The sequence below is a fragment of the Rhizobium sp. BK602 genome (assembly GCF_014195095.1).
GTDB lineage: Bacteria > Pseudomonadota > Alphaproteobacteria > Rhizobiales > Rhizobiaceae > Rhizobium.
The window spans coordinates 109,722-225,064 of the sequence record NZ_JACIBC010000006.1 but is presented as its reverse complement, the minus strand read 5'-3'; the positions used below and the strand labels follow the sequence as shown (position 1 = coordinate 225,064).

At 62.5% G+C, this 115,343-nt stretch carries 96 protein-coding genes and 1 tRNA gene (1 of these 97 only partly in view); 49 read left to right on the top strand and 48 right to left on the bottom strand.

The window, feature by feature from the left end; all coding sequences use genetic code 11:
• Nucleotides 1-78: 78 nt before the first annotated feature.
• Nucleotides 79-2,103: a 5'-nucleotidase C-terminal domain-containing protein gene (locus tag FHX11_RS20175; RefSeq protein WP_184359879.1), complete on the top strand. Its 2,025-nt coding sequence runs from the start codon at nt 79-81 to the stop codon at nt 2,101-2,103.
• Between the two features lie 97 nt (nt 2,104-2,200).
• Nucleotides 2,201-3,226 (top strand): ferrochelatase, encoded by a 1,026-nt coding sequence (hemH, locus tag FHX11_RS20170; RefSeq protein ID WP_184359877.1) that lies wholly within the window; start codon nt 2,201-2,203, stop codon nt 3,224-3,226.
• A 48-nt stretch (nt 3,227-3,274) separates the two neighbouring features.
• Here hemH and FHX11_RS20165 read toward each other — a convergent pair whose 3' ends face one another.
• Nucleotides 3,275-4,183, bottom strand: a complete 909-nt coding sequence (locus FHX11_RS20165) for a S1C family serine protease (protein WP_184359875.1) — start codon at nt 4,181-4,183, stop codon at nt 3,275-3,277.
• A 286-nt stretch (nt 4,184-4,469) separates the two neighbouring features.
• Between FHX11_RS20165 and FHX11_RS20160 the strand changes: the two genes are divergently transcribed.
• Nucleotides 4,470-5,477: an SPFH domain-containing protein gene (locus tag FHX11_RS20160; RefSeq protein WP_184360657.1), complete on the top strand. Its 1,008-nt coding sequence runs from the start codon at nt 4,470-4,472 to the stop codon at nt 5,475-5,477.
• 3 nt (nt 5,478-5,480) lie between these two features.
• The gene (locus FHX11_RS20155) at nt 5,481-5,939 is read left to right on the top strand and encodes an NfeD family protein (protein WP_184359873.1); all 459 of its coding nucleotides are present in this window, start codon (nt 5,481-5,483) and stop codon (nt 5,937-5,939) included.
• A gap of 214 nt (nt 5,940-6,153) precedes the next feature.
• Here the strand turns inward: FHX11_RS20155 and FHX11_RS20150 are convergent, their stop codons facing one another.
• Entirely contained in the window at nt 6,154-7,149 is a 996-nt protein-coding gene (locus FHX11_RS20150) for a KpsF/GutQ family sugar-phosphate isomerase (RefSeq protein ID WP_184359871.1), read from the bottom strand.
• 188 nt (nt 7,150-7,337) lie between these two features.
• On the opposite strand from FHX11_RS20150, the gene FHX11_RS20145 reads away from it, so the two are divergent.
• Entirely contained in the window at nt 7,338-8,852 is a 1,515-nt protein-coding gene (locus tag FHX11_RS20145; protein ID WP_184359869.1) for an outer membrane beta-barrel protein, read from the top strand.
• A 39-nt stretch (nt 8,853-8,891) separates the two neighbouring features.
• Here FHX11_RS20145 and galU read toward each other — a convergent pair whose 3' ends face one another.
• On the bottom strand, nt 8,892-9,779 hold the full coding sequence (gene galU, locus FHX11_RS20140) for a UTP--glucose-1-phosphate uridylyltransferase GalU (protein WP_184359867.1): 888 nt from the start codon (nt 9,777-9,779) through the stop codon (nt 8,892-8,894).
• Nucleotides 9,780-9,982: 203 nt separating this feature from the next.
• On the opposite strand from galU, the gene FHX11_RS20135 reads away from it, so the two are divergent.
• A complete protein-coding gene (locus FHX11_RS20135; protein ID WP_184359865.1) occupies nt 9,983-11,206 on the top strand; it encodes a lytic murein transglycosylase in 1,224 nt (407 codons plus the stop codon).
• 155 nt (nt 11,207-11,361) lie between these two features.
• Nucleotides 11,362-12,495 carry a DUF459 domain-containing protein gene (locus FHX11_RS20130; RefSeq protein ID WP_246781102.1) on the top strand — a complete coding sequence of 378 codons (1,134 nt, stop codon included), beginning with the start codon at nt 11,362-11,364 and terminating at the stop codon, nt 12,493-12,495.
• A gap of 166 nt (nt 12,496-12,661) precedes the next feature.
• Here the strand turns inward: FHX11_RS20130 and FHX11_RS20125 are convergent, their stop codons facing one another.
• From FHX11_RS20125 to gltB, 4 genes are read right to left on the bottom strand one after another with little or no spacing between them, the layout of a single operon-like run.
• Complete coding sequence (locus FHX11_RS20125) at nt 12,662-14,116, bottom strand: glutamate synthase subunit beta (RefSeq protein WP_184359861.1); 1,455 nt, start codon at nt 14,114-14,116, stop codon at nt 12,662-12,664.
• Nucleotides 14,117-14,143: 27 nt separating this feature from the next.
• Nucleotides 14,144-14,542, bottom strand: coding sequence for a type II toxin-antitoxin system VapC family toxin (locus tag FHX11_RS20120; RefSeq protein WP_184359859.1), 399 nt, complete (start codon nt 14,540-14,542; stop codon nt 14,144-14,146).
• Nucleotides 14,542-14,805 carry an AbrB/MazE/SpoVT family DNA-binding domain-containing protein gene (locus FHX11_RS20115; RefSeq protein WP_246781094.1) on the bottom strand — a complete coding sequence of 88 codons (264 nt, stop codon included), beginning with the start codon at nt 14,803-14,805 and terminating at the stop codon, nt 14,542-14,544. Before FHX11_RS20115 ends, FHX11_RS20120 begins: the two co-directional genes overlap by 1 nt.
• 56 nt (nt 14,806-14,861) lie before the next feature.
• Entirely contained in the window at nt 14,862-19,601 is a 4,740-nt protein-coding gene (gltB, locus tag FHX11_RS20110; RefSeq protein ID WP_184359857.1) for a glutamate synthase large subunit, read from the bottom strand.
• Nucleotides 19,602-20,164: 563 nt separating this feature from the next.
• Between gltB and FHX11_RS20105 the strand changes: the two genes are divergently transcribed.
• Nucleotides 20,165-21,211: a low specificity L-threonine aldolase gene (locus FHX11_RS20105; RefSeq protein ID WP_184359855.1), complete on the top strand. Its 1,047-nt coding sequence runs from the start codon at nt 20,165-20,167 to the stop codon at nt 21,209-21,211.
• A gap of 397 nt (nt 21,212-21,608) precedes the next feature.
• Here FHX11_RS20105 and FHX11_RS20100 read toward each other — a convergent pair whose 3' ends face one another.
• A complete protein-coding gene (locus FHX11_RS20100) occupies nt 21,609-22,466 on the bottom strand; it encodes a LysR family transcriptional regulator (RefSeq protein ID WP_184359853.1) in 858 nt (285 codons plus the stop codon).
• 107 nt (nt 22,467-22,573) lie between these two features.
• Between FHX11_RS20100 and FHX11_RS20095 the strand changes: the two genes are divergently transcribed.
• Nucleotides 22,574-23,590 (top strand): bile acid:sodium symporter family protein, encoded by a 1,017-nt coding sequence (locus FHX11_RS20095; protein WP_184359851.1) that lies wholly within the window; start codon nt 22,574-22,576, stop codon nt 23,588-23,590.
• A 194-nt stretch (nt 23,591-23,784) separates the two neighbouring features.
• Here FHX11_RS20095 and FHX11_RS20090 read toward each other — a convergent pair whose 3' ends face one another.
• Both FHX11_RS20090 and FHX11_RS20085 read right to left on the bottom strand, forming a co-directional pair.
• Nucleotides 23,785-24,249, bottom strand: coding sequence for an Hsp20 family protein (locus tag FHX11_RS20090; protein WP_184359849.1), 465 nt, complete (start codon nt 24,247-24,249; stop codon nt 23,785-23,787).
• Between the two features lie 414 nt (nt 24,250-24,663).
• The gene (locus FHX11_RS20085) at nt 24,664-25,080 is read right to left on the bottom strand and encodes a DUF2000 domain-containing protein (RefSeq protein ID WP_184359847.1); all 417 of its coding nucleotides are present in this window, start codon (nt 25,078-25,080) and stop codon (nt 24,664-24,666) included.
• Between the two features lie 132 nt (nt 25,081-25,212).
• Between FHX11_RS20085 and FHX11_RS20080 the strand changes: the two genes are divergently transcribed.
• From FHX11_RS20080 to FHX11_RS20070, 3 genes are all read left to right on the top strand, one after another.
• Nucleotides 25,213-25,692: an Lrp/AsnC family transcriptional regulator gene (locus tag FHX11_RS20080; RefSeq protein WP_184359845.1), complete on the top strand. Its 480-nt coding sequence runs from the start codon at nt 25,213-25,215 to the stop codon at nt 25,690-25,692.
• A gap of 170 nt (nt 25,693-25,862) precedes the next feature.
• On the top strand, nt 25,863-26,930 hold the full coding sequence (locus FHX11_RS20075; protein ID WP_184359843.1) for a cyclic nucleotide-gated ion channel: 1,068 nt from the start codon (nt 25,863-25,865) through the stop codon (nt 26,928-26,930).
• A 215-nt stretch (nt 26,931-27,145) separates the two neighbouring features.
• Nucleotides 27,146-28,084 (top strand): LysR family transcriptional regulator, encoded by a 939-nt coding sequence (locus FHX11_RS20070; protein ID WP_184359841.1) that lies wholly within the window; start codon nt 27,146-27,148, stop codon nt 28,082-28,084.
• Here FHX11_RS20070 and FHX11_RS20065 read toward each other — a convergent pair.
• Nucleotides 28,035-28,769 carry an SDR family oxidoreductase gene (locus FHX11_RS20065; RefSeq protein WP_184359839.1) on the bottom strand — a complete coding sequence of 245 codons (735 nt, stop codon included), beginning with the start codon at nt 28,767-28,769 and terminating at the stop codon, nt 28,035-28,037. The two genes, FHX11_RS20070 and FHX11_RS20065, sit on opposite strands and share 50 nt — an antisense overlap.
• 192 nt (nt 28,770-28,961) lie before the next feature.
• Between FHX11_RS20065 and FHX11_RS20060 the strand changes: the two genes are divergently transcribed.
• Nucleotides 28,962-29,936, top strand: coding sequence for an alpha/beta hydrolase (locus tag FHX11_RS20060; RefSeq protein WP_184359837.1), 975 nt, complete (start codon nt 28,962-28,964; stop codon nt 29,934-29,936).
• Between the two features lie 89 nt (nt 29,937-30,025).
• On the opposite strand, the gene hisN is transcribed toward FHX11_RS20060, so the two are convergent.
• The 3 genes from hisN to FHX11_RS20045 all read right to left on the bottom strand — a co-directional run bounded on the left by hisN (nt 30,026) and on the right by FHX11_RS20045 (nt 32,700).
• Nucleotides 30,026-30,799, bottom strand: a complete 774-nt coding sequence (hisN, locus tag FHX11_RS20055; protein ID WP_184359835.1) for a histidinol-phosphatase — start codon at nt 30,797-30,799, stop codon at nt 30,026-30,028.
• Between the two features lie 334 nt (nt 30,800-31,133).
• Complete coding sequence (locus FHX11_RS20050) at nt 31,134-31,637, bottom strand: YcxB family protein (RefSeq protein ID WP_184359833.1); 504 nt, start codon at nt 31,635-31,637, stop codon at nt 31,134-31,136.
• A 178-nt stretch (nt 31,638-31,815) separates the two neighbouring features.
• On the bottom strand, nt 31,816-32,700 hold the full coding sequence (locus FHX11_RS20045; protein WP_184359831.1) for an N-formylglutamate amidohydrolase: 885 nt from the start codon (nt 32,698-32,700) through the stop codon (nt 31,816-31,818).
• 270 nt (nt 32,701-32,970) lie between these two features.
• On the opposite strand from FHX11_RS20045, the gene cpdR1 reads away from it, so the two are divergent.
• Together cpdR1 and FHX11_RS20035 are read left to right on the top strand one after the other, a co-directional pair.
• Entirely contained in the window at nt 32,971-33,333 is a 363-nt protein-coding gene (cpdR1, locus tag FHX11_RS20040) for a response regulator CpdR1 (protein ID WP_004117561.1), read from the top strand.
• 84 nt (nt 33,334-33,417) lie between these two features.
• A tRNA-Val gene (locus FHX11_RS20035) sits at nt 33,418-33,492 on the top strand.
• 142 nt (nt 33,493-33,634) lie between these two features.
• Here FHX11_RS20035 and FHX11_RS20030 read toward each other — a convergent pair.
• Nucleotides 33,635-33,943, bottom strand: a complete 309-nt coding sequence (locus FHX11_RS20030; protein WP_184359828.1) for a hypothetical protein — start codon at nt 33,941-33,943, stop codon at nt 33,635-33,637.
• A 227-nt stretch (nt 33,944-34,170) separates the two neighbouring features.
• Here FHX11_RS20030 and FHX11_RS20025 point away from each other — a divergent pair, with 227 nt between their 5' ends.
• Both FHX11_RS20025 and FHX11_RS20020 read left to right on the top strand, forming a co-directional pair.
• Nucleotides 34,171-34,401: a hypothetical protein gene (locus FHX11_RS20025; protein ID WP_184359826.1), complete on the top strand. Its 231-nt coding sequence runs from the start codon at nt 34,171-34,173 to the stop codon at nt 34,399-34,401.
• Between the two features lie 116 nt (nt 34,402-34,517).
• Nucleotides 34,518-34,988, top strand: coding sequence for a hypothetical protein (locus FHX11_RS20020; protein WP_184359824.1), 471 nt, complete (start codon nt 34,518-34,520; stop codon nt 34,986-34,988).
• Between the two features lie 71 nt (nt 34,989-35,059).
• On the opposite strand, the gene FHX11_RS20015 is transcribed toward FHX11_RS20020, so the two are convergent.
• Nucleotides 35,060-35,305, bottom strand: a complete 246-nt coding sequence (locus FHX11_RS20015; RefSeq protein ID WP_184359822.1) for a hypothetical protein — start codon at nt 35,303-35,305, stop codon at nt 35,060-35,062.
• A gap of 458 nt (nt 35,306-35,763) precedes the next feature.
• Here FHX11_RS20015 and FHX11_RS20010 point away from each other — a divergent pair, with 458 nt between their 5' ends.
• The 13 genes from FHX11_RS20010 (at nt 35,764) to FHX11_RS19950 (ending at nt 58,828) form a co-directional block, all read left to right on the top strand.
• A complete protein-coding gene (locus FHX11_RS20010) occupies nt 35,764-36,864 on the top strand; it encodes a DUF475 domain-containing protein (protein ID WP_184359820.1) in 1,101 nt (366 codons plus the stop codon).
• A 297-nt stretch (nt 36,865-37,161) separates the two neighbouring features.
• On the top strand, nt 37,162-38,589 hold the full coding sequence (locus FHX11_RS20005) for a mannose-1-phosphate guanylyltransferase/mannose-6-phosphate isomerase (RefSeq protein ID WP_184359819.1): 1,428 nt from the start codon (nt 37,162-37,164) through the stop codon (nt 38,587-38,589).
• Nucleotides 38,590-38,766: 177 nt separating this feature from the next.
• The gene (locus tag FHX11_RS20000) at nt 38,767-42,087 is read left to right on the top strand and encodes a transglutaminase family protein (RefSeq protein ID WP_184359817.1); all 3,321 of its coding nucleotides are present in this window, start codon (nt 38,767-38,769) and stop codon (nt 42,085-42,087) included.
• 13 nt (nt 42,088-42,100) lie between these two features.
• On the top strand, nt 42,101-44,518 hold the full coding sequence (locus FHX11_RS19995) for a circularly permuted type 2 ATP-grasp protein (RefSeq protein ID WP_184359815.1): 2,418 nt from the start codon (nt 42,101-42,103) through the stop codon (nt 44,516-44,518).
• Nucleotides 44,519-44,522: 4 nt separating this feature from the next.
• Nucleotides 44,523-45,404 carry a transglutaminase family protein gene (locus FHX11_RS19990; RefSeq protein ID WP_184359813.1) on the top strand — a complete coding sequence of 294 codons (882 nt, stop codon included), beginning with the start codon at nt 44,523-44,525 and terminating at the stop codon, nt 45,402-45,404.
• Between the two features lie 169 nt (nt 45,405-45,573).
• Nucleotides 45,574-46,755, top strand: a complete 1,182-nt coding sequence (locus FHX11_RS19985; protein ID WP_246781093.1) for a pilus assembly protein TadG-related protein — start codon at nt 45,574-45,576, stop codon at nt 46,753-46,755.
• A 297-nt stretch (nt 46,756-47,052) separates the two neighbouring features.
• Nucleotides 47,053-49,515 (top strand): glycogen/starch/alpha-glucan phosphorylase, encoded by a 2,463-nt coding sequence (locus FHX11_RS19980; protein ID WP_184359809.1) that lies wholly within the window; start codon nt 47,053-47,055, stop codon nt 49,513-49,515.
• The gene (gene glgB, locus FHX11_RS19975) at nt 49,512-51,719 is read left to right on the top strand and encodes a 1,4-alpha-glucan branching protein GlgB (RefSeq protein WP_184359807.1); all 2,208 of its coding nucleotides are present in this window, start codon (nt 49,512-49,514) and stop codon (nt 51,717-51,719) included. Before FHX11_RS19980 ends, glgB begins: the two co-directional genes overlap by 4 nt.
• Nucleotides 51,720-51,745: 26 nt before the next feature.
• Nucleotides 51,746-53,008: a glucose-1-phosphate adenylyltransferase gene (glgC, locus tag FHX11_RS19970; RefSeq protein ID WP_184359805.1), complete on the top strand. Its 1,263-nt coding sequence runs from the start codon at nt 51,746-51,748 to the stop codon at nt 53,006-53,008.
• A 3-nt stretch (nt 53,009-53,011) separates the two neighbouring features.
• On the top strand, nt 53,012-54,454 hold the full coding sequence (glgA, locus tag FHX11_RS19965) for a glycogen synthase GlgA (RefSeq protein WP_184359803.1): 1,443 nt from the start codon (nt 53,012-53,014) through the stop codon (nt 54,452-54,454).
• 4 nt (nt 54,455-54,458) lie between these two features.
• Nucleotides 54,459-56,087, top strand: a complete 1,629-nt coding sequence (locus FHX11_RS19960) for an alpha-D-glucose phosphate-specific phosphoglucomutase (protein ID WP_184359801.1) — start codon at nt 54,459-54,461, stop codon at nt 56,085-56,087.
• Nucleotides 56,088-56,301: 214 nt separating this feature from the next.
• Entirely contained in the window at nt 56,302-58,272 is a 1,971-nt protein-coding gene (gene glgX, locus FHX11_RS19955) for a glycogen debranching protein GlgX (protein WP_184359799.1), read from the top strand.
• A gap of 67 nt (nt 58,273-58,339) precedes the next feature.
• A complete protein-coding gene (locus FHX11_RS19950; protein WP_184359797.1) occupies nt 58,340-58,828 on the top strand; it encodes a MaoC family dehydratase in 489 nt (162 codons plus the stop codon).
• Nucleotides 58,829-58,843: 15 nt separating this feature from the next.
• On the opposite strand, the gene FHX11_RS19945 is transcribed toward FHX11_RS19950, so the two are convergent.
• From FHX11_RS19945 to FHX11_RS19925, 5 genes are all read right to left on the bottom strand, one after another.
• Nucleotides 58,844-59,404: a sarcosine oxidase subunit gamma gene (locus FHX11_RS19945; protein ID WP_184359795.1), complete on the bottom strand. Its 561-nt coding sequence runs from the start codon at nt 59,402-59,404 to the stop codon at nt 58,844-58,846.
• Nucleotides 59,397-62,390, bottom strand: coding sequence for a sarcosine oxidase subunit alpha (locus FHX11_RS19940; RefSeq protein WP_184359794.1), 2,994 nt, complete (start codon nt 62,388-62,390; stop codon nt 59,397-59,399). The genes FHX11_RS19945 and FHX11_RS19940 overlap by 8 nt, the downstream gene beginning before the upstream one ends.
• Nucleotides 62,387-62,752: a sarcosine oxidase subunit delta gene (locus tag FHX11_RS19935; protein WP_184359792.1), complete on the bottom strand. Its 366-nt coding sequence runs from the start codon at nt 62,750-62,752 to the stop codon at nt 62,387-62,389. The genes FHX11_RS19940 and FHX11_RS19935 overlap by 4 nt, the downstream gene beginning before the upstream one ends.
• Before the next feature lie 75 nt (nt 62,753-62,827).
• Nucleotides 62,828-64,081 carry a sarcosine oxidase subunit beta family protein gene (locus FHX11_RS19930; RefSeq protein WP_184359790.1) on the bottom strand — a complete coding sequence of 418 codons (1,254 nt, stop codon included), beginning with the start codon at nt 64,079-64,081 and terminating at the stop codon, nt 62,828-62,830.
• A gap of 161 nt (nt 64,082-64,242) precedes the next feature.
• Entirely contained in the window at nt 64,243-64,521 is a 279-nt protein-coding gene (locus FHX11_RS19925; protein ID WP_184359788.1) for a hypothetical protein, read from the bottom strand.
• 350 nt (nt 64,522-64,871) lie between these two features.
• Here FHX11_RS19925 and rpsU point away from each other — a divergent pair, with 350 nt between their 5' ends.
• The 4 genes from rpsU (at nt 64,872) to FHX11_RS19905 (ending at nt 69,214) form a co-directional block, all read left to right on the top strand.
• On the top strand, nt 64,872-65,084 hold the full coding sequence (rpsU, locus tag FHX11_RS19920) for a 30S ribosomal protein S21 (RefSeq protein WP_003585885.1): 213 nt from the start codon (nt 64,872-64,874) through the stop codon (nt 65,082-65,084).
• 138 nt (nt 65,085-65,222) lie between these two features.
• Nucleotides 65,223-66,098 carry a tetratricopeptide repeat protein gene (locus FHX11_RS19915; RefSeq protein WP_184359786.1) on the top strand — a complete coding sequence of 292 codons (876 nt, stop codon included), beginning with the start codon at nt 65,223-65,225 and terminating at the stop codon, nt 66,096-66,098.
• A gap of 117 nt (nt 66,099-66,215) precedes the next feature.
• Nucleotides 66,216-67,310, top strand: coding sequence for an FAD-binding oxidoreductase (locus tag FHX11_RS19910; protein ID WP_184359785.1), 1,095 nt, complete (start codon nt 66,216-66,218; stop codon nt 67,308-67,310).
• A gap of 242 nt (nt 67,311-67,552) precedes the next feature.
• Nucleotides 67,553-69,214, top strand: coding sequence for a sensor histidine kinase (locus FHX11_RS19905; protein WP_184359783.1), 1,662 nt, complete (start codon nt 67,553-67,555; stop codon nt 69,212-69,214).
• A 449-nt stretch (nt 69,215-69,663) separates the two neighbouring features.
• On the opposite strand, the gene FHX11_RS19900 is transcribed toward FHX11_RS19905, so the two are convergent.
• The 7 genes from FHX11_RS19900 to FHX11_RS19870 all read right to left on the bottom strand — a co-directional run bounded on the left by FHX11_RS19900 (nt 69,664) and on the right by FHX11_RS19870 (nt 77,128).
• Nucleotides 69,664-69,918, bottom strand: a complete 255-nt coding sequence (locus FHX11_RS19900) for a hypothetical protein (protein WP_184359781.1) — start codon at nt 69,916-69,918, stop codon at nt 69,664-69,666.
• A gap of 82 nt (nt 69,919-70,000) precedes the next feature.
• The gene (locus tag FHX11_RS19895) at nt 70,001-71,395 is read right to left on the bottom strand and encodes an NAD(P)(+) transhydrogenase (Re/Si-specific) subunit beta (RefSeq protein ID WP_184360651.1); all 1,395 of its coding nucleotides are present in this window, start codon (nt 71,393-71,395) and stop codon (nt 70,001-70,003) included.
• Between the two features lie 10 nt (nt 71,396-71,405).
• Complete coding sequence (locus FHX11_RS19890) at nt 71,406-71,804, bottom strand: NAD(P) transhydrogenase subunit alpha (RefSeq protein WP_184359779.1); 399 nt, start codon at nt 71,802-71,804, stop codon at nt 71,406-71,408.
• A complete protein-coding gene (locus FHX11_RS19885) occupies nt 71,805-72,968 on the bottom strand; it encodes a Re/Si-specific NAD(P)(+) transhydrogenase subunit alpha (protein ID WP_184359777.1) in 1,164 nt (387 codons plus the stop codon).
• A 113-nt stretch (nt 72,969-73,081) separates the two neighbouring features.
• The gene (locus FHX11_RS19880; RefSeq protein WP_184359775.1) at nt 73,082-73,306 is read right to left on the bottom strand and encodes an aa3-type cytochrome c oxidase subunit IV; all 225 of its coding nucleotides are present in this window, start codon (nt 73,304-73,306) and stop codon (nt 73,082-73,084) included.
• Nucleotides 73,307-73,477: 171 nt separating this feature from the next.
• Nucleotides 73,478-75,793, bottom strand: coding sequence for an EAL domain-containing protein (locus tag FHX11_RS19875; protein WP_184359773.1), 2,316 nt, complete (start codon nt 75,791-75,793; stop codon nt 73,478-73,480).
• A gap of 228 nt (nt 75,794-76,021) precedes the next feature.
• Complete coding sequence (locus tag FHX11_RS19870; protein ID WP_184359771.1) at nt 76,022-77,128, bottom strand: TRAP transporter substrate-binding protein; 1,107 nt, start codon at nt 77,126-77,128, stop codon at nt 76,022-76,024.
• Between the two features lie 297 nt (nt 77,129-77,425).
• On the opposite strand from FHX11_RS19870, the gene FHX11_RS19865 reads away from it, so the two are divergent.
• Complete coding sequence (locus FHX11_RS19865) at nt 77,426-78,214, top strand: gamma-glutamyl-gamma-aminobutyrate hydrolase family protein (protein WP_184359769.1); 789 nt, start codon at nt 77,426-77,428, stop codon at nt 78,212-78,214.
• Here FHX11_RS19865 and FHX11_RS19860 read toward each other — a convergent pair whose 3' ends face one another.
• The 3 genes from FHX11_RS19860 to FHX11_RS19850 form a co-directional block, all read right to left on the bottom strand.
• Complete coding sequence (locus FHX11_RS19860; protein ID WP_184359767.1) at nt 78,215-79,183, bottom strand: 2-hydroxyacid dehydrogenase; 969 nt, start codon at nt 79,181-79,183, stop codon at nt 78,215-78,217. It lies immediately after the preceding gene.
• A 31-nt stretch (nt 79,184-79,214) separates the two neighbouring features.
• Nucleotides 79,215-80,237 (bottom strand): LacI family DNA-binding transcriptional regulator, encoded by a 1,023-nt coding sequence (locus FHX11_RS19855; protein WP_184359765.1) that lies wholly within the window; start codon nt 80,235-80,237, stop codon nt 79,215-79,217.
• 122 nt (nt 80,238-80,359) lie between these two features.
• The gene (locus FHX11_RS19850) at nt 80,360-80,872 is read right to left on the bottom strand and encodes a MarR family winged helix-turn-helix transcriptional regulator (protein WP_184359763.1); all 513 of its coding nucleotides are present in this window, start codon (nt 80,870-80,872) and stop codon (nt 80,360-80,362) included.
• A gap of 86 nt (nt 80,873-80,958) precedes the next feature.
• Between FHX11_RS19850 and FHX11_RS19845 the strand changes: the two genes are divergently transcribed.
• The 6 genes from FHX11_RS19845 (at nt 80,959) to FHX11_RS19820 (ending at nt 88,339) form a co-directional block, all read left to right on the top strand.
• Nucleotides 80,959-81,750 carry a creatininase family protein gene (locus FHX11_RS19845; RefSeq protein ID WP_184359761.1) on the top strand — a complete coding sequence of 264 codons (792 nt, stop codon included), beginning with the start codon at nt 80,959-80,961 and terminating at the stop codon, nt 81,748-81,750.
• Between the two features lie 153 nt (nt 81,751-81,903).
• Nucleotides 81,904-82,992: a GTP-binding protein gene (locus FHX11_RS19840; RefSeq protein WP_184359759.1), complete on the top strand. Its 1,089-nt coding sequence runs from the start codon at nt 81,904-81,906 to the stop codon at nt 82,990-82,992.
• Nucleotides 82,992-83,981 carry a WD40 repeat domain-containing protein gene (locus tag FHX11_RS19835; RefSeq protein WP_184359757.1) on the top strand — a complete coding sequence of 330 codons (990 nt, stop codon included), beginning with the start codon at nt 82,992-82,994 and terminating at the stop codon, nt 83,979-83,981. The genes FHX11_RS19840 and FHX11_RS19835 overlap by 1 nt, the downstream gene beginning before the upstream one ends.
• A 16-nt stretch (nt 83,982-83,997) precedes the next feature.
• Nucleotides 83,998-84,813, top strand: a complete 816-nt coding sequence (cysE, locus tag FHX11_RS19830) for a serine O-acetyltransferase (protein ID WP_184359755.1) — start codon at nt 83,998-84,000, stop codon at nt 84,811-84,813.
• 494 nt (nt 84,814-85,307) lie between these two features.
• Nucleotides 85,308-86,936, top strand: a complete 1,629-nt coding sequence (locus FHX11_RS19825) for an alkaline phosphatase family protein (RefSeq protein ID WP_184359753.1) — start codon at nt 85,308-85,310, stop codon at nt 86,934-86,936.
• Between the two features lie 20 nt (nt 86,937-86,956).
• Nucleotides 86,957-88,339, top strand: a complete 1,383-nt coding sequence (locus FHX11_RS19820; RefSeq protein WP_184359751.1) for a cytochrome c peroxidase — start codon at nt 86,957-86,959, stop codon at nt 88,337-88,339.
• Between the two features lie 56 nt (nt 88,340-88,395).
• Here FHX11_RS19820 and FHX11_RS19815 read toward each other — a convergent pair whose 3' ends face one another.
• Nucleotides 88,396-88,986 carry an N-acetyltransferase gene (locus tag FHX11_RS19815; protein WP_184359749.1) on the bottom strand — a complete coding sequence of 197 codons (591 nt, stop codon included), beginning with the start codon at nt 88,984-88,986 and terminating at the stop codon, nt 88,396-88,398.
• Nucleotides 88,987-89,099: 113 nt separating this feature from the next.
• Nucleotides 89,100-90,233, bottom strand: a complete 1,134-nt coding sequence (gene odc2 / locus FHX11_RS19810) for an ornithine/lysine decarboxylase (protein WP_184359747.1) — start codon at nt 90,231-90,233, stop codon at nt 89,100-89,102.
• A 526-nt stretch (nt 90,234-90,759) separates the two neighbouring features.
• Between odc2 and FHX11_RS19805 the strand changes: the two genes are divergently transcribed.
• From FHX11_RS19805 to FHX11_RS19795, 3 genes are all read left to right on the top strand, one after another.
• The gene (locus tag FHX11_RS19805; protein ID WP_184359745.1) at nt 90,760-91,653 is read left to right on the top strand and encodes a LysR family transcriptional regulator; all 894 of its coding nucleotides are present in this window, start codon (nt 90,760-90,762) and stop codon (nt 91,651-91,653) included.
• 90 nt (nt 91,654-91,743) lie between these two features.
• Complete coding sequence (locus tag FHX11_RS19800) at nt 91,744-92,400, top strand: DUF1007 family protein (RefSeq protein ID WP_184359743.1); 657 nt, start codon at nt 91,744-91,746, stop codon at nt 92,398-92,400.
• Nucleotides 92,394-93,506 (top strand): nickel/cobalt transporter, encoded by a 1,113-nt coding sequence (locus FHX11_RS19795; RefSeq protein ID WP_184359741.1) that lies wholly within the window; start codon nt 92,394-92,396, stop codon nt 93,504-93,506. The genes FHX11_RS19800 and FHX11_RS19795 overlap by 7 nt, the downstream gene beginning before the upstream one ends.
• Before the next feature lie 10 nt (nt 93,507-93,516).
• On the opposite strand, the gene FHX11_RS19790 is transcribed toward FHX11_RS19795, so the two are convergent.
• The 3 genes from FHX11_RS19790 to FHX11_RS19780 form a co-directional block, all read right to left on the bottom strand.
• Complete coding sequence (locus FHX11_RS19790; protein ID WP_184359740.1) at nt 93,517-93,732, bottom strand: hypothetical protein; 216 nt, start codon at nt 93,730-93,732, stop codon at nt 93,517-93,519.
• Nucleotides 93,733-93,828: 96 nt separating this feature from the next.
• Nucleotides 93,829-94,530, bottom strand: a complete 702-nt coding sequence (locus FHX11_RS19785; protein WP_184359738.1) for a tellurite resistance TerB family protein — start codon at nt 94,528-94,530, stop codon at nt 93,829-93,831.
• A gap of 130 nt (nt 94,531-94,660) precedes the next feature.
• Nucleotides 94,661-95,299, bottom strand: a complete 639-nt coding sequence (locus FHX11_RS19780; protein ID WP_184359736.1) for a 2-dehydro-3-deoxy-phosphogluconate aldolase — start codon at nt 95,297-95,299, stop codon at nt 94,661-94,663.
• Between the two features lie 160 nt (nt 95,300-95,459).
• On the opposite strand from FHX11_RS19780, the gene FHX11_RS19775 reads away from it, so the two are divergent.
• From FHX11_RS19775 to FHX11_RS19765, 3 genes are all read left to right on the top strand, one after another.
• Nucleotides 95,460-95,945: a CYTH domain-containing protein gene (locus FHX11_RS19775; RefSeq protein WP_184359734.1), complete on the top strand. Its 486-nt coding sequence runs from the start codon at nt 95,460-95,462 to the stop codon at nt 95,943-95,945.
• On the top strand, nt 95,923-96,831 hold the full coding sequence (locus FHX11_RS19770) for a CHAD domain-containing protein (protein ID WP_184359732.1): 909 nt from the start codon (nt 95,923-95,925) through the stop codon (nt 96,829-96,831). Before FHX11_RS19775 ends, FHX11_RS19770 begins: the two co-directional genes overlap by 23 nt.
• 98 nt (nt 96,832-96,929) lie before the next feature.
• Nucleotides 96,930-97,874 carry a rhodanese-related sulfurtransferase gene (locus tag FHX11_RS19765; RefSeq protein ID WP_184359730.1) on the top strand — a complete coding sequence of 315 codons (945 nt, stop codon included), beginning with the start codon at nt 96,930-96,932 and terminating at the stop codon, nt 97,872-97,874.
• A 33-nt stretch (nt 97,875-97,907) separates the two neighbouring features.
• Here FHX11_RS19765 and FHX11_RS19760 read toward each other — a convergent pair whose 3' ends face one another.
• The 8 genes from FHX11_RS19760 to FHX11_RS19725 all read right to left on the bottom strand — a co-directional run bounded on the left by FHX11_RS19760 (nt 97,908) and on the right by FHX11_RS19725 (nt 108,933).
• Nucleotides 97,908-100,121 (bottom strand): bifunctional diguanylate cyclase/phosphodiesterase, encoded by a 2,214-nt coding sequence (locus FHX11_RS19760; protein ID WP_184359728.1) that lies wholly within the window; start codon nt 100,119-100,121, stop codon nt 97,908-97,910.
• Between the two features lie 110 nt (nt 100,122-100,231).
• A complete protein-coding gene (locus FHX11_RS19755; RefSeq protein WP_184360648.1) occupies nt 100,232-100,777 on the bottom strand; it encodes an NADPH-dependent FMN reductase in 546 nt (181 codons plus the stop codon).
• A 169-nt stretch (nt 100,778-100,946) separates the two neighbouring features.
• Nucleotides 100,947-102,320, bottom strand: coding sequence for a GH1 family beta-glucosidase (locus FHX11_RS19750; protein WP_184359726.1), 1,374 nt, complete (start codon nt 102,318-102,320; stop codon nt 100,947-100,949).
• Nucleotides 102,321-102,627: 307 nt separating this feature from the next.
• Entirely contained in the window at nt 102,628-103,815 is a 1,188-nt protein-coding gene (locus FHX11_RS19745; protein ID WP_184359724.1) for a Gfo/Idh/MocA family oxidoreductase, read from the bottom strand.
• A 188-nt stretch (nt 103,816-104,003) separates the two neighbouring features.
• Nucleotides 104,004-105,059, bottom strand: coding sequence for a sugar phosphate isomerase/epimerase (locus tag FHX11_RS19740; protein ID WP_184359722.1), 1,056 nt, complete (start codon nt 105,057-105,059; stop codon nt 104,004-104,006).
• A 268-nt stretch (nt 105,060-105,327) separates the two neighbouring features.
• Nucleotides 105,328-106,275, bottom strand: coding sequence for a substrate-binding domain-containing protein (locus tag FHX11_RS19735; RefSeq protein WP_184359720.1), 948 nt, complete (start codon nt 106,273-106,275; stop codon nt 105,328-105,330).
• Nucleotides 106,276-106,341: 66 nt separating this feature from the next.
• Nucleotides 106,342-107,352 (bottom strand): ABC transporter permease, encoded by a 1,011-nt coding sequence (locus tag FHX11_RS19730; protein WP_184360645.1) that lies wholly within the window; start codon nt 107,350-107,352, stop codon nt 106,342-106,344.
• A gap of 57 nt (nt 107,353-107,409) precedes the next feature.
• A complete protein-coding gene (locus FHX11_RS19725; RefSeq protein ID WP_184359718.1) occupies nt 107,410-108,933 on the bottom strand; it encodes a sugar ABC transporter ATP-binding protein in 1,524 nt (507 codons plus the stop codon).
• A 165-nt stretch (nt 108,934-109,098) separates the two neighbouring features.
• Here FHX11_RS19725 and FHX11_RS19720 point away from each other — a divergent pair, with 165 nt between their 5' ends.
• On the top strand, nt 109,099-110,124 hold the full coding sequence (locus FHX11_RS19720; RefSeq protein WP_184359716.1) for a LacI family DNA-binding transcriptional regulator: 1,026 nt from the start codon (nt 109,099-109,101) through the stop codon (nt 110,122-110,124).
• Nucleotides 110,125-110,135: 11 nt separating this feature from the next.
• Entirely contained in the window at nt 110,136-110,492 is a 357-nt protein-coding gene (locus tag FHX11_RS19715; RefSeq protein ID WP_184359714.1) for a VOC family protein, read from the top strand.
• A gap of 39 nt (nt 110,493-110,531) precedes the next feature.
• Here FHX11_RS19715 and xylA read toward each other — a convergent pair whose 3' ends face one another.
• The 4 genes from xylA to FHX11_RS19695 all read right to left on the bottom strand — a co-directional run.
• The gene (gene xylA / locus FHX11_RS19710) at nt 110,532-111,842 is read right to left on the bottom strand and encodes a xylose isomerase (RefSeq protein ID WP_184359712.1); all 1,311 of its coding nucleotides are present in this window, start codon (nt 111,840-111,842) and stop codon (nt 110,532-110,534) included.
• Nucleotides 111,843-112,026: 184 nt separating this feature from the next.
• Entirely contained in the window at nt 112,027-113,484 is a 1,458-nt protein-coding gene (gene xylB / locus FHX11_RS19705; RefSeq protein ID WP_184359710.1) for a xylulokinase, read from the bottom strand.
• A gap of 39 nt (nt 113,485-113,523) precedes the next feature.
• Complete coding sequence (locus FHX11_RS19700) at nt 113,524-114,549, bottom strand: LacI family DNA-binding transcriptional regulator (RefSeq protein ID WP_184359708.1); 1,026 nt, start codon at nt 114,547-114,549, stop codon at nt 113,524-113,526.
• A gap of 249 nt (nt 114,550-114,798) precedes the next feature.
• Nucleotides 114,799-115,343, bottom strand: the 3' portion of a protein-coding gene (locus tag FHX11_RS19695; protein ID WP_184359707.1) for a DHA2 family efflux MFS transporter permease subunit. The gene runs 1,063 nt beyond the window's last position; 545 of the gene's 1,608 nt are visible here — the last part of the coding sequence; its start codon lies off the right edge, out of view; its stop codon occupies nt 114,799-114,801.

Sequence of the window (115,343 nt, the reverse complement as noted above, 5' to 3'; positions counted from 1 at the left end):
GTCGTGATGGAAACATCGTGACGGGGAACCGCCACGGGGAACGGGCGGATCGCATTTGAGAAAGCACAGGAGAGAAAAATGACGAAGCCCTTCGGAGTGGGTCTTTTGGCTGCGGCTGCCTTGGCGCTCAGCACGAGCGCCGCTTTCGCGGACTACCAGCTCAACATTCTGCACTTTAACGATTTTCATTCGCGCGACGAATCGATCAACAAATTCGACACCACCTGCTCGGCTGCGGAAGAAGCCAAGAATGAATGCTTCGGCGGCGCAGCCCGGCTGAAAACCATGATCGACCAGCGCCGCGCCGCCCTTGCCGGCCAGAATGTGCTGGTGCTCGATGCCGGCGACAATTTCCAGGGCTCGCTATTCTACACGACCTACAAGGGCGCCGCCGAGGTTGAGTTCCTCAACGACATGAAGATCGACGCCATGACCGTCGGCAACCATGAATTCGATGACGGCGAGGAGCCGCTCGCGGCCTTCCTCGACAAGGCGACATTCCCCATCGTCACCGCCAATCTCGTCACCGACGGCCAGTCGAAGCTCGGCGACCGCATCAAAAAATCGATCGTGCTCGAGGTGGGCGGCCAGAAAATCGGCATTGTCGGCGCCGTCACCACCGAGACGGCGGAGCTTTCCTCTCCAGGCCCGCATGTCAAGATCACCGACGATGCCGCCGCCATCAGCGCCGAGGTGGATGCGCTGAAGTCGCAGGGCGTCAACAAGATCATCGCGCTCACCCATGTCGGCTATCCGCGCGACATCGACAAGATCGCCAAGATCGCCGGCGTCGACGTGGTCGTCGGAGGCCATTCGCACACGCTGCTGTCGAACACCGACCCGAAGGCAGCCGGCCCCTATCCGACCATGGTCGACAATCCGGCCGGCTATAAGGTTCCGGTCGTCCAGGCCGCCTCCTACAGCAAATATCTCGGCGATGTCGTCATCACCTTCGACGACAACGGCGTCGTCAAGGACGCCAAGGGCGACCCGATCCTGCTCGACGCCTCGGTCAAGCCCGATCCGGCGATATCGGCCCGCATCCAGGAGATGGCGAAACCCATCGAGGAATTGCGCCATAAGGTCATCGGCAGCTCCGAGGGGGTGATCGAAGGCGCGCGCGAGATTTGCCGCATCCAGGAATGCTCCATGGGTAACCTCGTCGCCGACGCCATCCTCGACCGGACGAAGGGACAGGGCATCAGCATCGCCATCCAGAACGGCGGCGGGCTGCGCGCCTCGATCGGCGCCGGCGACGTCACCATGGGCGGCGTGCTGACCGTGCTGCCGTTCCAAAACACCGTCGCCACCTTCCAGCTGACGGGCGCCGAGGTAAAGGCGGCATTGGAGAACGGCCTCAGCCAGATCGACGAGGGCGCCGGCCGCTTCCCGCAGGTCGCCGGCCTGAAATACAGCTTCGATAAATCCAAGCCGCCCGGCAGCCGCCTGGTCTCCGTCGATGTGCAGGAAGGCACGGAATTCGTGCCGCTCGACCCCGAAAAGACCTACGGCGTCGTCAGCAACAACTACATGCGCGCCGGTGGCGACGGCTATTCCGTCTTCGCCCAGAACGGCAAGAACGCCTATGATTTCGGCCCCGATCTCGCCGGCGTCGTCGCCGACTATCTCGCCGCGCACAATCCCTACAAGCCCTATACGGACGGCCGCATAATCCAGGTCGGGGCGACGGCCGCGGTACAGCCCGAGCCGGCAAAGCCCGCCGAGACGAAGCCGGCAGCAGCACCGGAGCAGAAGCCCGCCGACCCCGCTGCGGCTTCCTCGACCACGGCGCCTGCGACACCGGCCGCGCCCGCCCCCGCTGCCCCTGCCTCTGCGGCCCCAACGGCAACGGCACCGGCGGCAACCGCTCCAGCCACGACGCCCGCGGCACCTGCCACCCCGGCACCCGCAGCCACAACTGCAGCCAGCGAGCCGCCGAAGACGCCGGCCACCCATGTCATCGTTGCCGGCGACACGCTCTGGGACATCGCCAAGGCCTATTATGGCAATGGCAACGAATGGCACAAATTGCTGGCCGCCAATCGCAATCTCAAGCCGCACCGGCTCCTGGTCGGTGAGGAATTGAAGATTCCGGCCAAGTAAGGACGATTTGTCTCGCAAGTCTTAGCCGGTCCGGGCTTTTCCGGGCCGGCTTTTGTTCCTATGTGAGGGACTTCGTTTCGTTGAGAGGACATCGTTGATGACAGCAGAAGCCGCGACCGGCCAACCGCAACAGAAATCCGGCAGGATCGGCGTTCTCCTCGTCAACCTCGGCACGCCTGACGGTACCGACTACACCTCGATGCGGCGCTATCTGCGCGAATTCCTGACCGACAAGCGCGTCATCGAATGGTCGCCATGGAAATGGTATCCGATCCTCTTCGGCATCGTTCTCAACACCCGCCCCCAAAAGGTCGGCAAGGCCTACGAGACGATCTGGAACAAGGAGAGGAACGAAAGCTTCCTGCGCACCTATACCCGCAACCAGTCGGAGCTGATGGCCGGACGGCTGGCGGATCTGCCTGGCGTCATCGTCGACTGGGCGATGCGCTACGGAACGCCGGCGATCGGCGACCGCATCCAGGCGCTGAAGGACCAGGGCTGCGACCGCATCCTGCTGTTCCCGCTCTATCCGCAATATGCCGCTGCGACCACCGCCACGGTCAACGACAAGGCTTTCGAAAAGCTGGTCAGGATGCGCTGGCAGCCGGCCCTGCGCACCGTGCCCGATTATCACGCCGATCCCGCCTATATCGACGCACTCGCCAGCTCCATCACCCGGCATCTGGCCACGCTCGACTGGCAGCCCGAAAAGATCCTCGCCTCCTTCCACGGCATCCCGCTCGCCTATTCGCAAAAGGGCGACCCCTATTACGGCCAATGCATCGAGACCGGTCGGCTTTTGCGCGAAAAGCTGGGGCTTACGGACGAGCAGCTTGTCGTCACGTTCCAGTCCCGCTTCGGCCCGGAGGAATGGCTGCAGCCCTATACGGACAAGACGGTGGAAAACCTTGCCCAGAATGGCACCAGGCGCATCGCGGTCCTCAATCCCGGCTTCGTCTCGGACTGCCTGGAAACCCTCGAGGAAATCGCCGAACAGGCGGCCGAATCCTTCCTGCACAATGGCGGCGAGAAATTCACGCATATCCCCTGCCTGAACGACGGCGAGGACGGCATGCGGGTGTTGGAAAAGGTGGTGCGGCGGGAGCTTCTGGGCTGGGTCTGACGATCCCGGATGCATGCCGGCGGCAAAGATCTCCCCGCCGGCACGGCATCACTGCAGATGCGGCTTCCTGAGGAAGCTGTTTCGATCCGCCGATTTGATGCGCAGCCAGGCCTCGCGACCATCGCGCAGAACCCGCATCGGGATTTCCGCACCGGCCGAGCCGCTTTCCCACACCTTGCGGTAAAAATCGGCAAGCCCCTCCACCTCGCCGTCGCGGATTTCGGAGATGACATCGCCGCGGCGCAGGCCGGCCTGGGCGGCGGGGCCGCCCTCGGCAACGCTCATGACCACGACCTCGCCGTCGCTTTCGGCCGAATAGGCGCCGAGCCATGGCCTCGGCGGCTTGTTGACCTTGCCGCGGTTCAGCAGGTCATCGAGGATCGGCAGCAGGATATCGATGGGCACGACCATGTTGATGTCGGCGGCCTCACCATTTCGGGCCGCCATCTGCAGGTGCAGCGAACCGATGCCGAGGAGCTTGCCGTCGGTATCGACGAGCGCGGCGCCACCCCACGAGGGATGGGCGGGCGCGGTGAAGATCGCTTCGTCGAGCAGATATTCCCAATAACCGGCGAATTCCTGCTTGGCGACGATGTTCGCTTCGACGAACTGACCGACGCCATCGGCCATCACCACCGGATCACCGACGCTTGCTCTGGTGGCATCGGCGAACTTCAACGCCGGCATGTCGAGCGGCCCGAGGGCCTGAACCAAGCCGAAGCCGGTCTCCTGATCGTAGGCCAGCGCATGACCGGGAACGATGCGCCCCTCATGGGTCGTCAGCCACACCTCTTCGGCTTCCGTGATCAGATAGCCGATCGTCAGCACCAGCCCGTTCTCCCGGATGACGACGCCGCTACCTTCCCGGCGCGTGCCGAGCGTAGCGGCCGTAAAGGCATCTTCCGGAATTGTGGAACGGACGGCCACGACCGACCGCAAGGTCCTATCGATATTCATGATGTCACCCTGATGATACGAGATACGTGGGCTCGAAGGCTGCCGGGCAACCGAGCGGGATAGTTTGTCTCCTACTAACCTATGAACATGGATGGCCCGAGACAAGACCCTCACAGATTGATTATCCCTGCCGGCGCGAGCCCATTCCGCCCTTGCCGAGAACATGATAACCCACCACATCTGATTGAGCTGCTGCGCGACGCACTCGACCGGGAGCGTCAGGGTCGCAACGATGTTTGGGAAGGACGCCCGCCCGCATCATGCGGCGGCGTCGATGGAGGATTTCATGGTGGTTGGTGGCTTCGGCATCGTCGTGATTGCCCTTGTTGTTTTGGTCATCCTGGTGCTGTTTGCCGGGATCAAGACGGTGCCGCAGGGATATCGCTACACCGTCCAGCGCTTCGGACGCTACATCCGCACGCTGGAGCCGGGGCTCAATCTGATCGTGCCCTTCGTCGAGACGATCGGCGCGCGCATGAACGTTATGGAACAGGTGCTGGCGGTGCCGACCCAGGAGGTCATCACCAAGGACAATGCCAGCGTCGCCGCCGATGCCGTCGCCTTCTTCCAGGTGCTGAACGCAGCCCAGGCCGCCTATCAGATCACCAATCTCGAAAGCGCGATCCTCAATCTCACCAAGACCAATATCCGCTCGGTGATGGGCTCCATGGACCTCGACGAGCTGCTCTCCAACCGCGACGCCATCAACGAACGGCTGCTGCGCGTCGTCGACGATGCCGTCGAGCCCTGGGGCATCAAGGTGACCCGCGTCGAGATCAAGGACATCCAGCCACCGAAGGACCTGGTCGATGCCATGGCGCGGCAGATGAAGGCGGAGCGAGAAAAGCGCGCCCAGGTGCTGGAAGCCGAAGGCCTGCGCAATGCGCAGATCCTGCGGGCGGAAGGTGCCAAGCAGGCCGCCGTGCTGCAGGCCGAGGGCCAGCGCGAGGCCGCCTTCCGCAACGCCGAGGCGCGCGAGCGACTGGCGGAGGCCGAAGCGAAGGCGACCCGCGTGGTCTCCGAGGCGATCGCCGAGGGCAATGTGCAGGCCATCAACTATTTCATCGCGCAGAAATACACCGAAGCGCTCACGGCGATCGGCGCCGCCGGCAATTCCAAGATCGTGCTGATGCCGATGGAGGCCAGCTCCATCCTCGGCTCGCTCGGCGGCATCGGCGCCATTGCTCGCGAGGTCTTCGGCGACAATAGCGACACGCCGCAAGCATCACGTCCACGCTCCGGCCAGACGCGCTCGACGCCAGCGGTCAATCCGCTGACGCCGCGAGAGGAGTGAGCCATGCTCGACAGCCTCATTGTTCAACTCGGGCCATGGAGCTGGTGGGTGCTGGGGCTTCTCCTGCTCGCCGCCGAACTCGTGGTGCCTGGCTTTTTCCTGATCTGGATCGGCCTTGCCGCCATCATCGTCGGCTCACTGTCGCTGCTCCTCTGGGACAGCGGCTTCTGGATCTGGCAGGTGCAATTGCTGATCTTCGCGGCCTCCGCCGTCATCGTCACCCTGCTCGGCCGCCGCTATCTCTACGGCAACGACCAGGCGACCGACGAACCGTTCCTCAACCAGCGGAGCGCAAGCCTGGTCGGCCGCACGGCAACGCTTGCCGAGCCGATCGCCGAAGGGCGCGGCCGCATTCGCCTCAACGATACCTATTGGACCGTGGTGGGACCGGATCTACCGGCCGGCACCCGCGTCAGGATCGTCGCCAGCAATGGGCGCGAGCTGACAGTGGATGCGGCCTGACAGAGTATGACGCCGAAAAGTGTGAGGGGATTTCGGGCGACGTCATGCTCTATTTATTTGATTCTGGAGCGGATTCAGATTTTAGGTCGAACAGACCCAAAACCATCCGGCTTTAGAGCATTTCCGCTTTTCTTCGAATCGCGAAAACGCTCCATCCCTTTGCTGTTACGCAATTGCGAACGGAAAACCGCTACCCACTTTTCCTGGAATTGCTCTAGGCGACGCCGATCCGCAGCAGATCGTGGAAATGCACGATGCCGACGGGCCGCTTGGTTTCGTCGACCACCATCAGTGCCGAGATATTGTAGCGGTTCAGCAAAGCCATCGCGCCGGTCGCCAGCGTCGTTTCCTTCACCGTCTTCGGGTTGCGCGTCATCACTTCGTCGACCCGCATCTCCGCAAGGCTGACGCCGAGGTTGCGGGCGATATCGCCATCGGTGATGATGCCGCAAAGGCAGCCCTCGTCATCGATCACGCCGACGCAGCCGAAACGCATTTGCGACAGGGTCATCGCCGCTTCCGGCATGCCGGTGCCGAGCTTGACCAGCGGGACACGATCGCCCTTGTGCATGATATCGACGACATGCGAAAGGCTGGCACCGAGCTTGCCGCCCGGATGGAAGGTGCGGAAATCCTCGGCGGTAAAACCCCGCCCTTCCAGCAGCGCCACCACAAGCGCATCGCCGATCGCAAGCTGCAGCAGCGTCGAGGTCGTCGGGGCCAGGCCGTGCGGGCAGGCTTCCTGTTCCTTGGGCAGCAACAGAACGACGTCGGATTCGCGCGCCAGCGTCGAGGTCTCGCCGGCGGTGATGGCGATCATCGGGATCGTGAAGCGGCGGGAATAGCTGATGATACCGCGCAGCTCGGCGCTTTCGCCGCCCCAGGAGATGGCGATGATCACGTCATCCTGCGTGATCATGCCGAGATCGCCGTGATTGGCCTCGACCGGATGCACGAAGAAGGCCGGCGTTCCCGTGGAGGCGAGCGAGGCGGCGAGCTTGTTGCCGATATGACCGCTCTTGCCGACACCGGTGATGATGACGCGGCCGGCGATGTCGCCGATGATGTCCACCGCGCGGCTGAAGGGCTCCGCCAGACCATCGCTCAGCGCCCGTTCCAGCGCCTCAAGCCCCTGTCTTTCGATCTCGATCGTCCGCATTGCGGATTCGATCGCGCCGTTCTCGATGAATTTCACTGCTCTCTTATTCATGAGGGAGGCCTAGCGCTTTTCTTTATTTCTGTCCACCGGAGATCGCTTCACGAGGCAGGACAGGAATGACCGCAAGGCGCGGATCAAGCCCTATCCGCCGATAGTCCTGGCAAGGAAACGTTAACCATGAGGTTTTACAATTGAGTAAGAATTTAAGGCATTTCCAGTAAGATCAGATATAGGCTCCAATGGACATCGGCAAAAACAAGGCGGGCGTGCGCCCCCTCCGGCTGACGGCATGCGCTGCATCCGCTCTGCTGGGCTGGGGTGCCTTCGCCATGCCTGCCAGCGTCCATGCGCAATCGCTCGAAACGAGCACAGCATCCGGTCAGACGATCTCCACCGACGCCGATACGACGGATCTTTCCGGCGCCACCGCCACGCCTTCGAAATCCAAAAAGAGCAAGGCCGCAAGCCAGAATGCGACGGATACGGACACGGCGCCAAACGCCCGGCTGCGGCTGGACGGCATCGATCCGACGACGACGGGCTCGACGCTCGACGACGACCTGCGCCGCGTCAACCTACGCGAAACCGGCGTCGACGATCTGAAAGCCCGGCAATATCCGGATCGCGGCGATGCGCAGGGCATATCTGTCGGCACGTTCACCCTGCGCCCGTCGATCAACCAGTCCGTCAATGTCGAGCGCAACCGCACCGGCTCCACCAATGACGACCGCAGCTTCCTGCAGACCGATCTGCGCAGCACGCTGACATCGGACTGGGACCGGCACGCGCTGACGGTTACCGGCGAAGGCGTCTGGCAGAAGAACCTGAGCGGCACCGGCGAGGAAAAGCCGACCGTCAATCTTAATGCCGACCTGCGCCTCGATCTGCCGGCCGACACCATCGCGCACCTGACGGCCGGCTATCAGTTCTACCGCGAGGACACCACCGACCCCAACGCCATTGCCGGTGCTTCGAAGCAATCGGCGGTCAATCAGTTCAGCACTGGTGCCTCGCTGGAGCGCGATTTCGGCCTGCTGCGCGGCACAACCGCTGTCGCCATGACCCGCTCCGTCTATTCCGATGCCGTGCTCTCCGACGGAACCAAGGTGACGCTCAGCGACCGCAACCAGACGGCCGCCACCTGGCGCGGCCGTATCGGCTACGAGCTGTCGCCGGCTCTGATCCCCTTCCTGGAGGCCGATCTCGGCCGCACCTTCTACGACGAGTCGCGCGACAGCAACGGCTATGCCCGCTCCAATCACAGCGTCGGCGGCAAGGCCGGTCTTGAAATCGATCTTGGGGAGAAAATGCGAGGCGAGCTCGGCTTCGGCTACCAGCACACGGAATTCGACGATTCCCGTCTGGCCGCCATCGATTCGCCGACCATCGACGGCAATTTCGCCTGGTCACCGCAGCGCGGCACCGATGTCAGCATCGGCCTTGCGACCACCGTCCAACCTTCGACGACGGCGGGCGAAAGCGGCTATACCGCCTACCAGCTCACCAGCACGCTGAGCCACGAGCTGCGCGACAATCTCACCGCCAAACTGACGGGTGGCACGATCTGGCGCGACTATCCCTCCAGCAGCGCATATGCCGACGAAACCGAATATGACGCCGCCCTCGGCTTCACCTGGGGCATCAACCGCTACCTCGATCTGACCAGCAATATCGGCTACCAGCTGACGTCGCGCAAAACCGGCGACGACACCCGCCAGATCCAGGCGGGCGTGGGATTGACGGCAAAGAGGTGATCCCTCACCCCGCATGAGCAGGATGAGGGAGTTTGACCGTTACTTCAGCGCCTCGACCAGCGCCTTGAATTCATTCTCGATGGTCGGGCGGATATCGGCGCGGGCAAGCGCGAAGGCGACGTTGGCGAGGATGAAACCATCCTTGGCGCCACAGTCGAACGTCTGGCCCTTGAAGTGATAACCGGCGAAATCCTGCTTCTGCGCCAGCTTCAGCATGCCGTCGGTCAACTGGATCTCATTGCCGGCGCCGCGCTCCTGGCTCTCGAGAATCTCGAAGATCTCCGGCTGCAGGATATAGCGGCCGTTGATGAAGAAGTTCGACGGCGCCGTGCCCTTGGCCGGCTTTTCCACCATCTCGGTGATGCGGAAACCGCTGCCGATCGTCTCGCCGACGCCGACAATGCCGTATTTGTGGGTCTGATCCGGAGCGCATTCCTCGACGGCAATAACGTTGCCGCCGCTGGTTTCATAGAGCTCGATCATGCCCTTCATGCAGCCCTTTTCAGCGCGCATCACCATGTCGGGCAGAAGCAGCGCGAAGGGCTCGTCGCCGACGATCTCGCGGGCGCACCAGACGGCGTGGCCGAGGCCGAGCGGCTCCTGCTGGCGCGTGAAGCTCGCCGTGCCGGCCTTCGGCAAGAGGCCGCTCAGCAGCGTCAGCTCGGCGTTCTTGTTGCGCTGGCGCAGCGTCTGCTCGAGTTCGAACTGGATGTCGAAATAGTCCTCGATGACGTGCTTGCTGCGCCCGGTCACGAAGACGAAATGCTCGATGCCCGCTTCCATCGCCTCGTCGACGACGTATTGGATCACCGGCTTGTCGACGACGGTCAGCATCTCCTTCGGCACCGCCTTGGTTGCCGGCAGGAAACGAGTCCCAAGTCCGGCGACCGGAAATACTGCCTTACGCACCTTTTTATGCTGTCCCACTCATACCTCCTGGGGAATTAAATCGCTTTGCGCCAAGCTGTTCGGAAGCTCAGTAGTATAGGTTTGCTACTGTTTTGCAAATGATGACTGACCCCGGCTTCCATGGTAAAGAATTTGTTGACTTCGTTCTTGTAGTGTCATGTTCAGGCGGATGCCGCGCGCATCGCCGCTCCGAAATCCAAGTATCTATGGACACGGCTGTAATGACCTCAAACCGCAAACTCTCCCTTCGTGGTCTCGCTCTGGCGCTTGCGCTCGGCGCCTTTGCGGGACTGGCTCCCGTTAACGCCAATGCGGACGCTGGGTTCCAAAAATGGATCGCGGGCTTCTACGCCACCGCGGCCAAGAGCGGCATTACGCAGTCGACCTATCGCAACGCATTTGCCGGCGTGACGGACCCAGACCCCACGGTCCTCGAAAAAGCGCAATATCAACCGGAGTTCAAATCCCAGATCTGGGATTACTTGGACTCCCGTGTCAATCCCTATACCGTCGATGTTGGCCGGAAGATGGCGGTCAAATACGCCTCCACATTGCGCTCGCTCGAGCAGCATTTCGGCGTGGACCGCAATATCATGCTGGCCATCTGGTCGATGGAATCGAATTACGGCGCGGTTCTCGCCAAGGATGAGAAGCTGCATTATGTTCCCCGCGCATTGGCGACGCTTGCCTATGCCGATCCCCGGCGCGCCGGCTACGCCAAGAAGCAGCTGATCGCCGCGCTGAAGATCCTGCAGAACGGCGACATATCGCGCAAGGAACTGACCGGTTCGTGGGCCGGCGCCATGGGCCACACACAGTTCATCCCGACCAGCTATCTTCTCTACGCCGTCGACGCCGACGGCAGCGGCCATGCCGATATCTGGAATTCCGTTCCCGATGCGCTGGCCACGACCGCCAATCTGCTGGCCAAGAACGGCTGGAACACCGGCCAGACCTGGGGCTACGAGGTCACCGTGCCGCCGGGCGGCGGCGCGCAGGCAGGCAAGACCCACACGCTCGCCCAATGGGCCGCCCTCGGCTTTGCCCGCCCGAACGGCAAGGGCTTCCGCACCGGCGCCGAGCGCGCGCAGCTGAAGATGCCGGGCGGACCGAACGGACCGGGCTTCCTGATGACCGGCAATTTCTTCACCATCAAGCGCTACAACGCCTCCGACAGCTACGCGATCGCCGTCGGCCTGCTCGCCGACCAGCTCGCCGGTTATGGCGGCATGCAGCAATCCTGGCCACGCCCGAGCGGCACGCTGGATGTCAAGCAGAAGTTCGAGCTGCAAACCCGCCTGAAGGAGCTCGGCTATTACGACGGCGTCGTCGATGGCAATTTCGGCTCCGGCTCCAAGGCCGCCATCGCCGCCGTTCAGCAGCGCATGGGCATGGATGCCGATGGCGAACCCTCGATGAGCCTGTTGAAGGCGCTGCGCAAATAAGCAGCCGCTTCGGCCATGAACCCCGGATGTGCTGGACGCGGACGCCGTCATCATGCGACCATAGGGCAGTGCGCGGAAAGAGCCCGATGAAAAACCGACCGACCGCCCTGATCATGGCCGCCCCGATCACGGCCGCTGCGAGAGCCGTTCTTGCGATGCTTCTCGCCGGTTGCCTGGTCGTTGCCGCCTTGTCGACCACGGCGGAGGCGCAGCAGCGGCCGCGCAAGACGCTGCTCGACATGCTGTTCGGCAATTCCGAACCGGATGTTTACGACGAACCCGCCGGACAGCCGGCGCCGCGTCGCGCGACGCCACCGCGCAAACGTCCCCCTCCGCCACCGCGCCAGGTGGAGGTACAGCCCGAAACACCACCGCCGGCGGAAAAAATGCCCGACGCCAAGACGATCCTCGTCGTCGGGGATTTCCTGGCAAGCGGCCTAGGCGACGGGCTGGAAAATGCCTTCTCCACGTCTCCGGGCGTCGTCGTTCAGACCCGCGGCACCGTCGCCTCCGGCCTCGTGCGCCAGGACTATTACAACTGGCCGCAGCAGCTGCCGACCATGCTGGATCAGATGAAGCCGGCCATGGTGGTCGTCATGATCGGCGCCAACGACCGCCAGCAGATCATTGGCGACGGCCTCAATGAAAAATACGGCACCGATCCCTGGTTCCTCGCCTATGAGGAGCGCGTGCAGCAATTCGTCAAGCTGGTGACGAGCCGCCATATCCCCCTGCTCTGGGTCGGCCTGCCATCCTTCGGCTCGGACCAGTTGACGGCAAGCGCGCTGAAGCTCAATCAGCTCTATCAGAGCCAGGTTACCAGCGTCGGCGGCGAGTTCATCGACATCTGGGACGGCTTCACCGATCAGAACGGCGAGTTCATCGTCACCGGCTCCGACATCAACGGCCAGCAGGTGCGGCTACGCACCGCCGACGGCGTTAACCTGACGGCCGCGGGCAAGCGCAAGGTGGCCTTCTATGTCGAAAAGCCGGCGCGCCGCCTGCTTGGCGACCAGGCAAGCCCCGATATCACCCGCCTGGACGGCGCCAATGCCCTGCCGGCCGAACAGGCCAACCTGCCGGCAACGGAGATGGAAAAGATCACTCGGACGCTGCCGATGAGCCTCTCCGATCCCAATCTCGACGGCGGCGCCCAGCTCCTCGGCGGCGCTCCCGCCCCGACACCCTCCACGCCCTCGCCGCGCGATCTCCTGGTCGAAAAGGGCCAGATGGCCCCGGCACCGACGGGACGCGTGGATGATTATCGGCTGCCGGGGACGGCGCGCTGAAGCTCACCCGTGAGAAACTCCGGATCGAGAGCACGACAACCGAGCGCTGCGTGCGTTTGGCGAATGCTGTTTGACAACTCGGAACATTGCCGCGAACCGATAAAAGCGAAAGCCGGGTTCGTTCGAACCCGGCCTTCAGATCATTGCCTGAAGATGCCAGACGGTCTTACCGCGGCAACACCGTCGAACCCATCAGGGCTTCGTCAATGGCGCGCGCGGCCTGACGGCCCTCGCGGATCGCCCAAACCACCAGCGACTGGCCACGGCGGACGTCGCCGGCGGTCCAGAACTTGTCGACCGAGCTCTTGTAGTCCTTGTCGTTGGCGACGACGTTGGTCGAGCCGCGCTTGTCGGTGTTGAGCGTCAGCTTGCCGTCCAGCTCCTTGAGAACACTGTCGGTGAAGGGGCCGCGGAAACCGATGGCGATGAAGGCGAGATCGGCGCGGATGATGAATTCCGTCCCGGCGATCGGCTTGCGGCGATCGTCGACTTCGCAGCACTTCACGCCGGTCAGCACGCCGTCTTCGCCAATGAATTCCAGCGTCGCGACCTGGAATTCGCGCACGGCACCCTCGGCCTGCGAGGAGGAGGTGCGCATCTTCGTCGCCCAGAACGGCCAGACGGCGAGCTTGTCTTCCTTCTCCGGCGGTTGCGGGCGGATGTCGAGCTGGGTCACCTTGACGGCGCCCTGGCGGAACGCCGTGCCGACGCAGTCGGACGCGGTATCGCCGCCACCGACGACGACGATATGCTTGCCGCCGGCCAGAATCGGATCGGACGGCCAGCCGACGCTGTCGATGTTTTCGCGGCCGACGCGGCGGTTCTGCTGCACCAGATAGGGCATGGCGTCGTGGACGCCCGCCAGTCCGGTGCCGGGAATGCCGGCCTCGCGCGGAGTTTCCGAGCCGCCGCAATAGAGAACGGCGTCATAATCGGCCAGAAGCTGCTCGACCTTGACGTCGACGCCGACATTGACGCCGCAATGGAAGGTCACGCCCTCGCCCTTCATCTGCTCGACGCGGCGGTCGATGAAGTTCTTCTCCATCTTGAAGTCCGGGATGCCATAGCGCAGCAGGCCGCCGGCCTTCGTCTCGCGCTCATAGACATGGACGTCATGTCCGGCGCGGCCGAGCTGCTGGGCCGCTGCCATGCCGGCCGGGCCGGAGCCGATGACGGCGACCTTCTTGCCGGTGTGGACGGTTGCCGGCTGCGGGCGGATGAAGCCGAGTTCATAGGCCTTGTCGGCGATCGCCTGCTCCACGGTCTTGATCGCGACCGGCGCATCCTCGAGGTTCAGCGTGCAGGCTTCCTCGCAGGGCGCGGGGCAGACGCGGCCGGTAAATTCCGGGAAGTTGTTGGTCGAATGCAGGTTGCGGATCGCCTCTTCCCAATTGTTGTTGTAGACGAGGTCGTTCCAGTCTGGGATCTGGTTGTGCACCGGGCAGCCGGTCGGGCCATGGCAATAGGGAATGCCACAGTCCATGCAGCGCGCGGCCTGTTTCTGCACTTCCGGGTCCGACATGGGTATCGTGAATTCGCGGAAATGCCGGATACGATCCGACGCCGGCTGATACTTCGCCACCTGCCGGTCGATTTCCAAGAAGCCTGTTACCTTGCCCATGCTTTCGTCCCTATTCATCAAATGCTGCTAACGCAGCCAGTTTTCTATCTTCAATCCCGGCACGCGGGAGAATTCACCTTCATTGTCCGTCACCAGCACCGCATCCAGCGCCAAAGCATGGGCAGCGATCCAAAGATCATTCGGACCAATTGGAGTACCTTTCCTTCTCAAATCCGCCCGCAGCCACCCGTAGTGGCGATAGGCTGAATTCTCCAAAGGCATCACCCTGATAGCCCGCAAGATCGCCTCCATATTCAGGCGTAGCCTTTCAGACCCTCTCGACTCCAAACCAAACTCGACTTCACCGGCAACAATGACACTCGTCACCACATCATCAACGCCGAGTTCAGCAATCTTTCGGCTAACGTCACCATGCGGATCACTAGAAAGACGCGAGAGCGTATTTGTGTCGAGCAGGTAAAACATTAGAAATTCACATCTCTCAACGGCGGCAGATCGTCGTCGTTGAGCTCTGGCATGCGATCTTCTGGCGGCAGCGGTTCCAACCCTGCCAAAACTTCCAGCAAAGTTCTGCGCTTCACCGGATGAACAATCAGATCGCCGTCTTCATCCATACGAATCTCAACTTGATCCGCATCGAATTCGAATTCCTTCGGAATCCTGATCGCTCGGCTCCGGCCATTGTTGAAAACTTGAGCAATCTTGGTGACCTGTGAGTGTTCGTTCATAGGCGCCTCCATTCTGTGATATGACACGTCATATCACAGAATTGCTCATATCCCAACTATTCCGCCGCCACGCTCATCCGGCTACGCTCCATCTCTTCCAGCGCACGACGGTACTCGACCGGCATGATCTTGCGGAATTTCGGGCGGTAGTCGGCCCAATGATCGAGGATTTCCTTGGCCCGCGTCGAACCGGTGTAGTGGAAATGGTTCGAAATGAGCTGATAGAGGCGTTCCTCATCATGGCGTGTCATGTCGTCGGAAACGTCGACGCGTCCCTTGTGCATGAGATCACCGCCATGGTGATGCAGCTTCTCCAGCAATTCGTCCTCTTCCGGAACCGGCTCCAGCTCGACCATCGCCATGTTGCAGCGGCGGGCGAAATCGCCCTTCTCGTCCAGCACGTAGGCGACGCCGCCCGACATGCCAGCCGCGAAGTTGCGGCCGGTTTCGCCGAGCACGACGACCACACCGCCGGTCATGTATTCGCAGCCATGGTCGCCCACGCCCTCGACGACCGCGACGGCGCCAGAGTTGCGCACGGCGAAGCGCTCGCCGGCGACACCACGGAAGTAGCATTCGCCTTCGGTCGCGCCATAGAGCACGGTGTTGCCGACGATGATCGAGTTTTCAGCCACGATCTTCGAATTCTCCGGCGGACGGACGATGATACGGCCGCCCGAAAGCCCCTTGCCGACATAGTCGTTGCCGTCACCGATCAGGTTGAAGGTGATGCCGCGCGCCAGGAAGGCGCCGAAGGACTGACCGGCGGTGCCCTTCAGGGTCACGCTGATCGTATCGTCCTTCAAGCCGCGATGACCGTAGCGCTTGGCAACCGCGCCCGACAGCATGGCGCCGGCGGAGCGGTCGACGTTCTTGATATCGACCTCGAAGGCGACCGGCGTCTTGCTGGCAAGCGCCGGCTCCGCCTTCTCGATCATCTTACGGTCGAGAATGTCGTCGATCGGATGCTTCTGCACAGTCGTCCAGTAGGTCTCTTCCTTCGGCGCATCGACCTTGTGGAAGATACGGCTGAAGTCGAGCCCCTTGGCCTTCCAGTGGGCGAGCATCTCATCCGCTTCCAGAAGCTCGGAAGCGCCGATGATGTCATCCAGCTTCGAGACGCCGAGCGAGGCGAGGATTTCGCGCACTTCCTGGGCCACGAAGAAGAAGTAGTTGATGACATGCTCCGGCGTGCCCTTGAAGCGCTTGCGCAGGACCGGATCCTGGGTGGCGACGCCAACCGGACAGGTGTTGAGATGGCACTTGCGCATCATGATGCAGCCGGCCGCGATCAGCGGCGCGGTGGCGAAGCCGAACTCGTCGGCGCCGAGCAGCGCGCCGATGATGACGTCACGCCCGGTCTTCAGACCGCCATCCACCTGCAGGGCGACGCGCGAGCGCAGTCCGTTCAGCACCAGCGTCTGCTGGGTCTCGGCCAGGCCGATTTCCCAAGGGCTGCCGGCATGCTTCAGCGAGGTGAGCGGCGAAGCGCCGGTGCCGCCATCGTAGCCGGCAACGGTGATATGGTCGGCGCGCGCCTTGGCGACGCCGGCGGCGACCGTGCCGACACCGACTTCCGAGACGAGCTTGACCGAGACATCCGAGGTCGGATTGACGTTCTTCAGGTCGAAGATGAGCTGCGCCAGATCTTCGATCGAGTAGATGTCATGGTGCGGCGGCGGCGAGATCAGCCCGACGCCCGGCGTCGAATGCCGGGTCTTGGCGACGGTTGCATCGACCTTGTGGCCGGGCAGCTGGCCGCCTTCGCCGGGCTTGGCACCCTGCGCAACCTTGATCTGCAGCACGTCGGCATTGACGAGATACTCGGTGGTCACGCCGAAGCGGCCGGAGGCGATCTGCTTGATGGCGGAGCGTTCCGGGTTCGGCGAACCGTCGAAGAGCGGCAGATAACGATCCGATTCCTCGCCGCCTTCGCCGGTGTTGGACTTGCCGCCCATCCGGTTCATGGCGATGGCGAGCGTCGTATGCGCCTCGCGGCTGATCGAGCCGAAGGACATGGCGCCCGTCGAGAAACGCTTGACGATATCGACGGCGGGCTCGACCTCGTCGACCGAGATCGGCTTGCGGCCCAGTGCTTCGGCACCCTTGATCTTGAACAGGCCACGGATGGTGTTCATCCGGAGCGCCGAATCGTTGACCATGTCCGCGAACTCGCGATAGCGGTCTTCGGCATTGCCGCGCACGGCATGCTGAAGCGCGGCCACGGCATCCGGCGTCCACGCATGGCTCTCGCCGCGCATGCGGTAGGCATATTCGCCACCGATGTCGAGCGTGCTTGCCAACAGCGGGTCACGGCCGAAGGCGGACTTGTGACGGGCGACGGTTTCTTCCGCGATGGTCTCGAGGCCGATGCCTTCGATCATCGTCGCCGTGCCGAAGAAATACTTGTCGACCAAGCCCTGCTGCAGGCCGACGGCATCGAAGATCTGCGCGCCGCAATAGGACTGGTAGGTCGAGATACCCATCTTCGACATGACCTTGAGGATGCCTTTGCCGACCGCCTTGATGTAGCGGTAGACGACTTCGCTGGCATCCACTTCCTTCGGGAATTCGCCGCGCTGATGCATGTCGAGCAGCGTGTCGAAGGCGAGGTAGGGGTTGATCGCCTCGGCGCCATAGCCGGCGAGCAGGCAGAAATGATGCACTTCCCGCGGCTCGCCGGTTTCGACGACGATACCGACCGAGGTGCGCAGCCCCTTGCGGATCAGATGATGGTGCACGGCCGCGGTCGCCAGCAGCGCCGGGATTGCAATGCGATCCGGCCCGATCTGGCGATCGGAAAGCACGATGATGTTGTAGCCGCCGCGAACGGCCGCTTCGGCCCGCTCGCAGAGACGGTCGAGCATCTCGGGCATGCCTTCGGCGCCACGCTCGACATCATAGGTGAAGTCGAGCGTCTTGGTGTCGAAGCGGTCCTCCGTATGACCAATCGAGCGGATCTTTTCCAGATCGCCGTTGGTCAGGATCGGCTGGCGCACTTCCAGACGCTTGGCATTGGCCATGCCGGTATGGTCGAGCAGGTTCGGGCGCGGGCCGATGAAGGAGACGAGGCTCATCACCAGCTCCTCGCGGATCGGATCGATCGGCGGGTTGGTCACCTGCGCGAAGTTCTGCTTGAAGTAGGTGTAGAGCAGCTTCGGCTTGTCGGACATGGCCGAGATCGGCGTATCCGTGCCCATGGAACCGATGGCTTCCTGCCCCGTCGTCGCCATCGGCGACATCAGGAGCTTGGTGTCTTCGAGCGTATAGCCGAAGGCCTGCTGGCGATCGAGCAGCGACACGTCGCGGCGCAGCGCGCGCGGCTCCACCGGCTTCAGGTCTTCCAGGATCAGCTGCGTGCGCTTCAGCCAGCTCTGATAGGGATGCTTGGTGGCAAGCTCGGACTTCACCTCGTCGTCGGAGATGATGCGGCCCTTTTCCATGTCGATCAGCAGCATCTTGCCCGGCTGCAGGCGCCACTTCTGGATGATCTTCTCTTCGTCGACCGGCAGAACGCCGGCTTCGGAAGCCATGATGATGCGATCGTCATTGGTGACGAGATAGCGGGCCGGACGCAGGCCGTTGCGGTCGAGCGTCGCGCCGATCTGCTTGCCATCGGTGAAGGCGACCGCGGCCGGGCCGTCCCACGGCTCCATCAGGGCGGCATGATACTCGTAAAATGCCTTGCGCTCGGCAGCCATCAGCTGGTTGCCGGCCCATGCCTCGGGAATGAGCATCATCATGGCATGCGCCATGGAATATCCACCGCGCACGAGGAATTCGAGCGCGTTGTCGAAACAGGCGGTATCCGACTGTCCCTCGTAGGAGATCGGCCAGAGCTTGGAGATGTCGTCGCCGAACAGCGGCGAGGACACCGAAGCCTGACGCGCCGCCATCCAGTTGACGTTGCCGCGCAGCGTGTTGATTTCACCGTTATGGGCGACCATGCGGTAGGGATGTGCCAGCTTCCAGGACGGGAAGGTGTTGGTCGAGAACCGCTGGTGCACGAGGGCGACCGCGGATTCGAAGCGCGGATCGGCCAGGTCCTTGTAATAGGCACCCACCTGATAGGCGAGGAACATGCCCTTATAGACGATGGTCGAGCTCGACAGCGACACAGGATAGAAGCTGCTTTCCTCGCCCTCATATTCCGCATAGATGCGGTTGGAGATCACCTTGCGCAGGGTGAACAGACGACGCTCGAACTCCTCGTTGGTTCCGGCATCCCGGCCGGCACCGATGAAGACCTGCACATGATGCGGCTCGGTGGCGGCGATATCCGGCGCCTTGGAGAGCGAGGAATTGTCGACCGGCACGTCGCGGAAGCCCAGCAGAACCTGGCCTTCCTCGGCAACGACCTGCGTGATGGCGGTCTTGAAATGCTCGATCAGCGCCTCGTCGCGCGGCAGGAAGAAATGGCCGACGCCGTATTCGCCTGCCTTCGGCAGGATAACGCCCTGCAGCGCCATTTCCTCACGGAAGAAGCGGTCCGGAATCTGCACGAGAATGCCGGCGCCATCGCCCATCAGCGGATCGGCACCGACGGCGCCGCGATGGGTCAGGTTCTCGAGAATGAACAGGCCATCGCGCACGATCTGGTGCGACTTCTGACCCTTCATATGCGCGACGAAGCCGACGCCGCAGGCGTCATGTTCGTTGCGCGGATCGTAGAGACCCTGCTTCGGCGGGATGCCGATCGATGTCAAACGATCGGCGCGTTTCGACGTTTTGGCCGCAGCGGCAGCATTGGCTGCAGCAGTCTGGTCAAAAGTCATGGACGTCGTCCTGTTCGTCATCGTCTTCCCTCCGGTAAGGCCCGCGGCGCGGGCGATCCTTTATCCCGCGCCGCTCCGTTACCCGGTCCGACGCGCGACAGCGCTGTTGCATTGTGAAGATCCGGTCGCAGACCTGGCCCTCGGTGGAGCCCGTCGTCAGCGTTCCGCGCCTTGCTATTCCACCGCCGCGGCACCCTGCCGCCTCGACGGCGTCGATTGGGTGCGCTCCCGGTGACTATAGCTCGAAATCCCGACATCGTCAGGACCCCAAGCGCATCTTCGGCCTCGGCGGCCAAAATAGGACAGCAACCCTGTCCTAATTCACCAGCTCTATGACAGAAAGCGCCCGGCTCCGCAAGAGCAAAACGGCAAAATTTCGTCAGTGCACGAAGCAAGATTGCCTATGTTGCATAATTGAAGCAAGAAAATTTCGCGGTGGCGCATTATTTTAATTGTTGATTGCGTCCATCAATTTCAGTGATGAATCCTTCGAGATAGCGCACTTGATAGGCGGCCATATTGGACTAATGTCCAGCGAACTTTGCCGATCCTCCCCATCCCGCAACTTCAATTGGTGCCTTTTCATGTTCTTTGCTTCCGACAACTGGGCCGGCGCCCATTCCAAGATCGCCGAACGCCTCCTCGCCGAATCCGGCGGTTTCGCTTCAGCCTATGGCACCAGCGATCTCGACAAACGCGTCGAAGCCAAATTCGCCGAGCTGTTTGAGCGCGAGGTCTCCGTCTTCTTCGTCGCGACCGGCACGGCCGCCAATTCGCTGTCGCTCGCCAGCGTCCAGAAACCGGGCGGCATCAGTTTCTGCCATGCCGAGGCGCATGTCGCCGAAGACGAATGCGGCGCACCGGATTTCTTCGGCGGCGCAAGGCTCGCGACCGTTGAGGGCGCGCTCGGCAAGATCGATCCGAAGGCGCTTGCCACCAAGGTCGCCCGCTTCCCGCAGGACGCCATCCATCATGGCCGTGCCGCCGCCGTGACCATTACCCAGGCGACCGAAGTCGGCACCGTCTATTCCCTGGCCGAGATCGACGCCATCGCCGCCATCAGCAAGGCGAACGGCCTGCCACTGCACATGGATGGCGCCCGTTTTGCCAATGCGCTGGTCGCGCTCGACGCCAGCCCGGCGGAGATGACCTGGAAGCGCGGCGTCGACATCCTCTCCTTCGGCGGCACGAAGAACGGCTGCTGGTGCGCCGAGGCGATCGTCTTCTTCAATCCCGAGCAGGCGAAGGAAATGCATTTCATCCGCAAGCGCGCCGCCCAGCTCTTCTCCAAGTCGCGCTTCATCGCCGCCCAGTTCGACGGCTATTTCGAAGACGGCCTCTGGCTCGATCTCGCCCGCCATTCCAACCGCATGGCCGACCGGCTGCGCGCCGGCATCGAACGGACGCCGGACGCACGCCTGGCTTGGCCGACCGCCTCGAACGAAGTCTTCGCCGTCATCTCCAAATCGGCGGCCAAAAGCGCCGAGGACAAGGGCGCGAAATTCTATGAATGGCCGATCCCGGAAGCGCGGCCGGACCTGGTCGGCGAGAACGAGGCGCTCATCCGCCTCGTCACCAGTTTCGCCACGACCGAGGAGGATGTCGCCGGCTTCCTGGCCTGCCTCGCTTGACGACAAAAAAAAGCGCCGGACTGGTTGCGGCCAGCCGGCGCTCAGTCAGGCGGACAAAAGTCTATTCTTGATTCCGATGCGCGAACATTGCGGAATTCGAGAGGTCGCGATCATCGGAGGCCGGAGCATGATGAACGATCACCGTCATTGCCATTACGCAGGCTACAAGTCCGGAAATGAAGATGGCACCATAGGTCATGGGGGCTGATATCCTCGTGCAGCTCGTCCAATGCCACTCACGATAGCAGCCAAAGCTGACTTCGACCTGAATCCGGCTCGGCAAACACGGAGATGCATAAGGCAAGAACGGAAGCCGGCGAAGAAATCCTAACGGTTTCCCAATCTTATCCTCCTGATCCAGCATGGCTTTCCGCATCGGTCCTGGCGCTGGCCTTCATCAGGCCGACCGCAGACCCCTAACCTTTGCAAGAATGTCCTCGGACAAGGCGCTAACCAGAAGTTGGTCCGCCCCCTTGCGCGGCACCAGCACGAATTCCACATCCTCCAGCGCCGGCAGCCAGCCCGGCCCGATTTCCGTGAGTCCCGCCGGCGCCATGCTGCGCGGCTGGACGAGAACGCCCATGCCGGCGCGGGCCGCCGCCGTCAGGCCGCTCAGGCTGCCGCAGGTGCAGACGATGCGCCACGGCACCTGCTGCCTCCGAAGCGCCTCCAGCGCCACGGCCCTCGTGACGCTCGGCGCGGGAAAGGCGATCAGCGGCAGAGGGCCGGCCATCGCCCGGATGCGCTCCGGGTCGCGCGCCAGCCAGACCAGCGGTTCGCGATAGACCAGCCTTCCCCTGATGTCGCCGAGACGACGCTTGGCGAGCACGAGGTCGAGATCGCCATTGTCCTGCATCTCGTAGAGCGTGCCGCTGAGGGCGACCGTCAGCTCGAGATCGACGGAAGGATGCGAGCGGACGAACTCCTCCAGCACATCCGGCAGCTGGCTGGTGACGAAATCCTCGGAGACGCCGAGCCGCAGATTGCCGCGCAGGCTGTTGCCGGCGAAAAGCTGCTGCACCTCGCCCTCGATGGACAGCATCTGCCGGGCATGGCCGAGCAGCGCCTCTCCATCGCCGGTCAGGACCACCCGATGCGTATCGCGCGCCAGCAGCTTGCGGCCAAGTGTGGTCTCCAGCCGCTGGATATGCTGGCTGACCGTGGATTGACCAAGCCCGAGGCGCTCGGCCGCCAGCGTGAAACTTCCCATCTGCGCCACGCCGACGAAGCTGCGCAATTGCGTAAGGTCGAGCATCCGGGTCATCCCATATCATGATAACTGTTATTCCTTGCATCGTGGATCGCGATAGGTCTATGTGCAAGGGAAAAGATGTAGCCCGAAATTGCGATTGGATTTGCGCGATGCGCCGCTTTCTCCCCGATACCTTCACCATGCTGCTCGTGCTCACGGTCCTGACGGCATCCTTCTTTCCCGTCCAGGGGGCGAGCGCCCACTATTTCAGTATCGCCACCAATTTCGCCATCGGCCTGCTGTTCTTCCTGCATGGCGCCCGCCTGTCGCGCGATGTCGTCATCGCCGGCCTGCTGCACTGGCGCCTGCATCTGGTCATTCTGCTGACAACCTTCGGCATCTTCCCGCTGCTGGCGCTCGGCATGGGGCAGATCGTGCCGACCAGCATTCTGCCGACGGCGCTCTATACCGGCATTCTCTTCCTCAGCGTCCTGCCCTCGACGGTGCAGTCGTCGATCGCCTTCACCTCGATTGCCGGCGGCAACGTGCCGGCGGCGATCTGCGCCGCTTCGGCCTCCAACATCTTCGGCATGTTCCTGACGCCGCTGCTCGTCGGCGTGCTCTTTTCGGTCGGCGGCCAGGGTGGTTTTTCCTGGGACGTGCTGGAACAGATCATGCTGCAGCTGCTGGCACCCTTCATCGCCGGTCAGTTGCTGCAGCCCTGGATCGGCAGCTGGATACGCTCGAAGAAGCAGATCCTCATGCCGGTCGATCGCGGCTCGATCCTGATGGTGGTCTATTCGGCCTTCAGCGAAGCCGTCGTCGAGGGACTGTGGCACACTTTCTCGGTCGCCGACATCGCCACCGTCATCGTCGCCAATATCGTGCTTCTGGCGCTGGTGCTCTCCATCACCATGTTCGGCAGCCGCGCGCTCGGTTTCTCCAAGGCCGACGAGATCACCATCACCTTCTGCGGCTCGAAGAAGTCGCTGGCAAGCGGCGTGCCGATGGCCAACGTCATCTTCGCCGGCCAGGGGATCGGTGCCATCGTCCTGCCGCTGATGCTGTTCCATCAGGTCCAGCTGATGACCTGCGCCTTCCTCGCCCAGAAATATGCGGATGCTGCCAAGAAGCGCGAGGCCGCCAAGGCCGAAACCGAGGCAAGAGAGGCGACGAACGCCGCCTGATCGTCGGCGTGCCGGATCGCGACATAAAAAAGCGGCGCCCGATGGGACGCCGCTTCTTTTTTGATCTTGGGAGGATCATGGCATGCCGGACTTGAGCCCGTCAGCCTGGGCATGACGGCTTCAATCCGTCAGCCTGGGCATGAGGACTTTCGTCCATCCGCCTGGGCATGGCGGTCGGAGACCGCCCGCCATTCTTAGTTGACGTGAGCCTCGATGGACTTCGGCGTATCGACCGGCTCGGCCGCGATGGAGATGCGGCGGGGCTTCATGGCTTCCGGAATGCTGCGCAGCAGGTCGATGTGCAGCAGACCATTCTTCAGCGAAGCAGCCTGGACCTCGACATGGTCGGCGAGCTGGAAGCGGCGCTCGAAAGCGCGCTTGGCGATGCCGCGATAGAGATATTCGCTGGCTTCAGCCGGCTCTTCGCTCTTTTCACCCTTGACCTGGAGAACATGGGCATGAGCCTCGATGCTCAGTTCCTTTTCGTCGAAACCGGCAACGGCCATGGTGATGCGATAGGTGTTCTCACCGGTGCGCTCGATATTGTAGGGCGGATAGGTCTGGCCCTGATCCGGCTGCGCAAGGCTGTCGAGCATGGTGAAGAGACGGTCGTAACCGACGGTGGAGCGATAAAGGGGAGAGAAGTCTACGTGACGCATGGTGTCCTCCTGTGAGCGACGATTGCGATTTGGTTTGCCCCACGGCCCCGCTCTGGGCGGCCTCGGGACGGTTTGACGGGCCCGTTTGGCACCCGCGGAAAAGAGATGGGGATCGATTTTCCGGAGTTCAAGACCCCGGTCGCATCTGCCGGAACCGACGGAAAAAACCGGCTGAACCCCAGATGAACACCCGGTTCGGCACCCGTTCAGGCTGGCCGGACTATCAATGGAACCGTCGGATGCATCCATTGTCCGATGACTGAAGTATATCGTCCCTTCTTCTTCAGTCCCTGCTCGGCCGGCTCCGCGGATCTCTCTATCTCCGCAAGCCGGCCTTTTTTTCGCGTCGGCGGTCGTGCTGGCCTGCAGCGCGTCGCACTCGCAAAACCGCTGCACAGTTTTGCGCAACGTGCTTTAGCGCAGGAGCTTCAGCGAACCGGTCAGCGACCGCACCCATTTCGACGGACCGGCAAAACCCAGCCCATCGATCGCTTCCGACGACAGATCCCGGCTCGGAAAGGTCGCCTCGTAATCGGCATAGTCGTGCAGCGCGCGCGCAAAGGCCGGAAACGGCACCACCACCCGCTCGCCGTCCTGCGGCAGGGCCTTGAGCATGAGCGAGCGGATCGTGTCGGCATCGGCCTGAAGGATCGGAACCGGAAGGTTCGAGCTGATATCGATGGCGCGGCTGTCGCGGTCGGCAAGCTGCCGGGCACCCAAACCGGGAAAACGCGCTCCGAGGCCGATCGCAATGGCGCCGGCCGTGTTGGCGATCAGGCCGAGCGGCAGATCGGGATTGACGACGATGGCGAGACGGATATCCGGGAGCATATGACGACCTGCGGCGTTGATGACATTTTCCCGGAAAATATATCGACCCGGATGGATTATCTTGCCTTTCATTGCCTGATATTTTTCAATTATGGTAGAGTCTACCCAATAGTATCCATAGATAGGTAAATCATGCCTCTTCAGCTCGAGCCGACCGACATCCGTATCCTGACGGCGCTGCAGAAGGATGGCAGGCTGACGAATCAGGCGCTCGCATCCGAGGTCGGCCTTTCGACATCGCCATGCTGGCGGCGAGTGCGGCAACTGGAGGATACAGGCGTCATCCAAAGCTATACGGCGGTCCTCGACCGGCGGGAAATCGGCCTCGGCGTCCTCGCCTTCATCCGGGTCAAGATCGACAGCCACAGCGAGGCGGAAGCGGAGGAATTTTCCCGCGACGTCCTGAAGCTGAGCGAGGTCGTCGCCTGCTACAGCATCGCGGGAGACGCGGATTTCCTGCTGCAGGTCGTCGCCGCCGATCTCGACAGCTACGCCGATTTCGCCATGGCGGTGGTGCGCCGCCTGCCGCGCATCAAGGAGATGCAGACGACATTCGTGCTGAAGGAAATCAAGCCTTTCAAGGGGTTTCCGCTTGGTGTCGGGCAGCGATAGCAGCCGAAGACATGGAATGCCGAGTGCAGCAGGACAGCCATCGATCACGCCTTCCACCGGTCAAGACCCGGCTGCGGTGTCTGTCCGGCGAGCCCTTTACGTTTGGTTCGAGACCATCCTATTCTAGGCCATCCTATTCTAGGTAAGTGGCGGCCCACCCGGGGTATTGAATGTCGGCGCTCTCTTTCTCGAAGATTTCCGCATCGCTGAATGCGGTGCTCGCTGCAATCGGCCTCGTGACGGTCGCTGCGCTGACGACGCCCGATATGACCGGACAGACCAGGCTCGTCCTGGAGGCTCTGCTTGCCGGCATCTGGACTGCCTATAGTCTGCAGTTGATCGAAACGCTGACCATGCAGCGAACGAGAGACGTCCAAGGCAGGACATTGGAAATCGCAGTCGACGTGCTTGCCGTCTTGGTCCCCCTGGCCGCATTCTTTTTCGCGCGCGGGCGCGACCAAAGCCTCTATTGCGCCATCTGGCTGCTGAAGCCGCTGCGCGGCTCGACCTTCTTCCGGCTGCTCGGCAGGGTTCTGACCAAGGAAGCGCGGAACCTGATCGGCGTCACCTCGATCTTCGGCATCGTTCTCTTCGGCGCAGCGCTCGCAGCCTATATCATCGAGCGCGACGTCCAGCCTGACAAGTTCGGCAGCATCCCGCTCGCAATGTGGTGGGCGGTGGTCACGCTGTCGACGACAGGCTATGGCGACGAGATCCCGCAAAGTTTCGCCGGCCGCATTCTTGCCGGGCTGGTCATGATGAGCGGAATCGGCATTTTTGCGCTGTGGGCAGGCATCCTCGCTACCGGCTTCTACGAAGAGGTTCGCCGCCAGGACTTCGTGCGCAATTGGCAGCTGGTTGCAGCGGTGCCGCTGTTCCAGAAACTCGGTTCGGGCGCACTCATCGAGATCGTCAGAGCGCTGCGACCGCGCATCGTACCGGCCGGCGGCATAATCTGCCGCAAGGGCGAGACCGGCGACCAGATGTACTTCATCGTCGAGGGCCGCGTCAGCGTCGCCACGCCAAACCCCGTGGAGCTCGGCTCCGGCAGCTTCTTCGGCGAGATGGCGCTGATCAGCGGCGAACCCCGCTCGGCAACCGTCAGCGCCGCGACCGAGGTCTCGCTACTGTCGCTCTATTCCTCGGATTTCCAGATGCTGTCGAGCAGCAGCCCGGAGATCGCCGACATCATCCGCAAAACCGCGCTTGAACGACGCGGCACGACACCGAAGGGCTGACGGAGGCAACGGTCCAATCAGCGCCGTAATGGGAATATCTTCGATGCTGGCGGCCGAAGAATTGCCACGACCGATGGCCCAGCCCCTCCATTGATCCTTTCCGACCCTTCCATGGCGTGTTGACGGTGACATAAGCGATATGGCAGCGTCGCCTGTATTGGGCGTCGTCTCATCATTTGATAGCGTTTGTTCTAACCTTAGCTTGGCACGGCTCGATGCATCCCAGACTGCTCAAGACATTCCTCGCGGTCGCCCGGAACCGGAATTTCACCCGCGCAGCCGAAGCGGTCCATCTCGCGCAATCGAGCGTCAGCGATCAGATCCAGTCGCTCGAAACCGAGCTAGGCACCGAGCTCTTTATCCGGTCGAGATCGGGCCTGGAGCTGACCGCGGCCGGCGAAGCATTGAGACCCTATGCCGAAGAAATCCTGACGATGGCGGATGAGGCGCGCGCTGCCGTCGAAGCGGTCTCGGGGATCACGGCCGGGACAGTGACGATCGGCGCGCTGGAGACCGTTGCCTCCATGAGGCTTCCGCAATGGCTGTCGGCGTTTCGCAGCGATCATCCCGACATCGATCTACGACTTAAAGTCGCCGGCAGCGGCAATCTGCTGCGGAAGCTCGAAGACGGCGAAATCGATGTCGCCTTCTGCTTCGACAAGGACGGTCTCGACAAGCGCCTGGCAAAGCGGACAATATCGGCGGAGCCGTTGATTGTCATTACGCCTCCCGAGACGGAATCCACGTCGAAAAGCGGCGATTTAGCGAGCCTTGCCTCCATGAGCTTCGTGACGACGGAAGTCGGCTGCGTCTATCGACACCTGTTCGACAAGGCATTCGAGGACGCAGGCATAGCGGCACCGAAGCTCGCTGCGGAAGTCGGCAGCATCGGCACGATTGCGCGTCTCGTGGCAGTCGGTGCGGGCGCGAGCCTGGTTCCGCGCCTTGCCGTGGTCGATGCGCTCGATCATGGCGAAATCAGCGAGATGCCCTGGCCAGGCCCGACGCAGACAGCATCGCTTGTGATGATTTGGCGGCGCAGGCGCATTCAGCCGCCAGCCCTGAAACTGTTGCTGGCGGCCGCGCGCGACAGTTTCGTGCCGGCTAAATCAGCCGATGCCCACCCTCGACATGCAGTATCGTCCCCGTTGTGAAGCCATTGCCCATCAGAAAGCCGATAGCGTCGGCGATGTCTTCCGGTTGCCCCACTCGCCCGACCGGCAGTCGTTTTGCCATGGCGCTCAATGTCTCGTCCTTCTTGTCGCCGGCAACGAAGGTCCAGATGGGCGTATCGACCCAGCCTGGCGAAACCGCATTCACACGGATTGGCGCCAGCTCGACGGCGAGCGCGCGGACCAATCCCTCCAGTCCTGCATTGACCGCGGCAACGACCGATCCCCGCGCCGATGGACGATAGGCTGCGATCCCGGACGTGAAGGTGATGGAACCGGAAGGGGAGAGTGCGGGTGCGCCATATTTGGCGAGCAATAGCGGTCCGTAGAATTTGCTTTCCACGACCTTTTGCGCTGCCCTGAGATCCAGCGCAGGCAGCAGCTCGTAGGCACCTTCGATATCGGCGGCCGTGCTCACGATATGATCGAGCCGACCGACCTGCCCAAAGAGATCGGCGACCTGGCTCTCTTGCGTGATATCGACCGCGACCGCGGAAAGCGCCGGACTTTGGAGTTCCGTACCGATGCGCTGGAGTTTGTCCTCGTTCCGTCCGACGATGATGACCTCGGCGCCAACGGCGAGCGAGCGCTTCGCCAGCGCCAGACCCATTCCTGAGCTGCCGCCGACAATAAGAATTCTTGAATTCGTAATTTCAGCAATTGCCATGTCTTTCATTCCCACAGGTGTGACGTCGGCTGAGAATTCGCAGAGAGCGGCAAAGAGGGGAAACGGAGAAAAACGATAGTGTCATCGGAAACGCCGATGGACGGATATCGCGGCCAACAAACCAGTTGCAATTCCCCCCGCCTGCGCTATCCCCTTCAGAAGACCCACCCGTCCGCGAGGCGCGACATCGTCATGGATTCGATCCTCTATTCCACGCCCGACAATCCGGTGCCGGAAAACCGCATCGAAGGGTTCTTCGAGAGCTTCGACGGGCGCCGGCTGCGCTATGCCGTCTTCCGCAGCGAACAGACCGTGGCAAAGGGAACCGTGGTGCTGCTGCACGGCCGCAACGAGTTCATCGAGAAATATTTCGAGACGATCCGCGATCTCACCGCCAAGGGCCTTTGGGTCGCGACCTTCGACCTGCGCGGCCAGGGAGAATCGGAACGACTGCTGAAAGACCGGCGGCGTGGGCATATCAGGCATTTTTCCGATTACGAGCGCGACCTCACCGCCTTCCTCGACAAGATCGTGCTGCCGGATACGCGCCTGCCCTTCTTCCTGCTGGCGCATTCGACCGGTGCGCTGATCGCGCTCTCGGCGGCGCCGCGGCTTGCGAGCCGCATCGAGCGCATGGTGCTGCTTGCGCCCTTCGTCGGCCTCACCGGCCAGAGCGCGTCCGCCAGTATGGTCCGCACCCTATCGAGTGTGGTGAGCGCCATCGGCCTCGGCGGCATGCAGTTCAGCAAGAAGAACAGGGAGTGGGCCTTCGCCGACAATCCCCTGACCGGCGACGAGCCGCGCTATCGCCGCAATGTCGCCCTCGCGACGGCCTATCCGCAGCTCGTGCTCGGGCCGCCGACGGCGCGCTGGCTGAGGGAAGCCTTCGGGGCCATCGGTCGTGTCATCACACCCGAGCACCTGTTTTCGATCACCATCCCGACCATCCTGATCGCGCCGACCCGCGACGGCATCGTGCCCTATGCCGATCAGGAGCGGCTGGCACGCTATTTCCGCGCCGCGCAGCTCATCCCGATTCACGGCTCCAAGCACGAAATTCTTCAGGAGCGCGACATCTATCGCAACGCCGCGCTTGCCGCCATCAACGCCTTCATTCCCGGCAGCGATGCCGAGGCAAATGCGCAGGCGCTGGAAGTCGAAAGCTGAGGCTTCGCGGCTTTCCTGGAATTGCCAAGCCTATTGTTTTGACGCAATTCCGGACGGAAAGCGGCTCACGCACTTTTCCTGGAATTGCTCTAACGCGACAGGATCGCCCGCGCCTGATCATAGACCGCGCGGCTGCCGGCGGCGATGATCGAGCCGCCCATTTCCGGCCGGCCGCCGTCCCATGTGGTGATGATGCCGCCCGCCTGCTCGATGACCGGAATGATGCCGCCGACATCATAGGGCTTCAGCGAATTCTCGATGACGAGATCGACGTGACCGGCGGCCAGCAGCGCATAGGCATAGCAATCCGTGCCATAGCGGAAGAGCCGCACCTGGCTCTCGATCTCGCGATACTTCGTCAGTTCCTCGCCGACGAAGAGATGCGGCGAGGTGGTGAAGAGAATGGCATTCGACAGGCTGCCGCAATCGCGAACCTGCAGCCGCCTTTCGCCATCGGGGCCGGAATAGGTCGAGCCGTTGCCGTCGGCGAAATAGCGTTCGCCGGTAAAAGGCTGGTCGATCATGCCCATAATGGCGCGGCCATTCTTCTGCAGGCCGATCAGCGTCCCCCAGACCGGCACGCCGGAGATGAAGGCACGGGTGCCGTCGATCGGATCGATGACCCAGACATGCTCGCGGTCGAGCCCGACATTGCCATGCTCCTCGCCGAGGATGCCGTGATCGGGAAATTCCGCCTCGATCAGCGAACGAATCGCCACTTCGGCCGCCCGGTCCCCTTCGGTCACCGGATCGAACCCTTGAGCCTCCTTGTTGACGACATCGACGCCGGCACGGAAACGCGGCAGGGTCTCGGCCTTGGCCGCTTCGGCCAGACGGTGGAAGAACGCACGGTCAGGAAGCATGATCAATCCCATTGAATGACAGGCGGGCGAAGTCATAGCGCATAAACAGGACGAAGCAAACCGGATGCCGTCGAAGCAGGCGCATTGCCTGGCGATCAGGCAATGACCGCGAAATTGCCTAAATATCTTGCAGCGCAATAAACTGCTTGACAATTGTGCAACGCAATAGCATCATCTTCCTACAGTCTTCTGACTGTAAATACCCTCCTTGGGTGTTTCCTCCCTAGACTTAGCCGCGCCACGAGCGCGGTTCTTTTTTTGTCGGGGAAATGGCGCGGCGGGCACAAAGCCGATGTTGGCATCGGCGCGCAAAGCCGATCACCTCCCGCACGATCTAGATTTTTTGCGCCGCCACAACCGGCACTTTAGATCTCAGAAAGTCACGGTCATCGGCCGATACCGTTTCGACGGGCAGCGTCATGAACTGGTTTGGAGCTGTGAATATCATCCAGTAGGCCGGCCGCTCCCAAATCTCGGTGACGCCGGCCCAGGGGATTTTCGTCGATCCCAATTCGGATGCCACCACAAGTCCGTCGTCAAGAAACGTGAAGTCCGCGCGACGGCTCGGCATCCTGCGGAATTTTCCCACTGTGTTGCGATGATGCGCAACCCACATCGCGATGATCAGGCAAGGAGGAAGAAGGGCGATAACGCTGACGACCCCAAGCAGCCAACCTTGCTCCCCCCTCAACGGCAGCCAAATGAGGAGAGCAATCAACACGGCCTCCGCCGCCCACAATCCTTTCTGCCCAGCCACTCCCCGCCGCCAAACAAACGTCCTGACAGCGTCACGCACAATTGCGTCGGTATAGGTGACTTCAACGGCGCTTCTGCGCATCAACCCTCGCTGCATTTCACTTCGCCGCAAATGCTGAGCCTTCTGCGGCGACCCTAACATCCCATGCCCACGTCAGCGCATAGGCTGATTTGCGCAGCTTATAAGATGGATGACGAAGACCAAGATTGATTTTCTTTGCCAACCGCCACGTCCGGCAAACCCGGAGTGCGAAATATCCCTACTCCGCCGCCAGCGCCGGATCGCCCGCGTAGGATTCCACATGCTCGGCCATGCGTCGCATGAACAGGGTGATGGCTGCGGCGACCCGGTCGAAATCCGGCCGCTTCTCCAGCGTCGTTTCATCGACATAGAGCGAACGGTTGACCTCGATCTGCAGGGCGTGCAGCCCCCGCGAGGGCCGACCGTAGTGCTCGGTGATGAAACCGCCCGCATAGGGCTTGTTGCGCACGGCGTTGAAACCGAGCTCCTCGAGGATCTGCATGGCGGCGCGCGACAATTCCGCCGAAGCGCTGGTGCCGTAGCGGTCACCGAGGATGAAATCGGGCCGCGCATTGCTGCCGGCGATGCGGATATTGCCGGGCATGGAATGGCAATCGACCAGGATGCCGAAACCGAATTTGACGTGGGTACGGGCAATCAGCCGCCGCAAGGTCGCGTGATAGGGCTTGTAGATCGTATCGATGCGCTTCAGCGCATCCTCGACCGGCACGCGCCGCGCATAGATCTCCATGTTTTCCGCGACGATTCGCGGGATCGTGCCGAGGCCGCCGGCGACCCTCAGCGAATTGATGTTGGCATAGGGCGGCAGCGCGCCGTCGAACATGCGCGGGTCGAGCTCGTAGGGCTCGCGGTTGACGTCGATATAGGCGCGGGGGAAATTGGCGAGCAGCAGGGGAGCGCCGAGAGAACTTGCCGCCGAAAAAAGCTCGTCGACATAATGATCTTCCGAGCGGCGGATGGCGATGCCCTGCAGGCGGGACTGTGCGATGAAATCGGGCGGATAGATGCGACCGCTGTGGGGAGAACTGTAGACAAAGGGAATTGTCTGGGAGACGGGCTCCAATACCTCGAAAATCTCGAAATTACGCATTTCTGCGGACATCTAACGTCTTACCGTTTCAACAACTTGTCGCAGTATCCATGTTGCCAGTTGCACGCCCGCAAGTCCATACTAACTTAATGAAAACGGTCTTAATCCAAAGCGGCGTGACAGGTATTTTTCCAAGCCCGCCGCCCGGGAGAGAAGAACCATCCGGAAACCACAAAACCAGGCGCCTGGCCACAAGGACCCATTCACGGCTTGTTTACGGCCAAGGGCTACCCTAGAGGTTGGACACGTCCAACAAGACAAAAGTTGATTAGCGAACAGATGATGACCCAGAAGATACTTCTTGCCGAAGATGACAACGACATGCGTCGCTTCCTTGTGAAGGCACTGGAAAAGGCCGGCTACAAGGTCTTGTCCTTTGACAATGGAGCAAGCGCCTACGACCGGCTGCGCGAAGAGCCCTTTTCGCTGCTCCTCACCGATATCGTCATGCCGGAGATGGACGGCATCGAGCTGGCGCGCCGCGCCACCGAACTCGATCCGGACCTCAAGGTGATGTTCATCACCGGATTCGCCGCCGTGGCATTGAACCCCGATTCGAAGGCGCCGAAGGATGCGAAGGTCCTTTCCAAGCCTTTCCACCTCCGCGAGCTGGTCGACGAAGTCAACAAACTCCTTGCGGCATAGGGCTTCTGGCGCGGCGCGTCATAAAACTGAAAAAAGCCTATTGACGGCTCCCAAGGTTTTATGATCTATGCGCCGCCATCGGATGGGCGTGTAGCTCAGCGGGAGAGCACTACGTTGACATCGTAGGGGTCACAGGTTCAATCCCTGTCACGCCCACCATCCTAATTCGCTGAAAAGCAAGGCCTTTCGAGAAATCGAAAGGCCTTTTTCATTTCACACGGATACCCCACGCCCTGCGCAAGGAGCACCCTTTCCCGCCTGTGGAAAAGATGCTGCCGCATCGCAGATATCCGACGGACCGTCAGCGGTCGAGGAAATGCTCGAACAGCGCCGTCGCCGGATAGGCGTAAGAACCGCGGTCGACGAAACTGTGCCGGTACAGGCAATTCCGCAAGGCCAGTATGTAGGCGGTGCTGTTGGGATCGGGAGAGCCCCGATTCCAGGAAAAGGCCTCCGGCTCGCAGCGGTTCAGCGCCCGGTCATATTTTGCCAGAAGCACCGGATCGCTATCGACGCGGACGCCGTGATAGGACTGATAATTGGAGGGCGCCTCGCCTGCGGAGACGCAAGCGAAACTCAGGACCACTCCCAACGCTAACATCATTCTCATCTGATTCGACCTCTCGTTCGACCTCTTGGCTATGCGCCCCAACAAGCGTGGTGCACGTCCCGAGAATAATCGTCTTCCCGCCGATATCCAATCACATGCTGATGTAAGCCGCCGCCGGGACCCCGATCGATATGTTTTCCGGCGGCCCGGTTCTCCAAGCCGCTTGACTTCCGCCCCGCCAGTCACACTACTGTCATGTTAAGGCATTGATCGTACGGGAGGACGAGATGGCAATCGTGAAGCGTCAATTCTACAAGAACCACAAGCCCAATGGCGACGAATACCTGTTCCATCTTGCCCGCGACACCGAGAGCGGCGAGGTTTTCGTCATCCGCCAGTCCGATTATCTCGTCGACGGCGGCACCGAAAAGAAGATGACGCTCTATGAATTCCTGGCCGGTGGCGGCAACCGGCAGAATGCCCTTCTGGGACTGATCGGCACGCTCGTCCAGAGCTGACCGGCGCCCTGCTCCAGGGCCGTGCAATCGGTACTCCGGGCCACCGAACCGGCGGCCCGGGTTGACTGCCACATTTCGATCGGCAAACCTGTATGGGCTTTGAAGGAGCTCATGACATGCGATTCGCAGGCCTTGCCATTGGACTGACAGCCCTCACCGTCGCGACGGGCGCAGCCGCGCAGAATTTCCCCGGACCCGGCGTTGCCGTCGTCGCGGGCAAATGCTCGAAACTGGTGGTCGGCAAGCTCGATGCATCGAAAGGCTGCAAGGCGGAGATCGCCAGCGTGACCGGTCCGGACGGCTCCGTGACGTTCATTTTTTCGGCCGGCGGCAAGATGCTCGGCTTCCGCGGCGACGGACGCGGCATCAAGGCGGGAGAGAAGAAGGGGACGGCGCAATTGCCGATCGAGGCCATCTCCACCGGCGCCGGCAACAAGATCACCGGCCAGGTCGATGCCAAGGGAACATGCACCTTCGCCGATCCCTATGCCGGCAAGCCGGTCGCCATCGAATGCTCGGCCAAATCGACCGAACTGAGCTTCACCGGCAGCTTCCTGTCGAACGGCAAGCCGCCGCGCGCCAAATAACGGCGGCTCCGAACACCAGCCGCCGTCCGCGGATCACCGGATAGCCCCGCGATCGTGCCGTTTGAGAGCAGTCAGTGCGCCCGGTCTTTTTTCGTCTGGCCATGATTGGCGTCGCCCGGCGCTTCCCGCGACAGGTCCGCACCGCTGACATGGGCAGGAACATGAACCTGCTCGTGCGTTGCCGGCTGCAGCGTCAGATCGACATTGTGCGGCGGCAGCACCTGTGCCTGGCGCAGGGCATTCGGCCTCGCACGCTTCTGCCGCGCCGTCAGCTCTGGCCTCTGTTCCTGTGGCTTTGGATGGATGGGATGGCTCATGGGAAGGTCTCCTTGTCCGCCGGTCTCTATCCGACAATGGAATCCGTTTGAGGGGGAATCCGCTTGGGGGCCTGCCCCGCAACGGACATTCTCACGACGGACATCGTCCATGCCCGCTTTGGGCAAACGCTGCCCTCTCCCTATGGTTCCGGAAAAATCTCGAAACAGCGCCGGCACAGCTGCCGAGGTCGATTTGGGCTCTTGACGTAGATCGCAACTTCACTAACTAATGGTGGTATCTCCACGCCTCCTGACATCGGCTGCGGAGTGAACTTTGGTGCCGGGCCCCTCTGGCGAGAGTTTTTACGGCGCTCTCGCGATGTCGGTACCGCCTGCAGATGAGCCGGCGGATTTCTTTCCATGAACAGTTTGACCATGCCTCGCCCGCATGCCGTCTTCGGCATGCGGCTGCGCGCTCGAATCGCACGCGAATGCCTCTTGTCCCGCGAGGTGCGTCCGTGATGCAGCCCGCTTCCTCCAAATCCACGCTCAGCTACTTCACCTGGGCCTTCATCGTCACCGCCATCGGTCTCCTGCTTGGCGGCGTCCTCGGCTGGAACATGACCGGCACGCTCGGCGGCATGGCGACGATCTTCTTCATCTGCGCGGTGCTGGCCGTGCTGGAGATCTCGCTCTCCTTCGACAATGCCATCGTCAATGCCAACAAGCTGAAGGAGATGACGCCGCTCTGGCAGCATCGCTTCCTGACCTGGGGCATTGTCATCGCCGTCTTCGGCATGCGCATCGTCTTCCCGCTGGCGATCGTCGCCATCGCGGCCTGGATCAATCCCTGGGAAGCGCTAAAGCTCGCGGCCGCCGAGCCGGAGCAATATGCGCGCATCATGCAGGACGCGCATCTGCCCATCGCCGCCTTCGGCGGCACCTTCCTGATGATGGTCGGCCTCACCTACTTCTTCAATCACGAGAAGGACGTGCACTGGATCGGCTTCCTGGAAAAGCGGATGGCGAATTTCGCCACCATCAAGGGCGTCGAGATCGCCTTCGTGCTCATCCTCATCCTGATCTTCCACACCCTGCTCGACGGAGCGGATGCCTCGACCTTCCTTCACGCCGCAGTCTACGGTCTTCTGACCTTCCTGCTGGTGGAGGTCCTGGCCGGAATGCTGGATGCCTCGCAGCAGACCATGAACGCGGCCGCCCAGGGTGGCTTCGGCGCCTTCCTCTATCTCGAGGTTCTCGACGCCAGCTTCTCCTTCGATGGCGTCATCGGCGCCTTCGCGCTGACCCAGAACCTCTTCGTCATCGCCATCGGTCTCGGCATCGGCGCCATGTATGTGCGCTCCATGACGATCATGCTGGTGGAAAAGGGCACCCTCGCCCATTACCGCTACCTGGAGCATGGCGCCTTCTACGCCATCCTGATCCTCTCGGTGATCATGTACGTCCAGACGCTCATGCATATTCCCGAGGTCATCACCGGCCTGGGTGGCGCGGCCCTGATCGGCGTATCCTTGTGGTCGTCGATCCGCTACAATAGGCGCAATGCCGATACGCATGAGCCTGCTCACGAAGAGCCCGGCGACAGGGTCAAAGCCTAGGGCTACGGCCTTTGATCGTTGCCGCGGCCGATCGCGGCAACGATCATGTGTCTTGGCAAGGGTTTCGCCGCACGGATGCCACCTTTTCCGCCGAGACAGAGCCTCTTCGATCAGAGTCCATTGGAATTTTCATACTAAGATCGATTATGTTCGCAGCCGATGGCAGATTTGCGCTGGAGTTCTCTTGAGAAATATCGCAACGGCGATAGAAGTTGTCCAAGAAACGATAGCCACAATCGCATACGTTGCATATCTTCGCGCAATGCACTTGTACGCGGTATCTAGGAGAAGGGAAGCATGGCAGCCAAAATCGTTCCGGTGATCATGGCCGGGGGCAAGGGAACACGGTTGTGGCCGCTCTCGCGGGCCTCCGCGCCGAAGCAATTCATTCAGTTCATCGGCGACAGGACGCTCTTCCAGAACACGCTGGAGCGCGTTTCCGATGCCGAGCTCTACGAAGCCCCGATCGTGCTGACCAACGAGGAGTTCCGTTTCCTCGTTGCCGAACAGGCGCGTGAACTCGGGCTGAAACTGGCCGCGGTCCTGCTGGAGCCGGTCGCCCGCAACACCGCCGCCGCCGTTGCCGCCGCCGCCGCGCTCGTCACCGAGCTGTTCGGCAAGGACGCGACCATGCATGTGCTTGGCTCGGATTACGAAATCGACGCCAACAAGACCTATTACGACTGCGTGCGCATCGCCCGCGACACCGCGCTGGAAGGCAAGCTGGTGACCTTCGGCATCGCGCCGACCGAGCCCGCCACCGGTTATGGCTACATCGAAAGCGGCAAGGCGCTGCCGACCGGCGCGCATGTGGTCAAGCGCTTCGTCGAGAAGCCGGCCCTGGAAAAGGCCGAGCAGATGCTGGCCAGCGGCGGCTTCTACTGGAACTCCGGCATGTTCATGTTCTCCGCCGCGCAGCTTCTGGCGGAGATGAAGGAATATGCTCCGGAAGTCGAGAAGGCCGCCAGCAAGGCCGTTTCCAAGTCGGCGCGCGACCTGGACTTCACCCGTCTCGACGCCGACACCTTCTCGAAGAGCCCGGATATCTCCATCGACTACGCCCTGATGGAAAAGACCGCCAACGCCGCCGTCGTCCCCTCGCCCTTCACCTGGTCCGATCTCGGAAGCTGGGATTCGGTCTGGAAGGTCGGCAAGCGCGACGAGAACGGCAATGTCGCCGCCGGCGACACGACCCTGGTCAACACGAAGAACTCGCTTGTCATGACGCATGGCATCCATCTCGCCGTGCAGGGGCTCGAGGACGTCGCGGTCATCGCCAGCGAGGATGCCGTCTATGTCGGCCACCTCAAGGACAGCCAGGAAGTCGGCAAGCTGGTCAAGCTGCTCGCCGGCCAGAAGACCACGGCCAAGCTCACCGAAACGCACCCGACCTCCTACCGTCCGTGGGGCGGCTATACCTCGGTGCTGAACGGCGAACGCTTCCAGGTGAAGCGCATCTTCGTGCTGCCCGGCAAGAAGCTGTCGCTGCAGAAGCATCATCATCGCTCCGAGCACTGGATCGTCGTCAAGGGCACGGCGGAAGTGACGGTCGGCGAGAACGTGCAGATGCTGCGCGAAAACGAATCGGTCTATATCCCGCTCGGCGAGGTGCACCGTCTTTCGAACCCCGGCAAGATCCTGCTGGAGCTGATCGAGGTGCAGACGGGCTCCTATCTCGGCGAAGACGACATCATTCGTCTCGTCGATGAATTCGGCCGCAGCTAACCTCTTCTTTGGCAATCATTTCCAGGCGGCGGGCGCAAGTCCGCCGCTTTTGCTTTGCCATCGTGCAGAACCGCCCAATTGTCTCATGGAGACGCCTTGCATTCTTTCGCTGCATTGCACACACTGCTGACGGGAACAGCAATGCCGCACAACGATGCGGGCTAGGCAACGAGACATATGGCGATCACGGCAAGTATCTATCATCTCACCCATTATAAATACGACAATCCGGTCCGCCTCGGCCCACAGATCATTCGCCTGAAACCCGCCTCGCATTCGAAGACACGCGTTCTCAGCCACTCGCTGAAGGTGACGCCCTCCAATCACTTCGTGAATTTGCAGCAGGACCCCTACGGCAACTACCTCGCCCGCTTCGTCTTTCCCGATCCGGTGACCGAGCTGAAGATCGAGGTCGATCTCGTTGCCGACATGACGGTCTACAATCCCTTCGACTTCTTCGTCGAGGAGGAAGCCACCAAGTGGCCCTTCGCCTATCCCGAGACCATCCGCGAGGATCTGTCGATCTACATGACGCCGGAGAAACCCGGCCCTCGCCTGCAGGCCTTCCTCGACACGCTCGATCGTTCCGAACAGCCGACCGTCGACATGATCGTCGGCCTCAATGCCCGCCTCCAGAGCGAAATCGGCTATGTCATCCGCATGGAAGCCGGCGTGCAGACGCCGGAAGAGACGCTGGAAAGGGCGAAAGGCTCCTGTCGCGACACGAGCTGGCTGCTGGTGCAAATTCTTCGCCATCTCGGCCTCGCCGCCCGTTTCGTCTCGGGCTATCTCATCCAGCTCACTCCGGATTTGAAGGCACTCGACGGCCCCTCCGGCACCGAAGTTGATTTCACCGACCTGCACGCCTGGGCGGAGGTCTATCTTCCCGGCGCAGGCTGGGTCGGCCTGGACCCGACCTCGGGCCTATTGACCGGCGAAAGCCATATTCCGCTTGCCGCCACGCCGCATTACCGCAACGCCGCCCCGATCTCCGGCGGCTATTTCGGCGAGGCCAACACCGAATTCGAATTCGATATGACGGTGACACGCGTCGCCGAGCATCCGCGCATCACCAAGCCTTTCTCCGACGAAAGCTGGGAGGCGCTGAATGCACTCGGCGAGGAAGTCGACCGCATCCTGAAAAGCGAAGACGTGCGCCTGACCATGGGCGGCGAGCCGACCTTCGTGTCGATCGACGATTTCCAGTCCGACGAATGGAACACCGCCGCCGTCGGCCCCACCAAACGCGACAGGGCCGACCAGCTCATCCGCCGCCTGCGCGAGCGCTTCGCCCCCGGCGGTTTCCTGCATTATGGCCAGGGCAAATGGTATCCGGGCGAAAGCCTGCCGCGCTGGACCTTCTCGCTCTACTGGCGCAAGGACGGAAAGCCGATCTGGCAGAACCCGGCCTTGATCGCCGAGGAGACGGCCCGCACCGGCGCAAGCGCCGGGGACGCCGGCAAGCTCCTGGGCGCGATCGCCCGGGAACTGGCGATCGACCCCGCGATGGTACAGCCGGCCTATGAGGACCCGGCCGAATGGATCGTCAAGGAAGGCAGCCTTCCGGAAAACGTCGACCCCTCCAATTCGAAGCTGAAAGACCCCGAGGAGCGCAGCCGCATCGCGCGCGTTTTTGAACGCGGCCTGACGACGCCGACCGGCTATATCCTGCCGGTGCAGGCCTGGAACGCGCGCGCGAGCGGCCGGCGCTGGATCAGCGAAAAATGGCGGACCCGGCGCGGCAGGATCTTCCTCGTGCCGGGCGATTCTCCGGTCGGCTATCGCCTGCCGCTCGGCACCCTGCCTTACGTGCCGCCGTCGCACTACCCCTATATTCACACCGCCGACCCGACAATTCCGCGCACGCCGCTGCCCGACGTCATCGTGCCGGCCGGCCGCGCCATGCCGGAAGCCTCTTTCCAGGTCGACGACAGCGGGCAGGTCCGTATCGAGCAGACGCTCGGCGAAATCGGCGGTGCCGTGCGCACGGCGATCTCGGTCGAGCCGCGTGACGGCCGGCTTTGCGTCTTCATGCCGCCGGTCGAACGGATCGAGGACTATCTCGAATTGCTGGCCGCCGCCGAGAACGCAGCGGCCGCGCTCGGTCTTCCCGTGCATATCGAAGGCTATTCGCCGCCCCAGGACGAGCGCATCAACGTCATCCGCGTCGCGCCCGATCCCGGCGTGATCGAGGTCAACATCCATCCGGCCTCGAACTGGCAGGACTGCGTCGACATCACGACGGCGGTCTATGAGGAGGCGCGGCAGACACGCCTCGGCACCGACAAGTTCATGATCGACGGCCGCCATGCCGGCACGGGCGGCGGCAACCATGTCGTCGTCGGCGGCGCCAATCCGAACGACAGCCCCTTTCTGCGCCGTCCCGATCTGCTGAAGAGCCTGGTGCTGCACTGGCAGCGCCACCCCTCGCTCTCCTATCTCTTCTCCGGCCTGTTCATCGGGCCGACCAGCCAGGCCCCCCGCATCGACGAAGCCCGCCACGACGGCCTCTACGAGCTGGAAATCGCCCTTGCCCAGGTGCCGGCGCCCGGACGCGGCATCCAGCCCCTGCCATGGCTTGTCGACCGCCTGTTCCGCAATCTGCTGACCGATGTCACCGGCAACACCCACCGTTCGGAAATCTGCATCGACAAGCTGTTCTCGCCGGATGGGCCGACCGGTCGCCTCGGCCTCGTCGAATTCCGCGGCTTCGAAATGCCGCCCAATGCCCGCATGAGCCTTGCCCAGCAACTGCTGGTGCGCGCCCTCATCGCCCGTTTCTGGCGCAATCCGCTCGAAGGCAAGTTCGTGCGCTGGGGCACGACCCTGCACGACCGCTTCATGCTGCCGCATTATATCTGGCAGGATTTTCTCGACGTGCTTGCCGATCTGCGGGAAAACGGCTTCGACCTTCGTCCCGAATGGTTCCAGGCGCAGCTCGAATTCCGCTTCCCCTTCTGCGGCGAAGTGGAATACCAGGGCAGCAAGCTGGAACTGCGCCAGGCGCTCGAGCCTTGGCACGTCATGGGCGAGGAAGGCGCGATCGGCGGCACCGTGCGCTACGTCGATTCCTCGGTGGAGCGACTGCAGGTGCGGTTCGAGACCAGCAATCCCGCGCGTTACACCGTCGCCTGCAACGGCCGCGCGCTTCCCCTGACGTCGACCGGCATGTCGGGCGTTTCCGTGGCCGGCGTCCGCTACAAGGCCTGGCATCCGGCCTCGGGCCTGCATCCGGTCCTGCCCGTCAACACGCCGTTGACCTTCGACATATATGATACATGGTCGCAACGTTCGATCGGCGGCTGCATCTACCATGTTGCCCATCCGGGCGGCCGGAATTATGACACCTTCCCGGTCAACGGCAACGAGGCGGAAGCGCGGCGCTTGGCGCGATTCGAGCCCTGGGGCCATACGGCCGGCGGCTATGGCCTGCGCGCGGAGACGATATCGGCGGAATTCCCGCTGACGCTCGACCTCAGGCGGCCGATAGGAGTTTGAAACGGAACTGCGCATGGGTAAGAAACCAGCGACGAAACGGCGGGAACAGGTAAGGGCTGGCATCGGCAACGATCCGGCCTTCGCCTATTCCGCGCTGCCCGGCGTCGCCGACGAGATGGTCGACAATACCGGCGCGGTGCGGCCGGTCTGGCAGAACCTGCTGTCCGCCTTGAGCCGCATGCCGGAACAGGAGCTTCTCGAACGCTTCGCCCGCGCCGATCGTTACCTGCGCGACGCCGGCGTCTTCTACCGCGCCTATGGCACCGCTGGCCTCAGCGAGCGCAACTGGCCGATCTCGCATATTCCCGTGCTGATCGACGAACGCGAATGGCAGGCCCTGTCGGAAGGCCTGCGCCAGCGCGCCGATCTGCTCGAAGAGATCATGGCCGACATCTACGGCGAGAACCGGCTGATCAACGAAGGACTGCTGCCGCCGGCGCTGGTCGCGGCCAATCTGGAATTCCTGCGGCCGCTCGTCGGCGTTAAGCCCGCGGGCGGACACTATCTGCACTTCCTCGCCTTCGAGATCGGCCGCGGTCCGGACGGTAATTGGTGGGTTCTGGCCGATCGCGCCCAGGCGCCCTCGGGCGCCGGCTTCGCGCTCGAGACCCGCGTCGCCACCACGCGCGCCTTTTCCGACATCTATGCCGAAACCAGGGTGCACCGCCTCGCCTCCTTCTTCGGCGCCTTCCGCGATGCGCTGCTGGGCGGCAAGCGCAGCGCCGAGGGCCGCGTCGCCGTCCTGACCCCCGGCCCTGCCAACGAAACCTATTACGAACACGCCTATATCGCCCGCTATCTCGGCTTCATGCTGCTCGAGGGCGAGGATATCACCGTCGTCAACGACCAGCTGATGGTGCGCACGGTCGCCGGCCTCAGGCCGATCAGCGTGCTCTGGCGCCGCCTCGATGCGTCCTATGCCGATCCGCTGGAGCTCAACCAGCAATCCCATATCGGCACGCCCGGCATGGTGGAGGCGCTGAGAGCCCAGACGGTGACCATCGTCAACGCGCTCGGCTCCGGCGTCCTCGAAACCCGCGCGCTGCTCGCCTTCATGCCCACCATCTGTCGGCATCTGCGCGGCGAAGAGCTGAAGCTGCCCTCGATCGCCACCTGGTGGTGCGGACAGAAGGCCGAGCGCGAGCATGTCGCCGCCCATATCGAGAAGATGGTGATCGGGCCTGCCTATTCCTGCATGCCCTTCTTCGACGACAACGGCCAATCCGTGCTCGGTTCGACGCTGCGCACCACCGCCAGGGATTCGATCGCCGACTGGCTGGCGACCGACGGCCAGAAGCTGGTCGGTCAGGAAGTCGTCACGCTCTCGACCACGCCGGCCTGGGTGAACGGCAAGCTGCTGCCGCGGCCGATGAGCCTGCGCGTCTTCGCAGCCCGCACGGAAAACGGCTGGCAGATCATGCCGGGCGGCTTTGCCCGCATCGGCAGCGGCGACGATGTCGCCGCCATCGCCATGCAATCCGGCGGCTCGGCCGCCGATGTCTGGATCGTCTCCGACAAGCCGGTGGAGCGCCACACCCTGTTGCCGGCCGAAGGGACTTTCACCCGCAACATGCCCGGCAGCCTGCCGAGCCGGGCCGCCGACAATCTCTTCTGGCTCGGCCGCTATATCGAGCGGGCGGAAGGGGCGCTGCGCATCCTGCGCGCCTGGCATGGGCGTTATGCCGAGGCGGCCGACCCGAGCCAGCCGCTGTTGGCCGACGTCAGTGCCTATCTCGCCGCCATCGACATCGACACCACCGAAGCCGTGCCCGAAAGCCTGCTGCGCAACATCGACAGCGCCGTCTATTCGGCCAGCAACATCCGTGACCGCTTCTCGCCGGACGGCTGGCTGGCGCTGAACGACCTGGCCAAGACCGCACGCCGTTTCAAGGAAAAGGTCAAGCCCGGCGACGATGCCAGCCACGCGATGACGATCCTCTTGCGCAAGCTCGCGGGCTTTGCCGGCCTCGTGCATGAGAACATGTACCGCTTCACCGGCTGGCGCTTCCTGTCGCTCGGCCGCTATATCGAACGCGGCCTGCATATGACGCGCCTGCTCGGCCATATGTCGGGTCCGGAAGCACCCGACGGCGCCCTCGACATGCTGCTGGAAATCGGCGACAGCGTCATGACCCATCGCCGGCGCTACAACGTCAATACGGCCCGCCTGACGGTCACCGACCTTCTGGCGCTCGATCCGCTCAACCCGCGCTCGATCCTCTTCCAGATGAACGAGATCCACCGCGAGGTGGAGCAATTGCCGAATGCCTTCGTCAATGGCCAGATGTCACCCTTCTACCGCGAGGCCATGCGGCTGCATTCGGGCCTTGCCGTCATGACGCCGGAGACGATGAACGGCGAGGTCTACCAGCGGCTGGAACGGGAGCTGGAACAGCTTTCCGATCTTCTGGCCCAGACCTATCTCGGATGATGCGATGCTCTACGATCTCTCCCTGCACATGGGCTATATCTACGACGTGCCGGCCAGCGGCGCGCGCCATATCGTGCGCGTGCTGCCGCTGTCGCTCGCCAACCGGCAGCGCCTGATCGCCGGCTCCCTGAAGGTTTCGCCGCATCCGGACGAACAATCGAACTTCACCGATTTCTTCCAGCATCCGGCAACCTCGATCCTGCTGCGCAATCCGCATGAAAAGCTGGATATCCGCATGCAGGCGCGCGTACAGGTCGAAAGCCAGCCGGTCGGGGCCGACTTTTCCCCCGTCCTCGCCAAACTGCCGGATGAGATCAACGATTGCTGGTCGATCGACCCCTCCTCGCCGCATCATTTCGTCGGCGCGAGCCCGCGGCTGCCGGAAACGACCACCATCGCCGACTACGCCCGGCAATGGGCACGCACCAACCTGACGGTGATGCAGATCGCCCATGCCGTCTGCGCCCAGATCCACAAGGATTTCGTCTACGATCCCAAGGCAACGACGGTCGACACGACGCCGAAGGAGGCGTTCCGCCTGAAGCGCGGCGTCTGCCAGGATTTTTCGCATGTGATGATCATCGCGCTGCGCAGCCTCGGCATTCCCGCCGGCTATGTCAGCGGCTTCCTGCGCACCATTCCACCGCCCGGCAAGGAGCGGCTGGAAGGGGCCGACGCCATGCACGCCTGGGTACGCGTCTGGTGCGGGGAGACGGCCGGCTGGATCGAGCTTGATCCGACCAACAACATCCCCGCCGGCACCGACCACATCGTCGTCGCCTATGGCCGCGACTATTCCGACGTCGCCCCGGTCATCGGCATGTTGAAGAGCTACGGCGGCCAAAAGACCGTGCAAGCCGTGGATGTCGTCCCGCTAAAACAGTAAAACAAGCCCAAAACGGGAATTATTACGTCAATCGCTAAAATTCGAATGATCTTCTAAAGGACGAACTTACAGTTTTCGTCGACAGTTGCTGCCATTCCGAGGCTATTACTTCGTTGGGGCGAACGTGATGATCACGAGTTTGAGTAAATTTCGCAGTCTTTCACAACTTATGCGCGATCGCGCCGGCAATTTCGGCATCATGACGGCACTGGCCGTACCGGTCGTGGCGGCAACCGCCGGTGTCGCGGTCGACGTCACCAACATGTCGCTTTCCAACAGCCAGTTACAGCAGGCAACCGACGCGGCGGCCCTTGCCACGGCGACGGCGCTCGCCAATGGCAGCGCCACGACATCCAACGCCCAGCAACTGGCCAGCGAATTCGTGACCGGGCAGATGTCGAACTATCTTGCGGGGGATGCAACCGCGCTCGCTTCACTGAAGGCGAGCACCAGTGCACAAGTCACCGCGACCACCGATTCCTCCGGCAATAGCGGCTATTCGGTTGTCGTCGATGCATCCTATTCGATGCAGGTGAACGGCATGACACGCATGCTCGGTCTGACCTCGATGAATGTCGGTTCGTCGAGCACATCGACAAGCGGCATCAGCACCTCGACCGAAACACAGAAGAATCCTCTGTCGATGTACTTCGTGCTCGACCGCTCCGGTTCGATGGACGAGTACACGGATACGGTCAACACCGATCAGCCGACGAAGACCTATACCTATTCCTGCGGGCGAAAGACCTGCACGGGCACGCAAACCAACTACTACACAAAAATGCAAGCGCTGAAGATCGCTACCGCGAATCTGGCGACGCAATTGAACAAGGCCGATCCGAACAGCATGTATGTCCGAACCGGCGCCGACTCCTATAATTCCAACGCCCAAACGCCGACAGCCATGGCTTGGGGCACGAGCGGCGTCACCAAATACGTCAACAATCTCACGGCGAGCGGAACGACGAATTCGGCACCCGCTTTCACCGCCGCGGTAACCGCGCTGACAGCGCCATCCACGACATCGGGCCTCACCAATGAGCAGTTGCAGCACAAGGACAAGAACGGCGTGACCGACCCGTCGATCTATATCGTCTTCATGACGGATGGCGATAACAACGTCGACAGCGCCGATAGCAATACCAAGATCCAATGCGACAAGGCACGCGCCGCCAACATCCACGTCTATACGATCGCCTTCATGGCGCCAGCCAATGGCCAGGCATTGCTGAAGTACTGCGCGACGACATCCTCCGACTATTTCACGCCGCAAAATGCCACGGATCTTTTCAACGCCTTCTCATCCATCGCGAAACAGACGTCGAAGCAGATTACCCTTCTGACCAAATAACGGCCCCGTTGCGCATGGACCGCCAATAACAGCCGTCAGAAACCGAAAGCCGCCCGGGATCTCATCCCGGGCGGCTTTCGTTTATCAATCAATCCGGTGATAAGAGCCGGAAAAACAATCGGAATCAAGCATTTTCGACGCTTCCGAGCCATGGACGCGCTATTTTTGCTTCCATCCAACTCGCCTGTTGCAACAACTTTACATCGGTGCATAAACTGCTAGTTAGACGAGATGGCAATTTGGTTTTTTCAGGCATAACATCCTGAATATAAACCACAAATGGCGAGAGTTGATAGTATGAATAACTTGACGAATGCCGATCTCCCCGTTCCTGCCCCGCGCAGTTCTCGCCCCGAAATCCTCGCCGAGGAAATCATCGAACGCCTGACCTATCGCATCGGCAAGGACGCGAAAGTCGCCAAGCCGCATGATTGGCTGACCGCAACCATCCTCGTCATTCGCGACCGCGTCATCGACAAGTGGATGGAATCGACCCGCAAGGCCTATGAGACCAACGCCAAGCGCGTCTATTATCTATCCCTCGAATTCCTCATCGGCCGCCTGATGCGCGACGCCGTCTCCAATCTCGGCCTGATGGAAGAAATCACCAACGCGCTTTCCTCGCTCGGCGTCGATATCCGCATCATCGCCGGGCTGGAGCCCGACGCGGCGCTCGGAAATGGCGGTCTCGGCCGCCTTGCCGCCTGTTTCATGGAATCGATGGCGACCGTAGACGTCCCGGCCTATGGCTATGGCATCCGCTATGTCCACGGCCTGTTCCGCCAGCAGATGGCCGACGGCTGGCAGGTGGAGCTGCCGGAAACCTGGCTTGCCCACGGCAATCCCTGGGAGTTCGAACGTCAGGAAAGCTCCTATGAGATCGGCTTCGGCGGCGCCGTCGAAACCGTCAGCGGCCATGACGATCAGCCCCGCTATGTCTGGAAGCCGGCCGAGCGCGTCATCGCCGCCGCCTTCGACACGCCGGTCGTCGGCTGGCGGGCGAAGCGCGTCAATACGCTACGCCTCTGGTCGGCCCAGCCGATCGACCCGATCCTGCTCGACGCGTTCAACGCCGGCGACCATATCGGCGCGCTGCGCGAGAGCAACAAGGCCGAAAGCCTGACCCGGGTTCTCTATCCGGCCGATGCGACGCCGGCCGGCCAGGAGCTGCGTCTGCGCCAGGAATTCTTCTTCTCCTCCGCATCCCTGCAGGACATCCTGCGCCGCCACCTGCAGCAGTATGACGACCTGAACAACCTGGCCGACAAGGTCGCGATCCAGCTCAACGATACCCATCCCGCCGTCTCGGTCGCCGAAATGATCCGCCTGCTGGTGGATGTCCACGGCCTCGAATTCGACCATGCCTGGGATATCACCCGCAACACCTTCGGCTACACCAATCACACGCTGCTGCCCGAGGCGCTGGAAAGCTGGCCCGTGCCGCTGTTCGAGCGGCTGCTGCCGCGCCACATGCAGATCGTCTATGCGATCAATGCCAAGATCCTGCTCGAGGCCCGCAAGAGCCGTAATTTCAGCGACGGCGAAATCCGCTCGATCTCGCTGATCGACGAGAATGGCGACCGCCGCGTGCGCATGGGCAACCTCGCCTTCGTCGGTTCGCATTCGATCAACGGCGTCTCGGCGCTGCATACCGACCTGATGAAGGTCACGGTCTTTGCCGACCTGCACAAGCTCTATCCGGACCGCATCAACAACAAGACCAACGGCATCACGCCGCGCCGCTGGCTGATGCAATGCAATCCCGGCCTCACCAGCCTCATCCGCGAGACCATCGGCGACGACTTCCTCGACGATGCCGAGAAGCTGAAGCCGCTCGACAAATTCGCCCATGACAGCGCCTTCCAGGAGAAGTTCGCCGCCGTCAAGCGCGCCAACAAGGTGCAGCTTTCCAATCTCGTCGCCAGCCGCATGGGCATCAAGCTCGATCCCAACGCGATGTTCGACATCCAGATCAAGCGCATCCATGAATACAAGCGCCAGCTTCTCAACATCATCGAGGCGGTCGCGCTCTACGACCAGATCCGTTCGCATCCGGAACTGGACTGGCAGCCGCGCGTAAAGCTCTTCGCCGGCAAGGCGGCGCCGAGCTATCACAATGCCAAGCTGATCATCAAACTGATCAACGACGTCGCCCGCGTCATCAACAACGACCCGTCGGTGCGCGGCCTGCTGAAGATCGTCTTCGTGCCGAACTACAATGTCTCGCTCGCCGAAGTCATGGTGCCCGCCGCCGATCTTTCCGAGCAGATCTCGACCGCCGGCATGGAAGCCTCCGGCACCGGCAACATGAAATTCGGCCTCAACGGCGCGCTGACCATCGGCACGCTCGATGGCGCCAATGTCGAGATGCGCGACAATGTCGGCGAGGACAATATCATCATCTTCGGTCTGACGGCCGACGAAGTCGCCAACCTGCGCAGCGACGGGCATGATCCCCGCGCCGTCATCGAGCGCTCGCGCGAGCTGTCGCAGGCGCTGGCCGCCATCGCCTCGGGCGTCTTCTCTCCCGACGACCGCAACCGCTATGCCGGGCTGATCGACGGCATCTACACCCATGACTGGTTCATGGTCGCCGCCGATTTCGATGCCTATGCCGCCGCCCAGCGCGAGGTCGACACGCTTTGGGCCAACCCGGCGGAATGGTATGCCAAGACCATCAACAACACCGCCCGCATGGGCTGGTTCTCCTCCGACCGGACCATCCGTCAATATGCCAAGGAAATCTGGAGAGCCGGATGAAAAAGCCGAAGAAACCCGCTGACGGCACCGCCTTGAGGGATATTTCGGCAGACGATATCGCTGCAATTCTCGCAGGCACTCATTCCGATCCTTTCGCCGTCCTCGGCGTGCACAAGGCGGAGGACGGCTTCGTCACCCGCTGTTTCATTCTCGGCGCCGAGGCCGTCACCGCGCTGGCGCTGGACGGCTCGGTCATCGGCGAGCTGGCCTGCCTCGATCCGGCCGGCTTCTTTGCCGGCAGCGTCAAGATCGCCAAGCAACAGCCGGTGCGCTATCGCGCCCGGCGCGGCGACGCCGAATGGGCGATCACCGATCCCTATAGTTTCGGCCCCGTCCTCGGTCCCATGGACGATTATTTCGTCCGCGAGGGCACGCATCTGCGCCTGTTCGACAAGATGGGTGCGCATCCGCTGAAGCATGAAGGCGTCCAGGGCTTTCACTTCGCCGTCTGGGCACCGAACGCGCAGCGCGTCTCGGTGGTCGGCGATTTCAACGGCTGGGACGGGAGGCGGCATGTCATGCGCTTTCGCGCCGATTCCGGCATCTGGGAGATCTTTGCTCCGGATGTGCCCGCCGGCGTCGCCTACAAGTTCGAGATCCGCGGCCATGACGGCGTGTTGCTGCCGCTGAAGGCGGACCCCTTCGCCCGCCGCAGCGAGCTGCGGCCGAAGACCGCTTCGATGACCACTCCCGAACTCAACCAGGTCTGGGAGGATGCCGCCCACCGCGAGCATTGGGCAAGCGTCGACCAGCGTCGCCAGCCGATCAGCATCTACGAGGTGCATGCCGGCTCCTGGCAGCGCCGCGACGACGGCTCGATGCTGTCCTGGGACGAGCTGGCCTCGCGCCTCATCCCCTATTGCGTCGACATGGGCTTCACCCATATCGAATTCCTGCCGATCACCGAACATCCCTACGACCCGTCCTGGGGCTACCAGACCACCGGCCTCTATGCGCCGACGGCCCGCTTCGGCGAGCCGGAAGGCTTCGCGCGCTTCGTCAACGGCTGTCACAAGGTCGGCATCGGCGTCATCCTCGATTGGGTGCCGGCGCATTTCCCAACCGACGAGCATGGCCTGCGCTGGTTCGACGGCACCGCGCTCTACGAGCATGAAGACCCGCGCAAGGGGTTCCATCCCGACTGGAACACGGCGATCTACAATTTCGGCCGCACCGAAGTGCTCGCCTATCTGCAGAACAACGCGCTCTACTGGGCCGAGAAATTCCATCTCGACGGCGTACGCGTCGATGCCGTCGCCTCGATGCTCTACCTCGACTATTCGCGCAAGCACGGCGAATGGATCCCGAACGAATATGGCGGCAACGAGAACCTGGAGGCCGTCCGCTTCCTGCAATCGATGAACACCAGGCTCTACGGCGCCCATCCCGGCGTCATGACCATCGCCGAGGAATCGACCTCCTGGCCGAAAGTGTCGCAACCGGTCCACGAGGGCGGCCTCGGCTTCGGCTTCAAGTGGAACATGGGCTTCATGCACGACACGCTGAGCTATCTCGCCCGCGAGGCCGTGCACCGCAAATATCACCACAACGAGCTGACCTTTGGCCTGATCTACGCCTTTTCGGAAAACTTCGTCCTGCCGCTCTCCCACGATGAAGTGGTGCACGGCAAGGGATCCCTGATCGCCAAGATGTCCGGCGACGACTGGCAGAAATTCGCCAATCTGCGCGCCTATTATGCCTTCATGTGGGGCTATCCCGGCAAGAAGCTGCTGTTCATGGGCCAGGAGTTCGCGCAGTGGAGCGAGTGGAGCGAAGAGCGCGCGCTGGACTGGAATCTCCTGCAATACCGCATGCATGAGGGCATGCGGCGCCTCGTGCGCGATCTCAACTTCACCTATCGCAGCAAGCCGGCGCTGCACGCCCGCGACTGCGAGGGCGACGGCTTCGAATGGCTTGTTGTCGACGATTTCGAGAATTCGGTCTTCGCCTGGCTGCGCAAGGCGCCCGGCGAAAAGCCGATCGCGGTCATTACCAATTTCACACCGGTCTACCGTGAGAACTACACATTGCGCCTTCCGGCTGAGGGACGGTGGCGCGAGATACTGAATACCGATGCCGACATCTATGGCGGCAGCGGCAAGGGGAATGGCGGGCGGGTCCAGGCCGTCAGCGCCGGCGGCAGCATACATGCAACGATAACGCTGCCGCCGCTGGCGACCATCATGCTCGAACCGGAATTTTGAGACCATTACGGACAGGGAGGAATGAAATGGTAGAAAAACGCTTCCAGCCGCTGGCACGCGATGCCATGGCCTATGTTCTCGCCGGAGGCCGTGGCAGCCGCCTGAAGGAACTGACGGACCGCCGCGCCAAACCGGCCGTCTATTTCGGCGGCAAGACCCGCATCATCGACTTTGCTCTCTCGAACGCGCTCAATTCCGGTATCCGCCGCATCGGCGTGGCGACCCAGTACAAGGCACACTCCTTGATCCGCCACATGCAGCGCGGCTGGAACTTCTTCCGACCCGAACGAAACGAGAGCTTCGATATTCTGCCGGCTTCCCAGCGCGTGTCGGAAACGCAATGGTATGAAGGCACGGCCGACGCCGTCTATCAGAACATCGACATCATCGAACCCTACGGTCCGGAATACATGGTCATCCTCGCCGGCGACCATATCTACAAGATGGACTATGAGTGGATGCTGCAGCAGCATGTCGATTCCGGCGCCGACGTCACCATCGGCTGCCTGGAGGTGCCGCGCATGGAAGCCGTCGGCTTCGGCGTCATGCATGTCGACGACAAGGACCAGATCATCGATTTCGTCGAGAAACCCGCCGATCCGCCGGGCATTCCCGGCAATCCGGATTTCGCGCTGGCCTCGATGGGCATCTACGTCTTCCACACGAAATTCCTGATCGAATGCCTGAAGCGCGACGCCGCCGATCCGAATTCCAGCCGCGATTTCGGCAAGGACATCATCCCCTATATCGTCAAGAACGGCAAAGCCGTCGCCCACCGCTTCACCCAGTCCTGCGTGCGCTCCGATTTCGAGCGCGAGGCCTATTGGCGCGACGTGGGCACGGTCGATGCCTATTGGCAGGCCAATATCGACCTGACCGCCGTGGTGCCGGAGCTCGACATCTACGACAAGTCCTGGCCGATCTGGACCTATGCCGAAATCAGCCCGCCGGCCAAGTTCGTGCATGACGACGAGGACCGCCGCGGCTCGGCCGTCTCCTCGGTGGTCGCGGGCGACTGCATCATTTCCGGTGCCAGCCTCTATAACAGCCTGCTGTTTACCGGCGTGCGCGCCAATTCCTACTCCAAGCTGGAGGGAGCGGTGGTGCTGCCGAGCGTCAAGGTCGGCCGCCGGGCGCAATTGAAGAATGTCGTCATCGATCACGGCGTCACCATCCCCGAAGGCCTGGTGGTCGGCGAGGACCCGGAACTAGACGCCAAGCGCTTCCGCCGCACGGAAAACGGCATCTGCCTGATCACCCAGTCGATGATCGACAAGCTGGATTTGTGACGAATGAAAGTTCTTTCGGTTGCATCCGAAGTCTTCCCTTTGATCAAGACAGGGGGCCTGGCCGATGTGGCCGGCGCCCTGCCTATCGCGCTGAAGCCGTATGGCGTCGAGACGAAGACGCTGATCCCCGGTTACCCCGCGGTGATGAAGGCCATCCGCGACCCAGTGGCCCGGCTCGAATTCGCCGACCTGCTGGGCGAAAAAGCCACCGTGCTCGAGGTCGAGCATAGTGGTATTTCCTTCCTCGTGCTCGACGCGCCGGCCTATTACAACCGCACCGGCGGCCCTTACGTGGATGCCACCGGCAAGGATTACCCCGACAATTGGCGCCGCTTTGCCGCCCTGTCGCTCGCCGGCGCGCAGATCGCGAGCGGCCTGCTGCCCGGCTGGCAGCCGGACCTGGTGCATGTGCACGACTGGCAATCGGCCCTGGTGCCGGTCTACATGCGCTATTATCCCTCGCCCGAGCGGCCGAGCGTGCTCACCATCCACAACATCGCCTTCCAGGGCCAGTTCGGCCCGGACGTCTTCCCTGGCCTGCAGCTTCCCCCGCACGCCTTCTCGGTGGAGGGCATCGAGTATTACGGCGATGTCGGCTTCTTGAAGGGCGGCCTGCAGACGGCGCATGCCATCACTACGGTCAGCCCTTCCTATGCCGAAGAGATCCTGACCCCGGAATTCGGCATGGGTCTCGAAGGCGTCATCGCCAGCCGCGCCGGCAGCCTGCACGGCATCGTCAACGGCATCGATGACGGCATCTGGAATCCGGAAGCCGATCCGATGATCGCCAAGACCTATGGCGCCTCGACGCTGAAGGACCGAGCCGCCAACCGCAAGCGCGTGGTCGAGCATTTCGGCCTGGACGAGGATGACGGGCCGATCTTCTGTGTCGTCAGCCGCCTGACCTGGCAGAAGGGAATGGACCTGCTGGCCGCCATTTCCGGCGATATCGTCGCCATGGGCGGCAAGCTTGCCATCCTCGGCGCCGGCGATGCCGCTCTCGAAGGCGCGCTCTTTGCGGCCGCCGGCCGTCATCGCGGCCGTGTCGGTGTTTCCGCCGGCTATGATGAGCCGATGTCGCATCTGATGCAGGCCGGCTGCGACGCCATCATCATCCCCTCCCGCTTCGAACCCTGTGGCCTCACGCAGCTTTATGGCTTACGCTATGGCTGCCTGCCGATCGTTGCGCGCACGGGTGGTCTCAACGACACGATTATCGACGCCAACCACGCCGCATTGCAGGCGAAAGTCGCCACCGGCATTCAGTTTGCGCCCATCACCGCCGAAGGGCTGCTGCAAGCCATCCGCCGCGCCATGCACCTTTTCCAGGATCGAAAGGTCTGGACGCAGCTGCAAAAGCAGGGCATGAAATCCGACGTATCCTGGGGCAGGAGCGCAGAACGCTACGCCGCTCTCTACTCCAGCCTTGTCTCGAGAGGCGCTTAACCCGATGATTAAAACTGTTCCCACCACCCCCTACGCGGATCAGAAGCCTGGTACGTCAGGCCTGCGAAAGAAGGTTCCCGTATTCCAGCAGCCGAACTATGCGGAAAACTTCATCCAGTCGATTTTCGATTCGCTCGAGGGCTACCAGGGCAAGACCCTGGTCATCGGCGGCGACGGCCGTTACTACAATCGTGAAGTCATTCAAAAGGCCATCAAGATGGCCGCGGCCAATGGCTTCGGCAAGGTGATGGTCGGCAAGGGCGGCATCCTCTCGACACCCGCAGCCTCGCACATCATCCGCAAATACAAGGCATTCGGCGGCATCATATTGTCGGCCAGCCACAATCCGGGCGGACCGACCGAAGACTTCGGCATCAAGTACAATATCGGCAATGGCGGCCCGGCGCCGGAAAAGATCACCGATGCGATCTACGAGCGCTCCAAGGTGATCGACAGTTACAAGATCGCCGACTTCCCCGATATCAATCTCGACCGCATCGCCCGCGAAGACGTCGGCGGCATGATCGTCTCGGTCATCGACCCGGTCGAGGACTATGCGGCGCTGATGGAAGAGCTGTTCGATTTCGGCGCCATCCGCAACCTCATCAGTCTCGGCTTCCGCCTCAATTTCGATGCGATGAGCGCGGTCACCGGTCCCTATGCCAAGGAAATCTTCGAAATCCGCCTCGGCGCGCCCGACGGCTCGGTGCGCAATTTCCTGCCGCTGCCGGATTTCGGCGGCCATCACCCCGATCCGAACCTCGTCCATTGCAAAGAACTTTACGATGAGATGATGGGCGAGGACGCTCCCGATTTCGGCGCGGCATCCGACGGCGACGGCGACCGCAACCTGATCATCGGCAAGGGTATCTACGTCACGCCGTCGGACAGCTTGGCCATCCTCGCCGCCAACGCCAATCTCGCCCCCGGCTATTCCAGCGGCATCGCCGGCATCGCCCGCTCCATGCCGACCAGCGGCGCCGCCGACCGTGTCGCCGAAAAGCGTGGCGTCGGCATCTACGAGACGCCGACCGGCTGGAAATTCTTCGGCAACCTGCTCGACGCCGGCATGGCAACGATCTGCGGCGAGGAAAGCTCCGGCACCGGCTCCAACCACGTCCGTGAAAAGGACGGTCTCTGGGCCGTGCTGCTTTGGCTCAACATTCTGGCCGTACGCGGCGAAAGCGTCGTCGACATTGTCACCCAGCATTGGGCGACCTACGGCCGCAACTATTATTCACGCCACGACTATGAAGGCGTCGACACCGACGCCGCCAACGGCCTGATCGACGCGCTGCGCGAAAAGCTGCCGACCCTGCCGGGCACGAAATATGGCAACCTCACCGTTTCGGCGGCCGACGACTTCGCCTATCACGATCCGGTCGACAAGTCCGTCAGCCAGCACCAGGGCATCCGCATCCTCTTCGAGGGCGGCTCCCGCGTGGTCTTCCGTCTTTCCGGCACCGGCACGACGGGCGCAACGCTGCGTGTCTATATCGAGCGCTACGAGCCCGATCCGACCCGCCACAACATCGAGACCCAGGAAGCCCTGGCCGACCTCATCGCCGCCGCCGAAGCGATCGCCGACATCAAGGCTCGCACCGGCCGCGACGCGCCGACGGTCATTACCTGAACCCAATCCCTTCTCCCCGCAAATGCGGGGAGAAGGTGGCCAGACGCTGCCGAACGAAGTGAGGCGGCGACTGGTCGGATCAGGGGCTTCTCAAAATTCGCCACGGCGGCACCGTTTGCCGAAGACTCCGCCCCTCACCCTCTCTCCCGCCCTTCGATGAACTCAGGAACGGGGAGAGGGAACCATCTCAAGCCATCCGGAGAGCCCGCGAGACATGTCAGAGCCCGCCACCCGCTCCCTTGGCGCTACCCTCACCGACGACGGCGCGGAGTTTGCGGTCTGGTCCAGACATGCCGATAGGATCGAGCTCTGCCTGTTCGATGCCGAAGGCAAAAAAGAGATCGCGCGCCTGCCGCTGACGGAGGACGGTGAGGAACATCGCCTCTTCGTGAAAGACGTCAAGCATGGCGCACGCTATGGCTTCCGCGCCCATGGCACCTATGATCCCGATCGGGGCCTGTGGTTCGATCCCTCGAAGCTGCTCGCCGACCCCTATGCCAGGGAATTCGACCGGCCATTCCGATACGATCCGCGCCTGGGCATCTTCGGCGAGGACACGCAGGACCTGATGCCGAAGGCGATCGTGGCGCGCGACATTCCGGTCAAGCCGGCCAAACCGCTGTTCCAGCCGGGCGGCCTGATCTACGAAATCGCCGTCAAGCCCTTCACCATGCTGCATCCGGATGTGCCGGAAGAGAAGCGCGGCAGGCTGGCCGCCCTCGCCCACCCCGCCGTCATCGCCCATCTCAAACGCCTGCGCGTCGATGCCGTCGAGCTGATGCCGATCACCGCCTGGATCGATGAACGACATCTGCCGCCGCTCGGCCTCACCAACGGCTGGGGCTACAATCCCGTCGCCTTCATGGCGCTCGATCCGCGCCTGGTGCCGGGCGGCGTTACGGAATTGCGCGAAACGGTCGCCGCCCTTCACGCGGAGGGCATCGGCGTCATCCTCGACCTCGTCTTCAACCATACCGGCGAGAGCGACCGCTTCGGACCGACGCTCTCCCTGCGTGGCCTCGACAACCCCACCTATTTCCGCCACCAGCCGGCTGAACCCGGCATGCTGGTCAACGATACCGGCACAGGCAACACCGTCGCCTGCGATCAGCCAGCCGTGCGCCGGCTCATCATCGACAGCCTCCGGCATTTCGTTCTCCATGCCGGCATCGACGGCTTCCGTTTCGACCTCGCCACCGTCATCGGCCGCACCGCGAGGGGTTTCGACCCCGAGGGGCTGACCTTGCGCTCCCTCTTCGCCGACGAGGTGCTTCAGGACCGCATCATGATCGCCGAACCCTGGGATATCGGCCCCGGCGGCTATCAGCTCGGCAATTTCCCGGCCCCCTTCCTCGAATGGAACGATCGCGCCCGCGACGACCTGCGTTGCTTCTGGCGCGGCGACGGCGGCAAGATCGGCGATCTCGCCACCATTCTTGCCGGTTCGTCCTCCATCTTCGGCCGCGATGGCCGCATGCAGACCCGTAGCGTCAACTTCCTCGCCGCCCATGACGGCTTCACGCTGATGGATCTCGTCTCCCATGAGCACAAGCACAACGAGGCGAATGGCGAGGACAATCGCGACGGCCACAACGAGAATTATTCCTGGAACAACGGCGTCGAAGGCAAGACCGACGATCCGGCCGTTCTCGCCAAACGCCGCGCCGATATCGAGGCGCTGCTGTCGACGCTCTTTGCCACGCGCGGCACCCTCATGCTGACGGCCGGCGACGAGGGCGGCCGCAGCCAGCGCGGCAACAACAATGCCTATTGCCAGGACAATGACATCACCTGGGTGGACTGGGCGGCGCTGGACGAAGAGCTGATCGGCCATACCGCCTGGCTGGCCGGCCTCCGCCGCCGCTTCCCCGCCCTTCGCGATCTCCAATTCTTCCATGGCGATGGCGACATCCTCTGGTTCTCCGCCACCGGTCTGCCGATGACGGTGCCCGACTGGGAAGCGCCGGATGCACGCTTCCTCGGCATGGCGATCGAGACCACGGATAATGACACCGGCGGAAAGACGCGCCTCGCCGTGCTGATCAACCGGGGGCGTGAGCAACTGCAGGCCGCCCTTCCCGCCGCACCGGCGGGCTGGTCGCTGCTCGACGCGAAGGGGCAGATGCATATTCAGAGCGACCTCACGCTTGCGGCGCGCTCCGTCAGTTTCCTCGTCGAAAACTGACCGCCTTGCACTTTGCGGCCTTCTTCGCCAGAAAGGGCAAAGATGCTGTAGAGATCACGAGGACAGAATGCCCGGCGATATTTCGCTTGTTGAGATCATGAAACTGGCCGGAACCGAGATCGGCATCTCGGACTGGATCACCGTCGACCAGACGATGATCGACACCTTCGCCGACGCCACACACGACCATCAGTTCATCCATGTCGATCCCGAACGCGCCAAGGCGGAGACACCCTATGGCGGCACCATCGCCCACGGCTTCCTGACGCTATCGCTGCTCTCCGCCATGAACTACAGCGCGCTCCCCAAGATCCGGGAGCAGACCATGGGCATCAATTACGGCTTCGAAAAAATCCGCTTCATGTCGCCGGTCAAATGCGGCGCCCGCGTGCGCGGCCGCTTCACGCTCGCCGGAACGCGGCTGCGCGGTGCAAGCATGCTGATGCTGACCTATGACGTGACCGTTGAAATCGAAAACGAGCGCAAGCCGGCGCTCACCGCGACATGGACGACCATATCGCAGTTCGATCCGAAGGATCGGCCGGAAGAGACTTGACGATCTCCCCTCCCCTCAAGCGGAGAAGGTATTGTCCGCATCCTCCGCCGCTTCGGCAAGCAGACCGAAAGCATAGCTGGAGAAGGAGCGCCAGACTTCCACACGGAAGGTCTCGGCATCCAGGCGCAGCAGCACCACTTCCGCCTTGCCGAACAGCGTGCGCGAGCAGGCGCCGACGGGGAAAGCCGCGATCGACAGATCCTGCGGGCAGCCGCCGGAGAGCGTCGCTTCCGCGCCGGGGCCAGAGACGATGATCGCCGTGTTGCGGTGCGAGACATCCGTCGCCGAATGCAGCACGCCCGAGGAGGCGGCAAGGCCGACCAGCTCGGCGCCGCTCTCATCGATGACGAGCCATTCGTCCGGGCCGAGCCAGAGGGCGTGACGGCCGTTGGCGCTCGCCGAAGTCTTCGGCCGCGTCGGCAGCGTCAGGCCGAGCGCCTTGGAGAGACCGGCGACCGAATCGGCCGGAGCGCGCAGCGAAATGCGGCTTGCCGGCGCGGCAGGCGTCAGGCGGACGACCGCGGAGCCGCCATGGCGGCCGGCAAGCGGCGATTTGCGGGTTGCGATATCAGCCATTGATCCGGCCTCCTTCCTTGTCAAAGAACACCAGATCCGTCACCTCGACAGCAATCGTCTTGTCGGGCATCGGCACGTAGAGCGTCTTGCCCATACGCTCGCGCCCACCGGCAACCAGCGCGAAGGCGATCGAGCGGCCGAGATTTTCCGACCAATAAGACGAAGTGACATGGCCGAGCATGGTCATCGGCTTCGGCTCGTTCGGATCGGCGACGATCTGCGCGCCTTCCTCCAGCACCACCTTCGGATCGCGGGTGACGAGGCCGACCAGCTGCTTGCGGCCTTCCTTCACCAGATCGGGGCGCTGCAGGCCGCGAATGCCGACGAAATCCGGCTTCTTCTTGGAAACAGCCCAGGAAAGCCCGGCATCATCGGGCGTCACCGTGCCGTCCGTATCCTGGCCGACGATGATATAGCCCTTCTCGGCGCGCAGAACGTGCATGGTCTCGGTGCCGTAGGCGCAGGCGCCGAGCGGTTCGGCGCGAGCCCAGACTGCTTCCCAGACGGCCTGGCCGTAATCGGCCGGTACGTTGATTTCGTAGCCGACTTCACCGGTAAAGGAGACGCGGAACAGCCGCGCCGGCACGCCACAGACCTTGCACTCGGCCACGCTCATATGCGGGAAGGCCTCGTTGGAGAGATCCTGGCCCTCGACGAGCGGCTCGATGATCTCGCGCGCCTTCGGACCCTGCACGGCGATGACGGCCCATTGCTCCGTGGTCGACGTCAGCCAAACCTTCAGATGCGGGAATTCGGTCTGGAGATAGTCCTCCATATGATGCAGCACGCGCGGCGCGCCGCCGGTCGTGGTCGTCACATGGAAGCGGTCCTCGGCCAGACGCCCGACGACGCCGTCGTCATAGACGAAGCCGTCCTCGCGGGTCATGATGCCGTAGCGGCAGCGGCCGGGCTTCAGCGTATCCCAGGCATTGGTATAGAGCAGGTTCAGGAACTTGGCGGCGTCCGGACCGACCACCTCGATTTTGCCGAGCGTCGATGCGTCGAACACGCCGGCCACCTCGCGCGCCGTGCGGCACTCGCGGTTGACCGCCTCGTGCATGGTCTCGCCGGCGCGCGGATAGAACCAGGCGCGCTTCCAGTTGCCGACATCCTCGAAGATGGCGCCATGTGCCTCTTCCCAGCCATGCATCGGCGTCTTGCGCGCAGGGTCGAAGAGGGCGCCACGCGAATGGCTGATCAGCGTACCGTAGGTCACCGGCGTATAGGGCGCGCGGAAGGTGGTGAGGCCGACCTTCGGAATGTCCCTGCCGAGCATCTCCGCGGCAATCGCCAGACCGTGCATGTTGGAAAGCTTGCCCTGATCGGAGGCCATGCCGTTGGTGGTGAAGCGCTTGATATGCTCGATCGAATGCATGCCCTCGCGCACGGCAAGACGGATATCCTTGGCGCAGACGTCATGCTGGAAATCGACGAAGGCCTTGGCGCTGGTCTCCGGTCCGGCCCCTTCGGCCGCGCCGATCATGCCGCCGGTCCATTCGAAGGCCTGTTCGGCCTGAAGCGAGATCTTGCCCTCGCCATCGGCGCCGGCGGCCTTCGCCATCAGCTCGCCGGCGGCAAGCGATTCCTCGATCGCCGCCTGCAGGCCGTCCGTGCCGTTGCAGGCACCGACCGAGAGACAATCCTGCACATAGGTACCGGGCAGGAAGCGCTGCTTCTCGGTCTCGAACTTCAGCTTGCCGCGCGACTGCGAGAACAGATGCACGGAAGGCGTCCAGCCGGCCGATACCAGCAGCGCGTCGACCGCGATCTTGCGCGAAGCGCGGCTGCCGTTGCGCGCCACCGTGATCGAGGAAATCCTGAGTTTGCCGGCGGTGTCGACCACGGCATAGTCGCTCAGTACCTCGATCCCAAGCCGCTTGGCCTCGGCGGCAACTGCCTCGCCGGGGCGAACGCGGCTATCGACGATAACGGCGATGGAAACGCCGGCACGCTTGAGGTCGAAGGCTGCTTCGTAAGCCGAATCATGCGCCGTATAGACGCCGATCTTGGCCCCGACGGCGACGCCGTAGTGATTGAGATAGGTGCGGGCGGCGGACGCCAGCATGATGCCCGGCCGGTCGTTGTTCGGGAACACCATATGGCGCTCGATCGCACCCGTCGCCAGGATGACGCGCTTGGCGCGCACCTGCCACAGCCGCTCGCGCGGCAAATCGTGGTCCGGCTTGGCCAGATGATCGGTCACGCGCTCGGCCAGACCGACGAAATTGTGGTTGTAATAACCGAAGGCGGTCGTGCGGGTCAGCACCTGCACATTGTCCATCGCGCTCAGCTTGGCGATGACGCCCTGCGCCCAGGCATAGCCTTCGGCGCCGTCGATCTTCACGCCCGTATCAAAGCGCAGCGCGCCGCCGGCTTCCGCCTGCTCGTCGCAAAGAATGACCTTGGCGCCGGCTTCCGCCGCGGCCAGCGCCGCCGCAAGACCGGCAACGCCCGCACCGACCACCAGCACGTCGCAATGAGCGTAACGGCTGGCATAATGATCCGGGTCCCCTTCCGTCGGCGCGACGCCGAGACCGGCGGCACGGCGGATGAAGGGCTCGTAAACGTGCTTCCAGGCCGCCTTCGGCCACATGAAGGTCTTGTAGTAGAAGCCGGCGGCGAAGAAGGGCGACAGCGCATTGTTGATGCCGCCGATATCGAAGGCAAGCGACGGCCAGCGGTTCTGCGACTGCGCCTTCATGCCGTCGAACACCTCCTGCACGCTGGCGCGCACGTTCGGCTGGCGGCGGGCCGCGTCGCGGGAAATGTCGAGCAGCGCGTTCGGCTCCTCGGCGCCGGCCGACAGGATGCCGCGCGGACGGTGATATTTGAACGAACGGCCGAGGAGGTGAACACCGTTGGCCAGCAGCGCCGAGGCGACGGTGTCGCCCTCCAGCGCCGTGTAGCTCTTGCCGTCAAAGGTGAAGCGGGCGGTTCTCGCCGGCGTCAGACGGCCCTTGCCCGCGATACGATTGGCGCCGCTCATTCTGCAGTTCCCTTTTCTTGTGCCGCCAGTTCCGGCGCATTGTGTTCCTGCGCCACCGGTTCATGAGCCGCCGGCAGCAGCGTCGAAAGTTCCGGCTTCGGCTCGCCGGCCTTGTAGGTGCGATAGAAACGGTCGCTGACCGTGTCGCGCGCCGCGTTGAAGAAGCGGCCGCAGCCATGGATATGCCGCCAGCGCTCGAAGATCAGTCCCTTCGGATTGTCGCGCAGGAAGAAATATTCCTCGAACTCCTCGTCGGAGATCGCGGCAATGTTTTCCGGCCGCACGATATGCGCATCGCCGGCGTTGCGGAATTCCAGTTCCGAACGCTCTTCCTCGCAATAGGGGCAATAAATCAGCAGCATCGTTTTCTACCTAAATGTTGAAGCTCGGCACCGGAGACCGGTGCCTGGAGGCCGGGTGCAACGCCAGAGCCGGCATCAATGCGCCACGGCGGCAGCCGCCGCCTCGTCGATCAGACGGCCGGTGCGGAAGCGATCCAGCGTCAGCCCGGCATTGAACTTGTGCGGCTCGTCGCGGGCGATCAGATGTGCGAACAGGTTGGCCGAACCCGGCGTCGCCTTGAAACCGCCCGTGCCCCAGCCGCAGTTCACATAGAGCCCCGGCACCGGCGTCTTCGACTGGATCGCCGAACGGTCCGGCGTATTGTCGACGATGCCGCCCCAGGAGCGCATCATCTTGACGCGCCGGAACATCGGGAAGAGCTCGCAGATCGCATCCAGCGTATGGGTGATGATCTGCAGGCCGCCGGTCTGGCTGTAGGAATTATACTGGTCCGTGCCGGCGCCGATGACGAGCTCGCCCTTGTCGGACTGCGAGATATAGGCATGCACCGTGTTCGACATGACGACGCAGGGGAAGATCGGCTTCAGCGGTTCGGACACCAGCGCCTGCAGCGGGCTCGATTGCAGCGGCACGCGCACGCCGGCCATCTGCATGACGACGGTGGTGTGGCCGGCGGCGGAAACGGCGATCTTCTTGGCGCCGATGAAACCGCGATTCGTCTCGACACCGGTGACGCGGCCGTCCGGCCCGCGCTGGATGCCGGTCACTTCGCAATTCTGGATGATATGCACGCCGCGATCGGACGCCGCGCGGGCAAAGCCCCAGGCGACCGCGTCGTGACGCGCCGTACCGCCGCGACGCTGCAGGGCGGCGCCATTGATCGGATAACGCGCCGTGCTCGAAATATCGAGCGGCGGACAATAAGCCTTTGCCTGCTCCGGCGTCAGCCATTCATTGTCGATGCCGTAGAGACGGTTGGCGTGGATATGCCGCTTGAAGGACTGCTGGTCATGCACATTATGCGACAGCATCATCACGCCGCGCGGCGAATACATGACGTTGTAGTTGAGATCCTGAGACAGCCCTTCCCAGAGCTTCATCGAATGCTCGTAGATGTGCATGCTCTCTTCATAGAGATAGTTCGAGCGGATGATGGTGGTGTTGCGGCCGGTATTGCCGCCGCCCAGCCATCCCTTTTCCAGCACGGCGACATTGGTGATGCCATGCTCCTTGGCCAGATAATAGGCCGCACCCAGACCATGGCCGCCACCGCCGATGATGATGACGTCATACTCCTTGCGCGGCTCCGGCGAGGTCCATTGGGCTTCCCAGCCCTTGTGAGCCCGCATCGCTTCCCGTGCCACGGCAAAAACCGAGTATTTACGCATTCGCCCTCAACTCCTTCAGGCCAGAGCCCTTCTTGTGGGTCATACAAATCGCAGATCAAAAACCGACACAACGGCTCTTTTGCGACGCATTCACGACCGTCTTTCGACACGGTTGAGAATCGCGCTTGGCCGGACGGCCCGCATCTCGCTTTTTCACGGCCCTATTTACGCTGCAAGTGGCAAATCTTCACCCGGCCACCACGACCGTCCTTGCGCCACATGCAGCCTTCTTTCCGCGGCTTGCGGTCGTAAATATAGATTCTTGCCCGACGCTTGCTGTTAAAGGTCTGGTTGGAGAAGTCGTGACCGCCGATATGGACATTCTTGCCGAGGCGGACTTCGCCGGCGGCGACGGGTGCGAATGTCGTGGCGAGCAAGCCAAGAGCGAGCAATACCGCCGCAAGCGACCTTCCGGCGGCGGCAAGACCAATGAATTTCATGAAGCGTTCCCCCTCTTCTATCCCAGCCGATTGCCGGAATGGCACAACTCGCCATGGGCATGAACAACCGTGATCCGGAATCTTTGCACAAGCATGTCAATGTCGCAAAATATGCGGAGTCAACGCCGCCTCCGGCCGCCACGCCGCGGCACAAAGGGCATTGCGGCTCATTTCCACGCTCGACAAACCGGTTTTTCCTCTGCAAACTCACGATCTGGCTAGACTTTGACAAACCGATCTGATATCTCGCCTAACCAATCGCAAGGCTGCGGCCGCGCGAACGTTATATTTTTGCCTCCTGGCGCTGCAGTTGCCGCTGGCATCAACCAAACCAAAGGAACGTGATTCTCGTGCAGGTACTTGTCCGCGATAACAATGTCGACCAGGCTCTCCGCGCTCTCAAGAAGAAGATGCAGCGCGAAGGTATTTTCCGCGAAATGAAGATGCGCGACTACTATGAAAAGCCGTCGCAGAAGCGTGCGCGCGAAAAGGCTGAAGCCGTTCGCCGTGTTCGCAAGCTGGCACGCAAGCGTGCACAGCGTGAAGGCCTGGTTGCACGCTAATCGTCGTTTTTTCGACGTTTTCAGATGCATGTGTGGCGGGGGCGAGTCGTTCGCCGCCGCCTTTTTGATTTATTCTCCCTGCAAATGAGATTAAATCAGAACAGCCTGATATGACGCATGGGGAAAGCGAACCCGATAATGGCAATCACGACGTCCGAACAGTTCCGCACTTCGAACCTCACCTCCTTTGTTTCGAAGCGCGCTGCTGCCCTGCCAGCTCTGGCGCTTCTCGCTGCGATCGGCCTTTCCGGCTGCCAGACCGCCTCCACCGATACGGTCATCCGCATCGACAAGGCGCAAGGCTCCTCGGAAAACATCGCCTCGCTGACATCGGTCATCAACGCCAATCCGCAAGATCCGGAAGGCTATAACGTCCGCGGCACCGCCTATGGCCGCGGCGGCGAATTCAGCCGCGCGCTTGCCGACTTCAACCAGGCGCTCCAGCTCAATCCGAAGTTCTACCAGGCCTATGCCAACCGCGCGCTGGTCTACCGTAACATGGGCAAGCTGCCGGAAGCGGTCGCGGACTACAATGCCGCGCTGCAGATCAACCCGAATTACGATGTCGCCTATATCGGCCGCGGCAATCTCTATCGCCAGTCCGGCCGCGACAACGACGCCTTCAACGACTATTCGAAGGCGATCAGCCTCGGAACGACGGACGGACGCGCCTATAACGGCCGCGGCGTGATCTATCAGAAGCGCAATCAGCAGGACAAGGCGATCGACGACTTCTCGAAGGCGATCTCGCTTTCGCCGAATTCGCCCGAGCCCTACAACAGCCGCGGCATCTCCTATCTCGCGCAGAACGACGACGACAACGCCTTTGCCGATTTCAACCACGCCATCGATCTCGACAACAAGGTTGCCGAATCCTGGGCGAACCAGGCGTTCGTGTATGAGCGCCGCGGCGACAAGGCCAAGGCGCGCCGCTCCTATCAGCACGCCGTCAATCTCGACCCGAACTATCAGCCGGCCCGCGATGGCCTGGCGCGCGTCAGCACCGGCGCCTGATATTTCGACATAGTATCAAAGTGGTGGGCCGCCCGGCGATCATTCGCCCGGCGGCTTTTCTTTGCGCCTTGCAGCGCATAGTCTCGGCCCGCCCCACCTTCGAACGAGACAAGCGACATGCCCTCCTCCCAGAAAATCCCCAGGAAAATCATTGTCGTCGGCGCCGGCATCATCGGCGCCTCCATCGCCTGGCATCTGGCCCGCAAAGGCGCATCCGTCACCGTGATCGCCGAGAAGGCCGGAGGCGAGGCCACGCCGAACTCCTTCTCCTGGATCAATGCGAGCTGGGGCAATCCCGAATTCTATTTCCGCCTCCGCCATCGCTCGATGGCCGAATGGTCGCGATTGGCAAGGGAGGTTCCGGGCCTGCCGCTATCCTGGTGCGGCAGCCTCTGCTGGGATATGCCGGAGGCCGAGCTGGACGCCTATCTCGCGCAGCATCACGGCTGGGGTTATGACATACAGCCGGTCAACCACGCCGCGATTGCCGCCATCGAACCCAATCTCGCCGATCCGCCCGCTTTCGCCGTGCATGTCGCCGAAGAAGGCGCCGTCGAACCCGTTGCCGCCGCCAACCTGCTGCTGGAAGACGCCGTCCGCCACGGCGCGACGCTATCCTACGGCACCAGGGTGACGCGGCTTCTGCAGACCAATGACAGGGTCGTCGGCGTCGAAACGGCGGATGGCCCGCTGCTCGCCGATCACGTCGTCCTCTCTGCCGGTGCCGGCATCGTGCCGCTCGCCGCGTCCGCCGGCGTCGACGTGCCGCTGGACACACCGCCGGGCCTCATCGCTCATTCCCGCCCCGCACCCCGGCTGCTGAACGGCCTGGTGATGGCGCCGGGGCTGCATATGCGCCAGACATTGGAAGGCCGCATCATCGCCGGCAGCGATTTCGGCGGCACCGATCCCGGCATCAACCCGCAACGGGCCGCCGAAGATCTCCTCGCCAAGGTCGGATCCATGCTGCACGGCAGTGACGGGCTCGAACTGGATTTTCACACGATCGGCTACCGTCCGACCCCGAAGGACGGCTTTCCGATCATCGGCGGCGTGGATGGCGTGCCCGGCCTCTACCTTGCCGTCCTGCATTCTGGCGTTACGCTGGCGCCGATCGTCGGGCTGCTGGCGTCGGAAGAAATCATCGGCGCCCAGTCCCGTGCAGAGCTTGCGCCATTCCGCCTGTCGCGCTTCGCAAAGACAGGCGAATGATATCAACCGAAACAACCTCAAGTCGACCGCACATGCATCCGGAGCGTCCGGCGTCACTTACGATTTCGCGGCGATGACTTTTCGTATGTTGCAACAGGATTCACCCAGCCCTACGATGACGCTTTCGAGAACATGCCGGTTGGGCAAAGGCATGGGGGCGCTGGGCTTGATGACGAGAACCATGATTGCTGCTTTCGCTGACGTGTTCGAACCGTATGGTGGTCCGATCGGTTGATCGCGTTATGAAAAAGCTGCGCTTCCCGAGGGCTTCGATTGGGGCTTATTTGATCGCCATCGCATTGGCGATCGCTTTGCCGATCCTGGCCTTTGTGGCGCTGCTGCTGGTTCAGCTCGAAAATAACGAGCGCGACGTGCTGAAACGCGACACGGTGCAGGATGCACAGGCGCTGGCCCGCACCATCGACCGGCAATTGCAGGACATGGCGACGACGCTGCGGCTGCTGTCCTCCTCGCCGGAGCTGGAACACAACGATATCGCCACCTTCTTCTACCGCACGGAGACGGTGCTGCGCACCGATTCGCTGTTCGTCCTGCTCATGGATAGGGACGGCCAGATGCGGCTGAATACGCGCTGGCCGCTCAGCAAGCCGCTCGGCAAGACCGGCAATATGCCGGCCCTGCAATCGGCGCTCGATTCGGGCCGCATCGAAGCCTCCGACGTCTTCGTCGGCTCGAACATCCACCGATGGGTCTATAACGTCACCCTGCCGCTCGATCATTCGCCCGCCGGCGCGGCGCTGGCCATGACGCAGGATGCCGACGAACTCGCCAAGCTCGTGACGACCGATGCCCTCGCCCCCGGCTGGTCGGCCGCCGTCATCGACAGTTCCGGCCATATCGTCGCCGCCAGCGGCCCGGCCAACCATTCTCCCGGCGATCCGTTCAACAAGGATATCCTGCCAAAACTGATCGCTTCCAGCGGCGTCTACCAGGATGAAAAAGTCCTGCCGCATTCGCTGCTCGGCTATGCGCAGATTCCCGGCTGGTCCTGGAAGGCCGTGGTCTGGGGACCTGTCGCCTCGGCGCAGGAATCGCTGATGAGCACATGGCGCTTCCTGATCTATGGCGGCGTCACCCTGCTCCTGGTGGCGCTGATCGCCGTCTATGCGCTCGCCCGGCAGGTGCGCACCACCATACAGAGCATCGCCGACATGGCGAACCGGATGGGCCGCGGCGAGATCGTCCCGCCGGTCGAAACCAGCGTCATCGAGGCCAATCAAGTCTCCGTCGCCCTGTCCAACGCGTCCTTCGACCGCAGCGAGACGGAAGACCGGCTGCATTTCGTCATGCACGAGCTTGTCCACCGCACGAAGAACCTGCTCGCGCTGGCCCAGGCCATGACCCGTCAGCTCGCCCGGCAGACCGACAGCGTCGATACCTTCCAGCGCGCCGTCGCGGATCGGCTGGAAGGATTGGCACGCTCGATCGAGGTGCTGACCAGCGAACAATGGACCGGCGTGTCCCTGAAGCGGGTGATCGATATCCATCTCGCCACCTTCCTGCAGGGGCCACAGCAGCTCGACGTCAACGGCCAGGATTTCCTGCTGAAGCCGGAGGCCGTGCAGAATCTCGGCCTGGTCCTGCACGAATTGGCGACGAATTCCGTAAAATATGGCGCGCTTTCCGCCCCCGAGGGGAAGATCGCCATCGCATGGACAAGCGAAATCGGAGAGATCGGGCCGACGATCCGGCTCACCTGGACGGAAAGCGGCGGCCCGACCGTCAAGCCGCCAACGCTCACCGGCTTCGGCACCACCGTCACCAAGGCCCACGCCGCCTCCGCCTTTGGCGGCAACGTCGAGATCGACTTCAGGTCTACGGGCCTCGTCTGGGAACTGACGGCGCTGCGCAGCACCATGGAGCGCGAACGCGAGCGGGCGTGAGGTCCGTGACTACTCGTCCCGCGGTGTGAACCGGAGTTTCAGTACCCTGTTTCGCTCGACAATCGCCGTCCTTATCTTTTCAAAGAAAGGCTCCGGCAGAAAGCCGTAGTCGATGACGCCGGGCCTATCCGGCCGCTCCCGGAGATCATAGCCAGGCCATATGAAACGGTTGAGTTCAGTGATGCGAACCCAATGCCTCTCACCATCGAGACCAAGCCGCCTACAAATTTCACGGGGTATCTCTATCGATGCGCTCGGATCGGAAGGCTCAGGTTCACTATGCGTTATCGGCACCACGACCGTTTGAAAATGGCCGGCATCGCCAAGCTTCGTCGCCAGGACGATTGCGCAGGGACGATTCTTGGCCGCTTCATAGATACCGCGCTCGTGCTCACTGCTCCAAAGAAATGCATAGCGAATGACAAGACCAGGCGCCGGCTGAGGATATCTCACCTGGGCACGACACCGTATTGAGCGTTCTCGATATCGGTGATCGTTTCGTCGTCAAGCTCGCCGACGACAAGAACTTCGCGTTCCCTGCGCTTCAACATTTCATAATGCGCCAGTTCACTGGCGGAGAGATAACCGCCGACAACGCGGCCGTGACTGGTGATCTCGATGACCTTACCGGCGATCGCCTCATCCTGATATTTTGCGAAGCTGCGTGAAAATTCGGTTGCGGAAACCTTCAATGCGCCAGCCATGTCAGCACTCTCTAGAAATACACACTTTACGTATTTTACGTGTTTTACGTATTTCGTCAAATAGGCCCGAATTTAAATCGTCCTACTCGTTCATCGCCTTGACGATATCCTCCGTCACCTTCTTGGCGTCGCCGAGCAGCATCATGGTACCGTCCTTGTAGAACAGCGTATTGTCGATACCGGCATAGCCGGAGCCGAGGGAACGCTTGACGAAGAGGCAGGTCTTGGCCTTGTCGACATCGAGGATCGGCATGCCGTAGATCGGCGAGGTCTTGTCGTCGCGCGCCGCCGGATTGGTGACGTCGTTGGCGCCGATGACATAGGCGACGTCGGCCTGGGCGAATTCCGAATTGATGTCCTCGAGCTCGAAGACCTCGTCATAGGGAACGCTGGCCTCGGCGAGCAGCACGTTCATATGGCCGGGCATGCGGCCGGCGACGGGATGAATGGCATATTTCACCTCGACGCCGTTCGCCTTCAGCCGGTCGGCCATCTCACGCAGCGCGTGCTGGGCCTGCGCCACCGCCATGCCGTAGCCCGGCACGATGATGACCTTGGAAGCATTCGCCATCAGATAGGCGGCATCCTCCGCCGAACCGAGCTTCACGGTCTTGTCGCTGTTGTCGGTGCCGCCGGCAGCCGCCTCGCCGCCGAAGCCGCCGAGGATGACGGAGATGAAGGAGCGGTTCATGCCCTTGCACATGATGTAGGACAGGATCGCGCCCGAAGATCCCACAAGCGCGCCGGTGATGATCAGGGCCAGATTGCCGAGCGTGAAGCCGATGCCGGCCGCCGCCCAGCCGGAATAGGAATTCAGCATCGACACGACGACCGGCATGTCGGCGCCGCCGATCGGCACGATCAGCAGCACACCGAGCGCCAGCGCCAGCACGACGATCGCCCAGAAATCGAAATGGCTCTCGCTGATCGCCAGGCCGACGATGAAGAACAGGATCAGCGCCAGCAGGCCGGCATTGATGAAATGACGATAGGGCAGCAGGATCGGCTTGCCGGACATGCGCCCGTCGAGCTTCAGGAAAGCGATGATCGAGCCGGTGAAGGTCAGGGCGCCAATGGCGACGCCGATCGCCATTTCGACGCGGGCCTCGGTATGGATCGAGCCGATATTGCCGATGCCGAAGGAAGACGGCGTATAGAGCGCCGCAGCGGCGACCAGCACGGCCGCAAGACCGACGAGCGAATGAAAGCCGGCGACAAGCTGCGGCATCGAGGTCATCGGGATGACGCGAGCGATGTAGGCTCCCGCCCCGCCGCCGATGGCAAGGCCGAGAACGATGAGCACGAAACCGCCGAAGGACGGCGTCGCCAGCACAAGCGTCGTGGCGATGGCAATCCCCATGCCGACCATGCCGTAGAGATTGCCGCGCCGGCTTGTGGCCGGATGCGACAGGCCGCGCAGCGCCAGGATGAACAGCACGCCGGAGACGAGATAGAGAAAGGCCGCGATATTGCTCAGCATGCCGCCCTCACTTGTCTTTCTTCTTGTACATCGCCAGCATGCGCTGGGTGACAAGGAAGCCGCCGACGATATTGACCGAAACCAGCACCAGCGCCACGAAGCCGAAGCCGGTCGCAAGCCCGCTCGCGGAAATGCCGACCGCCAGCAAGGCGCCGACGACGATGACCGAGGAGATGGCGTTGGTCACCGCCATCAGCGGCGTATGCAGCGCCGGCGTCACCGACCAGACCACATAGTAACCGACGAAGATCGCCAGAACGAAGATCGCAAGCTGGAAAACGAAAGGGTCGATCACGCCGCCGGATGCGGCGCTGACGGCCTCCGGCGCCTGCGCGGCGGCGGTGGTGACGGCGGCAACCGCGTCGTTCAATTGCTGGAGCGCCTGATCCATTGCTTGGCTGGCCATTTAGACATCTCCCTTGTTGACCGTCGCCTGATCGGGATCGACGAAATTCGGATGCACAACCTCGCCGCCGTCGGTCAGCATCGTTGCCTTGATCAGTTCGTCGGCGCGGTTGAGCCCGAGGCTCTTGCTATCCTTGTCCACCATCGTTTCGAGAAAGGTGACGAGGTTTTTGGCGTAGAGAGCAGACGCGCTCGCCGCGACGCGGCCGGCCATGTTGGGATAGCCAACCACCTTGACGCCTTCGACATCGGCGACGATCCCAAGCTCGGCGCCCTCGATATTGCCACCGCGCTCGACGGCGAGATCGACCGCGACGGCGCCGGGCCGCATCGCCCTCAGCATCTCGCGGCTGACGAGCCGCGGCGCCGGGCGGCCGGGGATCAGGGCCGTGGTGATGACGATATCCTGCTTGGAAATATGCTCGGCGACGAGGGCCGCCTGCTTGGCCTGATAGGCGGCCGACATTTCCTTGGCATAACCGCCAGCCGTTTCCGCCGCCTTGAACTCCTCATCCTCGACGGCGATGAATTTCGCGCCGAGCGAGGCAACCTGCTCCTTGGCGGCCGGCCGCACATCGGTGGCCGACACCTGTGCGCCGAGGCGCCGTGCCGTCGCGATCGCCTGCAGGCCGGCAACACCCGCGCCCATGACGAAAACCCTTGCCGCCGGCACCGTTCCCGCCGCCGTCATCATCATCGGCAGCGCCCTGTCATAGACGGCAGCGGCCTCGATGACGGCCTGGTAGCCGGCGAGATTTGCCTGCGACGACAGCACATCCATCGACTGGGCGCGCGTGATGCGCGGCATCAGCTCCATGGCAAAGCTCGTCAGCCCAGCCTTCGCCATCTCGACCAGCGCGGCCTCGTTGCCATAGGGATCCATGATGGCGATAACGATCGCACCGCTCTTGTAGCCGCCAATCTCCTTGCGTGTCGGTCGCCGCACCTTGAGGACGACGTCGGCACGCTTGGCATCCTTGGCGGCGCCGATACGCGCGCCGATGGCCTCATATTCACTGTCCGGAATGCGCGACGAGGCACCGGCGCCCGCTTCCACGACGACGTCGAAGCCGAGGCCTTTCATCTTCTTCACCGTTTCCGCGGACGCAGCCACCCGCGTCTCGTCCGCCACGGTTTCCTTGGCGACAAAAACCAGATTGCCCAACGACATCCCCTCGCATCAAACGACAGCGCTACCGGAAACGGCGGCGCAACAGCCTGCAGAATCCCAGAAAAGGCGCGGGCCGAAGGCCCGGCGTCGATCAGCGCGACGAAATGTCAGCGCCCGAATAGGATGCTGGCGATGGAGAGAACGACGAAGATGAGGAGACCGCCGAGGAAACCGGCATGGCCGAAGAAGCCGGCCGTCATCGCGATCAGGAGCGCGACGATGATGCCCGTTCCGACCTTCGCACCCACGATGAACCGGTCATAGGTTTTCTCATGCTCCTTGTAATCCATAGGAGCACCGGTTTCGATCGGTCCGGTATGATGTTCGGCCATGCAAAAGATCTCCCCTCAATCCGCTCGCGGCAAGCCTGGCAATCGTCTGCCGACCGAGCTTCAGCCTCAAAAGCCGCGACACCCCCGAAGATGGCGCCACAGCCAGATTTCCTCTACCGAGGCGTTACACAAAGCGCGAAAAAATGCAATGCACGAGAACGTCGCAGAGCTTCAATAGGCCTCGACCGAGCTGCCCTGGGCAATATCCGGCGCCGGATGGCGGACGAGACTTGCCGCCATCTCGCTGATCCTCTGCGGCGGCAGCGGCAGCGAGAACACGTAGCCTTGGACAATATCGGCCAGGCCACGCTCGTTGATGACAATCAATTGCTCCGGCGTTTCCACGCCCTCGATGACGACTTCCAACCCGAGGCTGCGCGAGAGATCGGCGATGCCGCACAGAAGCTTGAAACGGCGGTCGTCGCCGGTAATGTCGCGCACGAAGGAACGGTCGATCTTGACGATATCCACCGGCAGCGAATCGAGATAGCTGAGGCTGGAAAAGCCGGTTCCGAAATCGTCGATGGCGATGGTGATGCCCTTGGCGCGCAAATCGGCGAGAATCGCCCGCACGGTGACGATCTCATCCATCAGGCAGCTTTCGGTCACCTCGAGATGCAGTCGCGACGGCTCCAGTCCCGACGCCTCCAGCGCTTCCGTAACGATGGCGACGATATCGTCGCCGCGCAGATCCTGCGCCGAGAGATTGACCGAGACCGAAAGCGGCCTTGGCCAGGCGGCGCAATCCCGGCAGGCACGGTTGAGCATGAAGCGCGTGATGTCGGTGATGATGCCCATCTCCTCGGCGACCTGTACGAAAACATTCGGCGGAACCGAGCCTCGTTCCGGATGCACCCACCGCGCCAGCGCCTCGCAGCAATCGATATGGCGGCCATCCGGTGTGAACATCGGCTGATAGACGGCATGCAGCTTGCCGGTCTCGATCGCCTCGCGCAGATCGTCCTTCAGCCTTTGCCGGTCGATATAGCGGGCGTCCATCTCCGGTTCGAAGGCGGAGCAGCCGCCCTTCATGCGCGACTTGGTATCGAACAGCGCCAGGTCGGCCTTGATCTGCCATTCCTCCGGGCGGAATTCGCCGCGCCTCATGGTCACGTAACCGCCGCTGAAGGAGATACGCAAACTGTGGCCGTCCACCTCATAGATGCCCGACATCGCCGCATGCAGGGCGGATATCCGGGCATCCAGGTCCCGACCGCCGTCCTCATTCGAAAACAACAGCACGAACTGGTCCGCGACCAGGCGCGCGCAAAGTACGGTGTCGCCAGCCGCCTCCCGCAGCCGCGCGGCGATGGTGACCAGCAGCCGGTCGCCGGTCACATGTCCCTTGGCATCATTGACATGCTTGAAATCGTCGACGTCGAGAACCAGGATGCCGACCGGGCGGTCGCCGGTGCCTGCGGCCAGCTTGTCCTGCGTCAGTTCGACGAAATATTCGCGGTTCGGCAATCCCGTCAGCGGATCGAAGCGCACCATGTGCAGGACCCGGCGTTCGGCCAGGACACGCGCCGTCACATCCTCGAAGATCAGGATGACGATGCCATCGGCGCGGCGGCTTGCCGAGAATTCCAGAAACAGGTCCTCGCCGAACTCGATCAGCGCCCGCGACAGCGTGCCGTCGATGAGCCGCGCGATCTGTTGCTGGATCAGACCGGGCAGCGATCCGTCGATGACGGCATGGCGCGCGCTGTAACGCAGCACGACATCGAGTTCGCAGTCCCTGAGCTGCTCGGGATGCGCCAGGTTCAGGAGTTCGCAGGCCTTGCGATTGGCGACGAGGATACGATTGTCGGCGTCGAGCATGAAGAGGCCATGCGTCATGTTGTTCAGCGCCGTGTCGAACCGGTCGGCGATCAGCGATATCTCGCGGGAGGCTATGACGTTCTTGTAGAGAAACTCGCGCAGGCCATTGGCCATGGAGCGCGTCGTCAGACCGAACGGCACGAGCATGATGGAAACGATGGCCTTGTAGGGCTGTCCAGACATCAGGCAGGCAACGATGATCGGCAGGCAGCATGCCAGGGTCTGCAGGTCGATCGCCTTGCGCGAACCATAGTTGCGACCGAGGATCGATACCATCGACCCCATGGTCACGGCGATGCAGATGAATTCCGCCAGCGGATTCTGGACCACCAGAATGGCATAGCCGCTGGCGACGCCCAGGATCGCGGCCACCGCCGTCGCGCCGAGCACATAACGCATTTCCCAATGCGCGATATCGGCGCGCGAAAACGTGCTCTTGTCGGCCGCGTCGAACTGGCGGAAGGAATGGATGCGGAACGCGAAGACCGCAGCCAGCGCGACGCAGAAACCCAGATAGACGCCGGCGCCGGTACTGAGCACGATGACGACATAGCTCAGGATATGAACGAACAGGCCCGTAAGCAGCGTGCTACGGTTTGCGAAAAGCGAACTGACGAACGACAGATACACATCCGTCGGTACGGTGTCCGGGCTTTGAGGCTTCATTCAGAGTTCCCCTGATGCGGCGCGAACCCTAGGCGAAACACTTTAAAATTTGCTTGCCCAAATAGAATGCATCCGGGCGAATTTTCCAATTATGTCGGTAACTTACGTGGAATCCAGTGCGATACCGCACCGTATTCGTGCGCCCGCTCGAAACAAATTCTACTTGGGCTATAATTCACGAATCTCTAAATGCTAAACTAGAATATGATCATCCATCGGCCTTACCGGTCAAAGCTTGCCGGCCCGCTGCTGAATCATCATGAACGTGTCGAAAGTGTACTCGGAAAGCTGCATCCAGAGATAGGCATCCTTCTTGTAGGCAACCTGATCCTCATAGATACGCTTGAAGTACTCGTTCGATTTCGAGAGATCGGCATAAATCCCGGTCGCCGCCTGGAAACAGGCTTCGAGAATTTCCTGGCTGAAGGGCCGCAGGGTCACGCCCTGCCCGACGATATCCTTCAGGGCCTGCGGATTTTTCACATCGTATTTCGCCAGCATGTTGGTGTTGGCGAAGGCGCAGGCATCCGCGAGGATGGCCTGATAGGTCTTCGGCAGGCCGTTCCATTTTTCCAGGTTGAAGAAGGCATGCACGACGGCGCCGCCCTCCCACCAGCCGGGATAATAATAATATTTGGCGATCTTCTGGAAACCGAGCTTCAGGTCGTCATAGGGACCGACCCATTCGACCGCGTCGAGCGTGTTCTTTTCGAGCGCATCGTAAATCCCGCTGATCGGCAGATCCTGCTGCGGCACGACGCCGACCTTCTCGATCACCTTGCCGGCAAGACCGGCAATGCGCATCTTCAAGCCCTTGAGATCGTCCAGCGTGTTGATTTCCTTGCGGAACCAGCCGCCCATCTGCACGCCCGTATTGCCGGCCGGCAGACCGAGAATCCCCTGCGTGGCATAGAACTCGTTCATCAGCTTGTTGCCGTCGCCCTGGTAGAACCAGGCATTGGTCAGCCGGGCGTTCAAGCCGAACGGCAGCGCCGTGCCGATGGCATAGGTCGGGTCCTTGTTCCAGAAATAGTAGGAACAGGTATGCGCCGCCTCGACGGTGCCGCCGCTGACGGCATCGGCCGCCTGCCCGCCGGGCACGATCTCGCCGGCCTCATGCACCTGGATGACGAAATTGCCGTTGGTCGCATCCGCGACATGCGCCGCGATATCCTCGGCGCCGCCGTAGATCGTATCCAGGCTTTTCGGGAAAGAGGACGTCATGCGCCAGGTGACCTTGGGAAACTCCTGCGCCAGGGCGGGGCTTGCCAGCGCGGAGGCGGCTGCGCCCGCGCCGACTGCTCCGGCTCGTCTGATGAACGAACGGCGATCCATTACATAACCTCCCACACGGATGGCGTTGCGGGAAATATGTTCTCCCGATCATGGCGCGAACGATGGAGCTAACCACGCCGCGCCGCGTCTTTCAAGTTTGCTTTTGCACTGCATTATGGCGATTCCTGTACATCATCATGACGAATGGAAACAAAGCCTTGCCGTAACCGTCGCGCGTTGCCGAACGGAGGATCTTGGCGTAGTTTCATGCCCTATACGATCCGTTGCGCCGTTGGCATCGATGTCATTGCGAAGTCTCGGCCAGCAACGGAAATTCGCACCTTTCCGGAGCCTTGCATGTCCAGACCGATCATTGCCATTCCCGCCGATATCCGCGAACTCGACGGCGCGAGCTGGCATGCGGTGCAGCAGCAATATGTCCGCGCCGCCGTCAAGGCCGCCGGGCTCATGGCGCTGATCGTGCCGGCCCTGGAGGACGGCAATGACGCTGACGCCATTCTCGACCGCGTCGACGGGCTGCTGGTGTCCGGCTCCGCTACCAATGTGCATCCCTCGCTCTACGGCCGGCCGGCGCGCGACAGCGACGGTCCCTTCGATCCGGCCCGCGATGCCACCTCGCTACCGCTCATCCGCCGCGCCATCGAGCGTGCCATTCCCATGCTCGCCATCTGCCGTGGCATCCAGGAGCTGAACGTCGCGCTCGGCGGCACGCTCGCCAGCGAGATCCAGGAGCAGCCGGGCATATGGGATCATCGCAAGCCGCAGAATGTCGACCGCGATACGATGTATTCGATCCGCCAGAGCGTTTTCGTCAAGGAAGGCTCGTGCATCGCCGGCGTCGTCGGCCCCGGCGAAGTGCGCGTCAACTCGCTGCATCGCCAGGCGATCGCCGACACGGCGCCGCGGCTGCAGGTGGAGGCTGTCGCCGAGGACGGCACGATCGAAGCCGTTTCCGTCATCGACGCCAAGGCTTTTGCCGTCGGCGTGCAATGGCACCCGGAATATTGGGCCGAGACGGATTCGCCCTCCCGCAAGCTGTTCGTGGCCTTCGGCGATGCCGTGCGCGACTATGCGGCGTCCAAGGAGCAGCCGATGGCGGCTCCTTGGCTCCAATCGGCCGTCTGATCAGCCCTTCGGCTTGACCGGGGTTTCCGGCACAGGCGTCAGCGCCGCTCCCCTGGAAAACCACTCGATGAGATTGTCCGCCACCAGATCGGCCATGGCGTTGCGCGTCGGCACCGAGGCGGATGCCACATGCGGCAGCAAGACGGCGTTCGGCAAGGAGAGATAGCCAGCCGGAACGTTCGGCTCGTCATAGAAGACGTCGAGGCCGGCCGCGCCGAGCGTGCCGTTTGCGAGGGCCGCGATCAAGGCGTCGTCATCCACCGACCAGCCGCGCCCGACATTGATGAACACGCCCTGCGGTCCGAGCGCCGACAGAATCTCGGCATTGATTACCCTATGGGTCTCCGGGGTCTTCGGCACGATGGAGATCAGCGTGTCCACCGATTCCGCCATCGCCTTCAGCGACGGGTAATAATCGTAGGACAGTTCCTTGCGGGGCGAACGGGTATGATAGCCGATCTTCACCTTGAACGGTTCCAGCCGCTTGGCGATTTCCTGACCGATGCGGCCGAGGCCGTAAATGCCGACACTGCGTCCCTTCATCGAGAAGGGCGACAGCGGAAACGGCCCCTCCTTCACCCAGTGCCCCTGGCGCAGCCAGCTTTCCGCCAGCGGAAACTGCCGCAACGTGTTGAGCAGCAGCGCGATTGCGGTATCCGCCACCTCGTCATTCAGGACATCCGGCGTATTGGTGACGACGACGCCCTTCGAGGCGGCGTGGTTGACGTCGATACCGTCATAGCCGACGCCGAAATTGGCGATGACCTCGACATTCGGGAAAGCATCGATCCAGGCAGCATTGAAGCCTCCCGCCACGGCAACGCCACGCACGCGCGCCGCCGTCCCGGCATCGATCTGGGGACTGTCGCTGCGGTCGGTGGCGATGACATCGAAATGGCCGCCCAATCTTTCCAGTACACGCGGATGTATCTTCCCCGGGACGAGGACGGCAATGCGGTTATCGGACATGAATCTTTCCTCTTGAAGATGCGGTTCGGCGCTACTGGCGGGCCAGATAAGGAGCCGTCGACTGACGGATGCGCATTTCCGGCTTGATAAGATGGATACCATCCGGCTCATGGCTGCCTGCCAGCCTATCCAAAAGTGCGCGCGCCGCAAGTCTTCCGACCTCGGCCTGACCGTTCCACACCGTCGTCAGCGCCGGCGTGGCGATCGCCGCCTCCTCCAGATCGTCGTAGCCGGTGACCGAAATATCCCTGCCCGGCACCAAGCCGGCGCGGGAAATGCCGTTCATCAGGCCGATGGCGACGAGATCGTTCCAGCAGACGGCCGCCGTCGGCTTCTGCGGCAGCGACAGAAAATGCACCGCCGCCTCGAAACCGCCCTGCTTGGAGCGAGCGCCGGGAATACGCAGATCCGGATCGACCTCGATGCCCGCCTTGCGCAGGGCGTTGACATAACCCTGGTAGCGATCGCGGCCGGTCGAGGTCTGGTCGGTGCCGCCGATCATCGCGATGGTGCGGTGGCCGAGGCTGATCAGATGGTTGGTGGCGAGCGAAATGCCATAGCTGTCGTCGCCGCGATAGGTCGGCAGGTCCAACCCCTCCATCGAGCGGGCGACGAGGATGGCCGGCATGCCGTTTTCCTCCGCCAGATCGAAATCCTCCGGCGGCGTGCCGATCGCCGGCGACATGATGACGCCGTCGCCGCCGAGCTGCAGCAGGGTTTCGATGAAGGTCCGCTGCTTCTCGACCGAATCGTAATGGTTGGACAGAATGAAGGTGTGGCGGCTGCGGTCGAGTTCGCTTTCGATCGACTTGAGGATTTCGCCATAGAATGGGTTCATGATGTCGTGGACGACGACGCCGATGATGCCGGATCGCGACGTTCTGAGACTTGCCGCGCGGCGATTATAGATATAACCGAGCGCCCGCGCCTGATCCTTGATCTTTTCGCGCGTATTGACCGCCACCAGCGGGCTGTCGCGTAAGGCAAGGGATACGGTTGCCGTTGAAATGCCCAGCGTTTCCGCGATGGTAGACAGTTTTATCTTTTGCGCCATGCGCTCCCCTCCCCCGTGAAACGCAGCCGAATATACTCTTCCGTCCGTTGTGGGATTCCGGAATTTAAAAACTTTAATTAAAAGCTTTAATCACGCCGCGCAACTCGAATCCTCTGGGATTCTTAAAATTCCTCGTCCTCGTCGTCGGGTTCGCCGGCCTGCAGGTTGCCCTCGATCGCTTTCAGCAACCGCACCAGCGAGCGAACGTCCTTTTCCGAGAAGCCGCGGGTGGCGAGCTCGTCGCAGGCGGCGGCCGAGCTTTCGATCTCGCCGACGCTGTTGCGGCCGGTCTCGGTGAGGTAGACCTTCGTCAGCCGCGCATCCTCGGCATCCGGCCGGCGCTCGACGAAGCCCTGCGCCTCCATGCGTCCGATCGTGCGGGTCATGGTGGGCGCCTTGACGCCGAGCTTCTGCGCCAGCGTACCCGCCGGCAGGCCGTCGCTCGCCGCAAGCGCCAGAATGACGCCATCCTGGCCGGCATAGAGGCCGCTTGCCGTCAGATTGCGGGTCAGAACCGTACGCATGGATCGCGCGGCCTGCGTCAATGCCGGAGACAGATCGGCAAGCGTATAGTCGCTGTGGTCCTTCTTTTTACCCGACTTACTTTTCTTTCCGTCCTTGTTCTTCTTACCCATCGTGATTCCGTTGCTCTTTCCGCCGCTGCATCATCACGTTATGACATTGCGCAGCTTAATGACATAAACAAGAGGCACACCCTTAGATGGCACAGCCTTTGCCGCATTTCGATGACAATGATAAAACGCTGACATCGGCCGATCGGGAAAACTGGATTGCCGTGCTGCCGCTTGGCGCCCATGAGCAACATGGGCCGCATCTGCCCTTCGAGACCGACACACTGATCGCCGAGGGCATCGTCGAACGCCTGATAGCCGCCCTCCCCGATGATCTGCCGGTGACCTTCCTGCCGGTCGAGCCGGTCGGCTACTCCATCGAGCATCTGGATGTCGCCGGCACGAAGACGTTCGGCTTCGATGAGGCTGTCAACCGCTGGCTGGGGATTGCCAGGGACATGCACCGCCTCGGCATCCGCAAATTCGTGATGCTGAATGCCCATGGCGGCAACTCGCCCCTGATGACCATCGTGACGACCGAGACGCGCATCCGCCTCGACATGCTGGCGGTGGCGACCAGCTGGACACGATTCGGCGTGCCGGACGGCCTGATCTCACCGGAGGACAAGGCCATCGACATCCACGGCGGCGACATAGAGACCTCGGTGATGCTGGCGCTGCGTCCGGACATGGTCGACATGAAGAAGGCCGCGGACTTTCCCTCCCGGCAGTCCGATTTCATCCAGCGCTTCAAGCATCTCAGGGCCTACGGGCCGCATGCCTTCGGATGGAAGATGTCGGATCTGAGCGCCGAAGGCGTGGCGGGCAATGCGCGCGCCGCGACGGCAGAGAAAGGCGAGCGGCTGATCGCGCATGCGGTAAACGGGCTAGTGGAGCTTTTGCGGGATGTCGATGCGTTTGATGTGGAGACGCTGGGGTAAAGCCCAATCGACTGCCAGTCCCAAACCTAATGTGATCTTATAACATACAAAAGCCTTTGAACTGGCGCCGCCAACTCCTTATATGGAACCCGATCATTTTCCGCCCCCGGGGAAAATCCCATATTTCGAGGCTCCCCATACTTCGAGGCTCCCATGACCGAAACAGCCACGCAAAAGCCCATTCCCGTCACCGTTCTCACCGGCTATCTCGGCGCCGGCAAGACGACGCTGCTGAACCGCATTCTCTCCGAAAACCACGGCAAGAAATATGCCGTCATCGTCAATGAATTCGGCGAGATCGGCATCGACAACGATCTAATCGTCGAGTCGGACGAAGAAATCTACGAGATGAACAATGGCTGCGTCTGCTGCACCGTGCGCGGCGATCTCATCCGCGTCGTCGAGGGCCTGATGCGCCGTCCCGGCCGTTTCGACGGCATCATCGTCGAGACGACAGGCCTTGCCGATCCGGTTCCGGTCGCCCAGACCTTCTTCATGGACGACGATGTCCGCGCCAAGACGGAGCTCGATGCCGTCGTCGCCCTCGTCGATGCCAAGCATCTGCCACTGCGCCTGAAGGACAGCCGCGAGGCCGAAGACCAAATCGCTTTTGCCGATGTCGTCGTCATCAACAAGTCCGATCTCGTCTCCGCGGACGAACTGGCCCAGATCGAGGATATCGTCCGCGCCATCAACCCGGCTGCCCGCGTCTACAAGACCACCCGCTCCGGCGTTGATCTCGCCCGCGTCCTGAACCAGGGCGCCTTCAACCTCGAGCGCGCGCTGGAAAACGATCCGCATTTCCTCGAGCACGGCCATGAGGACCATGTCTGCGGCCCGGATTGCGATCACCATCATCACGACCATGATCACCACCATCATGATCATGACCACCACGATCACGATCATGGCCATCATCATGCCCCCTCGCCCATCCATGATGTGACCGTACAGTCGGTGTCGCTGCGCGGCGGCGAGATGAACCCCGACCGCTTCTTCCCCTGGATACAGAAGGTGACGCAGACCGACGGCCCGAACATCCTGCGGCTGAAGGGTATCATCGCCTTCAAGGGCGACGCCGAGCGTTACGTCGTCCAGGGCGTGCACATGATCATCGAGGGCGACCATCAGCGTCCCTGGAAGGACGGCGAAAAGCATGAGAGCCGCCTGGTCTTCATCGGCCGCGAACTCGACCGCGAAAAGCTGGAAAAGAGCTTCAAGGCCTGCGAGGCGGCTGCCTGATGCCGACTGTCGCGCCGCTTGATATCGACGGCCACGTTCTGGCCGTCGAGTTTTTGAAGGATACCCCCTTCTTTGCCAGCGCCGCCGGCGTGATCCATCGGCTCGAAGGTGGGGAAAAGGTGACGGAAGCCCATCAGGGCATGCTCACCTGCATTCGCGACCCCCATAGCGACAGCCTGATTTCCGGCGGCGAGGACGGCAAGGTCCTGCGCATCTCAGCCGAAGGTGAGGTGACCGTGCTTGCCGAAGCGCCGCGCAAATGGATCACCCAGCTTGCCGCCGGCCCGCAGGGCGCGGTCGCCTATGCTTACGGAAAAAGCAGCTTCGTGCGGCTCGCCGACGGCACCACCAAGGAATTTCCGGAGGAGCGCACCGTCGAGGGGCTCGCCTTCGCGCCCAAGGGCCTGCGCATCGCCGTTGCCCGCTACAATGGCGTGTCGCTGCATTGGGTCGGCATGAGCGCGCCGCCGGTCAATCTGGAATGGAAGGGCGCCCATACCGGCGTCACCTTCTCGCCGGACGGCCAGTTCATCGTCACCACCATGCAGGAAAACGCCCTGCACGGCTGGAAGCTCGACACCAAGCCCGGCGCCGAAGCCCGACACATGCGCATGACCGGCTATCCCGCCAAGGTGAAGTCGCTGTCCTGGTCGAACAAGGGCAAATGGCTAGCCTCCTCCGGCGCGCCGGCCGCGATCGTCTGGCCCTTCCAGGGCAAGGACGGCCCGATGGGCAAGTCGCCGCTGGAGCTTGGCACCCGCGCCAATATCATGGCGACGTCGGTCCAGTTCCATCCGGTGGAGGATATCCTGGCGATCGGCTTCGTCGACGGCATGATTCTGGCCGTGCGCATCGGCGACGCCAAGGAGGCGCTCTTGCGCCGGCCGGGCAAAGGTGCGATCACCTCGATGAGCTGGAGCAAATCCGGCAAGCTGCTCGCCTTTGCCTCCGAGGCCGGCGACTGCGGTGTCGTTGATATTTCCGCCTGACAAGGAAGACGAGACCATGGCCCAGACAGGATCGGCGGCTGCCGGACACTCCCCTGCCGCATCCGGCAGCGTCTGGGACGTGATCCGTCATGAAGCCGGCGAACTTGCCGGCCGCGAGACGACGCTGCGACCGCTTCTGACGGCGCAGATCATCGAAGCGCGTTCGGATGCCGAAAGCCTCGCCAACGTGCTGGCCGCACGGCTAGCGGTGGCCGGTGTCGCATCGGACAGCTTGCTTGCCCTGTTCCAGGATGTGCTGGCGCGGCATGCCGAAATCCTGCCGTCGACCGAGGCGGATCTCGTTGCCGTGCGGACCCGCGACCCCGCCTGCACGACCTATCTGCATGCGCTCCTGAACCTCAAGGGCTTCCACGCCCTGCAGACCCACCGGATCGCCCACGCGCTGTGGAGCGAAGGGCGGACGGAAATCGCCATGTGGCTCTCCAATCTTGCCTCGCTGGTCTTCGGGCCGGATATCCATCCGGCGGCGCGGATCGGTTCCTCCATCATGTTCGACCACGGCTCCGGCATCGTCATCGGCGAGACCGCCGTCATCGAGGATGAGGTTTCCATCCTGCAGAACGTCACCCTCGGCGGCACCGGCAAGGAAACCGGCGACCGCCATCCGAAGATCCGCCATGGCGTCATGATCGGTGCGGGCGCGAAGATCCTCGGCAATATCGAAGTCGGCGCCTTCAGCAAGGTGGCGGCCGGCAGCGTCGTCGTGAAGCCCGTTCCTCCCCACTGCACCGTCGCCGGCGTCCCCGCCACCGTCGTCCGCATCCACCGCGCCGACGAAATTCCGGCTGAGACGATGGATCAGAATATTTAGTTTCCCCCTGTGAGAAACTGTGGCCGCCTCGTCCTTCGAGGCACCGCCGCCTTCGACAAGCTCAGGGGCTTCGCACCTCACCCCATGAGGGCGGAAGGAGTACGGCTCCATCTCGCCCCCTAACAGCTCGGCAAGCTCATCCTTCGGCGAGCTCAGGATTGAGGACGGAATGAGCTATGCAGGACGAGAGGGTGAGCCGTCATGGTGAGGAGGCCCGAAGGGCCGTCTCGAACCACGAGGGCGGATGGAAGGCATGGCCACCACCCGTGACATAAGGTAGCATCCTCACACCCGCTTGCCGCAACGGTGCCGAATCTCTCTTCTCATCTCAGCAAAATCAATCGCTTGACCATGCCTGTCCTCCTCGTCGCTGGCCCATGCACGACCTGCCTTCATGGAACTGTCACGGACGCTTGATAGCCCGGCATGGTTCCCTCTGTTCCGGCGCGGCGCAAAAGCGCCGGGACAATGCCCCCACTCGAGAGGATATCACCATGACCCGTCTTTTGCGCCGCGCCGCCCTTTCCGCCGGCAGCGCGCTTGCCCTGATTTCGCTCTGTTCCGCCGCCAGCGCCGCCGATATGGCGCCGGCAGGCAATACCGCCACGCCGATCAAGCACCTGGTGGTCGTCTTTCAGGAAAACGTCTCCTTCGACCATTATTTCGCGACCTATCCCAAGGCCGCGAATGTGGCCGGCGAGCCGGAATTCAAGGCCGCCGACAATACGCCTGCCGATATCAACACCCTCGCCAATGCCGGCCTTGTCGACAGCAATCCGAACAAGACCAATGCGGCGAACGGCGCCGATGCCGCCGCCCCCTTCCGCCTCGACCGCACCCAGGCGGCGACCCAGTCGCAGAACCACGGCTACACCGCCGAGCAGGCGGCTTACGACAATTTCGCCATGGACCTCTTCCCGGCCAATACCGGCAAGGGCACCAAGGGTGCCGCCGGCGCCTTCGGCACCAAGGGCCAGGTCATGGGCTATTACGACGGCAATACCGTCACCGCCATGTGGAACTATGCTCAGCACTACGCGCTGAACGACAATTCTTTCTCCACCAACTTCGGCCCCTCCACTCCCGGCGCACTGAACCTGATCTCCGGCCAGACCAACGGCGTCATCCTGCCGCCCGGCTACACGCTGGAGAAAGACGGCACCTATTCCAAGGGCCGCATCGTGCCCGACGGCAATGGCGGCTGGACGGCCATCAGCGACTTCGACCCAACCGGCGACGTCTGCTCCGTCGGCCAGACGGCCCTGATGTACGGCAAGAACATCGGCGACATGCTGAACGAGCACGGGATCACCTGGGGCTTCTTCGAAGGCGGCTTCGATCTGACCCAGACCAACGCCGACGGCACGACGGGCTGCAAGCGCGCCACGACCTCGGCCGTCACCCAGGTCAACAGCGCCGACTACATCCCGCACCACCAGCCGTTCCAGTACTATGCCTCGACGGCCAACCCGACGCATGCACGCCCCTCCTCCGTCGCCGCCATCGGCACGACGGACGCCGCCAATCACCAGTACGACATGACCGATTTCTTCGCCGCGCTGAAGAACGGTACCATGCCCACGATCAGCTTCCTGAAGGCACCCGCCTATCAGGATGGCCATGCCGGCTATTCCGACCCTCTCGACGAGCAGGAGTTCGTCACCCAAGTGGTCAACACCGTGCAGGATTCGCCGGACTGGAAGGATACCGCGATCATCGTCCTCTACGACGATTCCGACGGCTGGTATGACCACGCCCACGCCGTCGTCAATCCGTCGAAGATCCCGATCAAGGGCTATGACGTGCTCTCCGGCGACGGCTGTTCCACTGGCACGCCGCTGCCAGGCCTCAACGGCCAGCCGGCGCAGGGACGCTGCGGTTACGGCACCCGCCAGCCGCTGCTGGTCATCTCGCCCTACGCCAAGACCAACTTCGTCGACCATACGCTCACCGACCAGACCTCGGTCATGCGCTTCATCGAGGATAACTGGATGGGCGGCGCGCGCCTCGGCGGCGGCTCCTTCGATGCCATTTCCGGCTCGCTGAACGCCATGTTCGACTGGTCGAAGGGTGACGCGCCGAAGCTGATCCTCGACCCGAAGACCGGCAACAGCGCATCCTGACCGGAACGAGGAGACGGAGAATGTCTCTGAAAATCAACCGCCGTCTCCTGCCGCTTCTCGCACTCGCGGGCGTTTCGCTCGCGGGCGCGGCCATCGGCGCGGCAAGCGAATCTTCCACCGGCAGTCCGGCAACAGGCGGCTACAGCGAGACCGTATCGCTGAGCGCCGTTGCCGAGCTCGGCAGGAAGCTGTTCTTCGACCCGTCGCTGTCAGGCAGCGGCCAGATGTCCTGCGCCACCTGCCATGATCCCGGCAATCACTATGCCCCCGCCAGCGACCGCGCCGTCCAGCTCGGCGGCCCGCATCTGGATCGGCCGGGTATCCGCACCGTGCCGAGCCTCGCCTATAAGATGGCGACGCCTTCCTTCTCCGTCGGGGCGGAGAGCGCCGCCGACGAAGCGGCGGAAGCGGCACCGATGACGGAGGCTTCCGGCGTGGCGCTCGCCAATGCGCCCGCGACCGTCGCCGGCCCGCTGACCGCCCAGGCCGTCGTCAAGGCCGATTCGGCCGCGCCGGACCTCGTGCCGCAGGGCGGCATGTTCTGGGACGGACGCGTCGATTCGCTGGAGGAGCAGGCCCTGCAGCCGATGATTTCACCCTTCGAAATGGCCAATGCCGATGCGGCAACCGTCTATGCCAAGCTGAGGAAGGGTTATGGCAAGGACATTGCCGCGCTCTTCGGCGACAATGTCCTCAACGACCAGGACATGACCATCGCCGAGATCGGCTTCGCGCTCGCCCGCTATCAGATCGAGGAATCGACCTTCCATCCCTATACGAGCAAGTATGACTATTATCTGCGCGGCAAGGCGGTGCTCACCGATGCGGAAGCGCGCGGCTTGAAGCTGTTCGACGATCCCGGCAAGGGCAATTGCGCCTCCTGCCATCTCGACAAGATGACTGGCGACGGGCAGATGCCGAATTTCACCGATTTCGAATTCGAGGCATTGGGCGCGCCGCGCAACCCCACCATTCCGGCCAATGCCGATCCCCGCTACTACGACACCGGCATTTGCGGACCGCTGCGCAGCGACACCTACTCGGCCCAGCCGCAGAATTGCGGGCTGTTCAAGACGCCGACTTTGCGCAACGTCGCGACGCGTCATGTCTTCTTCCACAACGGCGTCTATCGCACGCTGGAGGACGTCACCCGCTTCTACGTCAAGCGCGATACCAATCCGGACGAGATCTATCCGAAGGATGCCGGCGGCAAGGTGCAGAAATTCGATGACCTGCCGGCGCAATATCAGGCGAATGTCGACGTCATCGACGCGCCGATGAATCGCAAGCTCGGCGATGCCCCTGCCCTGAACGAAGCCGAAATCGGCGACGTCGTCGCCTTTCTGAAGACGCTGACGGATGGCTATGATCCGGCGAAGGACAGCGTGAAGGCCGCCAAATAGAAACGCCTCCGCCCGAATGGGCGAAGGCGTAATAAATTTCAGAGCTGTTTTTCGTTTTAAGCAGCCTTGGCAACCGGCGGCCGGGTCAGCTTGCGGCCGCTGGCGACGATCATGCCGGCAGCACCGGCGAGCCAGCCATCCTTCAGCTCGAGCGCCAGGAAGCGCTCGCGCTGGAACGGGCCGGGCATCACCAGATGGCGGGTCTTGTCGGCAAAGAAGCCGAAGCGCTCGTAATAGGGCGCGTCGCCGACCAGCAGGATGGCGCCATGGCCGCGCTTCTTGGCTTCCAGAATGGCGGCGCGCATCAGCGCCGAGCCGATGCCCTTGCCCTCATGGGCAGCATCGACGGCCAGCGGGCCGAGCAGCAGCGCGTCGACCGGACGGGTCTCGCGATCGACGCCGGCTTCGACGTTCCAAAGGCGAACCGTGCCGATGACATGGCCGGCGCGATCGCGGGCGACCAGCGCCAGGCCCTCGGCCGGCAGGCGACCCTGGCGCAGCTTTTCGGACGACTTCTTGCGGCGCTCGGCGCCCATGGCGCGATCCAGCAGATTTTCGCGCGCGACGACATCGCCTGCATTTTCCAGGTCGAGGGTGAAGGTGGACGGCGCAAAGAATGCGCGGACAGAATCAAGAACAGCGGCCATGTCGGCCTCCCGTGCCCAATACCGTTATCAGCGGCGGTGACAGATGATTGTGAGGGTGCCGCCCCGGCTGGCTACGGGGGCGGCTTTGTCGGACTTTGGATCCTTACCGGACCTTAGATGATGTAGGCCTTCAGCGGGTCGAAGCCGTTGAAAGCGACAGCCGAGTAGGTCGTCGTATAGGCGCCGGTGCCTTCGATCAGGACCTCGTCGCCGATGGTGAGCGTCACCGGCAGCGGATAGAGGTTCTTCTCATAGAGCACGTCGGCCGAATCGCAGGTCGGGCCGGCGATGACGCAGGGTTCCATCTCGTCGCCGTCGCGCTCCGTGCGGATCGGATAGCGGATCGCCTCGTCCATGGTTTCGGCGAGACCGCCGAACTTGCCGATGTCGAGGAAGACCCAGCGGGCGGCGTCATTGTCCGACTTCTTGGAAATCAGGACGACTTCAGCCTTGATCACGCCGGCATTGCCGACCATGCCGCGGCCCGGCTCGATGATCGTGTGCGGGATCTGGTTGCCGAAATGGGCACGCAGAGACGCGAAGATCGCCTTGCCATAGGCTTCGGCCGTCGGGACGTCGCGCAGGTACTTGGTCGGAAAACCGCCGCCCATGTTGACCATCTGCAGGTGGATGCCCTGCTTGGCGAGCGAGACGAAGACGCGCTTGGCATCGGCAAGGGCCGCATCCCAGGCATCGACCTTGGTCATCTGCGAGCCGACGTGGAACGACACGCCGTAGGATTGCAGGCCGAGCTGGTGCGCGTAGACGAGAACGTCGACGGCCATCTGCGGAACGCAGCCGAACTTGCGCGACAGCGGCCATTCGGCGCCTTCGCCATCCGTCAGCACGCGGCAGAACACGCGAGCGCCGGGAGCCGCACGGGAAATCTTCTCGACTTCTTCATGGCTGTCGACGGCGAAGAGGTTAATGCCGAGCGCATGCGCGCGGGCGACATCGCGCTCCTTCTTGATCGTGTTGCCATAGGAGATGCGGTCGGGCGTCGCGCCGGCATCGAGCGCCATTTCGATTTCGGCGACGGACGCGCAATCGAAGTTGGAGCCGAGGCTTGCGAGCAGGCGCAGCACTTCCGGAGCCGGATTGGCCTTGACGGCATAGTAGATGGCGCTGTCCGGCATGGCATGACGGAAGGCACGGAAATTGTCGCGCACGACATCGAGATCGACCACCAGGCAGGGACCGTCGGGACGTCGGGTAGCGAGAAAATCGCGAATACGTTGCGTGGTCATGTCAATTCCCTTTTCAATTCCAAAAGCTCCGGGAAAGACCCAGAGGACAAAGGGCAACGCTCATTCGCTCAGTACCAGCCGGTGGAGACCCCGGAACCGTGCAAACGCGCGAAGCGCAGATGATGAACCAGTGCCGCAAGCGGCGCTAATTCGCTTTGTCTGCCATGGATTGGAGGGAATATCCCAACCGCACTTCCGGCAATGAAGGTGTGCCTCTTCAGTAACCCCGGCTGATGGAAAGCCGGGAGAGAACAAAAAGGCCCGCACCGTCGTTGCTTCAGATGTCCTCGCATTTTCCGGTTGGCCGGAATAGCGACTGGAGGGGTTAATTCCAGGTACCTTACCGATGACCTCACCTAATCGAGGGTCGGCGGACACCCACGGGCACGTGCGACTTTGGGCTGATCGGGAAATAAGAATATTCGCGGTCATAATCAAGAATTTTTTTCGCCGGCGCCCAAAAAAATAATTGAACAAATCAGCCGGTTTTGTTCAACATCCTGCAACAGTTAGCGAGGGCTTTACCATGGACACTTTGACGCGGATTCGCGCCTTTATCGACGTGGTCGAAGCGGAGGGATTTTCGGCCGCCGCCCGCAGGACCGGCCGTTCCAAGGCGCTGCTCTCCAAATACGTCCGGGAACTGGAGGACGAGCTCGGCGCGTTGCTGCTCAACCGCACGACGCGGCAATTCTCGATGACCGAAGCCGGACACACCTATTACCGCACAGCCTCCGACATATTGAAGGAGATCGACAATCTTGCGGACCTCGTGCGCGAGAACAACCAGCAGCTTAAAGGTCGGCTTCGCGTCTCCGTGCCGCGCACCTTCGTCGATGCCGATGTCGGGCAGTCGCTGATCGACTTCGCCAAGGAGAACCCGGATCTCGCACTGGAAATCGCCGCCGACGACCGCTTCGTCGATCTGATCGAGGAGGGCTTCGATGTCGCGGTGCGGGTCACCAGGCTCGAGGATTCCGGCATGATCGCCCGCAAGCTCTCGGATTTCCGCATTCATCTCTGCGCGACCCAAGACTTCCTTGACCGCTATCCGGCGCTCGAGCATCCGAGCGATCTCGTGCATGTGCCCTTCATCATCGACACCAATACCCGCTCGCAGGGCAATATTCGCTTTGTCGGTGCCGACAGCACCGCCTTCAATGTCGCGATCAGCGGCATGCTCGAGGTCAACAGTCCGCATGCGACGCTGCGCGCGGCGCTTGCCGGCCTCGGCATCGCCATCGTCCCGGATTTCATCGGCCGCAAGGCGATCGAAAGCGGACAATTGCTGACGCTGTTCAACGATTATCTTCCGACCGATCGCGGCATCTATGCCGTCTATCCGCACCGCCGCTATCTCCCGGCCAAGGTGCGCATCTTTGTGGACTACCTGCATAACTGGTTCCGCAAGCACGGCTGACCGCTCCGGTTCCGCCGGCCGGTCCCAATTCCGTCTCATTTCCTGACCAGACATCGAAGTGAATCAATGCTCGCGAAGCACATCGGACGCATGAGAAAACCCACCCTCGCCCACGCCGCCATCCTGACCGGAGGCCTCTTGCTCGCGCCCATCGCAGCATCCGCGCATCCGCACATTTTCGTGGAGGCGCGCCTGGAAGTGCTGGCGGGGCCGGACGGCAATGTGCAGGAGCTGCGCAATGTCTGGCGCTTCGACGAGGTTTTCTCGTCCTCGGTGCTGATGGATTTCGACAAGAACACCAATCTGAAGCTCGATCCGGACGAGCTGAAGGAGGTCGGTAAGACGGTGCGCGATTCACTGGCCGACTATGATTACTATACGAATCTGAGCCTCAACGGCAAAGCCATCAAGGTCGACAAGCCCGACGTCATCAATGTCGATTATCAGGACGGGCAGCTCCTGATGTTCTTCGCCGTCAAGCCATCCGAGCCAATGCCGCTGAAGGGCAACAAGCTAAGTTTCGGCATCTACGACCCGACACTCTACACCTCGATCGATTTCCCGAGCGACAACGAGCTGACGGTCGAGGGCGAAGCCTTCAAGAGCTGCAAGCATCAGGTCGTGCGTCCCAATCCGGACGAAGTGATCGCCGAGAACAAGGCGACATTGACGGATGCCTTCTACAACGATCCGACGGGAACGACCATGTCGAAGCTCTTCGCAACGCGGATAGACGTGCAATGCTGATATCGCGGATATGGAGGCTGGTTCCGGCCGCAGCGCTCGCCCTTCTAGCGGCGGCGGGCCTGGCCCATGCCACCGGCTCGCCGCTCGGCATCGGCACCGCCGAACCCAGCTTCCAGCCGATGGGCGGGCCGTTGGCGCCGATCTTCCTCTACATCAACTACGAGCAGCAGGCCTTCTATCGGGCACTCACCAAGTCCATCACGGCCATGCGCGAGGACCCTTGGCAGCTCTGGACGCTGATCGGCCTCTCCTTCGCCTACGGCATCTTCCACGCCGCCGGTCCCGGCCACGGCAAGGCGGTCATCTCCTCCTACATGGTTGCCAACGAGATCGAGCTGAAGCGCGGTATCGCCATCTCCTTCGTCTCCGCCTTCATCCAGGGCCTCGTCGCCGTCCTCGTCGTGGGTGCGGCCTATTTCATCCTGCGCGGCTCGGGCATCACCATGACCATGGCGACCAACGCCATGGAAATCACCAGCTTCGTCATGGTGATCCTGTTCGGCTGCTGGCTGCTGTTTCGCAAGCTCCGCTCGATGCTGCAGAGCCAGCCGCGGCGCCAGGAGATACAGCTCGCCACGGCGGCCGGCCCGATCGGCATGTCGCTTTTCGCCGACGACGGAAACGGCGCGGGAGCAGCAGGCAAGCCATCCCTCTTCCGCGCCACGCCAGCAACCGCCAGCCAGTATCAATGCGACGATCCGGCCCATGATCTTGCCGACGGCAAGGTGTGCGAGACCTGCGGTCACGCCCATCTGCCCGATCCGAAAATGCTGTCCAACGAGAATTTCAGCCTGCGCGAGGCCTGGTCGGCCATCATCACCGTCGGCCTGCGCCCCTGCTCCGGCGCGCTGCTGGTCATGACCTTTTCGATGCTGAACGGCCTTTATCTCGGCGGCTTGCTGTCGGTTCTCGCCATGTCCATCGGCACGGCCCTCACCGTCTCGCTGCTTGCGATCATCGCCGTCTTCGCCAAGGGCACCGCCGTCCGCTTCGCCGGCCGGGGCTCGAAACTCTCGGCATGGGTGGGCAATGGCATCGAGATTTGCGGTGCGCTGCTGGTCATCAGCACCGGCGTGCTCCTGCTCGGCGCATCGCTGCAGGGCTGATCGGGCTCGGCTACAGACCCTTGCGCCTCTGGTGGCGCGCCCGCAGCCAGAAGACCAGGAAGAAGGCCAGGATGATCAGCACGCCGAAGCCGGTGCCGAGCCAGGGCGAGATATCGCCGAGCCGGACGATGACATCGGGCATGAGATAAAGGAGCGCTGTTGCGCCCACCAGGATGATGGCGGCTGCGATGGCCGTCGAGCGGGTTTCGCTGTTCTTATCGGTCACGATGACTTCCCCCCGCGCATGCCGCTTCGTTTTGCGCCAAGGCTTAGGCCAGCCACCCGCGAAAGGCAACCGGCCTTCCTTCCTCGTCGAGGCGGATCAGACCTTGGCGCCGGAAACCGTGGCCTCGATATGATCGACCAGCGCGTCGGGCAGACCGAGCCGGCCGGCCAGGAGATCGAGATAGCCGCGCTCGGCCCGCGAATCCGGCTCGATGGCGAGACGCGACGCGGCATAGACCTGCACGCACTGCTCCTCCGTCATCGCCGAAGCGACGATCGCATCGAGATCGACCGGATTGGCAAGCTCGCGCTCGAAAAAGGCCTGCGCCTCCGACCCCACGCCCGCTTCCTGCACCTTGCCGAGAATATGCTGCCGCTCGGCATCGTCGATATGCCCGTCGGCGCGGGCAGCAGCAATCATGGCGCGGACGAGGGACAGCGCAAAATCGTTGCTGGCGACGGCCGGTGCCGTACTGAAGCCGGAATTGGAGGGCGGCGGCAGGAATTGCGGTTCCGCCTGCTGCGCCGGCTGCGGCTCAGGCGCATTGCCGGCCTGATAATTCTTGTAGGCCTGGTAGCCCAGCCCAGCAATGGCGGCGAGCCCACCGAGCACCAGCGTATTGCCGGCAATCTGGCGTCCGGTCTTCGTGCCGAGCAGCACGCCGGCGATGGCGCTGGTCGCCATCGGATTGTCCCTGGCGAGATTGATGGCCTGTGTCGCCTTGTCTTTCACGCTTCCCTGCATTCCCGGAACCTGCGATCCGAGAAATTGGTCCAGAAGCTTGCGGGCGTCGATCATATGGATGGTCCTCCGTCCTTGTAATGGCCAGAGTGAGATAGGAACGACGGCGGCAAATACCAATCCGCGGGCACGAAAAAGGGCGCGCATGCGATCCATACGCGCCCTTCCGACGGGTATATCGGGGCACTTAGCCCTTCAGCACGAACGCCTCGGCGGCGAGCTTGGTGATCCCGGCCCAGTCGCCGGCCGCAACCAGCTCCTTCGGCGCGACCCACGAGCCGCCGACGCAGACGACGTTCGGCAGCGACAGGTAATCCCGCGCGTTCTTCAGCGAAATGCTGCCGGTCGGGCAGAACAGCGTGCCGGCGAGCGGCGAGGCCAGCGCCTTCAGATAGGCGGCGCCGCCGGCCTGTTCGGCCGGGAAGAACTTCAGCACCTTGTAGCCCTCTTCGCGCAGCGCCATGACTTCGCTCGCGGTCGCGGCACCCGGCAGCAGCGGCACGTCGGACGTGCGGGCGGCATCCAGCAGCTCCTGCGTCGTGCCGGGGCTGACGATGAACTTGGAACCGGCGGCCACGGCGGCGTCCCACTGCGCGCCGTTCAGGATCGTGCCGGCGCCGACCTCGGCACCTTCGACCTCCTCGGCAACCGCGCGGATGGCATCGAGCGCGCCGGCGGTGCGCAGCGTGATCTCGATGGCCTTCAGGCCGCCGGCGACCAGCGCGCGGGCAAGCGGCACGGCCGATGCCGCGTCTTCGACGACGAGGACGGGAACGACGGGCTGCAGTTTCAGGATGGAAAGAAGCTTTTCGGTTTTCTCGCCCATGATCGGCGCGCTCCCTTAAAACGATTGAAATCCGGTGTTCGAATAGCCTTCCCGAGGGGTCTTGTCGAGACAAAAGCTAAGTTTGGATGCAACGGGTAGGAAATCCCGAAAACTTCCGTTAGTCTATCTAGATATGATGCTGACGGAGCATGTCGAGCGCATGGCAAAAGAGATCGAGCGAAAGTTTCTGGTGCGCGGCGATCATTGGCGCGACCTCGCGTCCGAGAAGCTCATCCTGCGGCAAGCCTATATTGCCGCGATGGATGATCGCTCGGTGCGCGTTCGGCTGACGAACCATTCCGCCGCGACCCTGACGATGAAAATCGGCAAGGCTCTGATCCGCGACGAGTTCGAATATGAGATCCCCATCACCGACGCCGAGGAACTGCTCGGCAACGCGATCGGCCTCGTCATCGAGAAAATCCGCTACAAGGTGCCCTACAAGGGCTTCGTCTGGGAAGTCGACGTCTTCCGTGGCGCTCATCGCGGCCTGGTGGTCGCGGAAGTCGAGCTGGAAAACGAGAGCGACCGCCCTGAACTGCCGGACTGGGTCGGCCGAGAGGTGACCGGCGAATACCGCTATTCCAACCAGGCGCTCGCGACCCAGTTCGAACAGGAATACGATGAGTTATCGCATTCGGCCTGACAAGGCCCTCGATGACGAAGTCCACGCCGCCGCCGCACAACAACTCGGCAGGGCGATCGCGGCATTGACCGACCGGCCGGAAGGATTGCACGAGGCAGTGCACACGACGCGCAAACACATCAAGCGCGTGCGGGCGCTCTACCGGCTCGTCGCGCCGCGGGCGCGGGAATTCCAGCAACGGGAAAATGACAGGCTGCGCGAGATGGCAAGGTCGCTCTCCAGCGTTCGCGACGCCACCGCCCTGATCGAGGCCGGCAGCTATCTGCACGATACCGCAACATCGAAGGATGAAGCCAAGGCGCTTGCCCGCATCGTCAAGATGCTGACAGCCCGGCGCGACCGTCTGTCGGAGGCCGAAACCGATCTCGAGGACAAGGCAAGAGCGGCGATTGCCACCTGTCACGATGCGCTGGAAGCGCTCGAAGCCGCCTCCTTCGACAGCAGCCGGCGCGAAACCGCCCGCCTCTTCCAAAAGAGCTGGCACAGGACCGGCAGCAAGGCAAAGGAGGCGCTGTCCGAATGCCAGGCGGATGGCCATGCCGACCGGTTCCATGACCTGCGCAAGCGCAGCCAGGATTGCTGGATGCACCACGCGCTGCTGCGCGACATCTGGCCGGCGGCGATGCATGCCAAGCAGATCGAGGCCAAGGTGCTCGTCGATACGCTCGGCCGCTATCTCGATCTGTCGATGCTGTCGGATATCGCCGATCGCGAACCCGACCTCTTCAACGGCAGCGACGATCGCGCTCGCCTGCTGGAGGCCATCATCTCCCGTCAGCAGATGGCCCGCGAGGACGCGCTGGCCAAGGCCCGCTGGGTCTTTGCCGACGATCCGGAACGCGAGGCGCGAACGATCAAGCGGCTCTGGCTGGAAGCGGGGGATTGAGGCGGGCGAACGTTGGGGCGCCTCACCCGCCCACGTGCTGCGGCGCCAAAATACGAATCCCGATTGCCTGACGCCGCGCAAAATTGTATTTCCGCCGCATGACGGACATTCTTTCGACCTCGCGACACGAGGCAGGCGGCGCATTCCTCGTTGCGGCCCTTTATCATTTCGTTTCCTTCCCGCGCTTCGAAAGCCTGCGGGAGCCCTTGCTTGCGCTCTGCGAGGCAAACGGCGTCAAGGGCACGTTGCTGCTCGCCCATGAGGGCATCAACGGCACCATCGCCGGCACGGATGCCGGCATCGGCGCCGTCCTCTCCCTCCTGCGCGCCCAGCCGGAATTTTCAGGCCTGGAGCACAAGGAAAGCCGGGCATCGAAGATGCCCTTCGTACGCATGAAGGTGAAGCTGAAGAAGGAAATCGTCACCATGGGCGTCGAGAATATCGACCCCACCAGGGTCGTCGGCACCTATGTGGCGCCGAAGGACTGGAATGCCCTGATCTCCGACCCCGATACGATCGTCATCGACACGCGCAACGACTACGAGACCGCGATCGGCGTCTTCAAGGGCGCGGTCGACCCCAAGACCAAGACCTTCCGCGAGTTTCCGGAATGGGTGCGCCAGAACGAGGGCCTGCACAACAAGCCGAAGATCGCCATGTACTGCACCGGCGGCATCCGTTGCGAAAAGGCGACGGCCTTCATGAAGGAACAGGGCTTCGACGAGGTCTATCACCTGAAGGGCGGCATCCTGAAATATCTCGAGGACGTGCCTGCCGAGGAAAGCCTGTGGGAGGGCGCCTGCTTCGTCTTCGACGAGCGCGTCTCCGTCGAGCATGGCCTGAAGGAAGGCAATCACAAGCTCTGCCACGCCTGCCGCAACCCGATCACCGCGGAAGAGATCACCTCGCCCTTCTACGAAGCCGGCGTTTCCTGCAGCCATTGCTATCATGAGCGCAGCGAAGCCGACCGCGAGCGTTACCGTGAACGGCAGCGCCAGATCGCCCTTGCCCGCAAGCAGGGCCGCGAACATATCGGCGGCTGATTTTCGAACCCTTACGGAGAGTGCTGGACCGTTTCAGGCGGCGGTATCGCGTTCCCTGTCTGAAACGCGGTGCCTCTGCGCCGCCAGCCGCGCGCTGATCTCCGCATCCGGCATCGGCTTTCCATAGAAATAACCCTGCAGCACGTCGCAGCCGAAGAGCTGCAGCGCCTGCCCCTGCTCCTGCGTTTCGATGCCTTCCGCCGTCACCGGAATATCGAGCGAGCGAGCCAGCGCCACCGTCGCCTGCAGCATGTCGCGGGCGCGCGCATCCGTCAGCACGTCCATGGTCAGCGAGCGGTCGATCTTGATGCGGTCGAAGCCGAATTGGCGCAGATAGCCGATCGAGGAGAAGCCGGAACCGAAATCATCCAGCGCCACCTTGACGCCGAGCGCCTTCAGCCGCTCGATCGACTGGCGGGTGCGCTCCGGATTCTGGATGATGTAGCCCTCGGTGATTTCCAGGGTCACACGTTCGGCCTCGATGCCGGCATTCTTCAGGACATGCCGGACATAGTCGGCAAAGGCGGGATTGCGGAATTGCCCGGGCGAGACATTGACCGAGATCCTGAGATCCGGCCATTGCCGCGCCGCTTCGCAGGCCTTGCGCAGGACGAGCAGCCCCAGCGCCTCGATCAGCCCGCTGGTTTCGGCGACGGGGATGAAGGCATCCGGCGAAACCGGACCGTGGCCGGGTCTGTTCCAGCGCACCAGCGCCTCGACGCCGGTCATCTCGTGGCTTACGGCATCGACCAGCGGCTGGTAGGCGAGCGTCAGTTCTTCCCGGTCGATGGCATTGCGCAGGTCGAGTTCCAGCGCGTTGCGCTCCTCGCGATCGGCATCCATCGCCGTCTCGTAGCAGGTCATGCGGGCGCGGCCCGCCTCCTTGGCCTTGTACATGGCGAGATCGGCGCGGCGCACCAGCTCCTCGCGGTCGATGCGGCCCTCCGGAGAGCTGGCAATGCCGATGCTGGCGCCGACGACGACCACGCGGCGGCCGATCTCCAGTGGCTCCGCCAGGAAATCCAGTATGTGCTCGGCGAGCCTCAAAGCCGGCGCATGGTTCAATTCGCGGCTCGGAAAGGCGATGGCGAACTCGTCGCCGCCCAACCGGGCAAGTGCCGCATCCGGCGGAATGAGCACATTCAGGCCGGCGGCGACGGAACGGATCAGCTGATCGCCGGTGCCATGACCATAGGAATCGTTGATTTCCTTGAAGCCATCGAGATCGAGATAAAGCAGCAGCACGTTGCTGCCATCGGCACGCGCATTGTCGACCAGCCGGTCGACATCGAGGCCCAGTCCTTCGCGATTGAGGAGGCCGCTCAGCCGGTCGCGCAGCGAGCCTTGACGCGCCAGCGCTTCCTCCGCCCGCAACCGGCGCCCCGCCAGCGATCCGAGGATCAGCAACACGACGAAGAACAGGCCGACCAGCCCAAGAGCGCCGAGCACCAGCGGCCGCGCCTGCTGATAGCTCACGTCGCCGGGTCCGCGCGAATTCCACACCAGCCGCCCGAGCGACTTGCCGAGCGGATCGACGATCGAGACGGCATAATTCGCCTTCGTGTCGGGCGGCATCAGCCGCAGCCCGCTGATGATATAGACGTTGGACAGCATCTTGAGCTTGGCGGCATCGAGGTGCCGGACGAGGATCAGGTAACGGCGCTTGCCGTCCGGCACGGGGATGCGGCCGGATTTTTCACGGATCGTCGCCACGCCGACGGCGGCGATGCCCTTCGCGCTCATGACGAAGCCGCTCGCCTCCGGCACGCCGGTCACCCGCGTCTTGCGCACCTCGTCGACCAGCGCCCAGATCGAGGCATCGAAAAAATCCTCGAGCCGGCCAGCCATCGGCTTGCCGTCCTGATAGGCAACGATCGGCCTGTTGCTGTCATCGATCACCAGCGCCATGTCAAGCAGAGCGCCGCCCGACGATATCTCGGCATAGTTGCCGACGATCCATTCCCGGTCGTTGTCGCCGTAGACATTCCTGGCGGCGGCGTCCCGCGTGGCATAGTCATGCAGCGTCGCATCGAGCTGGCTTTCGAAGGTTTTCAGCGCGCCGACCGTGGTCTCCCACAGGCGTTCGTCGTCCAGCTTGTTGGAATAATCGGCAACGCGGCCAATCGCCGTTAGCACCATCAGGGTGACGACGACGACGATCAGGGCGAACGAAAGCAAAACGGCCGTCACGATGGAATGACGACCGAGCTGCGCATTTCGCCGAAATGACCTGAGAGCTACTCCCAACACGCTTCTCCTTGAGTGGCGAAGTCTGCCGTCAGGTCTTCAAGAAACGGTTAAAGCGAACCGATAATTCATGCGATAAATAGTTGTATTTTTATCGCAATGGTGGCCAATCATCGGTCGGCTGCAATCGCCTGGACAAAACGGGAGAGAGAGGCCCTGAGCGCGCCGTTTTCCCGCGCCTCCATCAGGATCGCCGCCTGCGTCTCCTCGCTCTTGCCGGCAATCGGAACACGCAGGAATGCCTCCTGGACGATGCGAAGCGACATGGTCCTTAGCACCTCGTCAAGCTGTTCCAATACGAGGTCGCCGCGATGCGAGGCATGCGCGACCATCAGCGGCTTGAACGGCACCTCGTCACGCGACACCAGCCAGTCAAGCGCGTTCTTGAAGCCGCCGGGAATGCCATGGGCATATTCCGGGCAGGACACGATCAGCCCGTCGGCATCGCGGATCTTTGCCGCGAAAGCCGTCACAATGGCAGGCGTTTTCTCGCCTTCACTATCAGGATTGAAGATCGGCAGATCGCCGATCAGATCGCAGATCTCTATCGAAACACCGTCCGGCGATGCGGCGCGCAGAGCTTCCAGCAGCCTGCGGCTGGTCGAAGCCTGCCGCAAACTGCCGCAGAGCGCGTAGAGGGAGAGCGGACGCTGGATCATGTGCAAGACCTATCAGGCATCATCGATTCGGACGATAGCCACCCTCCCCTTGAGGGGGACGGTCGGACCGAAGGTCCGGGGTGGGGTGATCATTGCGGACACTGGAGGTCACCCCCACCCGCCGCTTTGCAGCGACCTCCCCCCTCAAGGGGGAGGTAGAATTACATCAAGCCGCCTTGTGGTTCCCCTTCGGGAACTGCGCGGCGAGATCCCGATACCACTTGCCGCTCTTCTTCACCGTGCGCACCTGCGTCTCGTAATCGACATGCACGAGGCCGAAGCGCATGCGATAGCCTTCCGCCCATTCGAAATTGTCCATCAGGCTCCAGGCGAAATAACCGCGCATCGGATAACCGGCCTTGATCAGATCGGCGACGATGCCGAGATGCTCGATATAGTAATCGAGGCGCGGCTGGTCATCGACCGCGCCGTTGACCACCTCCATATTGTAGCAGGCACCATTCTCGGTGATATAGCATTCCGGCAGTTCATAGCGCCTGTAGAGGTCTTCCACGACATGCTTCAGGCCGGGCGCGTAGATCTCCCAGCCGATATCGGTCTTGACGTCGCTGACCGGCGGCGCCTCCTTCGTCCAGGGGAAATCGCCGCTCCTGCCGGCGTCGTCGGAAACACGGGTCGGCGTGTAGTAGTTCAGGCCCCACCAATCGAGTTTCTGGTTGGTGATCTTCAGATCACCCTCTTCGACCGGCGGCATGCGGTCGCCGAGCGCCTCGACGAATTCCTTCGGATACTCTCCCTTGAAGATCGGGTCGAAGAAAGCGCCATTGTGGAACTGATGGGCGCGCTCGACGGCGGCCTTGTCCTCGGCGCTATCGGAGCCGGGCAGGATCGAGGCGGCATTCAGCACGATACCAACCGGCACCTTCGGCGCTTCGGCACGGATCGCCTCGACGGCAAGCCCGTGCGCCAGGTTCATAGTGTGCATGGCATAAAGTGCCGCCTGCATGTTGCGCTCGCCCGGCGCGTGGATACCGTAGAGGTGGCTCAGCCAGACGATGCACCAGGGCTCGTTGAAGGTAGCGACCGAATCCAGGCGGTCGCCGAGGCGGGACATGACGGTCTTGGCGTAGCGCTGGAAGGCATGGGCGGTCGAGCGCGCCGTCCAACCGCCGTCGCCGGCAAGCGTCAGCGGCAGGTCCCAGTGGTAGAGCGTCGCGAAGGTCTTGATCCCCCGCGCCTTGCAGCCGTCGACGAGACGATCGTAGAAATCGAGGCCGGCTTCGTTCACCGGGCCGGTGCCGTCCGGAATGATGCGTGGCCAGGCGATCGAGAAACGATAGGCTTCGACACCCATTTCCTTGATCAGATCGAGATCTTGCTCCAGCCGATTGTAGTGATCGCAAGCGACGTCGCCGTTGTGACGCTGATAGACGCGGCCGGGCATATTGGCAAAGGCGTCCCAGATCGACGGCTTGCGGCCATCCGCCTTGGTGGCGCCCTCTATCTGGAAGGCGGCGGTGGCAACGCCAAAGGTGAAATCGCCGGGGAATCGGGCTGCGAGAAGCTTCGGATCGACCATGATGAAAATCCCGTCTGTTGTGGCTTCGCTAGCGCAATTCCAGGAAAAGCGCGAAGCGGTTTTCCGTCCGGAATTGCGTGGAAACAAAGATAGAGCGGTTCAGGGATTCCGTAAGAAACTGAACCGTTCTAGCGGCGGTTTAGCCAAGCCGAATGGCAAAGTACAGCGTCGGTTAGAGAAAAACTGCAACGTTGCAGACGTCGAAAATGAGCCGGCTACAAGCTTTCCGCAACCGCAGCAAGCGATGGCAGCCCGAGCAAAACCGGCGACAGGGCGGCGACCCGCGCCGCCCTGGACATCTCTCGGTCTAGACTTTGACCCAGGCGCCGTTGCGCTTCGAAGACGCCACGCAGGCCTCGACGAAAGCCACGCCCTTCACGCCGTCATCGACGGTCGGATAGACCACGGCCGGATCGACCGCCACGCCCTTTTTGCGGGCGTTGATGGCACGCGCGGCCTCGGTATAGATCGTGGCGAAGGCTTCCAGATAGCCTTCCGGATGACCGGACGGGATGCGCGAGACGCGGGCCGCAGCGGCACCGGAGCCGGCGCCGTTGCGGGTGATCAGCCGCTTCTGCTCACCGAATGGCGTGTACCAGAGATAGTTCGGATCGGCCTGCGTCCATTCGATGCCGCCCTTGGTGCCATAAACCCGGAGCTTCAGACCATTCTCATGGCCGGGTGCTACCTGGCTGCACCAGAGCATGCCCTTGGCCGGCTTTTCCGAACCCTTCGCCTTGAAGCGCAGCAGCACATGGGCGTTATCATCGAGACGGCGGCCTTCGACGAAGCTGTCGAGATCGGCGGCAAGGCTGTCGAGTTCGAGGCCTGTGACGAAAGAGGCGAGATTATAGGCATGCGTGCCGATATCGCCGGTGGAACCGCCGGCACCGGACTGCGAGGGATCGGTGCGCCAGGCGGCCTGCTTCTGGCCGGATTGTTCGATATTCTCCGTCAGCCAGTCTTGCGGATATTCCGCCTGCACGATGCGGATATCGCCGAGTTCGCCATTGGCGATCATCTCACGCGCCTGGCGGATCATCGGATAGCCGGTGTAATTGTGGGTGAGGATGAACAGCGCGCCGCTCTCGTCCGCCACCTTCTTCAGCTTCTTCGCATCGGCGAGATTGGAGGTCAGGGGCTTGTCGCAGATGACATGGATGCCGCGCTTCAGGAACTCCTTGGCGGCGTCGTAATGCACATGGTTCGGCGTGACGATCGAAACCGCCTCGATACCGTTCTTCAGCTTGGCTTCGCGGATCGCCATATCGCGATAGCTGGAATAGGTGCGCGACGGATCGAGGCCGAGATCGCGCCCGGAAGCCTGGGCTTTTTCCGGCGAAGACGAGAGCGCGCCGGCGACGAGATCGAACTGGTCGTCAATGCGCGCGGCGATGCGATGCACCGCGCCGATAAAAGCGCCCGCGCCTCCGCCCACCATGCCAAGCCGAATACGCGGCTCGCGCGTCTGTTCCGATGATCCTTCGATTGCCATTTTGTCCTCCTGGGAAACTAATTTGAACTCTCCTTCTCCCCAGCGGGGAGAAGGTGGCCCGAAGGGTCGGATGAGGGGGATTTCAGCGGACACAGCCTTTCGCTTGTCGCTCAAGGCACTCGTCGCGACGCTCCTCGTCCCCCTCATCTGTCCTTCGGACATCTTCTCCCCGCTGGGGAGAAGAGAAATTACGACAGCCCCAGCATCCTTCTGTTCGCCGCCTGATCCGTGCCGCTGCCGGCGAAGTCGTCGAAGGCCTTCTCGGTCACGCGGATGATATGCGCCTTGACGAACTCGGCACCTTCGCGTGCGCCATCTTCGGGATGCTTCAGTGCACATTCCCATTCGACCACGGCCCAGCCGTCGAAATTATTGGCCGTCATCTTCGAGAAGACGGCACCGAAGTCGACCTGTCCGTCGCCGAGCGAGCGGAAGCGGCCGGCACGCTCGACCCAGCCCTGATAACCGCCATAGACGCCCTGGCGACCGGTTGGATTGAACTCCGCATCCTTGACGTGGAACATCTTGATGCGGTCCTTGTAGATGTCGATATTCTCGAGATAGTCGAGGCACTGCAGGACATAGTGCGAGGGATCGTAGAGCATGTTGGCGCGCGGATGGTTTTTCACGCGCTCCAGGAACATCTCGAAGGTGATGCCGTCATGCAGGTCTTCGCCCGGATGGATTTCATAGCAGACGTCGACGCCGTTTTCGTCGGCATGGTTGAGGATCGGCGTCCAGCGGCGGGCAAGCTCCTCGAAGGCGGTCTCGACGAGACCGGCCGGGCGCTGCGGCCAGGGATAGACGAAGGGCCAGGCGAGCGCGCCGGAGAAGGTCGCATGCGCCTTGATGCCAAGATGCTTCGATGCCGTCAGCGCCATCTTCACCTGCTCGACGGCCCATTCCTGGCGCGCCTTCGGATTCCCTCGCACTTCCGGCGCCGCGAACCCGTCGAAGGCTTCGTCATAGGCCGGATGCACAGCAACGAGCTGGCCCTGGAGGTGAGTGGAAAGCTCGGTGACTTCGACGCCGTTGGCGCGGGCGACACCGGCGAATTCGTCGCAATAATCCTTCGAGGAGGCCGCCTTCTTCAGGTCGATGAGCTGGCCTGCCCAGGTCGGCACCTGCACGCCGACATAGCCGGCATCGGCAGCCCATTTCGTGATCGAATCCCACGAGTTGAACGGCGCGGCATCGCCTGCGAATTGTCCGAGAAACAGGCCGGGGCCTTTGATCGTCTTCATCTGTAATTCCTCCCTGATCGCGTTCTGTAAACGTTTCCGATCCATCTCAACACCCAGTTCCGGAGGAACAAGGCGCAATTTTCACGAAAAACAATAGGGCCGTCCGGCCGAAAGTCGAATGCATCGAGACCTAATCATGGCCCGTCGCGGACGGCAAGAGGTACGTGCCGCAAAAATCGCCGTGCCTCATGAAACTTTGTAACGGCACACATCGAAATGCCCGCCGGAACCGGCGGGCATAGCTGTTCAGATCCCTCGGATCGGCCGATCAGAACGGCGAATCGGGGAAGTAGAAATCCTTGGCATTGTCCTTGGTGACGAGCGTCGCATCGAGGATGTAATTGCCGCGAACCGGAACCTGGTCGTAGAAGTTGGCGGCGGTCAATTCCATCGCCGTGCCGACCATCGCCGGCGGATAGAGAACGTCGACCGGGATCAGCTTGTCGCCGTCCATGACCTTCTTGACCATGTCCTTCGAACCGGCGCCGGCAATGACATACTGAATGTCGGTGCGCTTGGCCTGCTCGATCGCCTGCAGCACGCCGACGGCCATATCGTCGTCCTGGCACCAGACGACATCGATCTTCGGGAACTTGGTCAGGTAATCCTGCATGACCTTGAAGGCGTCGTCACGGTTCCAGTTGCCGTACTGGCGGTCGAGAACCTTGACGTTCGAGCCGGCGATGCCCTTGTCGAAGCCGTCCTGGCGCTGCTGGTCGATCGGGATCGGCAGGCCGCGAATGACGACGACCTGCGCGTCCGGCGTATTCTTCTTGATATATTCGCCCGCCGTCTGGCCGAGCGCCGGATTGTTGCCGGCGACATAGAGATCGCGGACGGAATTGTCGTTGTTGCTCGGTGCACGGTCGACCAGAGCGACGAACTTGCCCTTGTCCTTGACCTCCTTGATGGCGTTGACGAGCGGATCGGGGTCGGACGGCAGGATCACGAGGGCGTCGATGCCCTGGGTCTCCAAGTCCTGTACGGCGTTGGCCTGGCTTGCCGCATCCGGCGACGTCTTGACGATGACGGTGAGCCCCGGATGTTCCGCCATCAACAGCTTGGCGACGCGCTCGGCATGGAAGACCACGCCCGAGGTCCAGCCATGATCCGCCGCCGGAATGGACACGCCGATGGTCACTTTCTTGTCTTCGGCATGCACCGTGCCGGCCAGAGCCACCATGGCAACCGCCAGTCCCAATAGTCTTTTACGCATCTTATCCTCCCAGATAGAGACAGGGCCTTGTCACAAGAACCGGGCGCCCCCTAACCCGGCTATTCGTTATTTGCGCGCAAGCGAGCGCTGAACCAGCATGGCGATGATGATGATCGCGCCCTGGATGGCACTCAGCAGATACTCGCTGATGAAATTGGAAAGCAGCATGATGTTGCCGACCAGTTCGAGAATAAAGGCGCCGCAGATCGTGCCCCATACCCTGCCCGCGCCACCCTTCAGCGCCGTGCCGCCGACGACGACGGCGGTAATCGCCTGAAGCTCCCAGAGAATACCCGTCGTTGCCGACGTGGAGCCGAGCCGCGGCACATAGAGAAGCACCGCGATGGCGACGCAAAGCCCCTGGATGATGAAGGCGACGGTGCGCACGCGATTGACCGCCACGCCGGAATAGCGCGCGACGTCGCGGCTGGAGCCGACGGCGATGACATGCCGCCCGTAGCGGGTGCGGTAAAGGATGAAAGCAGCGACACAGGTGACGGCAAGGATGACCACGATCGGAACCGGCACGCCGAACAGGGAACCATAATAGGCAGGCTTATAAAGCGCCTGCACCTCCGCCGGGCGCAGGGTGATCGCGCCGCCCTGCGACAGCCAGGTCGTCAAGCCACGGTAGACGCCCATGGTGCCCAAGGTCGCGATGAACGGCTCGATCTTGCCCATGGTCGTGATCAGACCGTTGGCAAGGCCGCACAGGAGACCGGCGACAATCGCAAACAACACCGCCGCCGCCAGCATCAGGCTCGGATCTGCGATGACGCCCGAGTTCATGAAAAGGATCATCAGGCTGGCGACGAAGGCGACCATCGCGCCGACCGACAGATCGAGATCGCCCGCCGAGATGACGAAGGTCGCTCCGACCGCGATGATCGCGATAAAGGCGCATCTCGTCGCGACGTTGGTGAGATTGGTCATGCCGATGAAATTCGGGTTGACCAATGCACCGACGATCAGAAGCAGCAACAACGCCGCAAACGGTGCCACGGCCCGCAGATCGATATCCTGCCAGAAGCGGCCTCGACGGCCGGTCTTCCCGCCGCTGTCCTCGCCCACACTCATATCCAAAACCAACCTCCCCCCATTATTGCCTGGGAATTCGTCCTTGACTTCGCCCGCTCAGGCAGCCGTCTTTTTCTTCAGGCCCGCCGCATAACGCATGATTTCCTGCTCGGAGATCTCCTCGCCCTCGAGCATGCCGACGATCCGTCCCTCGCGCATTACGGCAACCCGCGTGCACAAGCCGATGACCTCGGGCATCTCCGACGAGATCACGATGATCGAATGCCCGTCGCGCGCCAGCGCCGAAATGAAATGATAGATCTGCTGCTTCGTGCCGACGTCGATGCCGCGGGTCGGCTCGTCGATGATGATGATCTGCGGCTCGGTCTCCATGACCTTGGCCAGAAGCAATTTCTGCTGGTTGCCGCCGGACATGCGGCCGGCGACGATATTGCCGTCACGGACCCGGATATCGAAACGGCGGCGTGCCCGCGCCAGCGCGCTGGCCTCGCGCGCCGCGCTGAGATAACCGAACTTGCCATGTCGATCGAGGGATTGCAGCGTCAGGTTCGCCGTCATACCCGAATTCAGAAGCAGGCCCTTGGACTTGCGGTCCTTGGTCATATAGGCGAGCCCGGCGCCGATCGCCGCATGCACATCATGCGCCGGCACGGATTGCCCGTTGACCACAACCTCGCCGGCAGCCCGCGACCGCAGCCCGACCACTGCCTCCATCAATTCGGTGCGCCCGGAGCCGATCATGCCGGAAAAGCCGAGGATTTCGCCCTTGCGCACCTCGAAGCTGGCATCGCGGACATAGCCGGTCGAAACGGCGTTGACGCTGAGCACGATCTCTTCATCGACATCAGGCTCGTTCTTGGCGGGATAAAGGCTGGAGAGTTCGCGCCCGACCATCAGCTGGGCGATCGATTCACCATCGAGCAATGAGGTCGGCGACGTCTTCACCCATTGGCCGTCGCGCAGGACCGTAACTCGGTCCGTCAGTTCCATGACCTCGTCGAGCTTGTGGGACACGAAGACGAAGCTGGTGCCCTGGTCGCGCAGCTTGCGCACCTGCTTGAACAGGAAATTGGTTTCCTCCCGCGACAGCACGGCGGTCGGCTCATCCATGAAGACGATGCGGGCATCGCGGCTGATCGCCTTGGCGATCTCGACCATCTGCTTGTCGGCGATGGAAAGCGTACCAATCAATGCATTCTCATCGACATGCGAACCGAGGAGATCGAGCACGCGCCGCGTTTCCGCCCGCATATGCTTGCGGTCGAGCACGCCGAAACGCGTGACCTCGCGGCCGAGAAACAGGCTCTCGGTGACGGTCAGATGGTCTGCGAGATTGAATTCCTGGTGGATGATGACGATGCCGAGCGCTTCGGCCGCGCCGTTCGGCGGCAGCTTTACCGGCTTGCCGTCGAGCAGGATTTCGCCCGAGCTCGGCTGCTCGAAACCGGAGAGAACCTTGACGAGGGTCGATTTGCCGGCGCCATTCTCGCCCATGAGCGCATGGATCTCGCCGGCGCGAAGATCGAAGTTGACGCTGAACAGCACCTGCACGCCGCTGAACGACTTGCAAATTCGTCTCGCGGACAGCACCACCGCGCTGTCGACGGCCTCCGGACCCATCGTTTCCTCCCTGTGGCTCCACCCGTTCCCACGCTATGTAAACCTTTACATATGGAGTGTAAAGGTTTACATCATTGTGTATTGCACAAAATTTCGGGGTCGCCTTTGACCTCAACCGAAGTCTGTGTAGTGTCCGGTGCGAGACGAGACCCAAGGCAGAACGCAGTGTCGAATTCCACGCCCGCAACCATCGAAGACGTCGCCCGGATTGCCAATGTTTCGATCGCCACGGTCTCCCGGGCCATCCATATGCCGGAGAAGGTCGCCAATTCGACGCGGCTGAAGGTCAATCAGGCGATTGCGATCACCGGTTACACGACCAACGCCATGGCCCGCAGCCTGCGGCTCGGCCGGTCGAACATGATCCTCGTCGTAGCCCCCGATATTGGCGACCCGAATTTCTCCAGCATTCTCATTGGACTGGAAAACGAAGCGCGGTCACACGGCTACGGCATTCTGATCGGCCATACGCAGAACGATGCCCAGCGCGGGCTGGAATATCTGAAATTCCTGAATTCGAACCAGGCGGCGGGGCTTATCCTGTTCACCGGCATCCTGCCCTTCGGGCACCAGACGATGACGGCGCGCCTGCCGCCGAGCGTCGGCGTCTTCGAGCCGGTCTTCAACGGCGGCATTCCCTATGTCGGCGTCGACGATATCGCCGGAGCCCGCAAGGCCGTCGATCTGCTGATTGCGGAAGGCCACCGCAAGATCGCCTTCATCGGCGATTCGCGCACCCGCCTCGCCTATAGCCGGCGGCGGATGGGCTACGAGGCCGGGCTGGATGCCGCCGGCGTCAATGCCGATCTCCGGATCATCGTCGAAGGCGACGGCACCATTGAAAGCGGGCGGCTGGCTGTCGAGCAGCTGTTCATGCGCGACACGCTGCCCACCGCCTTCATGTGCGTCAACGACCAGACCGCCATCGGCGTCATGATCGGGCTCAGGGCGCGCGGCTACGATATCCCTGGGGATTTTTCGGTGACCGGTTTCGACGATGTGCCCCAGGCCGTGTTCATGTCACCCTCGCTGACAACAATCCGGCAGCCACGCACCGCCATCGGCAAGCATGCGATGGCGCTCCTGCTCGAACTCCTGTCGAATGGGCAGCCAGCCGAAACGGAAATCCTGCTGCGGCCGGATCTGGTAGTCCGCAACTCGGTATCGGCGCCATCGCGCATGCGGCGATAGGCGGGTCAACGATGCGGCTCGGTAGAATCACCCTCTACGTCCGCGATGTCGAAGCGACGATCAGCTTTTACGAGAAGCATTTTGGCTTCAAGCCACTCAGGCTCGAAGGCGACCGGATTGTCGAACTAGTGGCGCAGGATGGCGGCGCCAATCTGATGATCCATCAGGCAGGAAAGGCCCAAAAGATGGGCCAGGTGCTCGTGAAACTGGTCTTCGACGTGGAAGATGTCGAAGCTTTCCGCGCCAAATGCGCTGCCGAGGGACTTGAATTCGGACCTTTGCATCAGGCAGACGGTTATGTCTTCGCCAATGCCAGGGACCCTTCAGGAAATTCCATAGCCATTTCGAGCCGTGCCTTCCGGCGGTAGCTCGGGAGGCGATGAGCACCGCCTCCCGGATCTTGTCGATCAAACGTAACGATTGACGATGTTTTCCAGCAGTTCCTGCTTGCCGGACTTCGGCTGCGGGTTGATATCCTTACTCTCGACCCACTGGGCGATCTGGTCGAGCGAATATTCGCCGCGCAGCAGCTTCTGTCCCTCGGCCGAATCCCAGCCGGCATAACGGTCGGCGAGCGGCTGGGAGAGCGCCTTCTCCTCGATCATCTTCGCGGCAGCCTTCAGGCCGCGGGCGCAGCAATCCATGCCGCCGATATGGCCAATGAGCAGATCTTCCGGATCGAGCGACTGACGGCGCAGCTTGGCGTCGAAGTTGGTGCCGCCGCTCTGGAAGCCGCCGCCGGCCAGAACCTGATAGTAGGCCAAGGTCATTTCCGGAACATTGTTCGGGAACTGGTCGGTATCCCAGCCGGACTGGTAGTCGTTGCGGTTCATGTCGATCGAGCCGAAGATGCCGAGCGCGTTGGCGAGCGCCAGCTCATGCTCGAAGGAATGACCGGCGAGGATGGCGTGACCCTGCTCGATATTGAGCTTCACCTCGTTTTCGAGGCCGTTCTTCTTCAGGAAGCCATAAACGGTCGCGACATCGTAGTCGTACTGGTGCTTGGTCGGCTCCTGCGGCTTCGGCTCGATCAGGATCGCGCCCTTGAAGCCGATCTTGTGCTTGTATTCGACCACGAGGTTGAGGAAGCGACCCATCTGATCCAGCTCGCGCTTCAGGTCGGTGTTGAGCAGGGTCTCATAACCCTCGCGGCCGCCCCAGAGCACGTAGTTCTCGCCGCCGAGCTTGTGGGTGGCGTCCATGCAGGTCTTCACGGTCGCGGCCGAGAAGGCGAAGACGTCCGGGTCCGGATTGGTGGCGGCACCCGACATGAAGCGGCGGTTCGAGAAGAGGTTCGCCGTGCCCCACAGTAGCTTGACGCCGGTATCGGCCTGCTTCTGGGCGAAGTAGTCGACGATCTCGTTGAGGTTCTTGGTGTTCTCGGCGAAATTCTTGCCTTCCGGGCGCACGTCGGCGTCATGGAAGCAATAATAGGGCGCGTCCAGCAGGGAGAAGAATTCGAAGGCGACATCGGCCTTCAGCTTGGCGGCTTCCATCGTGTCCTGGAACCACGGACGCAGGAAGGTCTGGCCGCCAAAGGGATCGCCGCCCGGCCAGGTGAAGGTGTGCCAATAGGCAACGGCGAAGCGCAGATGGTCTTCCATGCGCTTGCCGAGCACCACTTCATCCTTGTTGTAGTAGCGGAAGGCCAGCGGATTGGCGCTGTCCGGCCCCTCATACTTGATCTTGGCGATATCGCCGAAAAATCCGGTGTTCATGTCCTGTCTCCTCAGGGTTTTGGGTATTCGAGTGTTCTTCATTTTGCCGGTAACGCCCCCTCATCCGACCTCCTGAGCTTGTCGAAGGGCGGGCCACCTTCTCCCCGAGGGGAGAGGTATGGGCGGCTGCCACAAGCTCGGTATCCCTCTCCCCTCGGGGAGAGGGCACGGTGAGGGGGGCCCCTTAGACCGCGCTCAGCGGCTTGATGGCCGGATAGAGCGCGCGGTAGCGTTTGTAGGCATCCTCATAGGCGCCGGTGAGTGCGGTGACCGGCTCGATCGTGCCTGCCGTCCGTGGCGGCGTGCAGACCGCGATCGGATCGGCTCCGGTCGCCGCGATCAGGCCAAGACGGGCAGCACCGAAGGCCGCGCCGAAATCGCCGTCGGCCGGCAAGTCCACCGGAATGCCGAGCGCGGTGGCGATCGAGGCCAGCCAGTAGCGCGAGCGCGACCCGCCGCCGATCGCCGTGACGCGGGCGATATCGGTGCCGGCCGAGCGCAGCGCCTCGAGATTGTCACGGATGGCGAAACTGACGCCTTCGAGCACCGCCTGGGTGAGGACGGCGCGGCCGCTCTCGTGGCCGAGGCCGATGAAAGCGCCGCGGATCGTCGCGTCATTGTGCGGTGTGCGCTCGCCGGAGAGATAGGGAAGGAAGGTGACGCTCGACGGCGCCTTCAGCGTCTCCCCGAGTTCGCCCGTCAATTCGGCGGCCGATTTGCCGGTGACGGTCGAATGCCAGTTCAGCGCATCGGTCGCCGACAGGATGACGCCCATCTGGTGCCAAGTATTGGGCAGCGCGTGGCAGAAGGCATGCACGGCGCTTTCCGGCTTCGGCAGATAGGCGCCGTTGGCGGCAAACAGCACGCCGGACGTGCCGAGCGAGACGAAGGCGGCGCCATGGCTGACCGTGCCCATACCGCAGGCGGAAGCGGCATTGTCCCCTGCCCCGCCGGCAACGACGACATCGCCGGCGATACCCCATTTCGACGCCAGTTCGCCACGCAGCTTGCCGGCGGCATCCGTGCCTTCCACCAGGCTTGGCATCTGCTTCTCATCGAGGCCGGTGGCGGCCAACAGCTCGGACGACCATTTGCGCTTGCCGGTGTCGAGCCAGGAGGTGCCGGCCGAATCCGACATTTCCGAGATATGTTCGCCGGTCAGCCACAGGCGCAGATAGTCCTTCGGCAGCAGCACCCAACGCACTTTGGCAAAGATATCGGGTTCATACTTGGCGACCCAGGCAAGCTTCGGCGCGGTGAAACCGGGAAAGACGATGTTGCCGGTCAGCGCCCGGAAACGCGGATCGGCATCGAGGGCTGCCGCCTCATGATAGCTGCGCGTGTCGTTCCAGAGAATGCAGGGGCGCAGCACCTTGTCGTCGGCATCGAGCAGCGTCGCGCCATGCATCTGTCCGGAAAGCCCGATGCCGCGCACGGCGGCCAGCTCCTTCGGATGCGTCGCCTTGAGGCCGGCGATCGCCTCCTCGGTGGCGCTGATCCAATGCGCCGGCTCCTGTTCCGACCAGCCGGGATGCGGACGCGACACGTCGAGCCCGCCATTGGCCGAGCCGATGATCTTCTGGTCGCCGTCGATCAGCATCGCTTTGACGCCGGAGGTTCCGAGGTCGAGACCCAAATACATCAGATGTAACTCCCTATGATCTGCCACCTGTTTCGATGGTCAGGGCAGATTGTCCTGCAAGAAAATATCGAGACGGATGCGCTCCTGGGCGGCAATGACCCCCTGGCCGTCGGCCGTCGCCTTCAGCACGCGGATGGCGCTGCGCACTTCATGGCCGGCATCCTGATTGAGAACGGCATCGATGGTGCCGTCCAGCAGCGCCGCGCGGGTATGCTCGGTGAGCTCGTGGACGACCACCGTCAGGTCATGCCCCTGCCCCGCCGCCTTGAGCGCCCGGATCAGGCCGCGATTGCCGGCGCCGAGGCTGTAGACGCCGATAATGTCCTTGTCCCTCGACAGCGCATCGGAAACGAGCCCGTTGGCGATGTCCGGATCGTCGCGGCCTTCGAGCACCGGCAGCAGCCGCAATTGCGGAAATTCCGACGCCATGAGGGCGGCAAAACCCTGCAGGCGCTCGCGATGGTCACGCACCAGCATGGAGCCGGCAAGCACGGTGATGTCGCCCTTGCGTCCGCCGAGAAAACGGCCGAGCAGCCGCGCCGCCGTCCGGCCCGCGGCGATATTGTCGACGCCGGCATAATGATGCCGCGCCGAGCCGGTGAGGTCCGAAACGAGGGTGACGACGGGAATGCGGGCATCCACCAGCCGGTCGACGGCGGCACGCACCTCCGGCGCATCGGTCGCCACCAGCGCAACGCCGGCAATATCCTCGTCCCGCAGCGCGTCGAGCGCCGCCACCAGCGCCGGCGGATCGAAGGCCGGCACCTCGACGATGCGGATCTCGGTGCGCTCGAGAGCCGAGCGCGTCATCGCCTGGCGCACCTCGGCATGGAGCCCGTGCATGAAGGAATTGTCGCCGGCCGGCAGGACGAAGACGAGCGGGTAGACGCGGCCCTTGGCGAGGTTGGCGGCCGCCACGTCACGAATGTAGCCGATATCGCGGATGGCCGCTTCCACCTTCTCGCGCGTCACCAGACGCACGCCCGGGCGCTGGTTCAGCACCCGGTCCACGGTCGCGAGGCTGACGCCCGCTGCGGCGGCGATATCGAATACGGTGGGTCTCATCCGCTCCTCCTGACCCAACCCTTACTGCGATTTCTGATGTACGTAAATCAGAAATTTTTTTGCCCGGAGCAATTCCAGGAAAAGTGCGCGGCAGTTTTCCGTCCGGAATGCGAAAAAACAAGAAGATGGAGCGTTTTCGCGATTCGAAGAAAAGCGGAAAGGCTCTAAGAATTTTCCTGTCCACCGCCATAACGAAAAAGGGCTTCCCGTCGTGGGAAGCCCTTTTGTCGCAAGAGGATAGGTCAATGTTCAGTGGCCGCCGCCACCGCCGCCGCCCGTGGCATTCGGCTTGCTCAGCATCAGCACGCCAAGGATCATCGCCAGGAACAGGATGGTCAGCATCAGGAAGATATCGCTGAAGGACAGGATCACCGCCTGCTGCGTCGTCATGTTGACCATCTGTTTCAACGCGGCCTGCGTGCCGTCCAGCCCCGAGGCGCTGAAGCTGGTCGCCATGTTGTTCAGCTGGCTGACGGCCGCCTGGTTGCCCCATTGGATATTGTCGCGCAGGTGGAAATAGTGGTGGTCCTGCCGGTTCGTCAGCAGCGTGTTGATGATGGCAAGGCCAACCGCGCCGCCGAGGTTGCGCGTCAGGTTGAACAGGCCGGAGGCGCCGCGCATGCGGGCGGGCGGCATGGTTCCGAGCGCGATATTGTTGATCGGCACCATGCACAGCATCAGCCCGAAACCGCGCAGGATCTGCGGGATCATCAGCTCGTAGAAATCCCAGTCCGCCGTCAGGTGCATCATGATATAGGTGCCGGCCGAAAAGCTGGTGAAACCGATGATCATCA

What these genes read in the sequence shown, in the direction of transcription:
- FHX11_RS20175 (WP_184359879.1), top strand. Translation starts at nt 79, where the DNA reads ATGACGAAGCCCTTCGGAGTGGGTCTTTTGGCTGCGGCTGCCTTGGCG.
- hemH (WP_184359877.1), top strand. Translation starts at nt 2,201, where the DNA reads ATGACAGCAGAAGCCGCGACCGGCCAACCGCAACAGAAATCCGGCAGG.
- FHX11_RS20165 (WP_184359875.1), bottom strand. Translation starts at nt 4,183, where the DNA reads ATGAATATCGATAGGACCTTGCGGTCGGTCGTGGCCGTCCGTTCCACA.
- FHX11_RS20160 (WP_184360657.1), top strand. Translation starts at nt 4,470, where the DNA reads ATGGTGGTTGGTGGCTTCGGCATCGTCGTGATTGCCCTTGTTGTTTTG.
- FHX11_RS20155 (WP_184359873.1), top strand. Translation starts at nt 5,481, where the DNA reads ATGCTCGACAGCCTCATTGTTCAACTCGGGCCATGGAGCTGGTGGGTG.
- FHX11_RS20150 (WP_184359871.1), bottom strand. Translation starts at nt 7,149, where the DNA reads ATGAATAAGAGAGCAGTGAAATTCATCGAGAACGGCGCGATCGAATCC.
- FHX11_RS20145 (WP_184359869.1), top strand. Translation starts at nt 7,338, where the DNA reads ATGGACATCGGCAAAAACAAGGCGGGCGTGCGCCCCCTCCGGCTGACG.
- FHX11_RS20135 (WP_184359865.1), top strand. Translation starts at nt 9,983, where the DNA reads ATGACCTCAAACCGCAAACTCTCCCTTCGTGGTCTCGCTCTGGCGCTT.
- FHX11_RS20130 (WP_246781102.1), top strand. Translation starts at nt 11,362, where the DNA reads ATGCTTCTCGCCGGTTGCCTGGTCGTTGCCGCCTTGTCGACCACGGCG.
- FHX11_RS20125 (WP_184359861.1), bottom strand. Translation starts at nt 14,116, where the DNA reads ATGGGCAAGGTAACAGGCTTCTTGGAAATCGACCGGCAGGTGGCGAAG.
- FHX11_RS20120 (WP_184359859.1), bottom strand. Translation starts at nt 14,542, where the DNA reads ATGTTTTACCTGCTCGACACAAATACGCTCTCGCGTCTTTCTAGTGAT.
- FHX11_RS20115 (WP_246781094.1), bottom strand. Translation starts at nt 14,805, where the DNA reads ATGAACGAACACTCACAGGTCACCAAGATTGCTCAAGTTTTCAACAAT.
- gltB (WP_184359857.1), bottom strand. Translation starts at nt 19,601, where the DNA reads ATGACGAACAGGACGACGTCCATGACTTTTGACCAGACTGCTGCAGCC.
- FHX11_RS20105 (WP_184359855.1), top strand. Translation starts at nt 20,165, where the DNA reads ATGTTCTTTGCTTCCGACAACTGGGCCGGCGCCCATTCCAAGATCGCC.
- FHX11_RS20100 (WP_184359853.1), bottom strand. Translation starts at nt 22,466, where the DNA reads ATGCTCGACCTTACGCAATTGCGCAGCTTCGTCGGCGTGGCGCAGATG.
- FHX11_RS20095 (WP_184359851.1), top strand. Translation starts at nt 22,574, where the DNA reads ATGCGCCGCTTTCTCCCCGATACCTTCACCATGCTGCTCGTGCTCACG.
- FHX11_RS20090 (WP_184359849.1), bottom strand. Translation starts at nt 24,249, where the DNA reads ATGCGTCACGTAGACTTCTCTCCCCTTTATCGCTCCACCGTCGGTTAC.
- FHX11_RS20085 (WP_184359847.1), bottom strand. Translation starts at nt 25,080, where the DNA reads ATGCTCCCGGATATCCGTCTCGCCATCGTCGTCAATCCCGATCTGCCG.
- FHX11_RS20080 (WP_184359845.1), top strand. Translation starts at nt 25,213, where the DNA reads ATGCCTCTTCAGCTCGAGCCGACCGACATCCGTATCCTGACGGCGCTG.
- FHX11_RS20075 (WP_184359843.1), top strand. Translation starts at nt 25,863, where the DNA reads ATGTCGGCGCTCTCTTTCTCGAAGATTTCCGCATCGCTGAATGCGGTG.
- FHX11_RS20070 (WP_184359841.1), top strand. Translation starts at nt 27,146, where the DNA reads ATGCATCCCAGACTGCTCAAGACATTCCTCGCGGTCGCCCGGAACCGG.
- FHX11_RS20065 (WP_184359839.1), bottom strand. Translation starts at nt 28,769, where the DNA reads ATGGCAATTGCTGAAATTACGAATTCAAGAATTCTTATTGTCGGCGGC.
- FHX11_RS20060 (WP_184359837.1), top strand. Translation starts at nt 28,962, where the DNA reads ATGGATTCGATCCTCTATTCCACGCCCGACAATCCGGTGCCGGAAAAC.
- hisN (WP_184359835.1), bottom strand. Translation starts at nt 30,799, where the DNA reads ATGCTTCCTGACCGTGCGTTCTTCCACCGTCTGGCCGAAGCGGCCAAG.
- FHX11_RS20050 (WP_184359833.1), bottom strand. Translation starts at nt 31,637, where the DNA reads ATGCGCAGAAGCGCCGTTGAAGTCACCTATACCGACGCAATTGTGCGT.
- FHX11_RS20045 (WP_184359831.1), bottom strand. Translation starts at nt 32,700, where the DNA reads ATGTCCGCAGAAATGCGTAATTTCGAGATTTTCGAGGTATTGGAGCCC.
- cpdR1 (WP_004117561.1), top strand. Translation starts at nt 32,971, where the DNA reads ATGACCCAGAAGATACTTCTTGCCGAAGATGACAACGACATGCGTCGC.
- FHX11_RS20030 (WP_184359828.1), bottom strand. Translation starts at nt 33,943, where the DNA reads ATGAGAATGATGTTAGCGTTGGGAGTGGTCCTGAGTTTCGCTTGCGTC.
- FHX11_RS20025 (WP_184359826.1), top strand. Translation starts at nt 34,171, where the DNA reads ATGGCAATCGTGAAGCGTCAATTCTACAAGAACCACAAGCCCAATGGC.
- FHX11_RS20020 (WP_184359824.1), top strand. Translation starts at nt 34,518, where the DNA reads ATGCGATTCGCAGGCCTTGCCATTGGACTGACAGCCCTCACCGTCGCG.
- FHX11_RS20015 (WP_184359822.1), bottom strand. Translation starts at nt 35,305, where the DNA reads ATGAGCCATCCCATCCATCCAAAGCCACAGGAACAGAGGCCAGAGCTG.
- FHX11_RS20005 (WP_184359819.1), top strand. Translation starts at nt 37,162, where the DNA reads ATGGCAGCCAAAATCGTTCCGGTGATCATGGCCGGGGGCAAGGGAACA.
- FHX11_RS20000 (WP_184359817.1), top strand. Translation starts at nt 38,767, where the DNA reads ATGGCGATCACGGCAAGTATCTATCATCTCACCCATTATAAATACGAC.
- FHX11_RS19995 (WP_184359815.1), top strand. Translation starts at nt 42,101, where the DNA reads ATGGGTAAGAAACCAGCGACGAAACGGCGGGAACAGGTAAGGGCTGGC.
- FHX11_RS19990 (WP_184359813.1), top strand. Translation starts at nt 44,523, where the DNA reads ATGCTCTACGATCTCTCCCTGCACATGGGCTATATCTACGACGTGCCG.
- FHX11_RS19985 (WP_246781093.1), top strand. Translation starts at nt 45,574, where the DNA reads ATGCGCGATCGCGCCGGCAATTTCGGCATCATGACGGCACTGGCCGTA.
- FHX11_RS19980 (WP_184359809.1), top strand. Translation starts at nt 47,053, where the DNA reads ATGAATAACTTGACGAATGCCGATCTCCCCGTTCCTGCCCCGCGCAGT.
- glgB (WP_184359807.1), top strand. Translation starts at nt 49,512, where the DNA reads ATGAAAAAGCCGAAGAAACCCGCTGACGGCACCGCCTTGAGGGATATT.
- glgC (WP_184359805.1), top strand. Translation starts at nt 51,746, where the DNA reads ATGGTAGAAAAACGCTTCCAGCCGCTGGCACGCGATGCCATGGCCTAT.
- glgA (WP_184359803.1), top strand. Translation starts at nt 53,012, where the DNA reads ATGAAAGTTCTTTCGGTTGCATCCGAAGTCTTCCCTTTGATCAAGACA.
- FHX11_RS19960 (WP_184359801.1), top strand. Translation starts at nt 54,459, where the DNA reads ATGATTAAAACTGTTCCCACCACCCCCTACGCGGATCAGAAGCCTGGT.
- glgX (WP_184359799.1), top strand. Translation starts at nt 56,302, where the DNA reads ATGTCAGAGCCCGCCACCCGCTCCCTTGGCGCTACCCTCACCGACGAC.
- FHX11_RS19950 (WP_184359797.1), top strand. Translation starts at nt 58,340, where the DNA reads ATGCCCGGCGATATTTCGCTTGTTGAGATCATGAAACTGGCCGGAACC.
- FHX11_RS19945 (WP_184359795.1), bottom strand. Translation starts at nt 59,404, where the DNA reads ATGGCTGATATCGCAACCCGCAAATCGCCGCTTGCCGGCCGCCATGGC.
- FHX11_RS19940 (WP_184359794.1), bottom strand. Translation starts at nt 62,390, where the DNA reads ATGAGCGGCGCCAATCGTATCGCGGGCAAGGGCCGTCTGACGCCGGCG.
- FHX11_RS19935 (WP_184359792.1), bottom strand. Translation starts at nt 62,752, where the DNA reads ATGCTGCTGATTTATTGCCCCTATTGCGAGGAAGAGCGTTCGGAACTG.
- FHX11_RS19930 (WP_184359790.1), bottom strand. Translation starts at nt 64,081, where the DNA reads ATGCGTAAATACTCGGTTTTTGCCGTGGCACGGGAAGCGATGCGGGCT.
- FHX11_RS19925 (WP_184359788.1), bottom strand. Translation starts at nt 64,521, where the DNA reads ATGAAATTCATTGGTCTTGCCGCCGCCGGAAGGTCGCTTGCGGCGGTA.
- FHX11_RS19915 (WP_184359786.1), top strand. Translation starts at nt 65,223, where the DNA reads ATGGCAATCACGACGTCCGAACAGTTCCGCACTTCGAACCTCACCTCC.
- FHX11_RS19910 (WP_184359785.1), top strand. Translation starts at nt 66,216, where the DNA reads ATGCCCTCCTCCCAGAAAATCCCCAGGAAAATCATTGTCGTCGGCGCC.
- FHX11_RS19905 (WP_184359783.1), top strand. Translation starts at nt 67,553, where the DNA reads ATGAAAAAGCTGCGCTTCCCGAGGGCTTCGATTGGGGCTTATTTGATC.
- FHX11_RS19900 (WP_184359781.1), bottom strand. Translation starts at nt 69,918, where the DNA reads ATGGCTGGCGCATTGAAGGTTTCCGCAACCGAATTTTCACGCAGCTTC.
- FHX11_RS19890 (WP_184359779.1), bottom strand. Translation starts at nt 71,804, where the DNA reads ATGGCCAGCCAAGCAATGGATCAGGCGCTCCAGCAATTGAACGACGCG.
- FHX11_RS19880 (WP_184359775.1), bottom strand. Translation starts at nt 73,306, where the DNA reads ATGGCCGAACATCATACCGGACCGATCGAAACCGGTGCTCCTATGGAT.
- FHX11_RS19875 (WP_184359773.1), bottom strand. Translation starts at nt 75,793, where the DNA reads ATGAAGCCTCAAAGCCCGGACACCGTACCGACGGATGTGTATCTGTCG.
- FHX11_RS19870 (WP_184359771.1), bottom strand. Translation starts at nt 77,128, where the DNA reads ATGGATCGCCGTTCGTTCATCAGACGAGCCGGAGCAGTCGGCGCGGGC.
- FHX11_RS19865 (WP_184359769.1), top strand. Translation starts at nt 77,426, where the DNA reads ATGTCCAGACCGATCATTGCCATTCCCGCCGATATCCGCGAACTCGAC.
- FHX11_RS19860 (WP_184359767.1), bottom strand. Translation starts at nt 79,183, where the DNA reads ATGTCCGATAACCGCATTGCCGTCCTCGTCCCGGGGAAGATACATCCG.
- FHX11_RS19855 (WP_184359765.1), bottom strand. Translation starts at nt 80,237, where the DNA reads ATGGCGCAAAAGATAAAACTGTCTACCATCGCGGAAACGCTGGGCATT.
- FHX11_RS19850 (WP_184359763.1), bottom strand. Translation starts at nt 80,872, where the DNA reads ATGGGTAAGAAGAACAAGGACGGAAAGAAAAGTAAGTCGGGTAAAAAG.
- FHX11_RS19845 (WP_184359761.1), top strand. Translation starts at nt 80,959, where the DNA reads ATGGCACAGCCTTTGCCGCATTTCGATGACAATGATAAAACGCTGACA.
- FHX11_RS19840 (WP_184359759.1), top strand. Translation starts at nt 81,904, where the DNA reads ATGACCGAAACAGCCACGCAAAAGCCCATTCCCGTCACCGTTCTCACC.
- FHX11_RS19835 (WP_184359757.1), top strand. Translation starts at nt 82,992, where the DNA reads ATGCCGACTGTCGCGCCGCTTGATATCGACGGCCACGTTCTGGCCGTC.
- cysE (WP_184359755.1), top strand. Translation starts at nt 83,998, where the DNA reads ATGGCCCAGACAGGATCGGCGGCTGCCGGACACTCCCCTGCCGCATCC.
- FHX11_RS19825 (WP_184359753.1), top strand. Translation starts at nt 85,308, where the DNA reads ATGACCCGTCTTTTGCGCCGCGCCGCCCTTTCCGCCGGCAGCGCGCTT.
- FHX11_RS19820 (WP_184359751.1), top strand. Translation starts at nt 86,957, where the DNA reads ATGTCTCTGAAAATCAACCGCCGTCTCCTGCCGCTTCTCGCACTCGCG.
- FHX11_RS19815 (WP_184359749.1), bottom strand. Translation starts at nt 88,986, where the DNA reads ATGGCCGCTGTTCTTGATTCTGTCCGCGCATTCTTTGCGCCGTCCACC.
- odc2 (WP_184359747.1), bottom strand. Translation starts at nt 90,233, where the DNA reads ATGACCACGCAACGTATTCGCGATTTTCTCGCTACCCGACGTCCCGAC.
- FHX11_RS19805 (WP_184359745.1), top strand. Translation starts at nt 90,760, where the DNA reads ATGGACACTTTGACGCGGATTCGCGCCTTTATCGACGTGGTCGAAGCG.
- FHX11_RS19800 (WP_184359743.1), top strand. Translation starts at nt 91,744, where the DNA reads ATGAGAAAACCCACCCTCGCCCACGCCGCCATCCTGACCGGAGGCCTC.
- FHX11_RS19795 (WP_184359741.1), top strand. Translation starts at nt 92,394, where the DNA reads ATGCTGATATCGCGGATATGGAGGCTGGTTCCGGCCGCAGCGCTCGCC.
- FHX11_RS19785 (WP_184359738.1), bottom strand. Translation starts at nt 94,530, where the DNA reads ATGATCGACGCCCGCAAGCTTCTGGACCAATTTCTCGGATCGCAGGTT.
- FHX11_RS19780 (WP_184359736.1), bottom strand. Translation starts at nt 95,299, where the DNA reads ATGGGCGAGAAAACCGAAAAGCTTCTTTCCATCCTGAAACTGCAGCCC.
- FHX11_RS19775 (WP_184359734.1), top strand. Translation starts at nt 95,460, where the DNA reads ATGGCAAAAGAGATCGAGCGAAAGTTTCTGGTGCGCGGCGATCATTGG.
- FHX11_RS19770 (WP_184359732.1), top strand. Translation starts at nt 95,923, where the DNA reads ATGAGTTATCGCATTCGGCCTGACAAGGCCCTCGATGACGAAGTCCAC.
- FHX11_RS19765 (WP_184359730.1), top strand. Translation starts at nt 96,930, where the DNA reads ATGACGGACATTCTTTCGACCTCGCGACACGAGGCAGGCGGCGCATTC.
- FHX11_RS19750 (WP_184359726.1), bottom strand. Translation starts at nt 102,320, where the DNA reads ATGGTCGATCCGAAGCTTCTCGCAGCCCGATTCCCCGGCGATTTCACC.
- FHX11_RS19745 (WP_184359724.1), bottom strand. Translation starts at nt 103,815, where the DNA reads ATGGCAATCGAAGGATCATCGGAACAGACGCGCGAGCCGCGTATTCGG.
- FHX11_RS19740 (WP_184359722.1), bottom strand. Translation starts at nt 105,059, where the DNA reads ATGAAGACGATCAAAGGCCCCGGCCTGTTTCTCGGACAATTCGCAGGC.
- FHX11_RS19735 (WP_184359720.1), bottom strand. Translation starts at nt 106,275, where the DNA reads ATGCGTAAAAGACTATTGGGACTGGCGGTTGCCATGGTGGCTCTGGCC.
- FHX11_RS19730 (WP_184360645.1), bottom strand. Translation starts at nt 107,352, where the DNA reads ATGAGTGTGGGCGAGGACAGCGGCGGGAAGACCGGCCGTCGAGGCCGC.
- FHX11_RS19725 (WP_184359718.1), bottom strand. Translation starts at nt 108,933, where the DNA reads ATGGGTCCGGAGGCCGTCGACAGCGCGGTGGTGCTGTCCGCGAGACGA.
- FHX11_RS19715 (WP_184359714.1), top strand. Translation starts at nt 110,136, where the DNA reads ATGCGGCTCGGTAGAATCACCCTCTACGTCCGCGATGTCGAAGCGACG.
- xylA (WP_184359712.1), bottom strand. Translation starts at nt 111,842, where the DNA reads ATGAACACCGGATTTTTCGGCGATATCGCCAAGATCAAGTATGAGGGG.
- xylB (WP_184359710.1), bottom strand. Translation starts at nt 113,484, where the DNA reads ATGTATTTGGGTCTCGACCTCGGAACCTCCGGCGTCAAAGCGATGCTG.
- FHX11_RS19700 (WP_184359708.1), bottom strand. Translation starts at nt 114,549, where the DNA reads ATGAGACCCACCGTATTCGATATCGCCGCCGCAGCGGGCGTCAGCCTC.